Origin of the sequence: Bacillus sp. E214, from assembly GCF_008087365.1 — a bacterium.
Lineage (GTDB): Bacteria > Bacillota > Bacilli > Bacillales > Pradoshiaceae > Pradoshia.
Map to the genome: position 1 here is coordinate 1 of NZ_VENN01000007.1, position 83,382 is coordinate 83,382.

General features: G+C 38.6%; 82 protein-coding genes, 19 tRNA genes and 2 rRNA genes. 82 read left to right on the top strand and 21 right to left on the bottom strand.

What is annotated here, in order from left to right; translation table 11 throughout:
- The 10 genes from rrf to FHY47_RS16875 all read left to right on the top strand — a co-directional run.
- Positions 1-115, top strand: a 5S ribosomal RNA gene (gene rrf, locus FHY47_RS16830); the annotation flags it as partial.
- Between the two features lie 12 nt (positions 116-127).
- A tRNA-Asn gene (locus FHY47_RS16835) sits at positions 128-202 on the top strand.
- Positions 203-223: 21 nt separating this feature from the next.
- Positions 224-296: transfer RNA gene (locus tag FHY47_RS16840), tRNA-Thr, on the top strand.
- A 35-nt stretch (positions 297-331) separates the two neighbouring features.
- Positions 332-406: transfer RNA gene (locus tag FHY47_RS16845), tRNA-Glu, on the top strand.
- A gap of 8 nt (positions 407-414) precedes the next feature.
- A tRNA-Val gene (locus FHY47_RS16850) sits at positions 415-490 on the top strand.
- 97 nt (positions 491-587) lie between these two features.
- Positions 588-660, top strand: a tRNA-Thr gene (locus FHY47_RS16855).
- A gap of 11 nt (positions 661-671) precedes the next feature.
- Positions 672-755: transfer RNA gene (locus tag FHY47_RS16860), tRNA-Tyr, on the top strand.
- 53 nt (positions 756-808) lie between these two features.
- A tRNA-Gln gene (locus tag FHY47_RS16865) sits at positions 809-883 on the top strand.
- Positions 884-887: 4 nt separating this feature from the next.
- Positions 888-960, top strand: a tRNA-Lys gene (locus FHY47_RS16870).
- Between the two features lie 4 nt (positions 961-964).
- A tRNA-Gly gene (locus FHY47_RS16875) sits at positions 965-1,039 on the top strand.
- A gap of 715 nt (positions 1,040-1,754) precedes the next feature.
- Here FHY47_RS16875 and FHY47_RS16880 read toward each other — a convergent pair.
- The gene (locus FHY47_RS16880) at positions 1,755-1,919 is read right to left on the bottom strand and encodes an aspartyl-phosphate phosphatase Spo0E family protein (RefSeq protein ID WP_077247995.1); all 165 of its coding nucleotides are present in this window, start codon (positions 1,917-1,919) and stop codon (positions 1,755-1,757) included.
- Between the two features lie 154 nt (positions 1,920-2,073).
- Here FHY47_RS16880 and sigW point away from each other — a divergent pair, with 154 nt between their 5' ends.
- From sigW to FHY47_RS16965, 17 genes are all read left to right on the top strand, one after another.
- Positions 2,074-2,646 carry an RNA polymerase sigma factor SigW gene (sigW, locus tag FHY47_RS16885; protein ID WP_375138423.1) on the top strand — a complete coding sequence of 191 codons (573 nt, stop codon included), beginning with the start codon at positions 2,074-2,076 and terminating at the stop codon, positions 2,644-2,646.
- A complete protein-coding gene (locus tag FHY47_RS16890; RefSeq protein ID WP_262366036.1) occupies positions 2,647-3,261 on the top strand; it encodes an anti-sigma factor family protein in 615 nt (204 codons plus the stop codon). It begins immediately after the preceding gene.
- A 181-nt stretch (positions 3,262-3,442) separates the two neighbouring features.
- Positions 3,443-4,267: a diadenylate cyclase CdaA gene (cdaA, locus tag FHY47_RS16895; RefSeq protein WP_066102658.1), complete on the top strand. Its 825-nt coding sequence runs from the start codon at positions 3,443-3,445 to the stop codon at positions 4,265-4,267.
- Complete coding sequence (locus FHY47_RS16900) at positions 4,260-5,510, top strand: CdaR family protein (RefSeq protein ID WP_066102655.1); 1,251 nt, start codon at positions 4,260-4,262, stop codon at positions 5,508-5,510. Before cdaA ends, FHY47_RS16900 begins: the two co-directional genes overlap by 8 nt.
- Positions 5,511-5,591: 81 nt before the next feature.
- Positions 5,592-6,938, top strand: coding sequence for a phosphoglucosamine mutase (gene glmM / locus FHY47_RS16905; protein ID WP_066102649.1), 1,347 nt, complete (start codon positions 5,592-5,594; stop codon positions 6,936-6,938).
- Between the two features lie 423 nt (positions 6,939-7,361).
- Positions 7,362-9,164, top strand: a complete 1,803-nt coding sequence (gene glmS / locus FHY47_RS16910; RefSeq protein WP_066102646.1) for a glutamine--fructose-6-phosphate transaminase (isomerizing) — start codon at positions 7,362-7,364, stop codon at positions 9,162-9,164.
- 476 nt (positions 9,165-9,640) lie between these two features.
- Positions 9,641-9,856: a DUF378 domain-containing protein gene (locus FHY47_RS16915; RefSeq protein WP_066102643.1), complete on the top strand. Its 216-nt coding sequence runs from the start codon at positions 9,641-9,643 to the stop codon at positions 9,854-9,856.
- Positions 9,857-10,259: 403 nt separating this feature from the next.
- Positions 10,260-11,240 (top strand): LacI family DNA-binding transcriptional regulator, encoded by a 981-nt coding sequence (locus tag FHY47_RS16920; protein WP_148631208.1) that lies wholly within the window; start codon positions 10,260-10,262, stop codon positions 11,238-11,240.
- A complete protein-coding gene (gene rbsK / locus FHY47_RS16925) occupies positions 11,237-12,136 on the top strand; it encodes a ribokinase (RefSeq protein WP_066102636.1) in 900 nt (299 codons plus the stop codon). Before FHY47_RS16920 ends, rbsK begins: the two co-directional genes overlap by 4 nt.
- The gene (gene rbsD, locus FHY47_RS16930; protein ID WP_066102633.1) at positions 12,114-12,503 is read left to right on the top strand and encodes a D-ribose pyranase; all 390 of its coding nucleotides are present in this window, start codon (positions 12,114-12,116) and stop codon (positions 12,501-12,503) included. Before rbsK ends, rbsD begins: the two co-directional genes overlap by 23 nt.
- A gap of 21 nt (positions 12,504-12,524) precedes the next feature.
- The gene (locus FHY47_RS16935; RefSeq protein WP_139892853.1) at positions 12,525-14,012 is read left to right on the top strand and encodes a sugar ABC transporter ATP-binding protein; all 1,488 of its coding nucleotides are present in this window, start codon (positions 12,525-12,527) and stop codon (positions 14,010-14,012) included.
- A gap of 1 nt (position 14,013) precedes the next feature.
- A complete protein-coding gene (locus tag FHY47_RS16940; RefSeq protein WP_373925508.1) occupies positions 14,014-14,946 on the top strand; it encodes an ABC transporter permease subunit in 933 nt (310 codons plus the stop codon).
- Positions 14,947-14,961: 15 nt separating this feature from the next.
- Positions 14,962-15,879 carry a ribose ABC transporter substrate-binding protein RbsB gene (rbsB, locus tag FHY47_RS16945; RefSeq protein ID WP_148631210.1) on the top strand — a complete coding sequence of 306 codons (918 nt, stop codon included), beginning with the start codon at positions 14,962-14,964 and terminating at the stop codon, positions 15,877-15,879.
- 219 nt (positions 15,880-16,098) lie between these two features.
- Positions 16,099-17,754: an FAD-dependent oxidoreductase gene (locus FHY47_RS16950; protein ID WP_187393505.1), complete on the top strand. Its 1,656-nt coding sequence runs from the start codon at positions 16,099-16,101 to the stop codon at positions 17,752-17,754.
- Between the two features lie 269 nt (positions 17,755-18,023).
- Positions 18,024-18,467 carry a YrvL family regulatory protein gene (locus tag FHY47_RS16955; RefSeq protein WP_148631214.1) on the top strand — a complete coding sequence of 148 codons (444 nt, stop codon included), beginning with the start codon at positions 18,024-18,026 and terminating at the stop codon, positions 18,465-18,467.
- Between the two features lie 83 nt (positions 18,468-18,550).
- Positions 18,551-19,195 carry an alpha/beta hydrolase gene (locus FHY47_RS16960; protein WP_148631216.1) on the top strand — a complete coding sequence of 215 codons (645 nt, stop codon included), beginning with the start codon at positions 18,551-18,553 and terminating at the stop codon, positions 19,193-19,195.
- A 135-nt stretch (positions 19,196-19,330) separates the two neighbouring features.
- Positions 19,331-19,954 carry a DUF305 domain-containing protein gene (locus tag FHY47_RS16965; RefSeq protein ID WP_066102612.1) on the top strand — a complete coding sequence of 208 codons (624 nt, stop codon included), beginning with the start codon at positions 19,331-19,333 and terminating at the stop codon, positions 19,952-19,954.
- Positions 19,955-20,015: 61 nt separating this feature from the next.
- Here the strand turns inward: FHY47_RS16965 and gsiB are convergent, their stop codons facing one another.
- On the bottom strand, positions 20,016-20,381 hold the full coding sequence (gene gsiB / locus FHY47_RS16970) for a glucose starvation-inducible protein GsiB (RefSeq protein ID WP_066102606.1): 366 nt from the start codon (positions 20,379-20,381) through the stop codon (positions 20,016-20,018).
- Between the two features lie 403 nt (positions 20,382-20,784).
- Between gsiB and FHY47_RS16975 the strand changes: the two genes are divergently transcribed.
- Positions 20,785-22,509, top strand: coding sequence for an ABC transporter ATP-binding protein (locus FHY47_RS16975; protein WP_148631219.1), 1,725 nt, complete (start codon positions 20,785-20,787; stop codon positions 22,507-22,509).
- Positions 22,510-22,604: 95 nt separating this feature from the next.
- Here the strand turns inward: FHY47_RS16975 and FHY47_RS16980 are convergent, their stop codons facing one another.
- Both FHY47_RS16980 and FHY47_RS16985 read right to left on the bottom strand, forming a co-directional pair.
- Positions 22,605-24,599 carry a M14 family zinc carboxypeptidase gene (locus FHY47_RS16980; RefSeq protein WP_262366037.1) on the bottom strand — a complete coding sequence of 665 codons (1,995 nt, stop codon included), beginning with the start codon at positions 24,597-24,599 and terminating at the stop codon, positions 22,605-22,607.
- A gap of 444 nt (positions 24,600-25,043) precedes the next feature.
- Positions 25,044-26,306, bottom strand: coding sequence for a cation:dicarboxylate symporter family transporter (locus tag FHY47_RS16985; RefSeq protein ID WP_066102597.1), 1,263 nt, complete (start codon positions 26,304-26,306; stop codon positions 25,044-25,046).
- A 479-nt stretch (positions 26,307-26,785) separates the two neighbouring features.
- On the opposite strand from FHY47_RS16985, the gene FHY47_RS16990 reads away from it, so the two are divergent.
- Positions 26,786-27,352, top strand: coding sequence for a superoxide dismutase family protein (locus FHY47_RS16990; RefSeq protein ID WP_066102594.1), 567 nt, complete (start codon positions 26,786-26,788; stop codon positions 27,350-27,352).
- 175 nt (positions 27,353-27,527) lie between these two features.
- Positions 27,528-28,475 (top strand): mannose-6-phosphate isomerase, class I, encoded by a 948-nt coding sequence (manA, locus tag FHY47_RS16995; protein ID WP_148631223.1) that lies wholly within the window; start codon positions 27,528-27,530, stop codon positions 28,473-28,475.
- 25 nt (positions 28,476-28,500) lie between these two features.
- On the opposite strand, the gene FHY47_RS17000 is transcribed toward manA, so the two are convergent.
- Positions 28,501-29,181, bottom strand: a complete 681-nt coding sequence (locus FHY47_RS17000) for an N-acetylmannosamine-6-phosphate 2-epimerase (RefSeq protein WP_066102587.1) — start codon at positions 29,179-29,181, stop codon at positions 28,501-28,503.
- Positions 29,182-29,318: 137 nt separating this feature from the next.
- On the opposite strand from FHY47_RS17000, the gene FHY47_RS17005 reads away from it, so the two are divergent.
- Both FHY47_RS17005 and FHY47_RS17010 read left to right on the top strand, forming a co-directional pair.
- The gene (locus FHY47_RS17005) at positions 29,319-29,855 is read left to right on the top strand and encodes a GNAT family N-acetyltransferase (RefSeq protein ID WP_066102583.1); all 537 of its coding nucleotides are present in this window, start codon (positions 29,319-29,321) and stop codon (positions 29,853-29,855) included.
- Between the two features lie 260 nt (positions 29,856-30,115).
- Positions 30,116-31,021, top strand: coding sequence for an AEC family transporter (locus FHY47_RS17010; protein WP_140462295.1), 906 nt, complete (start codon positions 30,116-30,118; stop codon positions 31,019-31,021).
- A 56-nt stretch (positions 31,022-31,077) separates the two neighbouring features.
- Here the strand turns inward: FHY47_RS17010 and FHY47_RS17015 are convergent, their stop codons facing one another.
- The 6 genes from FHY47_RS17015 to FHY47_RS17040 form a co-directional block, all read right to left on the bottom strand.
- Positions 31,078-32,061: an ABC transporter permease gene (locus tag FHY47_RS17015; protein WP_066102578.1), complete on the bottom strand. Its 984-nt coding sequence runs from the start codon at positions 32,059-32,061 to the stop codon at positions 31,078-31,080.
- Complete coding sequence (locus FHY47_RS17020) at positions 32,058-32,960, bottom strand: ABC transporter permease subunit (RefSeq protein ID WP_148631225.1); 903 nt, start codon at positions 32,958-32,960, stop codon at positions 32,058-32,060. The genes FHY47_RS17015 and FHY47_RS17020 overlap by 4 nt, the downstream gene beginning before the upstream one ends.
- Positions 32,961-32,972: 12 nt before the next feature.
- Positions 32,973-33,509: a hypothetical protein gene (locus FHY47_RS17025; RefSeq protein ID WP_140462293.1), complete on the bottom strand. Its 537-nt coding sequence runs from the start codon at positions 33,507-33,509 to the stop codon at positions 32,973-32,975.
- 151 nt (positions 33,510-33,660) lie between these two features.
- Positions 33,661-34,518 carry a manganese catalase family protein gene (locus FHY47_RS17030; RefSeq protein ID WP_066102570.1) on the bottom strand — a complete coding sequence of 286 codons (858 nt, stop codon included), beginning with the start codon at positions 34,516-34,518 and terminating at the stop codon, positions 33,661-33,663.
- Positions 34,519-34,548: 30 nt separating this feature from the next.
- Complete coding sequence (locus tag FHY47_RS17035; protein WP_066102568.1) at positions 34,549-35,058, bottom strand: DUF3231 family protein; 510 nt, start codon at positions 35,056-35,058, stop codon at positions 34,549-34,551.
- Positions 35,059-35,177: 119 nt separating this feature from the next.
- Positions 35,178-35,483: an iron-sulfur cluster assembly accessory protein gene (locus FHY47_RS17040; RefSeq protein WP_066102565.1), complete on the bottom strand. Its 306-nt coding sequence runs from the start codon at positions 35,481-35,483 to the stop codon at positions 35,178-35,180.
- 125 nt (positions 35,484-35,608) lie between these two features.
- On the opposite strand from FHY47_RS17040, the gene FHY47_RS17045 reads away from it, so the two are divergent.
- From FHY47_RS17045 to gshAB, 3 genes are read left to right on the top strand one after another with little or no spacing between them, the layout of a single operon-like run.
- Positions 35,609-35,956: an ArsR/SmtB family transcription factor gene (locus tag FHY47_RS17045; protein WP_066102562.1), complete on the top strand. Its 348-nt coding sequence runs from the start codon at positions 35,609-35,611 to the stop codon at positions 35,954-35,956.
- A gap of 20 nt (positions 35,957-35,976) precedes the next feature.
- Positions 35,977-37,326 carry an MATE family efflux transporter gene (locus FHY47_RS17050; RefSeq protein ID WP_148631227.1) on the top strand — a complete coding sequence of 450 codons (1,350 nt, stop codon included), beginning with the start codon at positions 35,977-35,979 and terminating at the stop codon, positions 37,324-37,326.
- 26 nt (positions 37,327-37,352) lie between these two features.
- Positions 37,353-39,587, top strand: a complete 2,235-nt coding sequence (gene gshAB, locus FHY47_RS17055; RefSeq protein ID WP_148631229.1) for a bifunctional glutamate--cysteine ligase GshA/glutathione synthetase GshB — start codon at positions 37,353-37,355, stop codon at positions 39,585-39,587.
- Between the two features lie 79 nt (positions 39,588-39,666).
- Here the strand turns inward: gshAB and FHY47_RS17060 are convergent, their stop codons facing one another.
- Positions 39,667-39,996, bottom strand: a complete 330-nt coding sequence (locus tag FHY47_RS17060) for a four-helix bundle copper-binding protein (protein WP_148631231.1) — start codon at positions 39,994-39,996, stop codon at positions 39,667-39,669.
- Between the two features lie 174 nt (positions 39,997-40,170).
- On the opposite strand from FHY47_RS17060, the gene FHY47_RS17065 reads away from it, so the two are divergent.
- The 7 genes from FHY47_RS17065 (at position 40,171) to FHY47_RS17095 (ending at position 46,214) form a co-directional block, all read left to right on the top strand.
- Positions 40,171-40,923, top strand: coding sequence for a MerR family transcriptional regulator (locus FHY47_RS17065; RefSeq protein WP_139892864.1), 753 nt, complete (start codon positions 40,171-40,173; stop codon positions 40,921-40,923).
- A gap of 211 nt (positions 40,924-41,134) precedes the next feature.
- Positions 41,135-41,677, top strand: coding sequence for a helix-turn-helix domain-containing protein (locus FHY47_RS17070; protein WP_066102679.1), 543 nt, complete (start codon positions 41,135-41,137; stop codon positions 41,675-41,677).
- A gap of 28 nt (positions 41,678-41,705) precedes the next feature.
- Positions 41,706-42,812 (top strand): ABC transporter ATP-binding protein, encoded by a 1,107-nt coding sequence (locus FHY47_RS17075; protein ID WP_066102548.1) that lies wholly within the window; start codon positions 41,706-41,708, stop codon positions 42,810-42,812.
- Positions 42,802-43,593, top strand: a complete 792-nt coding sequence (locus tag FHY47_RS17080; RefSeq protein ID WP_066102545.1) for an ABC transporter permease — start codon at positions 42,802-42,804, stop codon at positions 43,591-43,593. The genes FHY47_RS17075 and FHY47_RS17080 overlap by 11 nt, the downstream gene beginning before the upstream one ends.
- 10 nt (positions 43,594-43,603) lie before the next feature.
- Positions 43,604-44,404 (top strand): ABC transporter permease, encoded by an 801-nt coding sequence (locus FHY47_RS17085; RefSeq protein WP_066102542.1) that lies wholly within the window; start codon positions 43,604-43,606, stop codon positions 44,402-44,404.
- Positions 44,401-45,474 (top strand): ABC transporter substrate-binding protein, encoded by a 1,074-nt coding sequence (locus FHY47_RS17090; protein ID WP_139892865.1) that lies wholly within the window; start codon positions 44,401-44,403, stop codon positions 45,472-45,474. The genes FHY47_RS17085 and FHY47_RS17090 overlap by 4 nt, the downstream gene beginning before the upstream one ends.
- A gap of 197 nt (positions 45,475-45,671) precedes the next feature.
- Positions 45,672-46,214 carry an REP-associated tyrosine transposase gene (locus FHY47_RS17095; RefSeq protein WP_066102534.1) on the top strand — a complete coding sequence of 181 codons (543 nt, stop codon included), beginning with the start codon at positions 45,672-45,674 and terminating at the stop codon, positions 46,212-46,214.
- 463 nt (positions 46,215-46,677) lie between these two features.
- Here FHY47_RS17095 and FHY47_RS17100 read toward each other — a convergent pair whose 3' ends face one another.
- The 3 genes from FHY47_RS17100 to FHY47_RS17110 are packed head-to-tail and all read right to left on the bottom strand — an operon-like array spanning position 46,678 to position 48,904.
- Positions 46,678-47,418: an amino acid ABC transporter ATP-binding protein gene (locus FHY47_RS17100; protein ID WP_066102530.1), complete on the bottom strand. Its 741-nt coding sequence runs from the start codon at positions 47,416-47,418 to the stop codon at positions 46,678-46,680.
- 18 nt (positions 47,419-47,436) lie between these two features.
- Positions 47,437-48,099 carry an amino acid ABC transporter permease gene (locus FHY47_RS17105; RefSeq protein ID WP_066102526.1) on the bottom strand — a complete coding sequence of 221 codons (663 nt, stop codon included), beginning with the start codon at positions 48,097-48,099 and terminating at the stop codon, positions 47,437-47,439.
- Positions 48,100-48,115: 16 nt separating this feature from the next.
- On the bottom strand, positions 48,116-48,904 hold the full coding sequence (locus FHY47_RS17110; RefSeq protein ID WP_066102523.1) for a transporter substrate-binding domain-containing protein: 789 nt from the start codon (positions 48,902-48,904) through the stop codon (positions 48,116-48,118).
- A 263-nt stretch (positions 48,905-49,167) separates the two neighbouring features.
- Between FHY47_RS17110 and FHY47_RS17115 the strand changes: the two genes are divergently transcribed.
- Together FHY47_RS17115 and FHY47_RS17120 are read left to right on the top strand one after the other, a co-directional pair.
- Positions 49,168-49,422: a metal-sensitive transcriptional regulator gene (locus FHY47_RS17115; protein ID WP_139892867.1), complete on the top strand. Its 255-nt coding sequence runs from the start codon at positions 49,168-49,170 to the stop codon at positions 49,420-49,422.
- 88 nt (positions 49,423-49,510) lie between these two features.
- A complete protein-coding gene (locus FHY47_RS17120) occupies positions 49,511-49,807 on the top strand; it encodes a rhodanese-like domain-containing protein (protein ID WP_066102518.1) in 297 nt (98 codons plus the stop codon).
- Positions 49,808-50,081: 274 nt separating this feature from the next.
- Here the strand turns inward: FHY47_RS17120 and FHY47_RS17125 are convergent, their stop codons facing one another.
- Positions 50,082-51,380 carry a hemolysin family protein gene (locus FHY47_RS17125; protein ID WP_066102677.1) on the bottom strand — a complete coding sequence of 433 codons (1,299 nt, stop codon included), beginning with the start codon at positions 51,378-51,380 and terminating at the stop codon, positions 50,082-50,084.
- A 529-nt stretch (positions 51,381-51,909) separates the two neighbouring features.
- Complete coding sequence (rraA, locus tag FHY47_RS17130; protein ID WP_148631233.1) at positions 51,910-52,392, bottom strand: ribonuclease E activity regulator RraA; 483 nt, start codon at positions 52,390-52,392, stop codon at positions 51,910-51,912.
- 146 nt (positions 52,393-52,538) lie between these two features.
- Between rraA and FHY47_RS17135 the strand changes: the two genes are divergently transcribed.
- A complete protein-coding gene (locus tag FHY47_RS17135; protein ID WP_225983639.1) occupies positions 52,539-53,438 on the top strand; it encodes a diacylglycerol/lipid kinase family protein in 900 nt (299 codons plus the stop codon).
- A 68-nt stretch (positions 53,439-53,506) separates the two neighbouring features.
- Positions 53,507-54,316: an AAC(3) family N-acetyltransferase gene (locus tag FHY47_RS17140; RefSeq protein ID WP_148631235.1), complete on the top strand. Its 810-nt coding sequence runs from the start codon at positions 53,507-53,509 to the stop codon at positions 54,314-54,316.
- Positions 54,317-54,480: 164 nt separating this feature from the next.
- Here the strand turns inward: FHY47_RS17140 and FHY47_RS17145 are convergent, their stop codons facing one another.
- Positions 54,481-55,089 carry a histidine phosphatase family protein gene (locus FHY47_RS17145; RefSeq protein ID WP_175354241.1) on the bottom strand — a complete coding sequence of 203 codons (609 nt, stop codon included), beginning with the start codon at positions 55,087-55,089 and terminating at the stop codon, positions 54,481-54,483.
- A 181-nt stretch (positions 55,090-55,270) separates the two neighbouring features.
- Between FHY47_RS17145 and FHY47_RS17150 the strand changes: the two genes are divergently transcribed.
- The 10 genes from FHY47_RS17150 to uvsE all read left to right on the top strand — a co-directional run bounded on the left by FHY47_RS17150 (position 55,271) and on the right by uvsE (position 68,171).
- Positions 55,271-55,606, top strand: coding sequence for a metal-sensitive transcriptional regulator (locus FHY47_RS17150; RefSeq protein ID WP_066102506.1), 336 nt, complete (start codon positions 55,271-55,273; stop codon positions 55,604-55,606).
- A 12-nt stretch (positions 55,607-55,618) separates the two neighbouring features.
- Positions 55,619-55,825, top strand: coding sequence for a copper chaperone CopZ (gene copZ / locus FHY47_RS17155; protein WP_066102503.1), 207 nt, complete (start codon positions 55,619-55,621; stop codon positions 55,823-55,825).
- 74 nt (positions 55,826-55,899) lie between these two features.
- Positions 55,900-58,311, top strand: a complete 2,412-nt coding sequence (locus FHY47_RS17160) for a heavy metal translocating P-type ATPase (protein ID WP_140462288.1) — start codon at positions 55,900-55,902, stop codon at positions 58,309-58,311.
- Positions 58,312-58,456: 145 nt separating this feature from the next.
- Complete coding sequence (locus FHY47_RS17165; protein ID WP_148631237.1) at positions 58,457-60,823, top strand: penicillin acylase family protein; 2,367 nt, start codon at positions 58,457-58,459, stop codon at positions 60,821-60,823.
- A gap of 391 nt (positions 60,824-61,214) precedes the next feature.
- On the top strand, positions 61,215-61,982 hold the full coding sequence (locus FHY47_RS17170; protein WP_139892878.1) for a hypothetical protein: 768 nt from the start codon (positions 61,215-61,217) through the stop codon (positions 61,980-61,982).
- A gap of 193 nt (positions 61,983-62,175) precedes the next feature.
- Complete coding sequence (locus tag FHY47_RS17175) at positions 62,176-63,249, top strand: D-alanine--D-alanine ligase (RefSeq protein ID WP_148631239.1); 1,074 nt, start codon at positions 62,176-62,178, stop codon at positions 63,247-63,249.
- Positions 63,250-63,272: 23 nt separating this feature from the next.
- Positions 63,273-63,449: a hypothetical protein gene (locus FHY47_RS19055; protein ID WP_187393506.1), complete on the top strand. Its 177-nt coding sequence runs from the start codon at positions 63,273-63,275 to the stop codon at positions 63,447-63,449.
- Between the two features lie 12 nt (positions 63,450-63,461).
- Positions 63,462-64,829: a UDP-N-acetylmuramoyl-tripeptide--D-alanyl-D-alanine ligase gene (locus FHY47_RS17180; protein WP_066102488.1), complete on the top strand. Its 1,368-nt coding sequence runs from the start codon at positions 63,462-63,464 to the stop codon at positions 64,827-64,829.
- Positions 64,830-65,593: 764 nt separating this feature from the next.
- Positions 65,594-67,087 (top strand): degradosome RNA helicase CshA, encoded by a 1,494-nt coding sequence (gene cshA, locus FHY47_RS17185; RefSeq protein WP_066102485.1) that lies wholly within the window; start codon positions 65,594-65,596, stop codon positions 67,085-67,087.
- Between the two features lie 97 nt (positions 67,088-67,184).
- The gene (gene uvsE, locus FHY47_RS17190) at positions 67,185-68,171 is read left to right on the top strand and encodes a UV DNA damage repair endonuclease UvsE (RefSeq protein WP_066102482.1); all 987 of its coding nucleotides are present in this window, start codon (positions 67,185-67,187) and stop codon (positions 68,169-68,171) included.
- Here uvsE and FHY47_RS17195 read toward each other — a convergent pair.
- Positions 68,131-69,270: an AimR family lysis-lysogeny pheromone receptor gene (locus FHY47_RS17195; protein WP_066102479.1), complete on the bottom strand. Its 1,140-nt coding sequence runs from the start codon at positions 69,268-69,270 to the stop codon at positions 68,131-68,133. The genes uvsE and FHY47_RS17195 overlap by 41 nt on opposite strands.
- Positions 69,271-69,352: 82 nt before the next feature.
- On the bottom strand, positions 69,353-69,940 hold the full coding sequence (locus FHY47_RS17200) for a rhomboid family intramembrane serine protease (RefSeq protein ID WP_066102476.1): 588 nt from the start codon (positions 69,938-69,940) through the stop codon (positions 69,353-69,355).
- Positions 69,941-70,036: 96 nt separating this feature from the next.
- On the opposite strand from FHY47_RS17200, the gene acpS reads away from it, so the two are divergent.
- From acpS to FHY47_RS17270, 14 genes are all read left to right on the top strand, one after another.
- Positions 70,037-70,390: a holo-ACP synthase gene (gene acpS / locus FHY47_RS17205; RefSeq protein ID WP_066102473.1), complete on the top strand. Its 354-nt coding sequence runs from the start codon at positions 70,037-70,039 to the stop codon at positions 70,388-70,390.
- Between the two features lie 304 nt (positions 70,391-70,694).
- Positions 70,695-71,690, top strand: a complete 996-nt coding sequence (locus tag FHY47_RS17210; RefSeq protein WP_066102470.1) for a LolA family protein — start codon at positions 70,695-70,697, stop codon at positions 71,688-71,690.
- A 123-nt stretch (positions 71,691-71,813) separates the two neighbouring features.
- On the top strand, positions 71,814-72,986 hold the full coding sequence (alr, locus tag FHY47_RS17215; RefSeq protein ID WP_066102467.1) for an alanine racemase: 1,173 nt from the start codon (positions 71,814-71,816) through the stop codon (positions 72,984-72,986).
- Between the two features lie 160 nt (positions 72,987-73,146).
- The gene (locus tag FHY47_RS17220; RefSeq protein WP_049672447.1) at positions 73,147-73,428 is read left to right on the top strand and encodes a CopG family ribbon-helix-helix protein; all 282 of its coding nucleotides are present in this window, start codon (positions 73,147-73,149) and stop codon (positions 73,426-73,428) included.
- A complete protein-coding gene (locus tag FHY47_RS17225) occupies positions 73,421-73,783 on the top strand; it encodes a type II toxin-antitoxin system PemK/MazF family toxin (protein ID WP_066102464.1) in 363 nt (120 codons plus the stop codon). Before FHY47_RS17220 ends, FHY47_RS17225 begins: the two co-directional genes overlap by 8 nt.
- 337 nt (positions 73,784-74,120) lie before the next feature.
- On the top strand, positions 74,121-74,957 hold the full coding sequence (locus tag FHY47_RS17230) for an RsbT co-antagonist protein RsbRA (protein ID WP_066102461.1): 837 nt from the start codon (positions 74,121-74,123) through the stop codon (positions 74,955-74,957).
- Positions 74,954-75,310: an STAS domain-containing protein gene (locus FHY47_RS17235; protein WP_066102458.1), complete on the top strand. Its 357-nt coding sequence runs from the start codon at positions 74,954-74,956 to the stop codon at positions 75,308-75,310. Before FHY47_RS17230 ends, FHY47_RS17235 begins: the two co-directional genes overlap by 4 nt.
- A gap of 4 nt (positions 75,311-75,314) precedes the next feature.
- On the top strand, positions 75,315-75,716 hold the full coding sequence (locus tag FHY47_RS17240) for an anti-sigma regulatory factor (RefSeq protein WP_066102671.1): 402 nt from the start codon (positions 75,315-75,317) through the stop codon (positions 75,714-75,716).
- Between the two features lie 11 nt (positions 75,717-75,727).
- A complete protein-coding gene (locus FHY47_RS17245) occupies positions 75,728-76,738 on the top strand; it encodes a PP2C family protein-serine/threonine phosphatase (RefSeq protein ID WP_139063803.1) in 1,011 nt (336 codons plus the stop codon).
- Between the two features lie 62 nt (positions 76,739-76,800).
- Positions 76,801-77,133, top strand: coding sequence for an anti-sigma factor antagonist (locus FHY47_RS17250; RefSeq protein ID WP_066102453.1), 333 nt, complete (start codon positions 76,801-76,803; stop codon positions 77,131-77,133).
- Positions 77,130-77,603, top strand: coding sequence for an anti-sigma B factor RsbW (gene rsbW, locus FHY47_RS17255; RefSeq protein ID WP_066102448.1), 474 nt, complete (start codon positions 77,130-77,132; stop codon positions 77,601-77,603). Before FHY47_RS17250 ends, rsbW begins: the two co-directional genes overlap by 4 nt.
- The gene (sigB, locus tag FHY47_RS17260; protein WP_066102445.1) at positions 77,581-78,381 is read left to right on the top strand and encodes an RNA polymerase sigma factor SigB; all 801 of its coding nucleotides are present in this window, start codon (positions 77,581-77,583) and stop codon (positions 78,379-78,381) included. The genes rsbW and sigB overlap by 23 nt, the downstream gene beginning before the upstream one ends.
- Positions 78,378-78,980 carry a PP2C family serine/threonine-protein phosphatase gene (locus FHY47_RS17265; RefSeq protein ID WP_225983640.1) on the top strand — a complete coding sequence of 201 codons (603 nt, stop codon included), beginning with the start codon at positions 78,378-78,380 and terminating at the stop codon, positions 78,978-78,980. Before sigB ends, FHY47_RS17265 begins: the two co-directional genes overlap by 4 nt.
- 104 nt (positions 78,981-79,084) lie before the next feature.
- A complete protein-coding gene (locus FHY47_RS17270) occupies positions 79,085-81,250 on the top strand; it encodes a Tex family protein (RefSeq protein ID WP_148631241.1) in 2,166 nt (721 codons plus the stop codon).
- Between the two features lie 20 nt (positions 81,251-81,270).
- Here the strand turns inward: FHY47_RS17270 and cmpA are convergent, their stop codons facing one another.
- Positions 81,271-81,390 (bottom strand): cortex morphogenetic protein CmpA, encoded by a 120-nt coding sequence (gene cmpA / locus FHY47_RS17275; RefSeq protein ID WP_139063802.1) that lies wholly within the window; start codon positions 81,388-81,390, stop codon positions 81,271-81,273.
- 114 nt (positions 81,391-81,504) lie between these two features.
- Here cmpA and FHY47_RS17280 point away from each other — a divergent pair, with 114 nt between their 5' ends.
- The 12 genes from FHY47_RS17280 to FHY47_RS17335 all read left to right on the top strand — a co-directional run.
- Positions 81,505-81,969, top strand: coding sequence for a SprT family protein (locus FHY47_RS17280; protein WP_140462284.1), 465 nt, complete (start codon positions 81,505-81,507; stop codon positions 81,967-81,969).
- Between the two features lie 206 nt (positions 81,970-82,175).
- Positions 82,176-82,250 (top strand) — tRNA-Glu (locus FHY47_RS17285).
- A 37-nt stretch (positions 82,251-82,287) separates the two neighbouring features.
- Positions 82,288-82,361: transfer RNA gene (locus FHY47_RS17290), tRNA-Met, on the top strand.
- Between the two features lie 10 nt (positions 82,362-82,371).
- A tRNA-Asp gene (locus FHY47_RS17295) sits at positions 82,372-82,448 on the top strand.
- 68 nt (positions 82,449-82,516) lie between these two features.
- Positions 82,517-82,591 (top strand) — tRNA-Gln (locus FHY47_RS17300).
- A 4-nt stretch (positions 82,592-82,595) separates the two neighbouring features.
- Positions 82,596-82,671: transfer RNA gene (locus tag FHY47_RS17305), tRNA-Lys, on the top strand.
- A 10-nt stretch (positions 82,672-82,681) separates the two neighbouring features.
- A tRNA-Leu gene (locus FHY47_RS17310) sits at positions 82,682-82,766 on the top strand.
- Between the two features lie 68 nt (positions 82,767-82,834).
- Positions 82,835-82,921, top strand: a tRNA-Leu gene (locus FHY47_RS17315).
- Positions 82,922-82,936: 15 nt separating this feature from the next.
- A tRNA-Arg gene (locus tag FHY47_RS17320) sits at positions 82,937-83,013 on the top strand.
- Positions 83,014-83,019: 6 nt separating this feature from the next.
- Positions 83,020-83,096: transfer RNA gene (locus FHY47_RS17325), tRNA-Pro, on the top strand.
- Positions 83,097-83,121: 25 nt separating this feature from the next.
- Positions 83,122-83,195, top strand: a tRNA-Gly gene (locus FHY47_RS17330).
- Between the two features lie 109 nt (positions 83,196-83,304).
- Positions 83,305-83,382 (top strand): 16S ribosomal RNA (locus tag FHY47_RS17335); the annotation flags it as partial.

Below are 83,382 nucleotides of genomic sequence, written 5' to 3' on the forward strand. Positions count from 1 at the left end.
CGGTAATGATGGCGAAGAGGCCACACCCGTTCCCATTCCGAACACGGAAGTTAAGCTCTTCAGCGCCGATGGTAGTTGGGACGCGAGTCCCTGTGAGAGTAGGACGTTGCCGGGCAATTCATATTGTTCCGCAGTAGCTCAGTGGTAGAGCACTCGGCTGTTAACCGAGCGGTCGTAGGTTCGAATCCTACCTGCGGAGCCATTTTTTTGTCCTGTTTATTGTGCTTCCATAGCTCAGCAGGTAGAGCACTTCCATGGTAAGGAAGAGGTCAGCGGTTCGAGCCCGCTTGGAAGCTCTCGAAAGTAGTTATGACTTTAACATCTTATGAATGGCCCCTTGGTCAAGCGGTTAAGACACCGCCCTTTCACGGCGGTAACACGGGTTCGAATCCCGTAGGGGTCACCAATTAATATGGAGGATTAGCTCAGCTGGGAGAGCATCTGCCTTACAAGCAGAGGGTCGGCGGTTCGATCCCGTCATCCTCCACCATTTAAACCAAAAATATTACCAAAAAATACTTGGTGAAATTATAATTCATATAGGTTATACTAACTAAGTGTTCAAAAGAAGGTTTAAAAACTAATATGCCGGTGTAGCTCAATTGGTAGAGCAACTGACTTGTAATCAGTAGGTTGGGGGTTCAAGTCCTCTTGCCGGCACTCTTAATATCGGAGGGGTAGCGAAGTGGCTAAACGCGGCGGACTGTAAATCCGCTCCTTCGGGTTCGGCAGTTCGAATCTGCCCCCCTCCACCATTATTTTAATAAGCTTTGAGTAATGGACAAGATATTGTCCCTTTTTTTCTTTTTGGGCTATAGCCAAGCGGTAAGGCAACGGACTTTGACTCCGTCATTCGTAGGTTCGAATCCTGCTAGCCCAGCCATTTAGAGCCATTAGCTCAGTCGGTAGAGCATCTGACTTTTAATCAGAGGGTCGAAGGTTCGAGTCCTTCATGGCTCATTTTGCGGAAGTAGTTCAGTGGTAGAACATCACCTTGCCAAGGTGGGGGTCGCGGGTTCGAATCCCGTCTTCCGCTCCAAAATTTTATACGACTATTTTAAACCTTAAATGCATTGCATTTTAAGGTTTTTTTTATTATAAAAACCATTAAGCCCTGCGATAAGAAGAATTGGCACGCATCAAAAGCAAGAATTAAACTATTCAGCTACCGTTTTATTGGTACTAAAGAGGCTCTTTACTCTTGAGAAACGATTTGCGAGACTGAACTAAGCTAATAAGGTATGATAGAAGTTAAGTGTGTACTTTTAAAACCATTATATAAGCGATCTATAGATTAAAGAGTATTAGCATAAAGGTTCGGTGAATGACATTGCCTGATCGATAGGGGAAAAGGTGCTCTTTAAGTAATGCCAGTACGTTTGAAGAAGTTAATCTGGTTATGATATATATCAACAAATCCTGTCGATTATATATAGATGTTTTATAAAGAATCTACGGTTTGTTTGAGAGGTAGGTTAATTCAAGAATAAGGCATGGGGTCAAACGTAAAGAAAAACGACATTGAATGATAAATAGTGAAGGGCACAGGAGAAAATTTATATGACTGTCTCCTGGCTGTATACTTAGTACAGTAAAAGTTGACCCTTATCCGGAATGGATGAGGCAATGAATAGGGCCTATTCATTCTGGGTCTAAATATAATGAGTGAAACTAATACCAATTGGGATTTTGTTAGCCGTCAGTGGATACCAGAGATCATCATTCCACAAAGAAAAGCAGCAACCTTTTTAGGATTACTGCTTTACATATCTTGTGTGAGTTTGATAGAGATTGATTAATGAGTCCAGTTCAGTACTTGCTTTGATGACATCAGAGTCAAGCATTGAAGTTGAAGAGGCAAGTAGTATCATTCTTTGGCGGCATTGTTCAATATCCTTCATAAGTATATGTAGTTCCAAGTCTTCACTCCTATCTGCAAGAGGTTTTGTTACCTTTATTACCCATATTTATAAAGATTAAACAGTGTGTCAATGTAAAAAACAAAAATTATTTTTTATTGAAACTTTTCTCAAGGCCAGTGCGTATAAATGCTGAAGGCCGCCAATGCGGAGGATGGACAATTTGGAAGGACTTATTAAAGAAAGAATACAGGAAGTGCTGGGTGGTAAACAACAGGCATATGAAGACATCGTTCAGTTTTATAAAGACAGAGTATTTCAATTGTGCTATCGCATGCTGGGTGACCGCCATGAAGCAGAGGATGTGGCACAGGAAGCTTTTTTACGGGCATATATGAATATACACACTTTCCAGATGAACCGAAAGTTCTCCACCTGGTTATACCGGATTGCTACAAATTTATGTATAGACCGTATACGTAAAAAGAAGCCGGATTATTATCTCGATGCAGAAGTAGCAGGTACAGAGGGGCTTGATATGTATTCACAGATTCCATCGGATACAAAGTTACCTGAGGATGAACTGGAGAGTTTAGAGCTTAAAGAAAAAATGCAAAAGGAAATTCAGAATCTGCCTGAAAAATACCGCTCAGTTATTGTATTAAAATATGTGGATGAGCTATCTCTGAAAGAAATTAGTGAAATCCTTAATTTACCGGTAGGAACCGTGAAAACACGAATTCATAGGGGAAGAGATGCACTGAGAAAATCGATGCGATCTATATAAATGAGGTGGATTAAAATGAAACAATGCCCAGAAAACATCGCAGATTATATGCATGATTATCTCGACGATGACATTAATGAAGAACATTCCAATGTGCTTCTTTCGCATATAGCAGAATGTGATGAGTGTAAGAAAACCTTTCACGAGTTGAGTAAAACAGTTGCCTTTCTTCAAAGTAACCATATTACAGCACCTAGCGGATTTACCGCAAATGTAATGAGAAATCTACCTAAACAATCGAAAAGGCGAAGGTTTGAAAAATGGCTGCAGCGCAATCCAGTGTTAATTGCCGCTTCGCTCTTTATTCTATTGATGGGCAGTAGCTTATTTTCCTATTGGGGAGAGGATGAACAGTTCTCATTCTCTAAAGACCCTAACTTGGTCGTCGAAGGACAAACTGTGATTGTTCCGGAAGGAAAGACGGTCAAAGGGGACCTTGTTGTCAAAAATGGAGATATAAAAGTTGAGGGCAAAGTCAATGGGAACGTAACGGTTATTAATGGAGATAACTATTTAGCAGGAGCTGGTGAAGTGACTGGAAATATAGAAGAGATTGATCAACTGTTTGAATGGATTTGGTTTCATACTAAGGATATAGCATCAAGAGTTTTTTAATCTATAGATAGAAATAGACCTATTTAAGGCAATCCACCGCGGATGGCCTTTTTCTTTTTCTATCAATGAATTTGGGACTGAATTCTTAGAGTTTGTGGAACAGTATGTTATAATAGTGGGGTTATACAACATAGCGGTATATACACCGTTCATGGGAAAGGACATGACTGGAGGAAATGACATGCCGTTTCTAAACAACTTTTCTTTATTAGATTATATTATAAACATAACCGACATCTTTCTCGTTTGGTTTGTTTTTTATAAATTATTGCAAATTATTAAAGGGACAAAAGCCGTACAGCTATTACGTGGAATCCTTTTAATTGTGATTGGACGCTTTGCGAGTGAAATCCTTGGCTTAAATACAATGAGCTATTTAATGGAAAATGTAATGACTTGGGGAGTTTTAGCCATCATTATTATCTTTCAGCCTGAATTACGACGAGCGCTCGAACAGTTGGGGAGAGGCCGTTTATTTTCCAGGACAAATTTTCAGGAAGAGAATGTGCAGGAGCAAACAATTGAAGCTATTATTAAATCGACAACCTATATGGCCAAGCGCCGGATTGGTGCCCTTCTTTCAATTGAAAGAGAGACGGGTCTTAATGATTATATTGAGACAGGTATACGTCTCGATTCCAGAGTGTCATCTGAGTTATTAATTAATATTTTTATACCGAATACACCACTGCACGATGGAGCGGTAATTCTGCAAAATGGCACAGTTGCTGCAGCAGCATGTTATCTTCCTTTATCTGAAAGCCCATTTGTTTCAAAGGAACTGGGAACAAGGCACAGGGCGGCGCTGGGAATAAGTGAAGTTACCGACAGCTTGACAATCGTTGTATCGGAAGAGACAGGGAATATTTCTTTAACGAAAAACGGAGAGCTTTATCGGAATCTTTCGTTAGATGAACTGCAAAATATGCTTGAAAATGAATTGTCCATAAATAATAAAACGACCTCTTCGAATCTTTGGAATTGGAGGTCGAGAAAAGATGGATAAACTTATTTCTAGCAGTTGGTTTATGAAAATTGGGGCTTTTCTGATTGCACTATTCCTGTTTTTCTCTGTCAATAGTAACCCAATCAATAATTCCAGTAATCCTTATAATACACCTTCAAGTACAGAAACAGCCACGATTAAAAACGTGCCTGTTGAGGTTTATTATGATACCGATAATTTAATTGTCAGCGGGATACCCGAAACTCTGGATATTACGATTGAGGGACCTAAGAGTATAGTTATAACTGCTAAATCTACAATGGACTTTGAGATTTATGTAGACTTATCCGATCCTAAAATTGGTTCTCAAAAGGTACCAATCAAGGTAAAGAATTTATCGGATAAAATTAACTATACACTGACACAGGCCAATGCAACAGCAGTGGTAGAGGAGAAGGTAACAGAGAACTTCAAAGTCGAGGCTGAATTTGATAAAACACTATTAGCAGAAGGATATTCATCAGACCCGCCATATCTAAGTCCAACAGAAGTGGAAATAACGGGTGCCAAGAGCCATGTCGATAAGGTTTCTGTTGTAAAAGCAACTGTTAAAACGGACTCACATGTAACGAATGATATTCTAACTGAAGCAACAGTACAGGCATTTGATAGCAATATGAACTTGTTAGATGTGAATATTGAACCTAGTACAGTTGATATCTCGATAAATGTAAACAGTCCTTCAAAAGAGGTCAGCCTATCTGCTAAAGCTACAGGAGCACCGCCTGAAGGAGTTAAAATTGAAAGTATTAAAATTGATTCGGAGACAGCTACCATCTATGGAGGAGAATCCATTCTTAAAGATATAAAGGAGATAACGGTACCTGTTGATGTCAGCAATATTGATGAGGATACTGTAATTGAAATTCCAGTCAGCTTGCCTGATGGAGTGGTTGGATCTTCTATAGATACGGTTAAAGTGACAATTAAGATAAAGAAGGAAAATACTCAAACAATCTCGAATATACCTATTGAAATAAAGGGACTAGACAATGAGAAATATGAGGCGGAAATTCTTAATCCTTCAAAAGGGATGGTGGACCTGGCCATTGAAGGCGAGGCATCTAAGATTAAATCCCTGAAATCCAGTGATTTTGATATATTTATCGAGGTAAAAGAGTTAAATGTAGGAAACCATACAGTACCCTTAAAGGTGAATGCACCAGATGAGGTACATTGGGAACTGCCTAACAATAGTAAGACAATTACAGTGGAAATCTCAGAAAAAAGTTCAGATGGATAACAACCTACACTCTTTCATAAGACAGTTAGGTATATATAGGCAATAAAATATGAAGTGTATTAGTAGAAGGAGAGATTTTTAATGGGTAAATATTTCGGTACAGATGGTGTGAGGGGTGTAGCAAATAGCGAACTGACACCGGAGCTTGCTTTTAAGCTAGGCCGATTTGGAGGATATGTGTTAACAAAACATAATGAAAACCGTCCAAAAGTAATCATTGGCCGTGATACAAGAATATCCGGCTTCATGCTGGAAAGTGCCCTTGTAGCAGGTCTGCTCTCAATTGGAGCGGAGGTCATGCGCTTGGGAATCGTTTCAACACCTGGAGTTGCTTATTTAACAAAAGCATTAGGCGCAGAAGCAGGTGTAATGATTTCTGCCTCCCATAACCCTGTAGCGGATAATGGTATTAAATTCTTCGGATCTGATGGGTTTAAGCTTTCAGATGATCAGGAAGAAGAGATTGAAGCATTATTAGATATGGAAGAAGATCAACTCCCAAGACCAATCGGAGAAAACATTGGTAGAATCAATGATTACCTCGAAGGTGGGCAAAAATATATTCAATACTTAAAACAAACGGCGGACGAGGATTTCACAAATATCCATGTAGCCCTCGATTGTGCACACGGAGCTACTTCTTCTTTAGCAACACACTTGTTTGCTGATTTAGATGCTGATGTTTCGACTATGGGTGCTTCACCAAATGGTCTTAATATTAATGAAGGAGTCGGATCCACGCATCCAGATAAGCTGGCTGAATTTGTTCTCGAAAAGGGAGCGGATGTTGGTCTGGCTTTTGATGGAGATGGAGATCGATTAATAGCTGTCGATGAGAAAGGTAAAATCGTTGATGGAGATCAAATTATGTTCATTTGTGCAAAATACATGAAAGAACATAACCGCCTTAAGCATAATACAGTTGTTTCAACAGTTATGAGTAATATGGGATTTTATAAAGAATTAGATGTAAACCAAATCTTAAGTGCGCAGACAGCTGTTGGAGATCGGTATGTTGTAGAAGAAATGAAAAAAGGTGGATATAATCTTGGCGGAGAGCAATCAGGGCATATTATTTTCCTTGATTACAATACAACAGGAGACGGATTGCTGACAGGTGTACAGCTCATTAATATTATGAAGCTGACAGGTAAGCCACTTTCAGAACTTGCAGGCGAAATGAAAGTTTATCCACAAAAACTTGTTAATATCCGTGTAACAGATAAGCATCATGTAACGGATAATGATAAAGTGAAGGCAATTATTGATCAAGTGGAAGAGGAAATGAGCGGAAACGGGAGAATTCTTGTTAGACCGTCCGGAACTGAACCACTCGTTCGTGTAATGGCTGAGGCACCTACACAGGAACAATGCGATCAATACGTTGAGAGAATTGCCGATGTTGTAAGGGCAGAGATGGGCTTATAATAATAATCAATAACAATTAATGCATAAGGGGAACAGTTCTTCCTCTTATGCATATTTTATATATGTATAGCTGAATTATGAGATTTAAATGTATATTTTTGTAAATGTTGACGGAATGAGAGCAAATAGTGTATGCTGAAAATTGAGTTCAAAATAGAAGAGGAGGGAAGATGTTATTTAGTTATTAAAGCGCCAGGACTGGAGTAACCCAGTTGACGAGGTGGAGGTTATCGATCTTTCGGCGGATGCCTTCCGGTTGCATGCACAACTGACCCTCTTTTTACTAAATCAGTTTGGTGACAAATTGGACAGAATAAAAAGAGATGCATATATCAACTAAAAATTATTCAGAGATAAGGGGGCAAGTGTGCCCCCCTGGGCATTCTTGTTCCCTTCATCTTTTTTATAGGAGGATAAACAAGTATGTGTGGAATCGTAGGATATATTGGACATCAAGATGCTAAAGAAATTTTACTAAAAGGCTTAGAAAAGCTTGAATATAGAGGATATGATTCAGCTGGTATTGCTGTTATGAATGAGAACGGTGTACATGTGTTCAAAGAAAAAGGAAGAATAGCTGATTTACGTGAAAGCGTAGATTCATCTGTACAATCTTCTAAAGGAATTGGACACACTCGCTGGGCAACTCATGGAGTACCAAGCATAAGAAATGCTCACCCTCACCAAAGTTCGAATGGACGTTTTACGATCGTTCATAACGGTGTAATTGAGAACTATGAATTATTAAAGAGGGAGTACCTTCAAGATACTGATTTAGTGAGTGATACGGATACTGAGGTAATCGTTCAGCTTATCAGCAAATTTGTTGAAGAAGGACTTAACGTAGAAGCAGCTTTTGCAAAGGCTCTGGGTCTATTGCATGGTTCATATGCAATTGGCTTACTGGATGCACAAGATGAAGAAATCATTTATGTAGCTAAAAATAAAAGCCCATTATTAGTAGGTGTAGGTGCTGATTTCAATGTAATCGCTAGTGATGCGATGGCTATGCTGCAAGTAACAGACCAGTTTGTTGAACTTATGGATAAAGAAATTGTTCTTGTTACAAAAGATCAAATCACCATTAAACAATTGGACGGTACAGTAGTTACTCGTGAGCCTTACACAGCACAGCTGGATGCAAGCGATATTGAAAAAGGAACGTATCCGCACTACATGCTAAAAGAAATTGATGAGCAGCCTTTAGTAACTCGTAAAATCATTCAAGCTTATCAGAATGAAGCGGGTGAGCTAAAAATAGACGACGCAATTATTAATGCGATAAATGAAGCGGATCGTCTGTACATTGTTGCTTGTGGAACAAGCTATCATGCTGGCCTTGTTGGAAAACAAATGTTTGAAAAAATGGCGAAAGTACCGGTAGAAGTTCATGTAGCTTCCGAATTTGGCTACAATATGCCTTTACTATCAGAAAAACCATTGTTCATTTTCATTTCCCAAAGCGGAGAAACAGCAGATAGTCGTGCCGTACTTGTGCAAGTAAAAGAGATGGGCTACAAAGCCTTAACGATTACTAATGTACCTGGGTCAACATTGTCTCGTGAAGCTGACTTTACGTTGTTATTACATGCTGGTCCTGAAATTGCGGTTGCATCTACTAAAGCATACACAGCACAAATGGCTGTATTAACAATCCTGGCGGCTGTTGTGGCGAAAGAAAAAAATCAATTAGCAGATTTTGATGTAGTAAAAGAATTGGGAATCGTTGCGAACGCAATGGAGGCTCTATGTGATGACAAAGATAAATTCGAAATGATTGCACGCGAATATCTTGCTGTTACACGTAATTGTTTCTTTATTGGACGTTCTGTCGATTATTTCGTTGGCCTTGAGGGTGCGTTGAAGCTAAAAGAAATTTCCTATATTCAAGCGGAAGGCTTTGCCGGCGGTGAACTAAAACACGGTACAATTGCCTTAATTGAAGAAGGAACACCTGTTATTGCTTTGGCAACACAGGAAGCTGTAAACTTAAGCATCCGTGGTAACGTAAAAGAAGTGGTTGCACGTGGCGCTAACCCTTGCATCATTTCCATGAAGGGACTTGATCAAGAAGGAGACGCATACGTACTTCCAGAAGTTAACCCAATGTTAACACCTCTTATCTCTGTAATACCATTACAACTAATTGCTTACTATGCATCCCTTCACCGTGGCTGTGATGTGGATAAACCTCGTAATCTAGCAAAATCGGTTACGGTTGAGTAAGGAATCAATATAGTATAAACTCAATACCCAGCTACTCTTCGTTTGAAGGGAGCTGGGTTTTTTGAATTTGATAGAGGAAATTTTAGATGTACAATTAGTAAACTCATCCTTACTAGGTTATTTCTAAAGGTTAAGACTAAATGGGCTGTACACAAGAGCAAGTATATCTGGCTTCCCAGTACAGCCTATTTGTATATTCATACTCCCTAATTTACGAAAAATATAGAGGAGAATACAAATATAAGTTTGATAGACTAATGAGTCTGCACATTTTACATATTACTAAGCCGGTAATGATTTAATTTTGTTGAAGAGTTAGTAACTGTTTTCTCAAACAAATCACTCTTATAACGGAATACTATCCTTTAATAAAATTATACAAAACTTATATTTTTTCTATATATTTTGGTTTAAGTATCCGTGATTACGTGAATATAGTAAATGATTACAAAAAACTTACAAAGGGGAAATGAAAATTGAGTATTCTACAGAAAATAGCACTTGTATTAACGATCATTGGAGCTATAAATTGGGGGCTGATAGGTTTGTTTCAATTTGATCTTGTAGCAACTTTATTTGGAGGACAGGATGCCATTCTTTCTCGAATCGTCTATGCGTTAGTAGGTATTGCTGGTTTAACTAATATTGGGTTGCTCTTTGCTCCATCAAAGGAATCACGTATTGCGGCTTAATGATAATTTTAATCTCCCCCCTCTGTAAAGAGGGGGGTGTTTATGGGAAGATAGATGAGCTGACCAAAGATGAGGTCCTTTTCCTTGGACCTCTATTTGCCTAATGGGTGAACCTCAGGTGAGCTAATGAATTTTTATAGAGAAGAACGTAAGCGGTATATACATATTCTTGTTTAAGTTAGAAAATGGATAAAAAGTTCAAAATTGAGTAAGACACAGATAGCCCCGTGTAGTATCTTTTTATAGCTTCCCTCTTCATCCTCCTTTTAGCATAAATTTAAAAAGGTCGGCATATCGACCAAATTCATAAATGAAAATGATTGACAACATTCTGTAAAATCATGTAATGTATTATGTAACCGGTTACATATGGTACCGGTACCATATTTTGTTTGGAGATAAAATGGCTACTATAAAAGATGTTGCAAAGTATGCAGGAGTTTCTGTAGCGACTGTATCGAGATATTTAAATCAAGGCTACATAAGCGAAAAGGCACGTATGCAAGTAGAGGATGCAATTAAAGAATTAGGATATCTGCCCAGTATAATTGCTAGATCCTTGAATACAAAGCAGACAAATGCAATTGGGCTCATCATACCAGATATAACAAACCCTTTCTTTCCAGAGCTGGCAAGAGCAGTGGAAGACGCAGCATATGAAAATGGCTACACGGTTATTCTCTGCAATACAGATGAGCAGGCGGAGAAAGAACGCCAATACATTGAAACACTAACGAGAAAGTATATAGCAGGTATTATTTTGGCAACAAACGAGTTGGATAAGGAATATTACAAAAGCCTTAATGTCCCATTAGTGGCGCTTGATCGGTCAATTGGCGAAGGTTTTCCTACAGTAATGACCCAGAATATAGAAGGGGCGAAACTCGGATCTGAATTTTTGCTTAGGCAGCAAATCAATCATCTTGTTTGTTTACGCGGCCCAGATGGACTGAAGCCGGCTGATGATCGATTGAAAGGATTTTTACAAGCTACTGAAACCAGCCAGATTAAAACTACTATACTTGAGTGTCCATTTGATTTTAATGAGGCTGAGCAGATTGTTTTTAAATTATTGAAGGAGGACTCATCGATTGATGCAATTTTTGCCTGCAGTGATGTTTCGGCAATAGGAGCATTAAAAGCAGCCCATTCTCTCAAAATAACAGTGCCCGATCAATTGCAAATTCTCGGATTTGATGGGATTATGCTTGGACAGATGACGACACCTGGGTTATCGACAGTAGCACAAAATATTTATGAGCTTGGTTCTAAAGCAACTAAATTACTGATTAAACAAATTGATGGAGAATTACTCGAACAAATGACTGAATTTGTAGCTCCGCAATTAACCATAAGAGATTCAACAAAGGGGGCAATTCAATGATTACCATAATAGGAAGTATAAATATGGACTTAGTTTGCCAATCAGGGCTATTTCCTCAGCAGGGTGAAACAGTACTGGGGGAGCGGTTTGAAACAATTCCTGGTGGAAAAGGAGCTAATCAAGCAGTTGCTGCAGCCCGCTTAGGCAGCCAGGTTGCGATGATCGGTGCAGTGGGTAACGATAGCTTTGGTGACATGCTGATTGATAACCTTGAAAAAGAAAAAATTGATACAAATGGTGTAAGCAAGGTATCTGAAAGCACTGGTATAGCTAATATCATTGTGCATAATCAGGATAACCGCATTATTGTTGTGCCAGGTGCGAATTTTAAAGTAGATAAGACCTTGATAGACAAACACCGCAGGACAATTGAACGGTCAAAACTGGTCATCATGCAGCTTGAAATTCCGGTGGAAACAGTAGAATACACTTTGGATTTATGTTCCGAATTAAAGGTTCCCGTAATTGTAAATCCTGCTCCAGCCCAAAATTTCCGAGTGGAATGGATGGATAAGATTACGTTTTTAACACCTAATGAAACAGAATGCAATGTAATATTGGGTCTTTCAGCAGAACAAGCAGTTAGAGAGTACCCAAATAAATTAATAGTGACCTTGGGAGATAAAGGAGCTATGTATAGTGATGGTAATGAGATTATCCATGTAGAAGGATACAGAACGACCCCGGTTGATACGACGGGTGCAGGCGACACATTTAATGGCGCTTTTGCTCATGCCTATGTAAACGGAAAATCTCTTAATGATGCAACTCATTTTGCCAATATTGCAGCTTCGTTATCGGTTGAAGGATTTGGCGCTCAAGGCGGAATGCCTGGAATAGATGCGGTTGAGGCAAGGTTAAGGGGGAAGCTTGATGAAGAAAAAGGGAATCATTAATCGTGAATTAGCCGGTATTTTTGCCAAGCTTGGCCATACAGATCAGATTGTGATTGCTGATTGCGGACTTCCAATTCCAGATGGAACTGTATGTATCGACTTAGCCTATAAGCTCGGAGAACCAGGATTCATTCCTGTTTTGGAAGAGGTTTTAAAAGATTTGGAAGTAGAGCAGGTCTTTATAGCAGAGGAAATGAAGGAAACAAATCCTGATATAAACCACTACGTTCATGAATGCTTCAATGATATACAGAAGGTAACGCATGAGCAATTTAAAATACAAACAAAGGCAGCTAAAGTAATCATTCGTACCGGTGAAGCTTCGCCATATGCAAATATTATTTTACAGAGTGGCGTTATTTTTTAACAGAGGGTGGGTGAACGGCAAATGATTCAGATGTCCGGTATTTCAAAAGCATTCAGTGGTAATGTCGTACTCAGGGATGTCCAATTTGAATTGCTTAACGGAGAAATTCATGCGCTTATGGGAGAGAATGGAGCAGGAAAATCTACACTGATGAAAATCATGTCAGGTATTTATACGAAGGACAGCGGAGAGGTAAGAGTCGACGGTCAATTGATGGATTTTAAGTCGGCGAAGGATTCTGAGAACCAGGGTATCCATGTGATTCATCAGGAGTTAAATATTTTACCTGACCTTACCGTGGCCGAAAATCTATTTCTCGGCAAGGAACTAGAGTATGGACTTGGAGTTTTGAAACGTAAAGAAATGGAACAGGAAACAAAAAGGCTATTGAAAAAGCTAGGCCTGGATGTTCATCCACGGACCAGAGCGGGAGACTTATCGGTCGGGAAGCAACAAATTATTGAGATTGCAAAAGCGATTGCTTCTGAAGCCAAATATATTGTTATGGATGAACCTACTGCTGCCTTGACAGACCGTGAAATCCAAACCCTGTTTAAAACAGTTAGAGAGCTGAAAAGCAAGGGAATTTCATTCGTCTATATTTCCCACCGTATGGAAGAGATATTTGCAATTTGTGATCGGATTACGGTATTGCGTGATGGAGAATATGTAGGAGTGAAGGAAATCTCGGAGACAACATTCGATGAAATCGTTGCTATGATGGTTGGACGTCAGTTAGGAGAACGATTCCCTTCCAGAAATGCCAAGATAGGCAACAAGAAGCTGGAGGTGAAGGGTTTAAGTGCGGATAATGCCTTTCAGGATGTGTCATTTACCTTGCATCAAGGGGAGGTATTGGCACTCTCAGGATTGATGGGGGCTGGTAGAACTGAAATAGCAGAAGCTCTATTTGGACATAGGAAATCTACCCAGGGGGAGATTTTTATTGATGGTCAGAAGGTCCAAATTAAAACTCCCATAGAAGCTATGAAGCTTGGAATTGGTTTGGTGACAGAGGATCGAAAGTCAAAGGGATTAATATTAGATTTCTCAATTAAAGAGAATATTATGTTGGCAAATTTAGAAAAGGGCTCTAAAGCTAGCGTTATACAGCCAGGCAAGGAGAATGAGTTTGTTCAAAATTACATAAATCAGTTACGAATACGCTCCTCTGGTGCAGAACAAATCGTTAAGTCTCTATCAGGCGGTAATCAACAAAAGGTTGTTATTGCCAAGTGGCTCGGCACTCAACCAAAAATTCTGATTCTGGATGAACCGACACGAGGGGTTGATATTGGCGCTAAGAAGGAAATCTATCACATTATCAATCAATTAGCCGAGGCTGGGGTAGCTATTTTAATGATTTCTTCAGAACTACCGGAAGTCATAGGTATGGCGGATAGAGTGCTAGTGATGCAGGAAGGTAAATTGACAGGGGTAGTAGAGAAGAAAGATATGACACAAGAAAGAATCATGCATTTTGCGACAGGGGGAGAGAAGATTGTCTAAAGTGAACTACAAAAAGTGGCTTTCCAAGCTAGGTCCGCTATTTGGTCTATTGTTATTAATTGTGGTAATTACAATCATGAATCCGAGTTTCTTGACGGTCTCAAATATTTTAAACGTTTTACGACAAGTTACAATTAGCGGGCTGATTGCATTTGGGATGACATTTGTGGTCTTGACTGGGGGAATTGACCTTTCTGTCGGCTCTACATTGGCATTGACCGGTGCAGTGGCAGCAAGCCTTCTTGCCAGTGGTACAGATCCAATCATAGCAATGGGTGCTGCTCTAATACTTGGGTTAATCCTGGGTGCAATTAATGGAGTGATCATTACAAAAGGAAAAGTTGCCCCATTTATTGCTACTTTAGCAACAATGACTATTTATCGCGGATTAACGCTTGTTTATACGGAAGGAAAGCCAGTTTCGGGGCTGGGTGACTCTCTTACTTTCCAAATGTTTGGTAAAGGATATTTATTAGGAATTCCTGTTCCTGTTGTTACAACAATTTTGGCCTTCATTATATTATATTTCATTCTCCATAAGACAACTTTTGGCCGCCGAGTTTATGCTGTAGGTGGAAATGAAGACGCTTCCAAGCTATCTGGAATCAATACGGATCGAGTGAAAATTTGGGTTTACGCAATTACAGGTCTTTTAGCCTCTGTCTCAGCATTAATTTTAACATCACGTCTGAATTCAGCTCAGCCGACTGCTGGAGAATCCTATGAGTTGGATGCGATTGCCGCAGTTGTTTTAGGGGGTACTTCGCTAACTGGAGGACGTGGTTGGATATTCGGTACATTAGTAGGTGTATTGATAATCGGAGTACTGAATAATGGAATGAATTTAATTGGGGTTTCATCATTCTTCCAACAGGTTGTGAAGGGTGCAGTTATATTAATGGCAGTTCTTTTAGATCGCAAAAAACAAGCATAAAAGGGAGTGTATTAAATGAAAAAGTATTCATTAATTCTGTTGGCAGCAATGTTATCTGTTGTGTTGGCAGCCTGTTCAATGGAATCAGGAAGCAAATCAGAATCCAAGTCATCCAAGGAAAAAGGAGATATGGTTATCGGGTTCTCAGTATCTACATTAAACAATCCGTTCTTCGTGTCACTAAGCGAAGCTGCTGAAGAAAAAGCGGATAGCCTTGATGCAAAGATAACAGTAGTAGATGCTCAAGATGATGCTTCTAAGCAAGCGTCTGACGTAGAGGATTTAATTCAGCAAAAAGTTGATATGATCATGATTAATCCTGTAGATTCTTCAGCGGTTTCTTCAGCGGTTGAATCAGCTAATAGCGCTGGGATTCCAGTTATTACAGTAGACAGATCATCAGAGGGTGGAAAAGTTATATCTCATATAGCATCCGATAATAAGGCAGGCGGTAAATTAGCAGGCGAATATTTACTTACTTTAGTAGAAAAAGGTGCTCAGGTTGCTGTGTTAGAAGGGATAGCTGGTTCATCAGCTGCTATTGACCGTGGAGAAGGGTTTAATGAAGCAGTAAAAGAATCAGTAGAGATTAAAGCTAGCCAAACTGCTAATTTTGATAGATCAGAAGGATTAACAGTTATGGAAAACATTCTTCAGGCTAATCCAGATATTGAAGCAGTATTCGCACAAAATGATGAGATGGCTCTTGGAGCTCTAGAAGCAATTGAAGGAAGCGGTAAAGATATTATCGTTATTGGCTTTGATGCGACAGATGATGCATTGAAAAAGGTTGAATCCGGTGAGATGGCTGCTACCGTTGCTCAACAGCCAGGTTTAATTGGTGAAAAAGCAGTTGAGGCTGCCGTAAATCATTTAGACGGCAAAGAAATCGATAAAGCTATACCTGTAGAGCTTAAGCTTATAAAAAAATAATAGATTTCTGTATATTTGTTAACTGAAAGAATAGATATAGAGTGTCTTTACAATGGACAGTTGTCGATAGAGTCGGCAGCTGTTTTTTTGTGTGCATATTAATAAAATGGGAACTCTTTTACCCTTCAAAATCATTTGCCAGTAGATAGAAGAAAGACGTACTTTTATTGCTGTATCTTTCATATAAATATAAAACTTGGACAATATGGAGGAATGCAAATGAACTGGGATGAAGAATATGACGTTATAGTAGTAGGCAGTGGTGCGGGAGGATTGGTAGCAGCTATTACATCTGCGTATGGCGGTCTTCGCACAGCTATTATTGAAAAAGGATCTGTATGGGGTGGTTCATCGGCTTTATCTGGCGGAGGTTTGTGGATTCCAAATAATCATGTTTCGAAAAATGCTGGCTTACAGGACAGTGAAGAAGAAGCTCTTACTTATATGCAAGAAATAATAGAGGACACAGGGCCAGCATCTACGTATGAGCGAAAAGAGGCCTATGTGAAAAATGGTCACAGGATGGTAAAGTTTTTAGAGGATTTAGGGATGAAGTGGGTAGCGGGCTCATTGTATCCAGATTATTATCCTGAAAGACCTGGTGGTAAAATAGGTCGCTCCATTGAGGCGGAAATTGTTGATGCTAGGCTTTTAGCAGAGAACGAAGAGACCTTGCGAACGGGTGAGCTTGAGGCTCCGATGCCCATCTATTCCGGCAAAGTAGCCTCTTTACCAAAAGCCTTTACAAATGCAAAAGATTTTAACACGGTTGTCGGTATGTTCCTGAATGGATTTAAGCATAAGATCAAAGGTGAACATGCTATATCGATTGGAGGCGGATTGGTCAGCCGTTTACTCATAATTGCAAAGAAATATCAAGTCCCACTGATGTTATCTACACCCTTAAAGGATTTAATCATGGAGGAAGATAAAATTGTAGGGGTCGAGGCAGAAAAAGAGGGGAAACCATATTTTATCAAGTGTCGGTCAGTGATTTTGGCGGGTGGAGGATTTGAACGAAATCTGGAGCTGCGCAAAAAATATCATCATGTAGGAACAGACTGGACAGCTGCAAGTCCGGATAACACAGGAGATATGCTGTTAATCGCAGAAAAGCATAACTTAGATACTGCTTTATTGGATGATGCCTGGTGGGGACCTACAGCGATTGACGCAAGCGGTGCCCGAAAATTCCTTGTGCATGAACGTTCAATGCCACATTGTATAATAGTGGATCAAATGGGAGAACGTTATTTTAACGAGTCACAATCTTATACAGATGCTGGCCATGCGATTCTTGAAAGGCAAGAAAAGAATGGGAAAGCGATTCACTCATGGCTTATTATGGAGAGCAGACATCGAAATAAGTATTTGTTTGGTAACATGCTCCCAAGAAGAACTCCTAAAAGTGCAATTGAAAGCGGATTCTTAATTAAAGCGAATTCCATTGAAGAATTGGCGGAGAAATGCAAAATTAACATAGAGGGGTTAAAAAATACGGCTAACAGGTTTAATGATTTTTCAAAAAAAGGGTTGGATGAAGATTTTGGGCGTGGAAACTCAGTTTATGATAATTATTACGGCGATCCTACTTATAAAAATCCTAACCTGGGTGCTATTGAAAAACCGCCATTCTATGCCTGTAAAATTTATCCTGGTGATTTAGGGACAAAAGGCGGAATTGTAGCTAATGAACATGGGCAAGCTCTTCGCAATGGATTACCGATAGAAGGGTTATATGCAACTGGAAATTGTTCAGCATCCGTTATGGGACGTGTATATGCTGGTCCAGGTGCCACATTAGGACCATCAACGGTATTTGGCTATATATCCGCTAACCATATTAAAGAGAAACTACTAGTATCAGCTGAATAAGCCTTAGAGCTCGATATTTCACCAACGCACTCTGTATTAAGTATTAAAATCAACTCCGGTTTGAAAGTCTTCCTCTACTTGATAAAGGAAGACTTTTTGAGTTCGCTAAAATCCTTTCTTATTATTAGTTAAAATGATTTTTTCTATTAAATCAGCCATCATACATGCTTGTTTTTTTCCAAGATTTATATAAAGACGGTGCCTCCCTAACAAGATGAAGCTTATAATAGACTCAGGACATATTGTACTTGAAAGTAGGAATGTAATTCATGAGTTCGAATGAAGATAAACCTTTTCGGGAGATGGGGATAAAAGAAAAGATTACAACTGTGGTGATTATCTGCCTAATTGTACTCATTCCTTTGTCGTTTGTGTTGGGTGTTACTTACTTTAGTTTTGCGGGCTTTTTTAGATTGTTTGGGGGAGAGTATGACTCTCGATTTACACTCTTCCTATTTGTTGTGTTTCTCTTTTTGCTTGGTTTGGTGTTGGATTTGTTTTCAATGGTGCTTGTTAAATTATCAAAACTCTATATATCTGGGACCTACCAATTATTCGCTGTGAAGTTTCTGTTTAACTGTATCTTTAGTTGGCTGACTATTTATACAGTAGACGAATTTATGGATCGCATTACAGTTCCTTTTATAGTGGAAATAATCGTGGTTATTTTTATGTTCTTCCTTGAAGAGGCTTTAGAGCAGAAGGAAACTTGAAAGACTATTAATATTTAAATACATATAATTGGTAAAAAATTTTATTATTAATCTGCTTAATTTTTAATTGGGAGGAGATTGTGATGGAAGAGGTTAATAGTAACGAGGTTTCAGGATATAAAGAAAAGCGAATTCGTTATTCCATTTTCAGTACAAATAAAGATTCACGTAGCCTGGCCATTATGTTTCCTGGGTTGGGATATACGGTTCATGGACCTCTTTTTCATTTTGCCACAGGGTTATATTTAAACAAAGGGATAGATGTATTGCAATTAGAGTACCCATATGGAGATTCTTTTTATGAGGATTTCACCTACAAACAGCTAGTTGAAGTGGTTATCTATGATTCCGGAGCAATGATTGATCATGCTCTGAAGGATAGAGAGTATGAAAATTTCTACCTGATTGGAAAATCACTTGGTACGATCGCGATGAGCAATGAGCTGAAAAAATCTCAATTCAAGGATGCAAAAGCTGTTTGGCTGACACCTTTACTAAAAAGAGATGATGTATGGAGTGCTATGAAAGACAGTTCTGTCAAAGGATTATGCTTTATTGGCGACCATGATCATCAATATATAGAGGATAGATTCAAACAATTGGATTATCATCCAAGTATGAAAACAAGGCTCTACCCAAAGGTGTACCACGGCATGGATTATGAAGGAGATATACTTAAGTCGATAGATGTATTAAAGGATATCATAGGTGAGATTGATCAATTTTAATTTCCATATAGGATGGAAAGTTTAAAAGCTTCATGCTGGGAGAGAAAGAATTTAAATCGTTTATGTGAATGAAATGCATAGGGACTATACCTTTTTTACATAATAAGAAAAATAAACAACTTAGGAGGATTCTTTATGAGAAAAAGAAGTATAGCAGTACTATTGGCATTCCTATGTATGTTCAGTTCACAGGTTCAGGCGGAAATTGGTCCTAAGGAAAAGGACTATTATGATAATTATCGAAGTATTTTGCAGGTTATGAAGGAAAGTATGTCTGAGGCTCCTAAAACAGGGGATCCATCGCTCGATTTTTTGTATGAAATGATTCCGCATCATGAAGCAGCTGTTTCTATGGCAGAAAATTTATTAAAATATGACGGTGCCAATAATCAGCTGAAAAGACTGGCAGATACGATAATTAAGGAACAGTTAAATGGTATAAGACAAATGGAGGAACTGAAAAATAAGCTAAAAAATAATCCTCAAGTGAATAAGCAGGCAGAAGCTGCTTATCTACAGACCTATAATAACATTTATAGCTCAATGATCACTCAATTGGAGGCTGCGAAACCAACGGGAAATGTTAATAGAGACTTCCTGACTGAAATGATTCCACATCATGAGGCTGCTATTGAAATGGGCAAAAATATATTAAGGTATACTCAAAATCCTGAATTAAGGACAATCGTACAAAAGATGATTGTTACACAACAAAGGCAAGTTGCAGAAATGAATAATTTATTAAAAACTATTCGATAAGCATAAAGAAGGTGACGTGAGAGTAAATCACGTCACCTTCTTGCTTTTTTTAGCATTCATATTAATCGTTATTGCGTGCTTCTCCGCCTTTTTTGCCGATCTCGCGGTAGAACTCTTTATCATGGTTATCGGAAGTAGCTTCTCCGCCCTTTTTACCGATTTCTTGGTAAAACTCTTTATCATGATTATCAGAAGTGGATTCTCCACCTTTTTGTCCAATTTCTTGGTAGAATTCTTTATCATGATTTTCGGAAGTAGCCTCTCCGCCTTTTTGTCCAATTTCTTGGTAGAATTCTTTATCATGGTTTTTCGAAGTAGCTTCTCCGCCTTTTTTGCCAATTTCTTGGTAGAATTCTTTGTCTTGCTTTTTAGATGTAGCTTTTCCGCCTTTGCGTCCTGCTTCTTCTCTAGACATTTTGTCTGCCATAATAAATCGCTCCTTTGGGTTTATTTTAATTGTTTTGTTGTATACTCTGTATATTTCCAACATGAGTATAGTAAAAACGCTAAATTGAGTCTTTAATTCAAATGTAACGTGTTTGTAAATAGTTGAAAAAAAGAATCCTTTTTGAGGAAATTGAAATGTATTAGTAAGTCTGTAAGCCTAATAGAATCAACAATTCGGTTCATAAATTTCTATGTTTATACCAATATGCTTTGAACTATTTTATTAATTTAAAAGTGTATTTAAAAGATTGAGAGTTATAGGATATTCGAATTGTATTGAAGAATAAGTAAATCTATTCCTTTTTAAAACAGAATTCGCATTTATATTTGAGAGATATTGATATAATGGATGAGTTGAGACTAGAAAAGAGAGGAATAAAAGGATGCTGGGGAAATTTTTTTCATATTATAAACCGCATAAGCGGCTATTTTTGATTGACTTTACTAGTGCCATTATAGTTGCGTTGCTGGAGTTGGCTTTTCCGATGGCAGTCCAATGGTTTGTTGATGAATTGCTGCCGACAGGAAATTGGAGCATGGTCGTGACGGTCAGCATTTTATTATTAGCTGTTTATTTACTGAGTACATTCCTGCAATTTATTGTGAACTATTTGGGGCATAAGCTAGGAATAAATATTGAAACAGACATGCGACAGGAGCTCTTTAATCACGTTCAGCGGCAATCATTTCGATTTTTTGACAACACAAAAACCGGCCACATAATGAGCCGAGTGACAAATGATTTATTTGATATTGGTGAATTTGCCCACCATGGACCTGAGGATCTTTTCATCGCAATTATGACATTCTTCGGTGCCTTTGCCATCATGTTTAATATTAATCCTACTTTAGCGATCGTGGCGGTTATTCTAATTCCATCTTTAATATGGCTGGTGACATTCAGCAATATGAAAATGAACGCAGCATGGAAGAATATGTACGGAAGTATTGCTGATGTAAATGCTCGGGTGGAAGACAGTGTAGCAGGTGTGCGCGTTGTTCAATCGTTTACTAATGAAGCGTTTGAAATGGATCGCTTTGAATTGAATAACAGGTTATTCCGTTCTGCCAAGCTTGTTGCATACAAGGTGATGTCGTGGACACATTCTTCTATTTATATGATAACAAGGATGCTGACATTGTTGGTTCTTGTAGTAGGAGCCTGGCTCAGCTTTAATGGAACATTATCTTATGGAGAGTTGATAAGCTTCGTATTATATACGAATGTATTAATTAAGCCTGTTGATAAAATCAGTGCACTGCTTGAGCTATATCCAAAAGGAATGGCAGGCTTCAAGCGTTTTCGCGAGCTTATTGAACAGGAGCCAGATATACAAAATAAAGAAAATGCCATCTCAGTAAGTGGTTTGAAGGGGGATATTTCCTTCAGTCATGTTGATTTCAGCTATGATGAATCCAAACCAGTCTTACACGATGTCAATCTTGATTTAAAGGCAGGAGAAACAACTGCATTTGTTGGTCCATCCGGTGCCGGAAAAACCACGATATGCTCACTTATCCCACGTTTTTATGACGTGGATGCAGGGTCTATTAAAATAGATGGAATGGACATTCGCGATATGACAACTGAGTCACTCCGTAAACATATTGGAATTGTACAGCAGGATGTTTTTTTATTCACAGGAACCATTCGCGAGAATATTGCTTATGGGAAACTGGATGCCTCATTTGAGGAAATTGTAGAAGCGGCCCGAAAAGCTCATTTGGAAAAGATGATTGAACAGCTGCCGGATGGATACTATACGCAGATTGGCGAGCGGGGGTTGAAGTTATCTGGAGGGCAGAAACAGAGGCTTGCAATTGCACGTATGTTTTTAAAAAATCCGCCAATCCTTATTTTAGATGAGGCTACATCTGCCTTAGATACGGAAACGGAAAGAATCATTCAGCAATCGTTAAATGAATTGGCAGCGAACCGTACTACGTTAGTAATCGCACATCGCCTGGCAACCATTCGTAATGCCGACCGTCTGATTGTTGTAACTGAGGATGGGATAGCTGAAGATGGGTCATATGAAGAATTGCTGAATCAAAATGGGATATTTGCAAACCTGCATAGAATTCAATTTGGGAAAGAGACTGTTTGATAAAACATTAAAAAAACAGGTAGAAGATGAACGGCGTCTCCAATTGTTTAACAATCGGGAGCTTTGTTCAGACAGCTACCTGTTTTTTTGTATTATTAGTTGTTTACAATCTGCCTTGGAGTGCCACCATTGTGCGGTGAGTTTGGTTTAGAGTTCGGTTGGGCAGGCTTCTGTTGGTCAAATGATGATCTGTTCTTTTCGTTGTTTAATTGATTAGCTTTTTGTTTTTCTCTCACTTGTTGTTTGGCTTTTTCATTCTCTTTGGCTTGCTGCTCTTTTAACTCTTTTGCAGCCTTCTCTTTTTCTTGTTCCATTCTTTTTTGATCTTCAGCTTTTTTGGCAGCTTCTTCTGCCTTGGTGAGAGCGTCTGTTACTTCTTTCTGTAATTCAGCTATTTTAACTTTAAAGTTATTTTCCCATTTCATATAAGTTGGGTACTTACTTAGATTCTTTTTCTTTAAATCTATGGATTTTTTCTCAAGTGCAGGCAGCTTGTTTAAGTTCTTTTGGGCGTCCGTAAACTTATTTTCCTTCACTTGTCCTTCTATTAAAACGAGTAAGTTATAGCGTTCCACATCATATTTAGTGTCTTCAGCCGTACGTTTTGCTGGTGTAACATATTTCTGTGTAAACAGAGTACGAGCACCTTTGCCATAAAGCGGGGTCACTTTTTTCTGCATTTGCGTAATAGTTTGGTTTAATTTTTTATGTGAATCAGGTAATTTTGAGCTTACTATACCATCATTTATCATTTTGACTACTGCTTTGTCAGCAGTTTGAAGAGTGGATCCATATTTGACCGCATTCATAAAGGTCAATGAACGTGATGTATATGTTTTCATGGCGGTGATATCTGCCTTAATTGATTTCGTATGCTTGCTTGGCAGTTTATTTACTTTAGATTGCAGGGCTTTAATATCCTTTGTCACTGTATTATAGAGCTTCTGGTGAGCGTCTGTTATTTTTAGGTTAGAGGTACTCTTAATGTCAGTATAATAGTATTTTTCGAGTTTCTTAGCCGTTTTTAATTTAGCAGCGGAGTCTTTTTTCAATGTGGCTGCCGACTTTTTATCCCGTGCGTCTTTTAGCTTTATGCTCTCCTGTGCAACGTATAGGCCTACTCCCTGATTTTCTTTCCAAATCTGAGAAAACTGTGACACGGGTAGGTTTGTTTCACCTGCAGGTTTCCCAATCTCAGGTGTAAAGCTAGGCCTTTTTTTAGTACTGATAAACCAATCCGAAAATCCACCGCCTGAAGGGTTTTTGCCTGGATATACCAATGAGTAGCCTGTCATTTTGCCAATCTTCTTAGCGTATACATGATCTCTATTATAATTGGTTTTACTTTGTTTATAATTCCAATACAGAATACGGCCGCTGCTATGATAGGCAACAGTCATTTCTGGATTAATTTGATTAACAAATTTTACAACAGCCTTTACTTCCTTCGCTGATTCAGGTGCTTTCCCTTTATAGTTCTTGTAGCTTGGAGATTTCGGAGAGTTTTTGATTTTACCCCAATCTGCCTTATATTGTCTATTTAAATCAATCCCTTTGGCATTTGCCTTCCATCGTTTAAAGTTTTTGCTTCCATTATTCATTTTGATAATTGCTTTATGAGTGCTCTTAGGAAATGCCTTTAAACCTTGTTGCTGAAGAGTTACTCCATCAGGATTCACCATTGGAACAAACCAAATAGTGGAGGAATTAAGAAGACTTTTTGCGTTGTATCCGCTGATTTTTTTATTGCCCTTATAGGCCGCTGCATATTTTTCAATCATGTACATATTTAAGCTGGTCGTCAGCCATTCACGAGCATGATGGGAACCATTGATAAAAACATTGGTACTTCCCTTTCCAAGACCTACAGCATATATTTTTCTGCCGTATTCAGATGCACCAATTGTCTTTACTTGTACCAAATCCGGGTAAGCTTTCTTTAAGGTTGTAATGTCTTTCCCCATTTGTGTGTATGTATACGTCTTATTCGGATTGACAATCGTTTTCGAAGCAGCTTTCGTTTCCCCGGGTAGCTGAATCAAAAGTGAGAGTACTAGCATCATGACAATTAACTGACTTATTCTTTTCAAATATCCCCAACCCTTTCTAGTTTTGTAATCATTAACCATCTATAAGTATATTATATTTACTTAGTTAGCAGAACTTTAAGATATAGGATTGTCGAAAATTTGGTTATTTTGGAGGGATACCTAGAGTTTGTTGTCTAGCTACTAAATTTTATAGGTCAATATCACTGTTAGAAAGAATAAGACAATGGATACAGTAAATTCCTATTCATTTTTATATAGAGAGGTATAGAGACATTGTTGGGGGGATTTTTTATCCAGTAGATTTATAAACAAGAAGTTTTGCTTCCGCCATTTGCAGGGTAGATATACTCTCATTTATAGTGAATCTTTGGAGGTGCGGATTTGGCTATTCTGTCTATACCAATTTTAACAGCAGTTTCAGTTTATGAACTCCAAAAAACAGCCTGGACGTTTAATCAGTCCAGGCTGTTTCAACTTATTCTATTAAATTGCTTCTTGCTGTGATTCAGCAGGAGGGGAGAATGCTTTTTCTGATTTGGAGATTACCACTGATGCAAGAGCATTACCCAGTACGTTTACAACCGTTCTACCCATATCAAGGATACGGTCAATACCAGCGATGAACGCTAAACCTTCAACTGGAATACCTACAGTACCTAGGGTAGCTAATAAGACAACGAAGGAGACTCCGGGTACGCCTGCTATACCTTTAGAGGTAATCATTAACACAAGCATTAGAGTTACTTGCTCCATTATGGATAAATCAATATTGTACATTTGTGCAATAAACAGTGCTGCTAAGGCTTGATAAAGAGTAGAACCATCCAGGTTAAAGGAATAACCTGTTGGAATAACAAAGGTAGCAATATGCTTTGGACAGCCCTCTTGTTCCATCTTATCCATGATTCTAGGTAAAACGGCTTCAGAGCTTGCTGTAGAGAAAGCAAGGATTAGTTCGGCTTTTAACACTTTAAACAATCTGAAAATACTGTAGCCGACTGCCTTGGCAATTAATCCTAAAATAATGATCACAAAGAAAATCATCGTTCCATAGACCGTTATAACTAACTTACCTAAGGGGATAAGAGATTCCAATCCAAATTTAGAAATTGTAACACCAATTAATCCAAATACACCAATCGGTGCAAATTTCATAATGAGGTTAGTTATATAAAACATAATCTGGGCCACGCCATCAAAGAAGTTATAAACAGGCTTTGCTTTATCACCTACAGCAGCAACACCAAGTCCAAAAAGGACAGAGAAGAAGATAATAGCAAGCATATCTGTTGTAACAAATGCTTCAAATGGGTTGGCTGGGACAATATGAACGATCATATCAATAATAGATTGATCTTCCTTAGCTTCAGCAGACCCAACATAGCTGGATATATCCGTTTGCTCCAAATTTTCCATGTTTACGCCTTTTCCGGGCTGGAAAATATTTGCGGATACTAGTCCGACAACAATGGCTACCATAGTTACACATACAAAGTAAAGTAACGATTTACCACCAAGTTTCCCGACTGCTTTTATGTCTCCAACGCCAGCTATAGCAACAATAATACTTGAGATAATGATAGGTACGACAATCATTTTAATTAAATTGAGGAAAATATCTCCAAGCGGCTGTAGGTACGTTTGTGCAGTTGTGTTCTCATAAAAAATTGCACCAACAATAATTCCTAATACTAAGCCGATTAAAATTTGAGTAGCTAATGAAAATTTAAGTTTAGATGTTTTCATATAGTTAGCTCCCTTCTTTGGATGTTTTTTAGGATAAAAGCGTTTCGTGTTGAAATTCTTACTTCCTATCTATCATAAAGAGGAATATTAAAAGAGTGCGGATAGAAAGAGAGAGCAAGAAATATGAGTAGTTAGCTATGTAATAAACTAACTAAATCCTTTTAGACAGAATTAACAAAACAATAGAGGTATTACCACGGAGAGGCAAATTTAACAGCTAAGGGTATTAATGGCACAATAAACACATTTTAACACAAATGTTCAGAAAAGAGGAAATTTGAGAAACCGAGCATTTAAGATAGTATATTTAGGACTGGTAAATTAAAAGGTAAGGGTAGACTTCATTACAGAACTGTACAAGAAAATATATACATCAATGTTATTTAACAGTTGTTTTCAGGACTTAGGACACATTTTTAAAAATAATTGTTTATTTTTGGGAATGGATGGTATGGAGATACAAAAGGAGGAAGCGATCTATGTTAAAGAAAAAAGGGATGTTCTTCGTACTGTTCATACTAATTTTATTGGTAGCCTGCAATAAAGACGTAGCCGAGCAAACAACGAATGATACAAAGAATAGTGGCTCGGATAAGGTAGAGAGTAAAGTGATAGATATATACAATAATAAAGAAGAGAATATTGGAACAGCAGAGCTTAGTGAGGTAGCGAAGGGAGTAGTGATAGAACTGAAAGCAGATGGACTGCCGCCAGGACTGCATGGATTCCATTTTCATGAAACAGGAAAGTGTGAGGCACCTAGTTTTGAGACTGCAGGCAGTCATTTTAATCCAACTGATGCGAAGCATGGCATGGAGCACGAGGATGGTCCGCATGCCGGCGATCTTCCTAATTTGGAAGTGGGTGAGGATGGGTCCGTTAATGTGACGGTAAACGCAGAAAATGTGTCACTATCTAAAGGGGCCGATGCTGCTTTAGTAGATTCTGATGGAACCGCCTTGATTATACATGAAAATCCAGATGACGGAAAAACTCAGCCAACAGGCGATGCCGGTGATCGGTTGGCGTGCGGAGTCGTAAAATAAAATGAATCATAGGAAGAGTGTCATAAGGAGAGAAATATCAGGTAGGCTGAATCGTACTGGTTCAGCTTTTCTTTTTAACCAGTAATTTTTTATAAAAAAGAGATTAGACAGGGGTTCTCTCTTGAATTATAGTAAATAATATACATATTAATCCCGTATTGGAGGTATTACATCAATGACAGAACCTCTTTTTTTAAAACCTGTCTTTCAGGAGAGAATTTGGGGTGGAACAGAGCTGAAAACTAAATTTGGCTATGAGATTCCATCTGAACATACAGGTGAATGCTGGGCGATATCCGGTCATAAAAACGGCCCGTCCATTATCGAAAATGGCCCTTATGCAGGCAAGACTTTAATCGAATTGTGGAATGAGGAACGCCATTTATTTGGTGAGATGGAAGGGAATGTGTTCCCTCTGTTAACAAAAATATTAGATGCCAATGCAGATTTATCCGTGCAGGTTCATCCGAATGATGAATATGCAAACATTCATGAAAATGGTGAACTTGGCAAAACAGAATGCTGGTATATCATTGATTGTAAGGATGGCGCTGAAATGATTTACGGGCATACCGCGCAATCCAAGGAAGAGTTTGCTTCCATGATTGAGAAGGGCGAGTGGAATCATTTACTGCGTCGCGTTTCCATAAAGCCAGGAGATTTCTTCTATGTTCCAAGTGGAACGGTCCATGCTTTATGTGAAGGGACGCTTGTACTTGAAACACAGCAGAGCTCAGATACAACCTACCGTGTATATGACTACGACCGCACGGAACAAAACGGACAAAAACGTGAGTTGCATATTGAAAAATCAATTGATGTGAGTATGGTGCCGCATCAGGATGCAGAAGTGCAGGTTTCCAAGACCGTATTGCCAGGGGCAGAATTGACTACGTTTGTGGAAACGGAGTTTTTCTCAGTTTATAAATGGGATATTAGTGGATTATCTTCATTTGACCAGAATCAGCCCTTTATGCTTTTTAGTGTTATTGATGGAGAAGGGGCTCTTAGAATGAATGAGGAGACTTATCCGTTAGAAAAAGGTGCTCACTTTATTCTTCCATCGGGTACAGGTAATTTTGAACTTGAGGGGAATCTTTCCTTGATTGTGTCACATCCATAAAGAGAAGCGTAAGGGGAATATCCTCTTACGCTTTCATTTTTTCTGTGAATCGCTTTGTGATTTGCTGAGGTCTTGTTATTGCACCGCCTACAACAACAGAATGGGCACCAACCTCTAAACAGCGCTTAGCCATTTCAGGAGTTAGAATATTTCCTTCTGCAATGACTGGGATTTTGACGGTTGATACAAGATCCCGCAATAATTTGAAGTCATCATTATAAATGAATTTCCCCTTTGAATAAGGTGTATAACCAACTAGTGTGGTTGATATACAATCAAATCCAATTCGTTCTGCTTCAATTGCTTCGCCCAGAGTGGAGATGTCAGCCATAAGTAATTGATTAGGGAAGTGCAGGCGAAGAGATTGGACAAAAAATTCAAGTTCCACATTAGATGGTCTGGGACGATAAGTTGCATCCATCGCGATCATATCTGCTCCGGCAGATACAATATCGCTTACCTCTCGGAGCGTCGGAGTGATATAGACAGGTGAATCAGGATATTCACGCTTCACAATTCCTATAACAGGTAAGGGGACCTCCTGTTTGATTGCAACGATGTCATCATGTGAGTTGGCGCGTATTCCGCCAGCACCCCCCTGCATGGCAGCAAGCGCCATTTTCCCCATAATCATTGGGCTGTGCAGCGGTTCATCTTCAAGTGCTTGGCATGAAACGACTAAACGTCCTTTGATAGCCTGTAACATATGTAATCAAGACCTCCTGTAATAAATATACGAGTTACTATCCAATTCTATTTTACACAGTTGAGCTAATCATGTTTAGGATAATTAATTAAATATTATCCTGCGTTGTAATCTGTTGAGAGAGGAGTTGATTTTGTATGAAAAATATTTCACTTTATATGAGTGCTACATTAAGAGATATACCAGAAGCTATCTTACCAAGCGGTTTTAATTTTCGACTGTTCAGAGAAGGTGATGAACAATATTGGGCTGAAATCAATACGGCTACAAAGGAGTTTACCAATATGAAATCCGCTCTGAAACGGTTTGAGTCTGAATTTATGCCATATAGGATAGAGGCGAAAAAAAGGGTAATCATTCTTGAGACAGACGAAGGAAAACCGGTGGGAACCGCTGCTGCCTGGTTTGGCGATTTTAACGGTAAACAAACTGGCAGGCTACATTGGGTTGAAATACTGCCTGAATATCAGGGAAGGAAATTAGGTAAACCCCTTGTAATAAAGGCACTCGAAATTCTGAGCTCTTTCCATAATGAAGCCTATCTGAAAACCCAGACAACGAGTCTGACTGCTATCCATATTTATCTTAAACTCGGGTTTAAGCCGGTCATCAGAAACGCTGAGGATCAGGAGGGGTGGAACTTAGTGTTTTCTCATTTTCAATGTAAAAAATAGCGGTCCTGTTGACTGCCTTTTTAGATATGGATAAAAAATATATCAAGAAGATGATAAACATCTTTTTCGAATATTACTTGCAATAAGTGTGCTTGGAACAAATTATCCATACCTACGAGATAAGCTAATGTACATACTATCTAGTGAAACCGCCGTATGGAAAAGATTCCCGTTTCGTGGAAACGGGTGGAATTGAGGGGCATTCTTTTTTGTAAGAATAGTAGTGATAGAATTAATAATAGTGTAAAGGAGGGAACTCGTTGAATCAGGAATTTTTATATATTGTCATCATTATTGCACTCGGTTACCTTCTAAAAAGGACTGGAATTCTAAAGGAATCTGATGGAGAGGTAATTTCGAGAATCATCTTTAACATCACCTTGCCATCCCTAGTCATTGTATCCCTGCAAACCTCCACTATAACGGTATCTTTATTGGGAATCACTCTTATTGTTATTCTTTACGGGATTCTTTCTACAATAGTGGCCTATTTTGTGTTTAGGAATGAGACACGTGAGATTAAAGGAACTTTTATGATGCTTGCCTCAGGATATAATGTCGGACTGTTCGCCTTTCCGCTTGTTGAGGCCTTTTGGGGCACAGAGGGATTACTGTATTTTGGTATGTTTGATGTTGGTAATTCTTTTATTGTATTTGGATTGGCCTATATAGTAGGAAGTTATTTTTCTGAAAATGGAATGAAGCTGGAGGGGCGCGCCATCCTTATGAAATTTGGTAAGTCCATTCCTTTAATGACATACATTGTTATGAGTGTCTTGAATTTTGGTCATATCCAGCTTCCATCGGCGCTTTTAGAAGTAGCAACAATCATATCTAAAGCGAATATGCCACTGGCCTTATTGCTGCTCGGAATATATTTGAAATTTTCTTTTGAAAAACAGTATATACGCCCAATTATAAAATACTTATCATTCCGATATGGCTTTGCATTGCTGGTCGGTATTTCATTATATTTTGTTCTTCCAGTTGATGATATGTTTAAATACACGATACTACTCGGTTTAGTCCTGCCAATTGGCCTCGCTGTTATACCGTATGCCCATGAATTTAAATATCGAACGACAATGATGATAGGTACGGTCTCAAATTTATGTATCCTCATCAGCATGATCTTAATGTATTTATTTTCCCTGTTTATTTTATAAGTACAATAGAAAACCCCTTTTTCAGCTATGTGAAAAAGGGGGCCTTTACATCTATATTAATTGATGGGGGTTACCAGTTGGAAGCCATCTTGCTCGATTTTTACCGGATGAGCCTGCTCCTTTGTTTTGTGGATAAGAGAGCGGTCTGCCAGCACGCTTTGAATTCCTCTCAGCATGAGGTTCAGAGAAAACAAGCTAAGTATAAAACCAAGTGATGGGCCAAGGACAATCCATTTATTGTAACGCAGTTCATGATAGGAGAGACCGATCATCCCGGACCATTCATGTGAAAGAGAGGTGGCAACATTATAAGGATCACTCATTGGAGCACTAAGGTCTATTGTTTCATAACCCCCAATCACGCACATAAAAGCGCCTAGCTGAACTAGCAGCACTAATGATTGGGCGATTTGCTGAAGAAAAATGACAATCAACCTTGATCTTAAATGATGCCTAATATGGACCTTTACAATCCACCATTTAGATCCTCCCAACAGACGGGATGCATCGATGAATTCATTTTTTAAGTAATACCGAAGTTCATCTCCTATTACGGAGGTTAAAGGAAGAAAGGTAATCAATGAAAGCATTAAGCATTGCTGAAAAATCACATCTATTCCACTTTCAGATATAAAAAACATCATGGCAATCAATATGGTTGGAATAAAACGAAATGCTCGAGTCAAAGGTTCTATTACCCAGTTGAAACGCTGATGATACAATCCATATAAGATTCCACTTCCCATTCCTAAAAACATCCGCAAAAGTCCAATTAATACAGCAATGAATAATGTATATTTAGCTCCTTCAATTACGTTCCAAAATGTATCCTGACCAAGTCTGTCTACACCGAAGGGATGCGTTAAGCTTGGTGGATAAGCCGGTTGATCAACAAGTTTTCCATCTTCATAAATAAGCTCAGGCGGAGGCTCGAGATGCGGTTTAATCCAAGCGGGATAGAGAAGGCTGGTTACAATAAGGATGAATAAAAATAGAAAACCAATCATAAAAGAAGGATTTTTAAGTAATTTTTTTATCATCCGTGTTCACCGCCCATCACTCGTTTTACAATCGTTTTCCCCCATATATCTAATAAATAGAAGGGGATAAATAAGAAGGTCAATCCTACAGCTATAAACTTGATGTCCATCCCGTTTATAAAGGAGAATAGTCCATCCATATTTAATAAGCGCTCCAGAATGAGCAGGCTTGAGATGATGAACCACAGTAGATATTGCAGATTTGAAAAAATAGTGATTGTCGTGTTGCGAAGGATATGTTTGAAAAATATCTCTCTTTTGGACAAGCCCTTTGCATAAGCATATTCCACATACATCTTTTGTTGCTCTTCACTGACAGATAAATCAATCATTTGGAATAGCATAAAAATCGGCAAGATAGATAGAGCGATAATAGGTAGAAGGTAGACATGATCCTCTCCTAAAGCAACGGGATCCAGAATGAGCAAGCCTGTTTTTTTGAAAATCCATATTGAAAATAATTGAATCGCGAAGATCATGATGACATCTGGGATAGACTGAATAAAGAAGGCAATTTCACGAAAAAAATTCTGAAGGATTCTTGGTGAAAAGTAATGGAATACTTCAAATAATAGAGCGGCAATAAATGTTGCTAGTAAAGTGCCTCCTAAAATAAGAAGTGAATAAATAAACGGGTCTTTGAGACTGACCCAGAACAGTGAAAATTTCGGTATTCCTTGAGAAAAACTATAGTCTACCATGATTTGAATTTGATCGATAAATAAAAATGCCTCATAAATATCCTTGGCCTGGTTTGAGAAAGCCTTCCACCAGCTAATGGATGGATCTGCATTATTCCATACCCATAAAGAACTAAAAAAAAGAATAATAAGGTTTATAGCCAGAATGGTTAATATAAAATCTAATAAATGGGCAGAAATTTTTTTAAACTGTTTCATATGTATATTCACCTACTCCAACATGCTTTCTATATTGGCAAAATCTGAGACCAACTCCCATGACTTGTGTTGGCTTTTGCCATCTGTTTCTTTATCAAAGGTTGTCAAAATTCCATACATAACAATCCCGTCCACTTTTTTTCCGTCATATGTATAAGACCTGTATCCCAGACTGTCTTCTCTGATATACTCTCCAGATTCTCCATATATCTCTTTTACAGAAGCGGGTTGTTTATCAGGTACAAAGAGGACTTCAAGTTTATACTGCTCTGAAATTTTAGGGCGTTTGAATTCATATTTTATGTAGCCGTCTTCTTTGACTTTTGTTTCACCTTCCCATGCGATTTGGTCACTGCCGTTTTCTTTTAAGGTCACATGGAGAATAGAATTTTCATGAAGTGTACTTGAAAGTGATAAAATAACACTTCTATCACTATATTCCTTTATTGATCCCATAATTAAAACATCCTGTCTCAATTGGCCTCTGCATCCTATTAAACTGCAGAATAGGGAAATTATGAAAACTCCCATAACCCACTTCTTAAGCATCTCAATCTACCCCCCCTTTTTATCCCGGTATGTTGGCACTATAATGTTCATTCTATCCAAAGATTAATCAATATGTAAACAAAATATTTGGAATTTTTAATTAATCGATTGATTAAAAAAATACAGCTTCCATTTGGAAGCTGCATTCCTTTTATCTATTTAAATCGCTTATCCCTGGAGCGTGCTCGTTTGGCATTTCCGGTAGCTGTGGAACAGGGAATCCTTGCGGTGGAGGAGTGACTGACAAGGTTCCACCGTTTCTGCTCGGTGTTTGTCCCTGGAAAACTTCGGCGATTCTAGTTGGATCTAATCGGAAGTTAAACTGAGCATTATGGAAGCCCATATCCACGAACTTTTTGCATTCAGGATATTTATTTATATCATAATTTGGAACAGGGAAAATTTTGCCCCAATCCACACCTAAGGTTTCAAGTGCTTTAGCAAAAGCATTTTGATGAGCATTATCCCGGACAATTAAAAACCCGAGAGTCTCACGAAACGTTTGATTATTACTCATTTCATATATTCTTGTTTTCTGAAGTACACCTGTTGATTCGAGCATCAAATTATTCAGCAGATTAGCAATTAAATTACCATGGTCATAAACCCATGAGCCATTCCATGGATTGCCGCCTGCATCTACTGGAAGAGATGACTGAGCTCCCATAATATAATGGTGTGGATTGGCATGTTTGATTGCTTCATCTAGAGGAGCTCCATCTGAGCCACCATCACCAGGTTGTGAAGAAAGGCCAGAATCATTTAATAGTTGATTAATGGTGTTCTGAACAAGCTCGACATGACTGATTTCTTCTAAAAAGATCCCTCGAAGCAAATCCTTATACTGAGTGTCTTTGCCCCTGAAATTGTTACTCTGAAAGAAAAATTGCATCATTGTGCGCATTTCACCAAATTGACCGCCTAAGGTCTCCTGTAAGACTTTAGCAGCAGCAGGATCTGGCTTATCTGGTTTAATTATATTGATTAGCTCTTCTTTGTAATAATACATGCAGGCTTCTCTTCTTTCTTAATGAATTTATTAGTCAGTTGTCGTTACAACATGAAGAGGAGGCGGAACTAACCAGCCTTTTTCTTTGTTTATTTTTAATAATGCGGCCCCGAATTGTGCCTTTTTCATATGGAATTGTCCAAACATTAAGCCGATGTCTTCACGAATACATTGAGCCATTGCCTGAGCACAGGCAACGAGTCCAGCAGCAATATCAGCCGATACAAGTCCAGAAACCTCTTGATCTGTAAACCGTGCACCAGGAGGAATAGCCTCGATTTGGCTTTCCGGTTTTTCAGGTGGTGCAGGCGGCAGAGCAATACCATTATGTTTTAGTAATTCCTGCAGTTGTTTTACATCTGATCTAGCATTGGCGATCATGTCATCTAATAAATCTTTTAAATCATCATCACCAGTATGGTTTTTAAGGGTTTGAAAGCCAGGAATCATGGCCTGTGCACCCATTAATTGTGACCATACAGCAAATACCTCACCATAATGCATTGGTTCTTTTTGCGGATTTCCACTTAAAATGCCCATTAATCAGTCGACTCCTTATATTTAAATTTGAAGAACTCATCTGTTAATATGAACCAATTAACTACCAATTATACGTAAAAGAGGCAACCGATTGAACGGCTGCCTCTACATTGAATATTTTAATGATGGTGTCCATGTCCGCCTTTATGAGGGTTTGTTATTTCAAAACCTGGTTCAGGTAGATGGAAGTACTTAATCCACACTCCATCCAGGAATTCTTCTCGCTTATCAAGCAAGACATCAATATCCTTATCAGTCTTAACAATTTCGTCATGCTCAGTTGGTGTACTCAATTCAATATCATAGTGAGCATGGTCGCCATGCATATGGGAAATCACTACACGAATCATTTTCCCGTCGGCTTCCTCTGTACTCAATAATTTTTTTAATTCTTTGGCGGCATTCCGATTTATTTTACAATTCATTCTATCTCCTCCAATCTACTAGATCTCTTATAAGTGTAACTTAAAAATTTCCATTATTAAAATAATGAAGTATAATATAACCATAAAACTAGTTTTATGGTTATGTGAAGAGGAGGGGAATGTAAATGTCTTGGGTAATGAAAACAGATCATCGAATGCGCTGTATATGCGAAGAAGGTAAACAACAGCTACCAGCCGTTCATAATGAACAATCATTACTGGAGCTAGCAGAAATGTTTAAGGCACTTGGTGATTCTACTCGCCTGGAGATTCTGTCATTATTATTAATTGAAGATTTATGTAAATGTGAAATTGTTACAGCTCTTTCGCTTCCTAATTCCACGGTCAGCCATCATATTAAAATTATGGAAAAAGGCGGAGTTATTAAAGGAAGAAGAGAGGGGAAATATACAATTTATCGATTATGCGAAGAAAGGCTGGAGTCAATTATCAGCTTTTTACGTAAGCAGTAAAAAAGATAGGGGGAAACAAGATGAAGGGTGCTTATAACTTAACAGAAAATGCAATCTCCTCATCTCTTCTGAAGCTTTCCGTTCCTATAATAGCAACAAATTTTATTCAAACCACATATGGAATGGTCGATATGATTTGGGTTGGCAAGCTTGGCAGCGGTCCAGTTGCTGCCATAGGTACGGCAAGTTTCTTCGTTAATTTGGCGCTGGCTCTTGCAACAATGGTCTCGATTGGGAGCGGAGTCAAAATCGCTCATTGTATGGGGGCGAACAAAAAAGAGGAAGCGGCAGAATACATAAAAAACGGGTTTATCATGTCACTGATCCTGGCTATTTTATATACGCTTGTTCTATTTATCTATAAAGATTCATTTATTGGCTTCTTTGAGCTGGGCGATTCTCAGGTGGAGAGAATGGCTGTGCAATTTTTAGTCATCTCTATGATTGGTGTTATATTTTCTATTATAAATTTACTGTACAGTATGATTTTAAATAGTATGGGAAACAGTAAAACGCCATTTCGCGTCTACACTATTGGTTTTCTCGTTAACATGATCTTGGATCCTTTTTTAATTTTTGGGATCGGATTTATACCTGGAATGGGGGTTGTTGGAGCTGCGCTTGCAACATTAACAGCAAACATTATTGTTACGCTCCTTTTCTGGTTTAATTCTAAAAGATTCATATCATTAGGGAGCCATACAAATTGGAATGGACGTAAGATGATAGAAGTAATTAAAATGGGGATTCCAATTACAGTCCAAAGAGTAGTATTCATCGGCATATCCATCATTATTGCAAAGATTATTGTGCAATGGGGAGCAGAGGCGATTGCTGTTCAAAAAGTTGGTATCCAAATTGAGTCGATTTCCTATATGACTATTGGGGGGCTGCAGGGTGCGATTGCCGCCTTTATTGGACAAAACTATGGTGCAAACAAAATGGACCGAATCCATGCAGGGTATAAAATAGCATTGGCTATGACCATAGGGTTCGGTTTACTTACGTCACTACTATTTATCCTGTTTCCAGAGCAGCTTTTTTCTATTTTTATCAGTGAGCCTGATAGTATAAAACTCGGAGCAGACTATATGAGAATCCTTGGATACTCGCAGGTATTTATGTGTATGGAGCTTTTAACAGTCGGAGCATTTAATGGGTTGGGGAAAACCTATATTCCGCCTATTTTTAGTATCACCTTTACAGTGCTCAGAATCCCGATGGCCATCCTTCTTTCCGTTCCATTTGGATTAAATGGGGTATGGATGAGTATCGCAATCAGCAGTCTTTTGAAGGGTGTTGTATTGGTAATTTGGTTTATGTTTACATTGCGAAAAATAAAAAATAAGACAGCAAGAATACACGCATAAGAACGGTTGGTAAGGAGAGTACATATATGACAAATATAGACCATAGACTTCTAAAGCTCATGAAAGAAAAACACCTATCGGAAACATTGTTTAGGGGAAATTTTGGCCTTGAAAAAGAAAATAATAGGGTTCATAAAAATGGGACATTAGCTTTAACACCACACCCGTCTTCATTCGGTGACAGAGCAAAGCACCCGTACATTACAACCGACTTTTCTGAGTCTCAGATAGAGATGGTGACTCCGGTGTTCCCGACGATTGATGAGGCGTTTGAGTTTCTGGAAAATATACATGATATTGTGAGTTTAGAATTATCTAAGCAAGGAGAATACTTATGGCCAGGCAGTAATCCTCCTATTCTTCCCGATGAATGCTTGATTCCAATCGCCAAGCTGGAAAACGATCAGGAGACCGAGTACCGATATAAACTTGCACAGAAATACGGAAGAAAAAAGCAATTAATAAGCGGTATCCATTACAATTTCTCGTTCTCTGACGAACTATTGCACGTATTGTATGATGAACAATCCAGCCATAAAACATATAAAGAGTTTAAAAATGATATTTATTTAAAAATCAGCCGTAATTTTAACCGCTATCGAGATTTATTGGTTGATGTGACTGGGGCCAGTCCAGTGTTTCATAATACTTATAACCAAGACTGCGTCTTAAGGGCAGAGCAATTAAATCAAGGAAGTTATTATCTCCCTCAAGTTCATTCATTTAGAAACAGCGTATGTGGTTATAAAAATCGAAAGGACTACCAGGTTTCCTATCAATCAGTTGAAGAATATGTTGAGGATATTCACAATTTGATTCAGAAACATGAATTGTTGAGCGCAAAAGAATATTATCATACGCTCCGCTTGAAGGCAGGTGCTGGTGAAGATCCCCTGCAAGGTCTTTTAGATAAAGGGATTCAATATATTGAGATTCGGTTGTTAGATTTGAACCCTCTGTTTAAAATCGGTACAAGTAAAGAGAATCTCTATTTCATTCACTTATTTATTTTGTATATGCTTCTGCTTGAAGAAGAGGAAAAGACCGATTTGAATTATTTATCCATCATAGCTGGAATGAAGGAAATGGCACGAGAATTATCTCTAGCTGATAAATACATCCATATACTGGTCGAAGTTGAAAATATGCTAATTGATCCGGAACTCTCTTATGCAGCAAGAATAAAGGAAGGTATAAAGCAGTCATCCTACGAATTGTTTCATATGAAACATTCTTTTGATTATTTACACGAAAGTGAAAAACATTCATTCACTTTATTGGGATATGAGGATATGGAGCTTTCAACGCAAATTTTAATTAAAGATGCTATTAAAAGAGGAATAGGAATCGAGATTGTTGATCGAGATGAAAACTTTATTGCTTTATCTGATGGGAAGAAAACAGAGTATGTGAAGCAGGCGACCAAAACATCGCTCGATTCATACAGTACTGTTTTGGTTATGGAGAATAAGCTTGTTACGAAGAAGATTCTTCGAAATGCTGGGATGAGAGTTCCGAATGGAGGGGCCTATCAATCTCTAGAGGAAGCAGTTATGGATTATGAGAAATATAAGGCCAAGCAAATTGTAATCAAGCCGAAATCAACAAATTTTGGTTTAGGAATTACGATTTTCAAAGATTCATTTTCAAAAGAGGACTATGAAAAAGCATTAGGGATGGCTTTTCTTCATGATCGTACTGTGTTGGTTGAGGAATTCCTCAGTGGAAAGGAATATCGGTTTCTTGTAATGGGAGATGAAGTGACAGGGATCCTTCATCGTGTCCCAGCCAATGTGAAAGGTGATGGACAATCCAGTATTGCTGAATTGGTTAAAGCGAAAAATAAAGATCCTTTACGGGGAAAGGGCTATAAAACACCCTTGGAGAAGATTCAGTTAGGGGAAAGTGAAGCACTTTTCCTAAAGGGACAGGGAAAGGATTTCGATTATATCCCGGCGGAAGGAGAGCTTGTTTATTTAAGAGAGAATTCTAATATCAGCACTGGCGGGGATAGTCTAGATCTTACTGATGCTATATCAGGGAGCTATAAGGAATTGGCCATTCAAGCTGCAAAAGCTGCTGGTGCTACAATCTGTGGAGTCGATATGATGATTGATGATCCGACTGCCAATGTCAGTGAACAAAATTATGGAATTATCGAACTTAATTTTAATCCTGCGATCCATATTCATTGTTATCCTTACAAAGGAGAAAATAGAAGAGCAGGGGAGCGAATTCTTCAATTACTTTTTGGGAAGTAAAAAGCGGCCGCAACAGGTTTAGTAATATCTGTTGCGGCCTTTTGCTAAATATAAGAAAATAAACTCCTGCCATATTGATTTAGGCAGTCATGCTGAGACAAGCATCAGCGCATTTGAAGCAAGCCCCGGCACATTTTTGGCAATGGTCATGATCGTGCTTTTGACATTCCTCTCCGCAAGCTTTACAAATCACTGCACAAAGATTACAGATTTCTTTTGCAAAAGGACTGTTAGATTGCATTGATTTAACCGCCAATGCACAAATGTCCGCGCATTCTCGATCCAGGCGGATGCAATATGCCATCATCTTCATGTGATCCTCTTCTAAGCAAGCATCGAAACATACATTACAAGCATCTATACATTCAATACAGGCATCTATACAGACTTGGTACATGTCTTTATTCATAAAAAAACCTCCTCATTAAAAATGGTTATATCCCTATCTATTCACATTCCCTTGCTGGAAGGGAATAAACTCAATATGGATGTTGACGTTCGCTAATCTCATTAAAATATCTAAAATGCTTTGACTCTAACGTTACGTCATCATTTACGATATAGGAAGGGAGGGGTGAGAGAGGTGTATAAGATAAAGGAAGTCTCCGAGCTTGCTGGAGTCAGTGTTAGAACTTTACATTATTATGATGAAATTGATCTGTTAAAACCAGCTCATATTGAGGAGAATGGATATCGTTTATATAATGAGGGAAATTTAGCACGCCTTCAGCAAATATTATTTTTTAAAGAAATGGACTTACCGCTAAATAAGATCAAAGCTATTCTGGATGATCCCCAATTTGACCACTTGGATTCCTTGATGAAACATAAAAAGGTTCTGGAGGAAAAGCAGAAGCGGCTGGAGAAAATTATTCAATCCATAGATCAGACCGCCCAGGCAATTAAAGGAGGAAGGAAAATGTCAAGGCAGGATATGTTCGAGCCATTTGATATGAGTAGAGTTGAAGCACATCTAAAAAAGTATGAAAAAGAAGTTAAGGAAAAGTATGCAGACACGGAGGCATTTCGCCAATCCCAGCAAAAAACAAATGGCTATCAAGCAGATGATTGGAAGGCAATTGAAATAGAAAGACAACAAATTTATCAGTCTTTAGCTGAATTAATGGACCGGGATCCTGCGGATAGTGAGGTTCAACAAATCGTCCATGAATGGCGAATGCATATTTGTAAACATTTTTATAATTGCACACCGGAAATATTTAAAGGGCTTGGCGAGATGTATATTTCTGACAAACGTTTTACTGATAATATCGATAGTACAAAGCCGGGGCTTGCCCGATATTTACATGATGCTATTCAAATCTATTGCCGCTAATTAAATAGAATGACGTATAGGTGCCTGAAAAGATAGGCACCTATTTTTTATAAAATTTAAAAATCTTATTTTGCTATATATTTTTGTTGATGTTTCCTAAAAATGTTGTATAATAATCTGAGTTTGGTAGTAAACATTAAGTTTGATAATAATAAACTTTCTCTAGTTAGAGTTTACTTATAATAAACGAAATTGAGGTCATACCATGTTAATGGAAATCGGAAGCAAAATTAAAAATTTAAGATTAAAAAAAGGTCTGACTCAAGAAGAACTTGGTGAAAGAACAGATTTAAGTAAAGGGTATATTTCACAACTTGAAAGAGGTCTCAGTTCACCATCTATTGAAACATTCTTCGATATACTCGAGGTTCTCGGCTGTACCCCAAAGCAATTTTTTGATGAGGAAGAACGTGAACAAAAAGTAGTATACGGAAAAAATGATACGACAGATTTTATAGATGAAGATCGGGGTTATCAAATCCAATGGCTTGTTCCAGAATCAAATGAAAAAGAAATGGAACCCATATTGCTTACATTGCAGGAAAAGGGAGAGTTCAAAAAATTTGAGCCCTCACTTTCAGAGACATTTGGCTATGTATTAAAAGGGAGAATCATGATAACACTCGGCAGAAGGACATACTTTGCCAAGGCAGGAGAAGCAATTTATTTTAACGCAACCGAAGAACATCAGATAATTAATGATTTCAACGGGATTTCAGAATTATTGCTTGTAGCGACGGATTCTTATCTATAATTAATATCCACAAGAAGGAGTAATGAACATGAATGATCATACAATTATTCGTTTTGAGAACGTCACGAAGCAATATGATGACGATCCAGCGGTATTAAATGATGTTAGCTTTGAAATTGAAAGAGGGAAATTCTATACACTCTTAGGACCATCAGGTTGCGGAAAAACGACGATTCTCCGCTTAATTGCCGGATTTATGCAGCCCTCTGAAGGAAAGATTTACTTTAACGGTAAATTAATAAATAATGTCCCGGCCAATGAGCGCCAGGTAAATACAGTATTCCAGGATTACGCCCTATTTCCACATCTAAATGTATTTGAAAATGTTGCATTTGGTTTACGCATTAAAAAAATGAAAAATGCAGACATTGCCAAGAAAGTGACAGAAGCATTACGCTTTGTTAACCTGGCTGGTTATGAAAACCGTGAAATTAAAGAAATGTCCGGTGGACAGCGTCAACGTGTAGCCATTGCCCGTGCGATTGTAAACGAACCGGAAGTAATCTTACTTGATGAACCTTTATCGGCGCTCGATTTAAAGCTTCGTACTGAAATGCAATATGAATTGCGTGAGCTTCAACGCCGCCTTGGTATTACCTTCATCTTTGTTACGCATGACCAAGAAGAAGCATTGGCGATGAGTGATGAGATTTTTGTTTTGAACAAAGGCAGAATTCAGCAAAGCGGTACGCCAACTGATATCTATGATGAGCCTGTTAACCGATTCGTCGCAGACTTTATCGGAGAATCCAATATTGTTCCCGGTAGAATGATTGCCGACTATATAGTAGAATTTGCAGATAAACGTTTTGACTGCGTAGACGGCGGTTTCAGAGAAAATGAGTCTGTAGAAGTGGTAATCCGTCCTGAGGATTTAGAGATTACTACACTCGAACAAGGAAAAATGCAGGTACGCGTTGATTCCCAATTATTCCGTGGTGTTCACTATGAAATTTGCTGTTTTGATGAAGCAGGTAATGAGTGGCTAGTACACTCTACGAAAAAAGCGGTTGTTGGGGAAGAAATTGGGTTGAGTTTTGATGAAGAAGCCATTCATGTCATGCTGCCGGGGGAAACGGAAGAAGAATTCGATAAACGCTTAGAAGCATATAATGAGGCCGGCCATGAAGAATAAAGCGAAAACTCTCTATCTGATTCCATACTCTATTTGGATTGCATTGTTTGTTGTATTCCCGATTATCCTGGTTGTCTATTACTCCTTTATTGGGATTGACGGCCAATTCACGTTGGATAATTACAGCAACTTCTTTACACCAGTCTATTTGAAAATGACATTAAGTTCGTTTTGGTATGCTTTCTTAGTTACAGTTATTTCTTTATTAATTGCATACCCAACGGCATTTTTATTAACGAAAACAAAGCATAAGCAATTATGGCTCTTATTAATTATCTTACCAACCTGGATTAATCTACTTTTAAAAGCATATGCCTTTATTGGTATTTTTGGCACATATGGTGCTGCCAACGCCTTTTTAGAGGTTTTTGGAATAGGAACAAAGCAAATTCTATTTACTGATTTTAGTTTCATCTTTGTTTCTACCTATATATTTATACCGTTTATGCTATTGCCAATTTACAATGCGCTAGAGGAAATGAACCAATCCTATGTAGATGCAGCCAGTGATCTTGGAGCATCCAAATGGATGACTTTCCGCCGTGTCATTTTCCCTCTGACACTCGACGGAGTGAAATCAGGTGCACAGGCTGTCTTTATCCCAGCCCTGTCATTGTTTATGATTACTCGTTTGATTGCAGGTAACCGAGTGATTACATTGGGAACAGCAATTGAACAGCATTTTCTCGTTACGCAAGATTGGGGAATGGGAGCTACGATAGCGGTATTCCTAATTATCGCAATGGCATTAATCATGATTCTGACAGGCAGAAGAAAGTGAGGGATGGACAATGAAAAAGAAATTTAAGCTATCAAATCTATATCTAATCTTAGTGTTTGCCATCCTTTATGCACCAATTTTCTATCTGATGTTCTATTCATTTAACAGCGGCGGAAAAATGCATGGCTTTGATGGTTTTACGCTGCAATGGTATAAAGAAGTATTCGCCGATACGCGATTGCTTATTATTGTGTTGAATACACTGGTTATTGCTCTGCTTTCAGCTACAATTTCTACAGTGATTGGTGTTTTTGGAGCACTGGCCATACATGAGGTACGCAAGAGAAGGACGAAAAATACATTACTTTCCTTGAACAATGTTTTGATTGTAAGCCCTGATGTCATTATTGGTGCTTCCTTCTTAATTATGTTCACCATTATTGGGATTAAACTTGGCTTTATGTCCGTTCTTTTATCCCATATTGCTTTCAGTGTTCCGATTGTTGTAATTATGGTATTGCCTAAACTTCAGGAAATGAGCCCGACATTGATCGATGCGGCTCGTGACTTGGGGGCGAGCCAGTGGAATGTGCTGACAAAGGTTATTCTGCCTTACATCACATCCGGTATTTTTGCTGGTTTCTTTATGGCATTGACCTATTCACTGGATGATTTTGCCGTAACCTTCTTCGTGACAGGGAATGGATTCTCCACACTATCCGTAGAAATCTACTCCATGGCTCGTCAAGGTATATCGTTAACGATTAATGCATTATCAACCTTGCTATTCTTATTTACAATTTTATTGGTTATTGGATATTACTTTATTACACAAAGAAGCACCAAGCCGCGAATGGGGGTTAAGGAATGAGCAAGCTAACCCGTACCCTGATTCTGATTTTGGTTGTATCATTCGGCCTTTTATATTTGATCAATCGATTAAATGCACATGAAGGATATGCCGGAGATAATACCTTAACGGTTTACAACTGGGGAGATTATATCGATACGGATTTAATTGAAAAATTTGAAGAGGAAACAGGCATTAAAGTCATATACCAAACCTTCGATTCAAACGAAGCGATGATGACGAAAATCGAACAGGGCGGTACGTCCTATGATGTAGCTGTTCCTTCAGAATATGCAATCAGCAAAATGAAGGAAGAAAACCTGTTGATTGAAATAGATCACGATAAAATACCAAATTTAAAGCACATTGATTCTCGCTTCCTAGACCTTTCCTTTGATAAGGGAAATAAGTATTCCATTCCATATTTTTGGGGAACAGTCGGAATTGCTTATAATACAAAGCTCCTTCCGAATAAAGAATTCAAAAGCTGGAATGATTTATGGGACGAAGAATTAGAAAATAAAATCTTGCTTGTTGATGGTGCTCGTGAAGTCATTGGAATGGGATTGAATAGCCTTCATTATTCATTAAATGACACGAATGAAGAGCATTTGCAGGAAGCTAAGGATAAATTAGATACATTAACTCCGAACATTAAAGCAATCGTGGGTGATGAGATCAAAATGCTTCTCGCTCAGGAGGAGGCAGCAGTCGGGCTGGTTTGGTCCGGTGATGCAGCTGATATTATGTGGGATAATGAAAACATTGATTATGTAGTGCCGGAAGAAGGCTCTAATCTCTGGTTTGATAATATGGTTATTCCGAAAACATCCAAAAATGTGGACGGAGCACACCAATTCATTAACTTCATGCTGGATCCTGAAAATGCTGCTCAAAACGCAGACTATGTAGGCTATTCCACACCAAATAATGCAGCGTTAGAAATTTTAGGAGAAGAAGTTTCAGGGGATGAACGCTTCTATCCACCTGCTGAGCTAACAGACCGACTTGAGGTCTACGATAATCTCGGCAAAAAGATGCTCGCGCATTATAATGAACTTTTCCTTGAATTTAAAATGCATAAAAAATGACACTTTGAAAACCGATTTCACCTGGGGGTGGGGTCGGTTTTTCTGTTTATCTAAAGAAATGATTTTCTTGAAGTAGCCAGCAAACCAGAATGTAAAAGATGGACGTAAAATTATGTTATATTTTTCACAATCCAAAAGGAATTTTGCCAGCCATGAACGAAAGAGTAATGTATTAACTTATTAAGGAGGAAAAATACTTGTCCAACACTCTGAATCAATTTGAAATAACTTCAATTTATCACATTACCAATAGAGGGGTTAGAAAGGAGCCAATATTCCATAATATGATCGATAAGCATAGATTCATGATTATTCTTGCTGAAGCCCATAGTAAATATGATTTTAAACTCCATGCGTACTGCCTTATGAACAACCACTTTCACCTTCTCTTAGAAACCTCCAATTCTCCTTTAAGCAAAATCATGCAAACCATTCAACAAAGATATGCCATGTATTTTAACCATACCTACAAATCTCAGGGGCATGTATTTCAAGCAAGTTACTATTTCAGAATCGTTGATAGCTCAAATGATTTTTTAAATGTCAGTAAATATATCCATATAAATCCTGTTGTGGCAGGATTGGTTACAAACCCTCAGGATTATCAGTGGAGCAGCTATGCCACATTCTCCAATCACTCACCTCGCAATCATCCACTAATCGAAACGGATACTACCTATTCTTTTTATCCAAATAATTCAAAAGAATTATATAAAAAATTCATTGAAAAACAATCATAATGGTTGTCATAGACTAAAAGGTGCTCATTCATTGAGCACTTTTTTTGTGGAAGAGCATATGAGCATTTCTGGTCCACCTTTATGCAGTCATAAAAAGTTCCCTATATTATGTGGAAGGTGGGTGAAAGGCAGGTGAAGTCCGGGGGAAAGCTGAGCTCTAGCCGAGCTATGAGGCACCTATGGACCGGCTATACCGGGGTAAAGGTGGATGAAAGGTGGTTGAAGTCCAGAGGAAAGGACCTATCCCCGAGCTATGAGGCACCTATGGACCGGCTATACCGGGGTAAAGGTGGGTGAAAGGCGGTTGAAGTCCAGAGGGAAGCACCTATCCCCGAGCTATGAGGCACCTATGGACCAGCTATACCGGGGTAAAGGCGGGTGATAGGTAGTTGAAGTCCATGACGAAGCTAAAATACGTAAAAAAACCCTCCCATTGATGGAGGGTTCAACATAGTTAGGGATATTATAACTGACTTCCAAAGAACTCTCGTGTCCGTTCTTCTTTAGGATTTTCAAATATTTGCTCAGGAGTGCCTTTTTCCAGGATGTTTCCTTCGTGCATAAAGAGGATTTGGTCAGCAACTTCGCGTGCAAAGCCCATTTCGTGAGTGACAATAACCATCGTCATTCCATCCTGGGCGAGTTCCTTCATGGTGGTCAATACTTCACCAACCAGCTCTGGATCCAGGGCAGAGGTTGGTTCATCGAATAGCATGATATCAGGTTTCATCGCCAGGGCACGGGCGATGGCTACACGTTGCTTTTGTCCACCGGATAGTTTATTTGGGTAAACATCTGCCTTGTCATCAAGGCCAACCTTTTTTAATAGCTCTAATGCTTCTTGTTTAGCTGTATCTTTGGCTATTTTCTTTACCATAATAGGTGCTTCAATTATATTTTCCAGTACAGTCTTATGAGGAAAGAGGTTAAAGTGCTGAAAGACCATCCCGATTTTTTGGCGTACTTCATTAATATTATGGGTTGTTGTTTCGATTTGTTCACCTTCAATAATGATGGAGCCGCTATCCTTTTTTTCAAGATAATTTAAGCAGCGCAGCAATGTACTTTTACCAGATCCGCTTGAACCAAGTAAACAGACAACATCGCTTTCATAGACAGTCAAACTAATATCTTTTAATACATGCAGATCTCCAAAGGATTTATTCAGATTTTCGACTTTTATCATTTCTCGTAATTCATTCATTTTTGTTTCCCCCTCTTACTAATCGCTAATTGCCATTCTTTTTTCAAGTGCTCGAAGACCCAGTGTTAACACAGCAACCAATATTAGATAGTAGACAGCAACAATGAGTAAATAGGTCATCTCGTCAAAATTATTGGATCCGAGAGTGGTCGCCACATTAAACAGCTCATTCAATGAGATGAAAGCAGCGAGAGAAGAATCCTTTAGACCGATAATAAATTGGTTACCGAGTGGCGGGAGGGCTCTTCGTAAGGCTTGAGGGAAAATGATTCGGCGCATGGCGAGTCCGCGTGTCATACCAAGCGAGCGGCCAGCCTCCATTTGTCCTTTATCAATGGATTGAATTGTTCCCCGGAAAATCTCAGCAATATAGGCCCCGTTATGAAAGGCGAGAGCCAATGATGCTGCCCAGAAATCCGGTATAAGAAAGATGCCGCTGAACCCAAAATAAAGAATGAAAATTTGGACAATTAACGGGGTTCCGCGAACAAGATATATATAAGCATCGGAAATGTAACCGAGCAATTTAATTTTCGAGATTTTAAGTAAAGCTACAAATAGTCCTATTATAATTCCGATTATGATGGAGACGACAGTCAATTCAAGAGTTAACAGAAGTGCATCGAAGAATACCCCGCGGGTATCAACTAATGTTTGAAAAAAGTGTGATAAATCTTGCAATCGTAACAGCTCCCTTTCATTCTTTATTATCTGGTTTTTGAGTAATATCTTCGCCAAAGTATTTCATACTAATTTTTGATAGAGTACCGTTTTTGCGCAGTTCCTCAAGTGCTTTATTAACCTCTTCAAGAAGTTTTGGATTATCCTGTGGAAGCACTATAGCTTGCTCACTTCGTTCAATCAGCTGTTGTCCAACAATTTTGAAGCCTTCTTTGGCAGCGGTTTTCCCAGTGACAAAATCGGTAATGACAGCATCATGTCGGCCATTGCTTAATGCCTTGAGTGCAGTCACATCACTATCGTATGTTTTAATATCAGATGTATATCTGCTCGCAGTGTCTGCATATGTAGATCCTTTGGCGGCTGCAACTTCTTTCCCTTTTAAATCTTCAACTGTCTTGATATCACTGTCTGGACGGGTGAAAATTTGTGGTCCTGAATAGTAGTAGGGAGTGGAAAAGAGGACGAATTTTGAACGTGCCTCATTAATGGTATGGCTGGCCACTGCGGCATCAGCTCTCCCAGTTTTTACACCTTCAACAATTCCCTTGAATTTCATTTGTTTTTGGACAGGCTCAAGCCCCAATTGTTTAGCGATGGCTTCCCCAACTTCAATATCAAAGCCAGTCATTGTCATATCATCGTTCATATAGCTGAAGGGCTTAAATTCCCCGGAAGCGGTGAAAACGAATTGATCGTTATTAATCAATTCTGCCCCGCTTGCCATTTGCTCCTTTTCTGCACAGGCAGTCAAGGAACCTAGCAGAAGGAGTAGAAAGATAAACGGAAGAATATTTTTTTTCATTCCAGTTGAATCTCCTTTCAGTGTCAATAGAGCTTGCTTTCTAACTAAATACCCATTAATGCCAGTAATTAACCAAAATACTAAAAAACAACTTTATTGGAATAGCAAATAGTAAGAAGAAGGACCTGTATGTCATCATAGAATACGCTGAGATTTTCAGGTATACTGATACTAATTAATAGGGAATAAATAGTATAAAGAAGAAGCTGAAAGATGAATTTATCGCTGATATAGATTTGAATAACTTAAGGAGTGATTTTCAGATGGAATATGATGATAAAGTCAAAAACCGTATTAAGAGGATGGAAGGTCAATTACGCGGGATACTTAAAATGATGGAGGATGGAAAAGATTGCAAAGAAGTCGTGACTCAGTTATCTGCGGTAAGGTCTGCAGTAGACAAGACAATTGGAGTCATTGTCAGCAGTAACCTTATTGAGTGCGTGGAAAATGCGGAAGATGTAGAGAAGGAAAAGTTAGTGAATGAAGCAGTGCATCTGTTGGTCAAAAGTCGCTGAGAGTTTCGGTTGGCTTTTTTTAATAAAATTTGATATACCTATAGGGGTAATGTTACGTTGAAATCTTAAAGGAGGCGGAATCAGTACGATGAAAACAATTGAGCCACAAGAAGTGGAAGCAAAACTAGCTGAAGGGCAGTCCTTAAATATTATTGATGTTCGTGAAGTAGATGAAGTACGTAACGGGAAAATTCCAACAGCGGTTAATATTCCATTAGGCCTGCTTGAATTTCGGATGAATGAGTTAGATAAATCAAAAGAATATATAGTTGTTTGCCATGCAGGAGGAAGAAGCGCCAGAGCTGTTCAGTTCCTTGAATCTGAAGGATACGATGTGACCAATATGAATGGTGGCATGCTAGAGTGGGAAGGGAAAACTGAATAATAAGAAAAGACGAGAACTTGGGGTCTATCCCATTCTCGTCTTTTTTTGCAATCATTTTTTTGAAATTAATTGAGTTCAGGTGAATTAATAGAATCCTAATGTTTTTTATTGATGTCCATATCAGTTTACTGGATCCAATTAAATTCTTTGCTCCTACATAATAGGAAAATCCAAATGTAATCAACAAAATCTTAATAAAAATGGGTTCATAATACTAACTTACTATTCTAGCAATAAGCATACAAGCATTCAGTGTGTATGCTCCTTTTATTATTTACTCGGATGCTTTTTTCACTTCAATATATAAAAGATGGTGATCTTCAGCATCCTCTACAGTAAAGATGAATCCATCCTCTTCCAATGTATCCCCAATGGCTGCATCGATTTTATGAGTTAAAAACCAACCGCCTAATGTATCTACATCCGGATAGTCCATTTGTATTCCAAGCAAATCCTCAATCTCAGACAATAGCATTTTTGCATCTAGAATATAATGATAGTCACCTATTCTACGAATCTCTGGTAGCTCATCTGTATCGAACTCATCGCGGATTTCCCCAACGATTTCTTCAAGAATATCCTCAACCGTAACAATACCGGAAGTACCGCCGTACTCATCAAGTAACACGGCTATGTGTATGCGTTCCTTCTGCATTTTCACAAGTAAATCGTGAATAGGAATCGTTTCAATTACCGTGATAAGTGGTTTAACATAATCACGGATTGGCATATCTGTTTTCAAACCGCTTCTAAGACTGGCTGTTAGTAATTCTTTAACATTCACAAATCCAATAATCGTATCTTTATCTCCATCTGTAACGGGATAGCGCGTATATTGTTCATTATTTAAAGAAGCAACAATATCTTCTAAAATATCATCCTTTTGAAACGTTTGAATTTCTGTTCGAGGCACCATGATTTCTCTGGCAATCCGATCATCAAATTCAAAGATATTGTTTACATATTTAAATTCAGATTGATTGATTTCTCCCTTTTTATAACTGTCAGTCAGAATCATCCGCAACTCTTCTTCAGAATGGGCAATGTCTCCTTCGCTAGCCGGTTTAATGCCAAATAGGCTTGTGATAAATCGGGCAGAATGGTTCAATGCCCATATAATCGGAAACATCACTCTATAAAACATAATAAGCGGCCGTGCGAAATTCATTGTAATCGTTTCTGCTTTTTGAATCGCAACGGATTTAGGCGCCAATTCTCCCACTACAACATGTAAAAAGGTAATAATAGAAAATGCAATCACAAAGGAAATAATACTTGCTACAGAATCCTGGATGTGCAATTTTTCAAATAGGGGATCAATGAGATGTTTAACGGTGGGCTCCCCAAGCCAACCGATCCCTAATGATGTAATCGTAATCCCAAGTTGTGTCGCTGACAAATATTCATCTAAATGTGTTACGACCCTCTTGGCTGCCATTGCTTTTCGATTTCCTTCTGCAACAAGCTGATCTATTCTGGTCGCACGGACCTTAACAATGGCAAACTCTGATGCCACAAAGAACATCGTACTCACCAATAAAAATAAAAGTAAAACTATATTAACTATGTCCATCGTCTCCATTCAATCTCTTTACCCGTCCGGAGTAAAGATTCACCTCCTGACAAATATCCCTTTGTATATTTCTTCACCATCAGGAACGGGTTTAAACTTTTTTGCGACATATGGGAAAAAATACACATATAAACAGGATACTCCTGTAAGTGACTTTGCTCAATCTTTATGATACTCTTTAAATAGAAAGAATCATGAATGGTGGGCATTCATGATTCTGCAAAAGCCACTCCTTAACGGAGACGAGTATTGATTTTTTTAGGCCTCACTATCTTTTTAGAGCAGTGAGGTCTATTTTTTATTATTTATCGTGATTACTGTTAGAAGTAAGGTGGCAAAGCTGAATGTTACCATAAATGTCTCAAAGATTGACATGGGACATCACTCCATTTCGGATGGTTGGTGTCTGCTTAATGGAAGTGACTTTTGCTAGTTCATTATAGCATACATTTAGCAACAATAAGAACAAGTGTTCGTTTTAAGTGGAAATAATGACTTTCGACTCATCAAAAAAGCCGAGATATATTTATCACGACTTGGATTCCAATGGTTTTTCTGAAATAATAATCCCATCATCATCAGCATACACAAATTGTCCAGGAGTCCATTCTACGTTTCCGAATGATAGTGTTCCGCCTTTTGTACCTTCGCCTCTCTTTTTACTTTTAAATGGGCATGTTCCAATCGCTTTTATTCCAACTTCTATATGGGCCAAGTCAGCTGAATCCCGGACACAGCCATTAATAATGATTCCGTTTATTTTTCTCTCAGCTGCAATGGCTGCCAACTGGTCACCCAATAATGCACAATTTAGAGAGCCCCCACCATCTACAACTAAAATAGTTCCAGGCTCAATTGTTTCCAAGCTTTCTTTTACCATTGAATTGTCTTCATATACCTCAACGGTTCGTATTTCGCCCTGAAATTCCTTTTTCTTACCATAAGAATAGAAAGGGGTTTTACATAGACTTAACCTGTCAGCGTACTCATCACATAAATCAGCCGTTTTCATGGAAACATCCTTTCAAAATTTAGTTGCAAGTTAATTATATTGAATTTTCTGTAAAATTTCCATTTATTAAGAGATGAATGTTTCTAAATACCGGCTTCATGGGAATATAAGAGATACAAGTTTTCTGAAGATAAGGAGAAAAAATAATGAGTATGTTTAATAAGGTACTATTTATTTACAATGGTTCTGCCGGTCAGACAGAAACAGATCGGGCACTTGCCGCCGTACTCCCTGTAATTAGTACTGAAACGAAAGAATTAAAAGTGGTGCAAACGGAAGAGGCAGGTGAAACCAAAAAAATCTGTCTTAAGCTTGGGGAAGAATATGACCTTGTTATTATCCTTGGTGGAGATGGAACGGTACATGAAGCTGTCAATGGGCTTGCTGCTCTGGATAAGAGGCCTGTTTTAGCTATTTTGCCGGGTGGTACATGTAATGATTTCAGCAGAATGCTTAATATCCCGCAAAATCTAAAAAAAGCGGCAGAGACAATCATGAGTGGCCAACAAGTTCCGGTAGATGTAGGAAAAGTTAATGATGACCACTACTTTCTTAATTTTTGGGGGATCGGGCTAATCACCCATACATCAAGCAATATTGATGAAAACCAAAAGAGATTAATGGGGAAAATGAGTTACTTTATTAGTGCATTACGAACGGTGAAAGAGGCAGAGACATTTCATTATAAAATGAAGACTGATCAAGGTGAGTATGAAGATGAGGCAGTCATGATCATGGTGCTGAATGGGAAATTCATTGGATCTAATCAAATCCCTCTGCCATCCATTAATATGGATGATGGATTATTTGATGTATTAGTAGTGAAAGAATCATCATTTGGTGCGTTTCTTGATTTATTTTCACTTAATTCTCCTGATATAAACCTAAATGATGCTGAAACGAGGCTGTTTCATTTGCAGACCAAATCATTGTCAATTGAAACAGAAGAAGTGCTGGACGCGGACACAGATGGCGAAATTTATTTGGAAACTCCAGCAACTTTGGAAATCCTAAAGCATCATATACACATGATTAAGGGTTATTAGTACCTTGGGGTTACAAAGTACTTCTTTTCCTTTAAAATGATAGAAAAGCCAGAATCGGAAGTGAGTCTATGTCTAAGTTGATAGAAAATACACCATTTCCCCGTACAAGAGAGGTGCTACGTACTGACATGCGCGAATTGGGGTTAAAAAGAGGTATGAATGTCCTTGTTCATTCCTCGCTATCATCAGTTGGATGGGTGAATGGAGGGGCTGTTGCCATTATTCAGGCATTGATGGATACTGTTACAGAAGAAGGAGCCATTATCATGCCGGCTCAATCTGCGGATTTGTCGGATCCGGCTGAATGGTTGAACCCACCAATCCCTTGGGAGTGGTGGGAAACCGTGAGAAATACAATGCCAGCTTTTGAACCTGCTATTACACCTACATATGGCATGGGGAAAATTGCAGAGCTATTTCGTACATATCCAGGTGTTTTAAGAAGCAACCATCCAAATGTTTCGTTTACTGCATGGGGTAAGCGTAATGGTGAAGTCCTTGCCAATCATCAATTGGAAAATGGATTGGGTGAAGGATCTCCACTAAGAAAACTCTATGATTTAGATGCTCATGTCCTGTTTATCGGAACGAGCTATGAAACGAACACCTGCTTTCATCTGGCAGAGTATCGATCTGGTACCAGGGAAGTAATCCAAAAAGGTACTCCCATTTTTGTAGATGGAGAGCGGAAATGGGTGGAGTATACGGATATTGAATATGATGATACTGAATTTGATACAATCGGAAATGCTTTCGAACAACAGTACTCTGTTAGGAAAGGTAAAATCGGCAGTGCTGATTCCAAGTTATTTTCCTTTTGCGAGGCAGTTGATTATGCAGTAGAATTTTTTAAAAATGAAGCGAAGGCGAAGGTTTAGCTTTATAGTTGATTACCCAAGAATGAGAGTCTTTTATTTGCCATGTCTTTTTTACTTGGTGGCTGTCTCCGGCTTGATTAAACTTCCTCACTGATCTCCACATCTATCCTGTACAAAAAGAGGCTTTCCCAACAACTTGACTATGGGAAAGCCTCTTGGATTATTTATTCTACGTGCTGCATATCATTTTCGAATAAAAGTTCCATTTTACCATCATGAAATTCAAGCTTCGTTAAACTTGTATTCCCTGGCGGTGTCGCTTTAAAGACATCTGAAAGTGGTGTGTTTTTAATATGCGTAAGCAGAACACGCAGGAAAATAGAATGGGTCACAATAAGGATGGTACCGGAAGGGTTTTCGTTTATAATTCTTTCGAACACATCGACAGCTCTTTTCTTGAGCTGATTAAAGGTTTCACCTGTTTCTGTCTCAAATAAATGTGGCGTTTCCCAAAAGATTTTAAATTCCTCAGGAAATTCTGCCTCAATCTCATCTCTAATGCGCCCGTCCCAATCTCCAAAATGCATTTCACGTAAGTCATCTTCCTTAATCAGGCTAATCTCACGATCACCGATGATATATTGAGCTGTTTCATAAGCACGTTTTGATGTACTGCTGTACACTTTATCAAGTTTTACATCAGCAAGCCTCTTTCCAAGAGCTTTTGCATCATTAATACCTTTTTCGGTCAGTTCGCCATTTCCCCAGCCTTGCATAATACGATTGACATTCCATTCTGTAAGTCCATGTCTAGTTAAGTAGATTGTTAGCAACGTACATGTCTCCTTTGCAATTTGTGAATAATCATAAGTATAACGCAATCAAGGTTGGATAGAAAAACAATGGATTGTCAGTCTAATTTTAAAAAGATCGATCATAAGTGATAAACGTTGAAGAATATACTATAGGGGGGTATAGTATATTTAATAATAGAAAAACGGGAGGGAGGTCACTATGAGCGAGATAGAGATTACTGAAGATATGGGTAATCATTGCCATCATGACCAAGAACGAAAAAGCCATCATTCTGATAACGTAAAAAAAAATTTGATCAGTCGTTTAAATAGGGTTGAAGGGCAGATTAGAGGGATTAAAGGCATGATTGAAAAGGATGTATATTGCGATGATATTATAACCCAGATTGCAGCTACACAATCAGCCCTGAATGCTGTTGGAAAGTTGATGCTTGAAGGCCATATGAAATCATGTGTGGCAGAAAGAATTCAACAGGGTGATATGGAAGTACTCGATGAAGTATTAATTACCATACAAAAATTAATGAAAAAATAGGAGGAATTTAAAATGGAAACAACGATCTTAAATGTAAAAGGTATGTCCTGCGAGCATTGTGTGAAAGCAGTCGAAGGCAGTGTAAGTGAGTTAAACGGAGTTAGTTCTGTGAAGGTTACATTGGATACGGGAAAAGTGGAAGTCCAATATGACCCGGCAATGGTTAATCTAGAAACAATTAAAGAATCTATTGATGAACAAGGATATGATGTCGATTAATATATGATTCGAATTAATAGGCTAAGCCACGCCCTATTTAAATAATGCAAGTTCAACAATAAGGTGGTGAGTTTATGAAGCATGTCCATTTGCAGATTACGGGAATGACCTGTGCCGCCTGTTCAGCAAGGATTGAAAAGGTACTGGGGAAAATGGAGGGAGTTAAAGAGGTAAATGTGAACTTAGCCACTGAAACATCTGCTATTCTTTATGATCCTACTCTCTTATCAGCGAACGATTTAAGAGGAAAAATAGAAAAGCTAGGGTACGGGGTTACGACTAGAGTATCGGAACTAATGATTACCGGAATGACCTGCGCCGCCTGTTCAGCAAGAATTGAAAAGGTATTGAACAAGACGGAGGGTGTCTTAATTGCCAATATAAATCTGGCCTTGGAATCCGGCACGATTGAATATTCTAGCAGTGAGTTATCTGAGGAAGATCTCATTGCCAAAATAGAAAAACTAGGCTATGGTGCTTCACCAAAGGAACAGCATAAACAGGAAAGTGAAGACCCGAGGCAATCGGCTATAAAAAAACAACAGCTTAGGTTTATAGCAGCTGCTTTCCTTTCATTGCCACTATTATGGACGATGGTAGCCCATTTTTCTTTTACCTCCTGGATGTATATACCGGATATTTTACTGAATCCGTGGGTTCAGTTGGCTTTAGCGACACCTGTTCAATTCATTATTGGTTGGCAATTTTATAAAGGGGCCTATAAGGCTCTGCGAAATGGCAGTGCCAACATGGATGTATTAGTGGTGCTTGGTACATCTGCTGCCTATTTTTATAGTTTATATGAATCTATAGTAAAAAGTGGGCATCATCATGCTGAGATGCCGCATCTTTATTTTGAAACAAGTGCCATTTTAATAACTTTAATTTTACTGGGTAAATTATTTGAGGCTAAGGCAAAAGGCCGTACATCAGATGCGATTAAGAAGATGATTGGCTTGCAGCCTAAAACGGCGATTGTCATTCGTGATCAAAAAGAAGTGAAAGTTCCGCTTGCCGATGTAGTAGTAGGGGACTTAATCTATGTGAAACCCGGAGAGAGAATTCCAGTAGATGGTGAAGTGCTCGATGGCAGCTCAGCTGTGGATGAATCCATGTTAACGGGTGAAAGTGTTCCGGTTGATAAAAATCCAGGGGACCAAGTCTTCGGAGCCACCATTAATAAAAATGGTGCATTAAAGATGAAAGCCATTAAAGTGGGTAAAGATACAGCCCTATCCCAAATTATTAGAGTGGTTGAACAGGCACAGGGTTCGAAAGCTCCAATTCAGCGGTTAGCGGATAAAATATCAGGTATCTTTGTTCCGATTGTAGTGGGAATAGCCGTTTTGACATTTATAGCATGGTATTTTATCGTGGATCGTGGAAATTTTACTACGGCACTAGAAAATATGATTGCTGTTCTTGTAATAGCCTGTCCATGTGCGTTAGGGTTGGCTACGCCGACATCCATAATGTCTGGGTCTGGCCGGGCAGCTGAATTTGGTATTTTATTTAAAGGCGGAGAGCATTTAGAGACCGCTCATCAGATTAATACCGTACTGTTGGATAAGACAGGGACAATAACGAATGGTAAACCGATTTTAACGGATATTATACCAATCGGAAATTGGGAGCAGGAAAAACTGTTAAAACTCATAGCGGCAGCAGAGAAACCATCCGAGCATCCTCTAGCACAGGCAATAGTCGAAGCAGCCCATGAACATAATCTGGAGCTTACAGAGGCAGTAGATTTTCAAAGTACTCCTGGATTTGGAATTCGCGCTTCTGTTGGGCAGGATAAAGTCCTGGTAGGAACGAGAAAATGGATGACGGCTAATCAGCTTGATATCACCTCAACTCAGCCTTTTATGGAGGATCTTGAGAAAGAAGGGAAAACGGCGATGATTGCCGCGGTGAATGGAAATGTGGCTGGTATCATTGCTGTTGCTGATACGATTAAAGAGACATCCGGACAGGCGGTGCAACGTCTAAGGGATATGGGCATCGAGGTGTGGATGATTACAGGAGATAATCAGAGCACCGCGGAGACAATCGCAAAGCAGGCGGGTATTCAACATGTGATTGCTGAAGTTCTTCCAGAAGGAAAGGCGAATCAGATTAAAAGATTCCAATCTGAAGGAAGAAAAGTAGCGATGGTCGGCGACGGAATTAATGATGCTCCGGCCCTAGCGTTGGCCGATATCGGTATTGCTATCGGAACAGGTACAGATATTGCAATAGAAGCAGCGGACATTACCTTGATGAAGGGCGACTTAAATGGAATTGCAGATGCGTTTTATTTAAGTAAGCAGACGATGCGTAATATTAAACAAAATCTATTTTGGGCTTTTGGCTATAATACCCTTGGAATTCCAGTGGCGTTTATGGGACTGCTCGCCCCTTGGTTGGCAGGTGGTGCTATGGCATTCAGTTCGGTGAGTGTTGTCTTAAATGCCCTGCGCCTTCAACGAATTAAGCTAAAGTAAATAGAGTGAGGAAATGCCGACATGGTATGTGTCGGCATTTTTTTGCGTTGTATAACAAGTATAAGCAGCTGAGGCAATGGTTTAAAACAAATAAAGGAAACTCTCATCTTTTATAGAATGTAAAAAGCATGAGAGGTGGGATATTATGGAAATGGAGATTCCAAGGAAACGGGTGTCAAAGGGGAAGAAAATTAGTTTATGGGTAATTGCTATTTTAGTAGTCATTCTTATAATTGGTTCACTGGGAGCGGTTTATTTTGTTAAACGGCCTTTACCGCAAATGGAAGGTGAACTTGAACTTTTGGGTTTACATAATGAGGTAGAGGTTTTGCGTGATCAAGAAGGAGTTCCGCATATAAAGGCCGATGATACACAGGATTTATTTTTTGCCCAAGGTTATGTACAGGCTCAGGATAGGATGTTTCAAATGGATTTATCAAGAAGGCAGGCATCAGGCAGATTAAGTGAAGTAATAGGGGAAGCCATGCTTAAAAACGATAAATATTTCCGAACGCTAGGTTTGAGGAGAGCTGCTGAAGATTCTTATGAATCCTATTCACCGGAGGCAAGAGAAATACTTCAGTCATTTGCTGAGGGTGTAAATACCTACATAAAAGAAAAAAAGGCCAAAGGGAAATGGCCGATAGAATTTACCTTTCTTGGGTATGAGCCAGAGGAGTGGACTCCGATTGATTCACTGACGATTGGTAAGTATATGGCTTTTGATTTGGGAGGAAACTGGAACAGTCAGGCTTTTCGTCACTATTTGCTGCAAAGTTTCCCGAAGGAAAAAGCATATGAACTATTCCCAAGCTACCCTGCAGGAGCACCAGTGAATATAACCAAGGATGAACTCGACATAGAAGGCAGTTTATCTTCTTCTGTTGTCCCGAATGAATATAACGGAAGCAATAATTGGGTAGTCTCAGGTGAGAAGACCCAATCTGGAGAACCATTATTGGCGAATGATCCACATTTATCTTTGGCCACCCCCTCTGTTTGGTATCAAAATCATTTGGAAGGGCCTGGCTATAATGTTAGCGGTGTCATATTTGCCGGTATTCCTGGAATCATTTTAGGTCATAACCTAACTATTGCATGGGGAGTTACGAATGTGGGTCCTGATGTACAGGATTTATATATTGAGAAGAGAAACCCTGAACAGGAAGATGAATTTCTTTACAAAAAAGAATGGGAAAAAGCTCAGGTTATTCATGAGAAGATAAAGATAAAAGGACAGAAATCGGAGGATTTTAAAATAACCATTACACGTCATGGGCCTGTCATCTCAGAATTTTTAGGAAGTGTTGGCAAGGAGCATGTTTTGGCTTTAAAGTGGACCGCTTTGCAACCCTCAAATGAGCTGGAAGCCGTGCTTAATATGGGTAAATCAAAAGATTGGACCGAATTCGAAAAAGCGCTGGAGGATTTTGAATCGCCGGCACAAAATTTTGTCTTTGCCTCAAAGGAAGGAACAATTGCTTATAAGGCTAATGGGAAGATTCCTATTCGAAAAGATAAGCAGGATGCTCTTTTACCGGTAGAAGGCTGGACGGGAGAAAATGAGTGGGTTGGATATATTCCATACAACGAATTACCGCGTACGATTAATGCTGAAAAAGGATACATATCAACGGCTAACAATAAAGTAACAGATGAACACTATCCGTATCATATAAGCCATGATTGGGCCCAGCCCTATCGCCAAATGAGGATTGATGAAGTTCTTTCAGGCAATGATAAATTAACGATTGAAGAGATGAAGAATTTGCAAATGGATCAGCGAAATCTGCAGGCGGAGGAGTTCCTGCCGAAGTTTATAGAAGAACTATCAGAGACTAAAGAAACAGAGGCCATTGATGTTTTAGAGGACTGGAATTACATGGATGACAAAGAAATGGCAGCTCCGTTACTCTTCCAACTATGGATGGCAGAAATCTCGGACACCTTATTCGCAGATGATATATCTGAAGAAATGCTCACCCTTTTCAGAGGCAGAAAGCAAGCTGTTGATCAGCTTCTTAGAAAAGCGTTAAATGGTGAAAAGAGTATTTGGATTGAAGACAAGGGTGGCTTAAAGACGGTGCTGGAAACCAGCTTGAAGAAAGCTGTTACAAAAGGGAAAGAGATACAGGGAGGGGTTCTTTCTAATTGGAGATGGGGGGATTATCACCAAATTCAATTTAAGCATCCGCTATCCTCAGTCAGTCCTCTTCAATATGTGTTTAATTATAAGGGGGAACTAGAGAGTGGGGGAAGTGCGGTTACGGTTCAGGCAGCTGGTTACGATACGAAGGGAACTATTAATCATGGAGGATCATGGAGGTTTATTGCGGATCTCTCTGATTTATCCAAGGCCTCACATATAGTCGGACCAGGACAGTCCGGGCAATTGGGAAGCGAATGGTACCAAAACCAAATGGAAGATTGGGTTACAGGGACATATCATCTAACGAAACTAAATGAAAAGAATGGAGTCAAGCTCCGGTTAATACCAAAAATAAAAAGGTAGTATTTTCCGAATAAGTAAAATAATTTAAAACGGTGCGTAAGTTTAGTAATGTTGGGAAAAAAGTCTTATAATTTTATACGAGAAAGTTTGAATCTTTTAAAACAGTGGGATTATATAATTTTAATCTTTATTTAAAAAATAAGGCTGGTGCCTACTCACTTTTTGCTACAGGTCAGATTAAAGGATTACCAATGTTACAACAACTTTACAATATAATTTTTTTACGGTTTTTTGAATCTTTTTTGGTTTAATATCGTCTAGAATAAAGGAGAAACTATTTACACCGATAGGATAAGCAGGGGATAGGTAATTAGATGTAGGCTTGACTAATCAAAATAGTCTAATAGCCACCTAACATCGTATTGATGAAGACATGCCGGAGGGGTTTGTATTGAAACATGGTAAAAGAGATTTTATATACCTTCATAAACAAGAAGCTGAGCATTTTGTAGCTTCATTTGGCATAGACTTTTTTAGTTTTATGCAATCGTTGAAAGAGCCGCCGCCAAATGTTTTATTATTGGATCATCCTTTTATGGATGTTGAATATGATATGCATACACAGTTTAATTATGTTTCCTTTCCCTCATATAAGAAATATTATAAAGAAAGTGGGAAGGAGTATGGGCATATAAGCTGGATTGATTTTGAGGATATTGAGGGGCTGGAAGAATTAGCTCCATGGGAAATCGCTGAAATCCTGTATATCAGACATACATTTAACCATCTAAGATCTCCCTTTTATCCAAAATTAAATAATCGGTTTGTCTATTTAACATTAGAGGATGGCTTTTATAATAAAGTTTATTACCGGTATTGGAATGATTTTTACCAGTTAATTTCCAAGCTAATTCCTGAGCATGTGGAGATAAATAAGCCGGATCGATTATGGCTGGGCGGTAGAAAAAAAACAGAGAACGCAATAATCCCTACAGAGATTCTGAAACAGTTATCCCCTTTGTTTAATGAGGGCGTAATCATTAGCTTTCATAAGTCAATTCAAACAAGACAAACTATCGAGATTCCAGTATGGGTTGTTGGAGATTATCGGCATGAAGATGAGCTAAGAGATGAGTTAAGGACGATTTATCAAAAGCGGCAAACTGTTAATCTCGTTTATCAGAAGAAAATGAAAGAATGGGTCATAGATGGAAAATAAACCTCCTGTAAAATTAAGGAGGTTTTCCTAATTTATTATACAGATATTCAGGTTCACAAATTATGTTCGAATATGCATATAATAAGAAGAATATAAGTTTTGCCTATAAAAAGTACCTGTCACATATTAATTTAATGTTCTGAAAAGGAAATGATACAATATATTATGTATCAATTAACGGAGGGTAAATTCAATGAAAATTAAACTAGGATTATTATATGGTGGAAAATCTGCTGAACATAAAGTATCCATGCAAACTGCTATGGCAGTCATCAAAGCATTGGATTCATCTAAATATGAGATACATCCGATTTACATAAATGAAGAGGGGGAATGGATTAAAGGACCGCAATTACAAGGACCAGTTGAATCTGTTAAAGAGCTGGAATTTGACCACAGAAGTCAGGCTGTTCAAACAACTGGTTTTAACAGTATTATCGCTCACGGATCTGATGATGCATTCGATGTTATTTTCCCATTATTACATGGCCCTAATGGCGAAGATGGTACAGTGCAGGGGTTGCTCGAGCTGCTTAATATTCCGTATGTAGGAAATGGTGTTCTTGCTTCTTCAGCAGGTATGGATAAAGTAATCATGAAGAATATATTTGCCCAGGCTGGGTTAGAGCAGGTTGGTTATGTTTCTTATTTACGTTCAGAATGGAGCGGAAATGAAGAAAAGGTATGCCAAGAGGTAGAAAAAGCATTGGGATATCCATGTTTTGTTAAACCGGCTAACTTAGGTTCCAGTGTTGGGATTAGTAAATGTGAAAATGCTGAAGAGCTGCATAAAGCATTTGAAGAGGCATTCCAATTCGACCGAAAAGTAATCATTGAAGAAGGTGTTACTGCAAGAGAGGTTGAGATTGGCGTTATTGGAAATGATTATCCTGAGTGTTCTGTTGCAGGGGAAATTATTCCGAAAAAAGCGTTTTATGACTATAAAGCTAAATACGAAGATGGCGATACAGCATTGGTAATACCTGCAGAGATTTCTCAGGAAGAATATCAAATGCTGCATGACATGGCAATTAAGGCATACAAAGCATTGGATTGTTCCGGGCTTGTAAGGGCAGATTTCTTCCTTACACATGACGGAAAAGCTTATATTAATGAAGTAAATACAATGCCAGGATTTACGCCATTCAGTATGTTCCCATTACTTTGGAGCCACACTGGAGTGGAATATCCGCAATTAATTGAAAAACTGATTAATTTAGCTATTGAAAGACATGCTGAAAAGCAAAAAATTAAATATACTATTTAATATAATGTAGCCTGGCTGTATAAATGAGAAATGTAAGAATCTGCGCATTAGATATTCTCGATGGGTTGATTTACGAACATCATTTCCGGCTTATTACTATTGATAGGGTTATGCATACTCAATTAAACGGCAGAGGAATGCTGTACAGCCGATTATTTAATTGGCTGTATCTGTTTTTTTTCAGGGATGATAAAGGGTAATGGAGGATTAATATGATCAAACGTACATTGGCTGAAATTGCAGCTATGGTAGATGGCAGCATAAATGAAGGTTTCAAAGATATACTTGTTTCAGGAGTAACAAATGATACAAGAAAAATCGAGGAAGGCAATCTATTTGTTCCTTTGCAGGGTGAAAATAGCAATGGACATAATCATGTAGAGGCAGCATTCGCTCAGGGAGCAGCTGCTACATTTTGGGAATCAGATGCACCGAATCCTCCTGAAAACAGAGCACTGATTTTTGTTAAGGATAGTTTAAAGGCATTACAACAGTTATCTAAAGCATATTTACATGAATTGGATACGAAAGTGGTCGGAATTACAGGCAGTAATGGGAAAACGACTACTAAAGATATGACCGCCTCGATCATGAAAACAAAATATCGGGTACATAAAACAAGTGGAAATTATAACAACCACATTGGATTGCCACTTACGATTCTGTCTGCTCCGGAAGATACAGAAATCCTGATTCTAGAAATGGGAATGAGCAGCAGTGGGGAGATTTCACTCCTTTCACAGATTGGACAACCTGATGTAGCGATTATTACTAATATTGGTGAGGCGCATTTACTTGACCTTGGTTCTCGCGAAGGAATTGCAGACGCCAAAATGGAAATTGTCGAGGGTTTAAAGAAGGATGGAACACTCATTTTTAATGGGGATGAACCTCTTCTGCTAAGCAGGGTATCCAAGCATGCCTATAAACAGATTACCTTTGGCAGCAGCATAACAAATGACTATTATCCTGTTCAAAGCAAAGCAGGAGAGAATGAAATGGAATTTACAATTGATGTAGATGGTAATCATCCTTTCGTATTGCCGCTCTTAGGCAATCATAATGTGCTGAATGCATTGGCGGCGATAGCTGCTGGCAGAACGATGGGAGTCTCCTGGGAACAAATCACGACAGGCCTTGCTGAAGTAAAACTATCTAATATGCGGATGGAAGTATCCTTTGGAGCGAGAGGCGAAAAAATCATAAACGATGCTTATAATGCCAGCCCGACTTCAGTTAAAGCAGCTATTGAATTAGTGAAAGGGATGACAGGTACGGGCAAGAAGATTCTTGTACTAGGCGATATGCTTGAATTGGGACCAGAGGAAGAGATGTATCACTCCAAAATGGGTGAATTAATCACAGAGGAGATTGATTATGTCTTTACGTATGGTAAATTGGCTGAAAAGATTGCCGAAGGTGCTGCAGAAAATTTGAATAAAGAACGCATTTATCATTTCAGTGATAAGGATCAATTATCATTGAAGTTAAAAGAAGTCATTGATGAACATTCTATTGTGTTGGTCAAAGCTTCGAGAGGGATGAGGCTTGAAGAAGTCGTTCGTAGCCTTCAAGACTAAACCTTAAAGATATACTATCCCACGATGTCATTCATTCTTTAAGGATGAATGACATTTTTAAAAATTTCATACATATCTGCATGATTTGAATGAAATCTGGGTAATATATAACTGTATGTAAATAGAGGTTATTTATTAGTTAATTGGCGTTTTTATGCTGCACACTAAACTAGGTTAGTTAATCAATCGATTGATTAGTAGGTAAATGTAATATTTTATTTAATTTTGATACCAAGATCCGATTGCTTTGTATAAATCGAGTCCTGGCATAAATCATCTATGTGTACTACAAACAAAATTCTGTAAATATGTTTATAAACCTCTATTTTATTTAAAACAAATCGTGACTATAACGGCTTATCGTGTACAAGATTAGTGTGCAGCGCCTATTCTTCACCCATCAACGGCTTTAAAAAGGGAGAATACAGTTCTTAAATTAGCTAATTTAGAACCACAAAGGTATCTGTTAATAGCTTGAAGATTTGAAGCAGGACAAATAGCATAATAGAATATTGCAAGTGCGATTATTTGCAATCCCGGTCTGTTTTTGTTAACATAAGTTAAATACATGCGTTTCATGAAAATTTTCCAAATGAATTGGACTTATGAACTCATGCTGCCGGGATACTAACGGCCGCTTTTTTTGTGAGATCGAACCCTGTGCAACAGGCATGATTAAATTGACCGTAATCCTGTTTTACAGGAATGAAAAATATATTGAAGCAATTGTTAAAATAACACCTATCTTGGGGGTAGAAAAATTAATGACATTATTTAGTGAATTAGGAATTAGCAGCGACACATTAAGAGCAGTAGAAGGCATGGGGTTTGAAGAAGCAACTCCAATCCAATCTGAAACGATTCCACTTGCATTGCAGGGTGGGGATTTAATCGGACAAGCTCAAACAGGTACTGGTAAAACTGCTGCGTTTGGAATTCCGATGATTGAAAAAATCGATGTAAAAAGAGACGAAATTCAGGGATTAATCATTGCACCGACACGTGAACTTGCTATTCAGGTTTCTGAAGAGCTTTACAAAATCGGAGCAGGCAACCGTTCCCGCGTTCTGGCAGTATATGGCGGTCAGGATATAACTCGTCAAATCCGTGCGTTAAAAAAACGTCCGCATATCATCGTGGGTACACCAGGCAGACTGTTGGATCATATTAACAGAAAAACAATTCGTTTGAACAATGTTCATACTGTAGTTCTTGATGAAGCAGATGAAATGTTGAACATGGGATTCATTGAAGATATTGAATCTATTCTATCTTCTGTTCCAGATAATCACCAAACTCTATTGTTCTCTGCAACTATGCCTGATCCAATTCGTCGTATAGCCGAAAGATTCATGCATGAACCAAAAACAGTTCGTGTAAAAGCGAGAGAAATGACTGTACCGGCAATCAGCCAATATTATGTACGTGTTCCGGAAAGAGAAAAATTCGATGCATTAACTCGTCTAATTGATATCCATACGCCGGAATTAGCTATTATATTTGGCCGTACTAAACGTCGTGTTGATGAATTAGCAGAAGCATTAACAGTACGTGGTTATACAGCTGAAGGAATCCATGGTGATTTGACACAAGCACGTCGTATGTCAGTCTTACGCAAGTTTAAAGAGGGAGCAGTCGATATATTGGTAGCTACGGATGTGGCTGCACGTGGTCTTGATATTTCCGGTGTTACTCATGTTTATAACTTTGATATTCCTCAGGATCCTGAAAGTTATGTTCACCGTATTGGACGTACAGGAAGAGCGGGTAAAGAAGGTATGGCAGTTACATTCGTAACTCCACGTGAAATGTCTTATCTTGAAGTGGTTGAACGCACCACTAAAAAGAAAATGGAGCGTATAAAAGCTCCAACTGTTACAGATGCGCTTGAAGGACAGCAAAGAACTGTAAAAGAAAAATTGTACAATGTTGTTTCTTCTGAGGACTTAACGGCATATCTTCCGTTGGCTAAAGAAATGATAGAAGATCATACTGCAGAGGAATTAGTTGCTGCAGCATTGAAATTGTTCATTAGAGAGCCGGATGAAAAGCCTGTAACCATCTCAGAAGAGAGACCACTTCCATTCCGCAAAGATGGTTATAAAGGCGGAAAAGGTGGCGGAAGCAAACGTCCATATAACAGAGGCGGAGACAGAGATAGCCGTGGTGGCGGAGACAGAAGACGCAGCAGCAGCACCAATCAAGGTGGACGCAGAAAGTCTTACTCAAACTCTAAACCAAAAAACACAAGTAAATAAGATTTAAATAAAGGCCAATCCTACACATTAGGATTGGCCTTTTTGTAATGAATTACCTTCCATTGTTCATAATAAGCATAGGAGGTGAGTAAATCTTATGACTATTATTCGCTTAGGTTATGTAGCTATGAGTATGGAATTGAAAAATGCATCCCCCTCAAAAACAATGACATATGCCCAATTCAGCAAGCTGGCAAATAGAGAAGCCGCTATAAAAAGACTGGAGAAAATTGCAAAAACCAATCTTAAAAACTGCCTTCGTTTATTAATTCATAATGAAGTAAATGGTATCCAATTCTTTCGATTTTCCTCAAAATTAATACCACTTGCCAACCATCCGGATTTAGAAGATTGGAACTATATGGCCGGTATAAAAGAGGAAACAAGTGCGATTAAAGAATATCTAAAAAAGCATTCTCATATGAGAATTGATTTTCATCCGGATCACTTCGTTGTTTTAAATAGTGAAGATAAGAATATCTTGAAAACATCAATTAAGACATTAAGGATGCATTTTCGATTACTAAAAGCTTTTGGATTATCGCCAAAACATCGTTGTGTATTACATATTGGTGGTTTATATCAAGATAAGGAACAAGCTCTTGAACAATTTATTCATAATTGGGGATATGTGCCTGTGGATATTCAGGAAATGATTATATTGGAAAATGATGATACGCTATTTGGCATACAGGATACCCTTTACCTATGTGAAAAACTATCCATTCCAATGGTATTTGATTTACACCATCATAAACAAAACTGTCAGGGAGATTGGAAAGATCACTGGCCAAGGATTGTGCAAACCTGGAGTAATTCAAGCTTGCCTGTTAAAGTCCATCTTTCATCCCCGAAGAATGAAAAAAATAAAAAAGCACATGCTGATCATGTGCAAAAAGAAGAAATGATGGAATTAGTGCAGGGGAATAATAATTTGACAAGCCAAGTTGATTGTATGCTGGAGGCTAAGCATAAAGATTTTGCTGTTTTCAAGTTGATTGAGCAATTAAAATTGCTAGATGGCTTTAAAATAATGGATGGTGCTATATTTTCGTATGAGCCTGTGACAAATGAAAGTCGATAAGCTTGGCATAATAGTAATTACGGCTATGTATGAAAAGGTTCTGTGCCTCTCGTAATTCATGAGGACCTTTACCAATAGCTAAATAAAAGTGTTCAAAAAGGGTGAGTGATCCTTTTTCTGTTTGCAAAGTCTCTAATATCTTGCTTCCTAGATGTGTTTGGCCAGTTACCATATAACGATAGGCTTTTTCAGATGGGGATGTCGGTTGTATATCCAATTCTCTGCGCCATAAGCTCCTGAATATATCCAAAGAACAATTAAGTGAAGCCTCCAAATAAGGTCTGCGTTGCATATGGACATTTTTCAGCAGAGCTAATCCCTTCGTCACCCATTCTTTTGCTATAGGGAAGCTATCGAACATATAAGAATGAGCTATGATGTGAGACAGGCTGATTTCCAGAGTAGGGAATTGTTGCAATAAATCTTTATTGTTAAAGTATTGTTGGCAGGCGTTTCGAACGTTCTCTGGATTTGTGCTGCTGCATAACATAGAGACTAAATACATTTCTCCAAGCTGTATTTTAAAGATAGACAGCAAATCCTCCTCTTTACATAGTAAAAGCATGGGTTCGACAGCCTTTATTAATTTATTGAGTGGCTCTTGCAATCTTAACTGACTAATCCCATACATATGTGAAATGATAGAAGCAATATTAATTTCTAAACAGCTTGAAGACAGATTAAATGCTTGATCAATAAGCTCTGAGTTATCGATCTGAGCCTCTGCCTGAGCAATATAAATAGAAAATACATTTCTTAATTCATTATTTTCTGGGTTGGAGGAATCTTCGAGTATTAATGTTTTAATCCAATCCATGCATCCTAAACGGAATAAATATTCCAGGACAAAGAGTTTCTGAACTACTCCAGATGTACATTTGCAGTAATATGATTTTACAATTTTGAAGGCTTCCTTTTCATTTGTTAGTGATACAGAAGCCATTGCCTGCATGACATAGATTGGATGATACTGTTCATATGTATGAATAGAGAAGGTGTCAGATAAATTCATCCATTCAGGGATAGAAAATGTAAGGCATTCTTGGCCATTTCCTTTTATGGGTTGAGGAATCAAAAATTCACTGAATGATAAATCCATAGCTTCTACCTTCTCTCTCTAATTTAAAGATGCTATTTCTATTATAGTTAATTTTTCCTAGAGAGGAAATAGATTCATCTAATTATCGATTAACTAAAAATAGACGGGAGAGTGCAAAGCCCATTATAAGGCCGCCAATATGCCCTGTGATATTAATGGATGATTGGAAAAAAGACATGACTACCCCGATAATAATTAAAGCTAGTATAACCTGTGAATTTTGCTGCGAAATTAAATCTTTTCTAAAAAAGATGATATAGGCAAAACATCCAAATAGCCCATAAATGGAACCGCTGGCTCCCACATGAGCATACATTAAAGGTTCTGCAAAGAATGTAAGAACATTTGCAAGGGTACCGGACAGTATAAAAAGGAGACTGAATCTAAATGTACCTAATATATTTTCCAGTCCAGGACCAATAATAATTAAGGAGAAACTATTGAATAATAGATGGGAAAAGCCAATGTGAAGAAAGATTGGTGTGACCAATCTCCAATATTCACCCTCTGCAATGAATAAGTTAACTCCGCTTAATAAGGTGTAAAGATCTCTTCCAAGAGAGATTGGTAAAGAAGTGATAATAAAAAGAACTATACACACAGCTGTTAAAAGACTGACTCCCGGGTAAAAACGGATAAATTGCCCGAAACTTTCGGTACGAGTGAACAAAAGACATCATCCTAACATAATAAGATTTGGTAAATCATTTATAATGAGGTAATGTTTAAACTAAAATAGCTATATAAATTGTGAGGGTGTGAACCAATGATTGTTGGAATTGGTATCGATATTATTGAACTTGAGAGAGTGAGAGATATTCTTAAACGGCAGCCGAAATTTGTTGATCGTATACTAACTGAAGATGAAAAGGAATACTATCTGTCACTTGGTGAAAATCGAAAAATCGAGTGGCTTGCCGGACGATTTTCTGCTAAAGAGGCATTTTCAAAAGCAAATGGTACAGGTATCGGCGGTAAACTATCGTTCCATGATATTAGCATTATTCCTGACAAGAATGGTAAACCGATTATCAAACATCCTTTAGAGGTAAAGGCACACTTAAGTATTACCCATACTAAACAATATGCGGCTGCCCAGGTTCTACTTGAAAAACGATAAAAATAAATTGTTTGTCCCCCGCAAGCACATATTCAGAAGGATTGTCTCATATATTCAATTAACGAATTGGAGAGACAAGGCCTTGTTTTGGACATTTACTACCCATATGTATTTAAGATAAAACACTCTTTGCGGGCTTTCAACAGCGTTATTGAATTAACATAAGAATAGCAGAAATAAAGAATGTTTTGAAAGGATGTATCTTAAAAATGTACTGGAATGTAAATGAACAAACCGGATCGGGCTTTCCTCTCCCTTTTACTTACTACTGTTAAAAGGGGATGAGATCTTGAGGAGGTTAATGATGCTGACGCTGACATTGGGATTTATGTTGGTCTTAGCAGGCTGCGGGGAAAAATCGCAAACTGAAGTTGTGGATGCGTTAACGGAAAAGATGAATGAATTAAAGGGATACAAAGCAGATGCGAAAATGACTTTAAAAATGGGTACAGAACCACAAGTATATGATGTGGAAGTATGGTATCAATCTCCATCAAATTACCGGGTAAACTTGAAAAATGCTCAAAAGGATCAAAGTCAAATCATCCTGCGGAATGAAGAAGGGGTATTTGTATTAACTCCAGCGCTTAATAAAAGTTTTAAGTTTCAAAGTGAGTGGCCAAAAAACAGCTCGCAGGCCTATCTGTATGAGTCTTTAATTACAGATGTAACTGTTGATAAGGATGCAACCTTTAAGGCAACAGATGATAGTTATGTGTTTGAGACAAAAACAAGATATCAGAACAATAAGATGCTTCCATTGCAGGTCGTGAAATTTGACCGCAAAACACTAGAGCCTGTAAGTGTAGATGTAATGGATTCTGATCGTAATGCATTAGTTCAGGTTGAATTTGAAAAAACGAAGTTCAATCCGAATTACAGTAATAGTGATTTTGATGTGAAAAAGAATATGACAGGAGCGCAATTGGAAGTGCCGGTAATGTCTTCTGAAGAAGATATTGATTTTGAAGCTCAATATCCAACAGCCGAGATACAGGGTGTGGAGCCTGCAGGAGAGAAAATGATCAAAACAGAGGAAGGAAAACGAGCCGTTCTGACATTTGCGGGTGATGAAAAACAATACACGTTAATTGAAACTAAATCAAAGATTGTCAAAGAAGCTGCGGTCACCATAGCAGAAGGTGAGCCGGTTGATTTAGGATTCACAATTGGCAATATGACAGAAAACTCAATATCCTGGTCTTATGAAGGGATAGATTTCATGCTCGCTGCAAAAAATCTCACATCAGACGAGATGATCATGGTTGCGAAATCAGTGCAGGAAACTGCAGAAAAATAGAAGTGGATGGACCTGTTAATAAAGGCAGGTCTATTTCTTTTTAGTTTCTGAGGAATGAATTGACTATCCTTTCATTAAGGGGAATAATCAAATTATAATCATCTAAAGGTAGGTAAACCTCTTATGAAAAATAGTCAATTATCCTATAGAGATACATGGGCAGAAATCAATTTAGATCATATAAAGCATAACGTTGAACAGATTAGGCATCTGTTGCCTCAAACTACTGACATCATGGCGGTTGTAAAGGCAAATGCATATGGACATGGAGATCGGCAAGTGGCTGAAGTGGCATTAGGTGCCGGAGCAACCAGTTTGGCCGTAGCTTTCTTGGATGAGGCGATCAGGCTTCGTCAGGCAGGTATAAAAGTGCCGATCTTAGTACTAGGTTCCACTAGGGCGGAAGACTCCAAGGTAGCCGTGCAGTACAATATCTCTTTAAATGTACATGACATTGATTGGATAGGGAAAGCTATAGCATATTTACAGGAAGAAAATATACAGCAACCGCTAAATATACACATAAAAATTGATACAGGCATGGGCAGACTTGGGATAAGGAATATACAAGAGATGAAAGAAATAGAATATATGCTTAAGAATCAAGATTATATTCATCTTGAAGGTATATTCACTCATTTTTCCAGTGCAGATGAGCTGGACTTGGACAAAACTCAAAACCAATTGTTGAAATTCAAGGAGATTCTTGATAATATGGAATACTTGCCGCCTTACATTCATACTAGTAATAGTGCGGCAGCTATGAGATATCCTGATGCCTATTTCAATACAGTAAGGCTTGGTATTTCCATGTATGGCTTAAGTCCATCACCGGAAATATCAAAAGACCTCCCAGTAACGTTGAAGCCTGCCTTATCTCTTTATACAAAGATAAAGCAAATCAAGAAGATTTCAATGGGTGATACAGTTGGGTACGGTGCAACGTATACAGCGAGTGAGCCTGAATGGATAGCCACTTTGCCTATTGGATATGCGGATGGATGGATCAGAAAACTATCTGGGCAATCTGTACTGGTTAAAGGACATAGAGCACCTATTGTCGGACGCATTTGTATGGATCAGTGCATGGTTAAATTAGATCAGTCTGTTCCTGAGGATACAGTGGTTACTCTTATCGGGAACGATGGTGATGAGACAATTACAGTTGATGAGATCGCCGAGAAATTAGAAACGATTAATTACGAGGTTATTTGTCAACTATCAAGCAGAGTCCCTCGAGTGTATAAGCAGGATGGTTTAATTGTTGAAACTGTAAATCAGTTATTTCATTATTAATTATTTAACACATATGTGCATGAATAATGAATAAAGGACAACTATTTAGCCTCATAATAAGAAAGAAATGTACTAGACACCTTTGCATGCAGAAGTAATAATGGTAAGATATAATAGTAAAGAACTATGTGGTTTGTAGTGATGGTGGAGGTGTTTGCCTGTGTCTGAGTCCAGTGCAACTACGGAAATTCTAATACGCTTGCCCCAAAATTTGCTAAGTGAGTTGGATGGATACGTGAGAGAAGAAAATGTGAATCGAAGCGAATTTATTTATCAAGCAACTAAAATGTATTTGCAAGAACGCAAAAAGAAAGAGTTTCGCGAATCCATGCGCCGTGGATATATGGAGATGGCCAATATTAATTTAACTATGGCTGCAGAAGCTTTCCAGGCAGAATATGAAGCTGAACATGCTGTGGAGCGTTTAGTTAGCGGTGAATAAGGGTTTAAATGTTAAACGTGGTGATGTGTATTTCGCTGATTTGTCTCCAGTGGTTGGATCTGAGCAAGGAGGGGTAAGACCTGTACTTGTTATTCAGAATGATATCGGAAATCGATTTAGCCCTACCGTAATTATTGCGGCAATTACGGCTCAAATACAAAAAGCGAAACTGCCGACCCATGTAGAAATTGACGCCCAAAAATATGGATTCGAACGCGATTCTGTTATTTTACTTGAACAAATTCGAACAATTGATAAGCAGAGATTGACAGATAAAATAACACAGCTGGATGATGAAATGATGCGTAAGGTTGATAATGCGCTCCAAATCAGTCTGGGACTCGTGGAATTGTAATAGTAAAAAGACTATAAATAATAAATATACTTCTGTGTTGAAGGTTAGGCTGCCAAGAATCCGAATTCTTGGCAGTTTTTTTTGCACTTTTTAACTTAGAAAAACTTATTTTTGGTTTAAGTTAGTGACAAAAAGGGAATGAAGTACAGGTTATAGAAATTACAAATACGTTGTTGCTGTATTACGGCAATATTACGAAGGAATTTAAGATTTCCTATTTCCTTTTTAAGTGTTTATAATAGTTTGTGAATATGGTTTTTTTGAAATTATTAAATAAATTAAAGTGCATGTATCCATATAAAAGAATCTAACAGAAAACTTGATGGAGGAGGAACTAATGAATAAACTTGTGCAAAACTATATCCAGGGTCATAAAGACATCATTTTGCAGCAGTGGATTGAACGTGTAAAGGATAAAGCGGATGATCGAGTCGTGAAGATTGTTTCAGATCAAATGTTTATTCACACCAGTAATGAATTTATTGAAGTGCTGATTTCTAATATTAAAGATTCTGATGAAGAATTTAAAGTGAAACTTAGTGATTTTGCAGCTAAAATTATTCGTTTAGGCTGGCCGTTAACATTTGTGAATGAGGGATTGAAAGCATTTAATGTAGTTGTTACAGACGGTATGGTAAATGAAGGGGTAATGACAAAGGAAAATCAGCTTGAGATTGTGCTGGATTTTGACGAGTGGATTACCCCTTTAAATAATGAAATTCTGAATGTTTATACATCTACGTGGGAACGAACCGTTTCTTTGCAAAAAATTGCACTCCAGGAATTATCAGCACCTCTTATTCCTGTGTTTGAAGGGATTACTGTAATGCCTCTTATAGGTACAATAGATACAGAACGCGCGAGACAAATTATGGAAAATCTTTTGGATGGCGTAGTAAAGCATCGTTCTGAGGTAGTGTTGATTGATATTACTGGAGTGCCTGTTGTTGACACTATGGTGGCTCATCATATTATTCAGGCAGCAGAGGCTGTTCGTTTGGTTGGTGCCCGTTGTATGTTGGTGGGAATACGTCCGGAGATTGCTCAAACAATTGTCAACCTCGGCATTAACTTAGATGAAATCATAACTAAAAATACATTGAAAAAGGGTGTAGAGGCTGCCCTGGAAATTACAAATAGAAAAATTATCGTAACCCCGGAGGAATTAGTATGAGGATTCCGATATTAAAGTTGCATGATTGTCTCCTGATTTCTATTCAATGGGAATTGGATGATGCAACAGCGCTGCAATTTCAGGAGGATTTACTGCATAAGATACATGAAACAAATGCAAATGGAGTGGTGATTGATCTAACTTCAGTAGATATCATTGATTCTTTTATAGCTAAAGTCCTTGGCGATGTCATTGACATGTCAAAATTAATGGGAGCAAAAGTAGTGATAACAGGGATACAGCCTGCAGTTGCCATCACATTAATTGAATTGGGCATTACATTATCCGATGTGATGACAGCTTTGGATCTTGAAAAGGGTTTGGAGAAATTACAAAAGGAACTGGGGGACTAGCATGATGAGCACCCAATCCTACGTAAAAATTCTTAATGAGTGGGATATTGTTGCAGCCCGACAAGTGGGCAGAAATGTGGCCAAAGAGTTGGGGTTTGGCACCGTGGATCAGGCAAGAATAACCACAACCATAAGTGAATTAGCAAGGAATATCTATCTCTATGCAGGGCAGGGCCAAATATGCATTGAAAAAGTCTATGACAATGGGAGAACGGGTCTCAGAGTCATAGCAGAGGATAATGGTCCGGGAATAAGTGATATAAGAAGAGTAATGGAAGATGGATATACAACATCGGGAGGTCTGGGAGCTGGTTTGCCGGGAGTCAAGAGATTGATGGATGACTTTGATATTGACTCTGATGTTGGAAAGGGTACGCGAATAATGTCTACTAAATGGCTCCGATAGGGGGAAGGTATGTGGAAAATAGAGAGTGCATGGAGGAAAGATACCGTGAAGCTCTCTCGAATTACTTGAAAGAGCATACGGAAAAAGCGTTATATCTCGGACATAAAATCAGCAAAGAAGCTATAGAACAGATGGTATCACCTGAAGAGATAATAAGTTTGCATAAAAATACGCTAAAAGAAATACTTCCTGATATTTCGGAAGAAGTCAGCCACTCTTTTGATTTTTTGTTGGAAATTATGATGGAGTATGGTGTAGCCTTTCGTGAATTACAGAGTCTCCGCCATCAACAAAGAGAACTGAAGAGTGAGATGGAGATAGCGGCTAATGTTCAGCAGACTTTATTGGAAACGCGAGTTCCTGTACTAAAAAATCTTGAAATTGGAGCCATAAGTGTTCCGGCTAAGCATATGAGCGGAGATTATTTTCATTTTGTTCAGGATGAGCATAATCGAGTGGCTGTAGCGATTGCTGATATTATTGGCAAAGGGATACCGGCGGCGTTATGTATGTCCATGATTAAGTACGCGATGGATTCTTTGCCGGAGCATCGCACATCCCCAGCGAGTGTTCTGGAAAGTATTAACCGTGTTGTGGAGCAAAATGTTGGACCGAGTATGTTCATAACGATGTTTTATGGTCTATATGATCCCTCAAATCATATTTTTACATATGCTTCAGCAGGCCATGAACCGGGATTTTTCTATAATTACGAAAAAAATGAATTTACCGAGTTAACTGCTAAGGGTCTGTTGCTTGGTGTAGATAAAAAAACAGTATACAGGCAATATGAAAGAAAGATTGAAATAGGCGATATGATTATCCTTCTATCTGATGGGGTAACAGAGTGCAGGACAAATGAGGGATTTATAGAAAGAGATACGTTGGTTCAATTTATTCGGGAATCTATTCATTTAGATGCCCAAACCATTGTAAACAATCTCTATAAAAAGTTGGAAAAGATGCAACATTTTCAATTAAGAGATGATTTCACCTTGATAATTATGAGACGGAAGTTTTAAGTGGATAATTTCGGGTAAAGAAGGATAGCGGAACATGACTTTTTGAGGAGAGGTACAAATTCATGAATATTTCTATTGATGTACAGAATGTAAATTCTGAAATACATGTAAATGTTAAAGGCGAGATAGATGCATACACAGCACCGAAGTTAAGAGAGACACTATTTCCTTTGTCGGATCAAGATAAAGTAGTCATGATTATTGATTTAACCGATGTTTCTTATATGGACAGCACAGGTCTTGGGGTATTTGTAGGATTATTTAAAAATGTTCGAGCGCACAATGGGGATTTTAGAATCATCGGACTATCAGAGAGATTACATCGTCTTTTTGAAATCACTGGTTTAGCGGATATAATCCATATAAAAAGCCATGCAGAGGGTGGAACGCAATGAGTGAAACATACGAATATATTGAAATGAAGATACCTGCAAAACCTGAATTTATCGGGGTAATGAGATTAACTTTATCAGGAATAGCCAGCCGTATGGGGTTTTCATATGATAGTATAGAAGATTTGAAAATTGCTACGAGCGAGGCTTGTACAAATGCAGTTCAGCATGCGTACAAGGGCGAGCGAGATGGGGAAGTTATCATAGGCTTTGGATTATATGAAGACCGTCTTGAAGTAATGGTAGTCGATAATGGCGAAAGCTGTGATTTTGAAGAGGTGCGACAAGGCTTGGGGCCTTATGAGAGAGACCAATCAGTGGAATTCTTAAGAGAAGGAGGATTAGGTCTATATCTGATTGAAACGCTCATGGATGAAGTGAAAATACACCATAATGAAGGTGTGACAGTATTCATGACGAAGTTTCTTGAGGGAGAGCAGGTGGAGAGTGATGCAGAAACAATCTCAAACTAGTGATGAGAAAAAGGCACAAATGAGAGACCAAGTCACGGAATGGATTAAAGCCTATCAACTCCATGGAGATGAAGAAGCACAGGCTCAACTTGTTCAGCACTATACCGGGCTAGTTGAAACGATTGCGAGAAAGTATTCAAAGGGAAAATCATATCATGAGGATATTGCCCAGGTTGGCATGATTGGATTGCTGGGTGCGATTCGCAGGTATGATGATTCCTTCGGAAAAAGCTTCGAGGCTTTTGCTGTCCCGACGATAATTGGAGAGATTAAACGCTTTTTACGTGATAAAACATGGAGTGTTCACGTTCCTCGCAGAATTAAAGAGCTTGGTCCAAAAATCAAGTCGACTGTTGAAGAACTTACCTCAGAATTGCATCGTTCTCCTAAGATTGAAGAAATTGCTCAGTACTTAGAAGTTTCTGAGGAAGAAGTTTTAGAAGCGATGGAAATGAGTAAAAGTTATCAGGCGCTATCAGTGGATCACTCAATCGAGGCGGATTCAGACGGCGGAACAGTCACTTTGTTAGATATCTTCGGAAATGTGGATGAAGGATATGAAAAGGTGAATCAGCGGTTGGTTTTGGAGAAAGTTCTCCATGTATTGTCAGATCGCGAAAAGAAAATCATACAATACACCTATCTAGAAAATCTAAGTCAAAAGGAAGCGGGAGATCGATTAGGTATATCTCAAATGCATGTATCCCGTCTTCAACGCCGTGCTATAAAAAAACTGCAGGAAGCCATTAATGCTGAGAATTCGGAGTATATACGGTGAATCAAGAAGTGCTAAGGGATAGTAGAGTGCAATTAATTGTGTCTCAATCACCTAAACAAGGAAAGCTGTTATGTGGTGATGACTATTTTTATGAAGTGACGGATGATTACTTTATTTGTGTCATCGCAGATGGATTAGGATCAGGGGAGTTTGCTCATGAATCCTCTCGGGCAGTTACTAATGTAGTTCGGGAGTATCAGAGCGAGGATGTTGGAGATATTATGGAACGATGTAATCAGGCCCTGCTAAGAAAGCGAGGCGCCGCTGTCGCTATTTTAAAAGTGGACTTCAAAAAGAAAGAATTTCAGTACAGCTGTGTTGGTAATATCCGTTTCTATCTATATCCTCCAAATGATAAAATGATCTATCCCCTACCTGTAACCGGATATTTATCTGGAAGAAAGCAGAAATTCCATACTCAACAGTTTACATATACTCCGTCCACTAAATTTTTCATTCACTCCGATGGATTTGAAATGAAGGGGACGAAAAATTTCCTGCGAAATGCTAGTTCTCTTGAAGAAACTGCGAAAAAATTAGAAAGTCAAAATAGTGCCTTGAACGATGATATTACATTCATTTTTGGGAGTCTTTTATAATTATAAGAGACTTCTTTTTTGTGTTATTTATGAGAGTCCAGTATTTGTAGCAGAAAAGGTTATGATACTATAAAGGTAATTATTTGCAGAGGGAAGGTTTGTTAATGAAGTCGAAGAGTGAATTGGTTCAATATATAGCGTCAGAGCTTTCAGTGAAGGGGAGTCAAGTATCCAATGTATTGGCGCTTTTAGAGGATGGTAATACGATTCCATTTATAGCGCGTTATCGAAAAGAAATGACCGGCTCATTGGATGAGGTTGAAATTAGAACAATTTCTGAGCGGTGGACCTATCTCGATAATTTGGAAAAAAGAAAGGAAGAAGTCCTGCGTATTATTGAGGAGCAAGGGAAACTCACAGAGGAGTTATCACGTGAAATCATCAAGGCAGTAAAACTGCAAACTATTGAAGATTTGTATCGTCCTTTTAAGCAAAAGCGTCGCACAAAAGCAACGGTCGCAAAAGAAAAAGGATTAGAACCGTTGGCGAAATGGATCATGGAAGCTCCTCAAACTGCAAACCCACTTGAAAAAGCTGCTCAATTTGTTGATGTGGAGTTGGGAGTGACAACGCCAGAAGAAGCTTTAGATGGTGCGAAAGATATTATAGCAGAGAATATCTCTGATAATGCCTCTTTCAGAAAATGGATTCGGGATGAAACATTTAAGTTTGGCTTGATTAAATCTGTTAGTAAAGATGAGAAGAAAGATGAGAAAAAGGTATTTGAGATGTACTACGACTATGATGAAGCAATAGGAAAAATAGTTCCTCATCGCATTTTGGCACTTAATCGTGGTGAAAAAGAGGGAGTGCTTCGAGTTTCCATCAAAACCGATACACAGAAAATACTGGATTATCTCGCTAGAAAAATGAATTTGAATACAGCCAATCCGAGTGCAGTGATTATGAAGGAAGCAATAGAAGATAGCTATAAGCGATTGATTCAGCCTTCTATTGAAAGGGAGATTCGTAATGAGTTGACGGAAAAGGCTGAAGACCAAGCTATCTATATTTTTTCTGAGAATCTCAGAAATTTACTGCTTCAGCCGCCTTTAAAGGGAAAAATGGTATTGGGTGTAGATCCGGCTTATCGTACAGGCTGTAAATATGCAGTAGTCGATCCTACAGGAAAAATGCTTGAGGTAGGAGTGATTTATCCGCATCCGCCAGTAGCTAAAAAGAAAGAGGCAACGGAGGCTATTCTGTCTATACTCAAAAGATATAACATAGAAATCATCACAATCGGGAACGGAACAGCATCTCGAGAAACAGAACAATTCATTGCAGATACGTTGAAGAAGCAAAGTGAAAAAATCTATTACGTAATTGTAAATGAGGCCGGTGCAAGTGTTTATTCGGCATCGGATATCGCAAGAGAAGAGTTTCCAGATTTACAGGTGGAGCAGCGAAGTGCGGTCTCGATTGCAAGAAGACTACAGGATCCCTTGGCAGAATTGGTGAAGATAGATCCTAAATCAGTAGGTGTTGGGCAATATCAACATGATGTTTCAGAAAAAAAACTGAATGAGTCACTTGGTTTTGTGGTTGAAACGGCAGTAAACCGAGTGGGGGTTAATGTGAACACGGCCTCTCCTTCCCTATTGCAATATGTGGCGGGTCTTTCCAAGTCTGTAGCCCAAAATATCGTAAAAAAGAGAGAGGAAGAAGGAGCTTTCCGAAATCGAGCTTCTTTAAAAAAGATTCCAAGGCTTGGTGCGAAAACCTATGAACAAGCCATTGGATTTTTAAGAGTAATTGGTGGGGAAGAGCCGCTTGATCGGACATCCATACATCCTGAAAACTATCAGTCCGTTCGTTCTTTGTTGAAAATGCTCGGTTTCACAACGGATGATTTAGGAAGTGAACGATTAAGAGAAGCGCTAACCACGGTGAAGAAAAGTGAAATGGCGGAGAAATTGAATATTGGCGAAATCACATTGGGAGATATTCTGGATGCCTTGATGAGACCAGAAAGAGATCCGCGTGACGAATTGGCTGCACCTCTATTAAAATCCGATGTACTGAAGATGGAGGATCTTAAGCAAGGGATGGAGCTCCAAGGCGTTGTTCGTAATGTCGTTGATTTTGGCGCATTTATTGACATCGGCGTAAAGCAGGCCGGTCTAGTTCATATCTCGAAATTGAGCAGACGATATGTAAAGCATCCAATGGATGTTGTATCAGTTGGGGATGTGGTGACTGTCTGGGTTGATCAAGTAGATATACCTAAAGAACGAATTGCCCTTACAATGATAAATCCGGCTGGATAATATAAACGTGAAGCATTGCCTTAATCGTATTGGGCAATGCTTTTTTTATAAAAAAACCAACATTGATTCAATAGTTGCACTTGCTTGCTGTTTTTTTCAAGAAAGGCTCTTTGGATTTGGTTTTGCAACCAAGCAGGCATATTTAGACCTCCTTTCATAAATGTTGTACTATAAATAGGTGATAAGCCCATGGTTAATTTATTGTATGTAACAGCCGCCGGGTTTGTTACTTTAAAAGTGTGGAGGTTTAACTTATGACGGACCGGGAATTACAGAAATTAGTTGAAAAAATATCCATAGAGGATTTTGGGATACCATTCACTCATAAGGCAATCTTTAATAACAGATTAAGGACAACAGGCGGACGGTATTTATTAGTCAGCCATAATATTGAAATTAATCGAAGATACTTAGATGAATTAGGAATGGAAGAGATAAAGGGAATTATAAAACATGAATTATGCCATTATCACCTGCACCTCCAAGGGAAGGGATACAGGCATGGAGATCGGGACTTTAAACAATTGATGGCAAAGACCAACTCACCTCGTTTTTGCTCAGCCCTGGAAAGCAATATCCGTGCTGTACGCCCTGTGAAATGGCTATACGAATGCCGGTCATGCGGCCTGGAATATAGACGGAAAAGACAGCTTGATACGAAGAAATATGTATGTGGAAAATGTCGCGGAAAAATTATTTTAAAAAAATCGTTGACATAGACCTTGCTAACATGGTAACTTATTTGAGCGGCCTTATTAAAGCCGAAAGCAAAAATGACATCAAAACTTTAACAAAAAAACTTTTTTAAAAAAAAGTGTTGACATGTTAAAAGAGATTCATTATAATAGATAAAGTCGACTGGGGCGCTTGAAGTTCTCGCGAAGAGATGAGAAAGTGCTTGAGAGACTGAAAGTTAGTAATGAACGGCCCCTTGGTCAAGCGGTTAAGACACCGCCCTTTCACGGCGGTAACACGGGTTCGAATCCCGTAGGGGTCACCAATCAAACCTCAGATTGTTTGAGCGAGATTAATATCGTCGCGGGGTGGAGCAGTCTGGTAGCTCGTCGGGCTCATAACCCGAAGGTCGCAGGTTCAAATCCTGTCCCCGCAATTAAACAAATGGTCCGGTAGTTCAGTTGGTTAGAATGCCTGCCTGTCACGCAGGAGGTCGCGGGTTCGAGTCCCGTCCGGACCGCCATTTATAAAATAACACTTATCTTATAAGAGAAAAGTGATTATAATAAAAAGTGTGTTATAAAACACCTTTGGGCTATAGCCAAGCGGTAAGGCAACGGACTTTGACTCCGTCATTCGTAGGTTCGAATCCTGCTAGCCCAGCCATTTAGAGCCATTAGCTCAGTCGGTAGAGCATCTGACTTTTAATCAGAGGGTCGAAGGTTCGAGTCCTTCATGGCTCACCATTATAAATATGCGGGTGTGGCGGAATTGGCAGACGCACCAGACTTAGGATCTGGCGCCTTACGGCGTGGGGGTTCAAGTCCCTTCACCCGCACCATTTATTACCACTTGAATTACGGTGGAATAAATACTATAATGATTGTTGTCGTCGCGTTATAACAAAACGCGGTCGTGGCGGAATGGCAGACGCGCTAGGTTGAGGGCCTAGTGGGGGTTAACCCCGTGGAGGTTCAAGTCCTCTCGGCCGCACCAACCAAATTAAATTATGCGCCCGTAGCTCAATTGGATAGAGCGTTTGACTACGGATCAAAAGGTTAGGGGTTCGACTCCTCTCGGGCGCGCCATTATATCGGGAAGTAGCTCAGCTTGGTAGAGCACTTGGTTTGGGACCAAGGGGTCGCAGGTTCGAATCCTGTCTTCCCGACCATCAACTTCTCTAATAAATTAAATACGCGGGTGTAGTTTAGTGGTAAAACCTCAGCCTTCCAAGCTGATGATGAGGGTTCGATTCCCTTCACCCGCTCCAATTATATGATTGTTCTTTGAAAACTAAACAAAACGAAACGCCAAGCAAGTCTAAAATAAGAGATTTTTAATCTCGTCAATTTGCTTTAAAATTTAGCTAGATCAAACATCTTTCGGAGAGTTTGATCCTGGCTCAGGACGAACGCTGGCGGCGTGCCTAATACATGCAAGTCGAGCGAATCTGAGGG

Excerpts from the sequence above, each read along its gene's own strand:
- sigW (WP_375138423.1), top strand. The coding sequence starts at position 2,074 with ATGGACAATTTGGAAGGACTTATTAAAGAAAGAATACAGGAAGTGCTG.
- FHY47_RS16890 (WP_262366036.1), top strand. The coding sequence starts at position 2,647 with ATGAGGTGGATTAAAATGAAACAATGCCCAGAAAACATCGCAGATTAT.
- cdaA (WP_066102658.1), top strand. The coding sequence starts at position 3,443 with ATGCCGTTTCTAAACAACTTTTCTTTATTAGATTATATTATAAACATA.
- FHY47_RS16900 (WP_066102655.1), top strand. The coding sequence starts at position 4,260 with ATGGATAAACTTATTTCTAGCAGTTGGTTTATGAAAATTGGGGCTTTT.
- glmM (WP_066102649.1), top strand. The coding sequence starts at position 5,592 with ATGGGTAAATATTTCGGTACAGATGGTGTGAGGGGTGTAGCAAATAGC.
- glmS (WP_066102646.1), top strand. The coding sequence starts at position 7,362 with ATGTGTGGAATCGTAGGATATATTGGACATCAAGATGCTAAAGAAATT.
- FHY47_RS16920 (WP_148631208.1), top strand. The coding sequence starts at position 10,260 with ATGGCTACTATAAAAGATGTTGCAAAGTATGCAGGAGTTTCTGTAGCG.
- rbsK (WP_066102636.1), top strand. The coding sequence starts at position 11,237 with ATGATTACCATAATAGGAAGTATAAATATGGACTTAGTTTGCCAATCA.
- rbsD (WP_066102633.1), top strand. The coding sequence starts at position 12,114 with ATGAAGAAAAAGGGAATCATTAATCGTGAATTAGCCGGTATTTTTGCC.
- FHY47_RS16935 (WP_139892853.1), top strand. The coding sequence starts at position 12,525 with ATGATTCAGATGTCCGGTATTTCAAAAGCATTCAGTGGTAATGTCGTA.
- rbsB (WP_148631210.1), top strand. The coding sequence starts at position 14,962 with ATGAAAAAGTATTCATTAATTCTGTTGGCAGCAATGTTATCTGTTGTG.
- FHY47_RS16950 (WP_187393505.1), top strand. The coding sequence starts at position 16,099 with ATGAACTGGGATGAAGAATATGACGTTATAGTAGTAGGCAGTGGTGCG.
- FHY47_RS16955 (WP_148631214.1), top strand. The coding sequence starts at position 18,024 with ATGAGTTCGAATGAAGATAAACCTTTTCGGGAGATGGGGATAAAAGAA.
- FHY47_RS16960 (WP_148631216.1), top strand. The coding sequence starts at position 18,551 with ATGGAAGAGGTTAATAGTAACGAGGTTTCAGGATATAAAGAAAAGCGA.
- FHY47_RS16965 (WP_066102612.1), top strand. The coding sequence starts at position 19,331 with ATGAGAAAAAGAAGTATAGCAGTACTATTGGCATTCCTATGTATGTTC.
- gsiB (WP_066102606.1), bottom strand. The coding sequence starts at position 20,381 with ATGGCAGACAAAATGTCTAGAGAAGAAGCAGGACGCAAAGGCGGAAAA.
- FHY47_RS16975 (WP_148631219.1), top strand. The coding sequence starts at position 20,785 with ATGCTGGGGAAATTTTTTTCATATTATAAACCGCATAAGCGGCTATTT.
- FHY47_RS16985 (WP_066102597.1), bottom strand. The coding sequence starts at position 26,306 with ATGAAAACATCTAAACTTAAATTTTCATTAGCTACTCAAATTTTAATC.
- FHY47_RS16990 (WP_066102594.1), top strand. The coding sequence starts at position 26,786 with ATGTTAAAGAAAAAAGGGATGTTCTTCGTACTGTTCATACTAATTTTA.
- manA (WP_148631223.1), top strand. The coding sequence starts at position 27,528 with ATGACAGAACCTCTTTTTTTAAAACCTGTCTTTCAGGAGAGAATTTGG.
- FHY47_RS17000 (WP_066102587.1), bottom strand. The coding sequence starts at position 29,181 with ATGTTACAGGCTATCAAAGGACGTTTAGTCGTTTCATGCCAAGCACTT.
- FHY47_RS17005 (WP_066102583.1), top strand. The coding sequence starts at position 29,319 with ATGAAAAATATTTCACTTTATATGAGTGCTACATTAAGAGATATACCA.
- FHY47_RS17015 (WP_066102578.1), bottom strand. The coding sequence starts at position 32,061 with ATGATAAAAAAATTACTTAAAAATCCTTCTTTTATGATTGGTTTTCTA.
- FHY47_RS17020 (WP_148631225.1), bottom strand. The coding sequence starts at position 32,960 with ATGAAACAGTTTAAAAAAATTTCTGCCCATTTATTAGATTTTATATTA.
- FHY47_RS17025 (WP_140462293.1), bottom strand. The coding sequence starts at position 33,509 with ATGCTTAAGAAGTGGGTTATGGGAGTTTTCATAATTTCCCTATTCTGC.
- FHY47_RS17030 (WP_066102570.1), bottom strand. The coding sequence starts at position 34,518 with ATGTATTATTACAAAGAAGAGCTAATCAATATAATTAAACCAGATAAG.
- FHY47_RS17035 (WP_066102568.1), bottom strand. The coding sequence starts at position 35,058 with ATGGGCATTTTAAGTGGAAATCCGCAAAAAGAACCAATGCATTATGGT.
- FHY47_RS17040 (WP_066102565.1), bottom strand. The coding sequence starts at position 35,483 with ATGAATTGTAAAATAAATCGGAATGCCGCCAAAGAATTAAAAAAATTA.
- FHY47_RS17045 (WP_066102562.1), top strand. The coding sequence starts at position 35,609 with ATGTCTTGGGTAATGAAAACAGATCATCGAATGCGCTGTATATGCGAA.
- FHY47_RS17050 (WP_148631227.1), top strand. The coding sequence starts at position 35,977 with ATGAAGGGTGCTTATAACTTAACAGAAAATGCAATCTCCTCATCTCTT.
- gshAB (WP_148631229.1), top strand. The coding sequence starts at position 37,353 with ATGACAAATATAGACCATAGACTTCTAAAGCTCATGAAAGAAAAACAC.
- FHY47_RS17060 (WP_148631231.1), bottom strand. The coding sequence starts at position 39,996 with ATGAATAAAGACATGTACCAAGTCTGTATAGATGCCTGTATTGAATGT.
- FHY47_RS17070 (WP_066102679.1), top strand. The coding sequence starts at position 41,135 with ATGGAAATCGGAAGCAAAATTAAAAATTTAAGATTAAAAAAAGGTCTG.
- FHY47_RS17075 (WP_066102548.1), top strand. The coding sequence starts at position 41,706 with ATGAATGATCATACAATTATTCGTTTTGAGAACGTCACGAAGCAATAT.
- FHY47_RS17080 (WP_066102545.1), top strand. The coding sequence starts at position 42,802 with ATGAAGAATAAAGCGAAAACTCTCTATCTGATTCCATACTCTATTTGG.
- FHY47_RS17085 (WP_066102542.1), top strand. The coding sequence starts at position 43,604 with ATGAAAAAGAAATTTAAGCTATCAAATCTATATCTAATCTTAGTGTTT.
- FHY47_RS17090 (WP_139892865.1), top strand. The coding sequence starts at position 44,401 with ATGAGCAAGCTAACCCGTACCCTGATTCTGATTTTGGTTGTATCATTC.
- FHY47_RS17100 (WP_066102530.1), bottom strand. The coding sequence starts at position 47,418 with ATGAATGAATTACGAGAAATGATAAAAGTCGAAAATCTGAATAAATCC.
- FHY47_RS17110 (WP_066102523.1), bottom strand. The coding sequence starts at position 48,904 with ATGAAAAAAAATATTCTTCCGTTTATCTTTCTACTCCTTCTGCTAGGT.
- FHY47_RS17115 (WP_139892867.1), top strand. The coding sequence starts at position 49,168 with ATGGAATATGATGATAAAGTCAAAAACCGTATTAAGAGGATGGAAGGT.
- FHY47_RS17120 (WP_066102518.1), top strand. The coding sequence starts at position 49,511 with ATGAAAACAATTGAGCCACAAGAAGTGGAAGCAAAACTAGCTGAAGGG.
- FHY47_RS17125 (WP_066102677.1), bottom strand. The coding sequence starts at position 51,380 with ATGGACATAGTTAATATAGTTTTACTTTTATTTTTATTGGTGAGTACG.
- rraA (WP_148631233.1), bottom strand. The coding sequence starts at position 52,392 with ATGAAAACGGCTGATTTATGTGATGAGTACGCTGACAGGTTAAGTCTA.
- FHY47_RS17135 (WP_225983639.1), top strand. The coding sequence starts at position 52,539 with ATGAGTATGTTTAATAAGGTACTATTTATTTACAATGGTTCTGCCGGT.
- FHY47_RS17140 (WP_148631235.1), top strand. The coding sequence starts at position 53,507 with ATGTCTAAGTTGATAGAAAATACACCATTTCCCCGTACAAGAGAGGTG.
- FHY47_RS17150 (WP_066102506.1), top strand. The coding sequence starts at position 55,271 with ATGAGCGAGATAGAGATTACTGAAGATATGGGTAATCATTGCCATCAT.
- copZ (WP_066102503.1), top strand. The coding sequence starts at position 55,619 with ATGGAAACAACGATCTTAAATGTAAAAGGTATGTCCTGCGAGCATTGT.
- FHY47_RS17160 (WP_140462288.1), top strand. The coding sequence starts at position 55,900 with ATGAAGCATGTCCATTTGCAGATTACGGGAATGACCTGTGCCGCCTGT.
- FHY47_RS17165 (WP_148631237.1), top strand. The coding sequence starts at position 58,457 with ATGGAAATGGAGATTCCAAGGAAACGGGTGTCAAAGGGGAAGAAAATT.
- FHY47_RS17175 (WP_148631239.1), top strand. The coding sequence starts at position 62,176 with ATGAAAATTAAACTAGGATTATTATATGGTGGAAAATCTGCTGAACAT.
- FHY47_RS19055 (WP_187393506.1), top strand. The coding sequence starts at position 63,273 with ATGAGAAATGTAAGAATCTGCGCATTAGATATTCTCGATGGGTTGATT.
- FHY47_RS17180 (WP_066102488.1), top strand. The coding sequence starts at position 63,462 with ATGATCAAACGTACATTGGCTGAAATTGCAGCTATGGTAGATGGCAGC.
- cshA (WP_066102485.1), top strand. The coding sequence starts at position 65,594 with ATGACATTATTTAGTGAATTAGGAATTAGCAGCGACACATTAAGAGCA.
- uvsE (WP_066102482.1), top strand. The coding sequence starts at position 67,185 with ATGACTATTATTCGCTTAGGTTATGTAGCTATGAGTATGGAATTGAAA.
- FHY47_RS17195 (WP_066102479.1), bottom strand. The coding sequence starts at position 69,270 with ATGGATTTATCATTCAGTGAATTTTTGATTCCTCAACCCATAAAAGGA.
- acpS (WP_066102473.1), top strand. The coding sequence starts at position 70,037 with ATGATTGTTGGAATTGGTATCGATATTATTGAACTTGAGAGAGTGAGA.
- FHY47_RS17210 (WP_066102470.1), top strand. The coding sequence starts at position 70,695 with ATGCTGACGCTGACATTGGGATTTATGTTGGTCTTAGCAGGCTGCGGG.
- alr (WP_066102467.1), top strand. The coding sequence starts at position 71,814 with ATGAAAAATAGTCAATTATCCTATAGAGATACATGGGCAGAAATCAAT.
- FHY47_RS17230 (WP_066102461.1), top strand. The coding sequence starts at position 74,121 with ATGAATAAACTTGTGCAAAACTATATCCAGGGTCATAAAGACATCATT.
- FHY47_RS17235 (WP_066102458.1), top strand. The coding sequence starts at position 74,954 with ATGAGGATTCCGATATTAAAGTTGCATGATTGTCTCCTGATTTCTATT.
- FHY47_RS17240 (WP_066102671.1), top strand. The coding sequence starts at position 75,315 with ATGAGCACCCAATCCTACGTAAAAATTCTTAATGAGTGGGATATTGTT.
- FHY47_RS17250 (WP_066102453.1), top strand. The coding sequence starts at position 76,801 with ATGAATATTTCTATTGATGTACAGAATGTAAATTCTGAAATACATGTA.
- rsbW (WP_066102448.1), top strand. The coding sequence starts at position 77,130 with ATGAGTGAAACATACGAATATATTGAAATGAAGATACCTGCAAAACCT.
- sigB (WP_066102445.1), top strand. The coding sequence starts at position 77,581 with ATGCAGAAACAATCTCAAACTAGTGATGAGAAAAAGGCACAAATGAGA.
- FHY47_RS17270 (WP_148631241.1), top strand. The coding sequence starts at position 79,085 with ATGAAGTCGAAGAGTGAATTGGTTCAATATATAGCGTCAGAGCTTTCA.
- cmpA (WP_139063802.1), bottom strand. The coding sequence starts at position 81,390 with ATGCCTGCTTGGTTGCAAAACCAAATCCAAAGAGCCTTTCTTGAAAAA.
- FHY47_RS17280 (WP_140462284.1), top strand. The coding sequence starts at position 81,505 with ATGACGGACCGGGAATTACAGAAATTAGTTGAAAAAATATCCATAGAG.